Source organism: Nostoc sp. DSM 114167 (genome assembly GCF_052692655.1).
Genome location: NZ_CP195116.1, coordinates 5,895,107 through 6,010,449, shown reverse-complemented (window position 1 = coordinate 6,010,449; position 115,343 = coordinate 5,895,107). Strand labels below are relative to the sequence as shown.

Genomic DNA, 115,343 nt, shown 5'->3' with positions numbered 1-115,343 from the left:
AGAGTAATTTGTGGTATTGAACGCCCCTATTCTCAAGTCTCATGAGCAGCAAGTGCTGGACGAAAAAAGTAAAAATTTAAGTAGTTTTGTGCCAAGACACATTGGCCCTAACTCCGATGATATTCAGCAAATGCTTAAGGTTTTGGGGTTTCCCAGCCTGGATGCCCTAATCGACCAAACAGTTCCACAGGCAATTCGGCTGAAGCAACCGCTAAAGTTACCTGAAGCAGAAAGCGAGTATGCAGCACTGGCATCGTTAAAAAAAGTTGCTGCCAAAAATCAGGTTTTCCGTTCATACATTGGTATGGGCTATTACGACAGTATTACCCCACCTGTGATTGGGCGTAATATCCTAGAAAACCCCGGTTGGTATACTGCCTACACTCCTTATCAGCCAGAAATTGCTCAAGGGCGACTAGAAGCGCTGCTGAATTTTCAAACTCTGATTATTGACCTTACAGGTTTAGAAATTGCCAATGCTTCGTTACTTGATGAAGCCACAGCAGCAGCAGAAGCGATGAGCCTAAGCTATGGTGTCTCTAAAAATCAGGCAGATGCCTATTTTGTCTCTCGCGATTGCCATCCCCAAACCATTGATGTGTTGCAAACACGTGCTAAACCATTGGGGATTAAGATCGTTGTTGGGGATCATCAAACATTTGATTTTGAGCGAGCAATTTTTGGGGCTGTTCTGCAATACCCTGCAAGTGATGGCACTATTTATGACTACCGCGCTTTTATCGAAAAAGCCCATGCTAAGGGTGCATTGGTGACGGTAGCAGCAGATCCTCTAAGTTTAACTTTGCTGACCCCTCCTGGGGAATTTGGCGCTGATATTGCCGTCGGAAGCACTCAGCGATTCGGTATTCCTTTGGGGTTTGGGGGACCCCATGCGGCATATTTCGCTACGAAGGAAGAGTATAAGCGGCTGGTTCCAGGACGAATTGTGGGAGTCTCAAAAGATGCCCAAGGGAAGCCTGCATTACGTCTCGCCTTGCAAACCCGCGAACAGCACATCCGCCGCGAAAAAGCTACTAGTAATATCTGTACTGCACAGGTGCTACTGGCGGTAATGGCAAGTATGTACGCCGTTTATCATGGGCCTACTGGACTGAAGCAAATTGCTGAGAATATCCATCAGCTAACTTTAATGTTGGCAGCAGGACTTAAGCATCTAGGTTACAAAATTAGTTCTGAAGATTTCTTTGATACACTGCGGGTGGAATTGGGAACACGCAGCCTAGAAGTAATTCTTGAAGCTTGTCAAGCAAGGAATATTAACCTGCGAATTTTTGATGACACTGCTGTTGGTATTTCTCTAGATGAAACAACTACAGTAGATGATTTGGTAGAAGTCTTGGAGATTTTTGCAGCGCCTGATAGTCTATTTCTCGGTTTTAAAGAAATTGGAGACTTAATTGCAGCACAGCGCAAATCACCTCTACAAAACTCAAGCCTTGCCCGTACAAGCACCTATCTCACTCACCCAGTTTTTAACCGCTATCACTCAGAAACGGAATTGTTGCGTTATCTGCACAAGCTAGAAAGCAAGGATTTGTCGCTAACGACATCAATGATTCCTTTGGGTTCTTGCACAATGAAGTTGAATGCAACTGCTGAGATGATTCCGGTAAGTTGGGAGGAATTTGGCAAGATTCATCCATTTGCCCCAGCGTCGCAAACGCAAGGCTATCAAATCTTATTCCAGCAACTTGAGGCATGGTTAGCTGAAATTACTGGGTTTGCGGGAATTTCTCTACAACCAAATGCTGGTTCTCAGGGCGAATATGCTGGACTTTTAGTAATTCGTCAATATCACGAAAATCGGGGCGAAGCACACCGTAATGTTTGTTTGATTCCCACCTCCGCACACGGGACAAACCCAGCAAGTGCGGTGATGTGCGGGATGAAGGTAGTAGCGGTTGCCTGTGACTCACAAGGTAATATTGATGTTGCTGACCTGAAGGCGAAGGCAGAAAAACACAGCAATGAATTAGCCGCCTTAATGGTGACATATCCCTCAACTCATGGGGTCTTTGAGGAGCCAATTCAAGAAATCTGCGCTGTTGTCCATAGTTATGGCGGACAAGTTTACATGGATGGGGCAAATATGAACGCCCAAGTGGGAATTTGCCGTCCTGGGGATATTGGCGCGGATGTCTGTCACTTGAATCTGCACAAAACCTTCTGTATTCCTCATGGTGGCGGTGGTCCTGGTATGGGGCCCATTGGCGTTGCATCTCATCTTGTGCCTTTTCTACCCGGACATCCTGTTGTTACTATCAACGACTCAACTCAGCACTCACATATTGGTGCTGTGGCAGCTGCGCCTTGGGGTAGTGCGAGTATCTTGGTGATTTCTTGGATGTACATCGCCATGATGGGTGCAGATGGTTTAACCCAAGCTACTAAGGTGGCGATTCTCAACGCTAACTACATTGCCAAGAAACTGGAATCGTATTATCCGGTTTTGTATCAGGGGAAAAATGGTCTAGTTGCCCATGAGTGTATTTTAGATTTACGATCGCTCAAAAAATCTGCTGCGATCGAAATCGATGATGTTGCCAAGCGTCTCATAGATTACGGTTTCCATGCGCCGACTGTCTCCTGGCCTGTAGGGGGTACAATCATGGTGGAACCTACAGAAAGTGAATCTAAGCAAGAGTTGGATCGTTTCTGTGATGCGTTGATTTCTATTCGTCAAGAAATTGCCGAAATAGAAGTTGGCAAAGTGGATATCCAAGATAATCTTTTGAAGAACGCACCCCACACTGCCGAAAGTTTAATTACTGGAGAATGGCAGCATTCCTATTCTCGCGAACAAGCTGCCTATCCTGCGCCTTGGACTCGTGAATATAAATTCTGGCCAGCTGTCGGTCGCATTGATGCAGCCTTTGGCGATCGCAATTTTGTTTGTTCTTGTCTGCCAATGGATGCTTATTAAACTGAAGTAGGGGCGTACAGCTAGCTGTGCCCCCTACGATAGATTATTTTTTTCGCTGGAATTTTTAAAATTGGGATCGCGTTGCTTTAATTAACTTACGTTGTCCAATAAAATCGCAGTTGAGGAAGGCGATCGCTGCTGGTTAATTTGTAGTGGGATATTTTCTTGCACGAGTTGCCAAAAATGTTTAATGGGAGGAATTTGCAGACGATCTTGAGTTGTCACCATAACTACCCGTCGAGTCAAACTCGAACCATCTGCTAAACCACTAGTATTATTACTGGCTAAAGAACGAATCGCCAGGGTAGGGTCAAGACGTGCTTCCAGTAATGCTGATTGAGGTAGCAAAGCTATCAATTTCCCTTGGCGCACAACTCCCCGGAAGGCATCTAGGGTATTTACCTCTAAAGCCGACTGGAGTGTGGCTTCCATCCGCTCAAATTTATCTTGTATTAAGCGTTGCATCCCATAACCATCTTTAAAAACCACTTGGGGATAACGAATTAGCTCCGACCAAGGGACGCATTCATATTGTGCGAGAGGATGATTGGCTGCGGCTAAAACTTCTATAGGTTCATCATAAAGTACTTCTACCACCATTTCTCTACTGGTGGTTAAAAAGCGATTATTCATCACAATTGCTAAATCCACCAATCCATCTTTGAGGACTTTCAGGGCGCGATCGCTTCCCAATGAAGTCACCCGCAATTGCACATCTGGATAATCATAACAAAATTTTTGCAACACTGGTGGTAAGTAAGATCCACAGAGAGAGTGAATCACGGCAATGCAAAGTTCTGGTTGCTTTCCGGCGATTAAATCGGCTAATTCTTCTGTAGCAGTCTGCCACTCTTGACAAATTTTACGAACGCGGGGTAACAAACGTTCGCCTCCTAGTGTCAGTTTGGCATGAGTGCTTCTGTGAAACAGTTCTATCCCCAAATCTGCTTCTAATGCTTGGATTTGGCGACTAATCGTCGATTGGGTAACACCAGATGTTCGCGCTGCTTGTTGAAAGCTGCCGGTTTGGGCGATCGCTAGAAAGGCTTGCAACTGCTCTAGGCGCATTTTTATGTAGCCTGAATTACATTTATCAGTTTTATAAAGTTAACGGATTTTTATCCACAATTTAGTAGAGTTTGTTACAGCTTTTTTTCTCTGATTAACATTTAAGTAAATCAGATTTGACCGCCTTTATTGTCAATGATGCGCTTTGCACCGATTTTTTCGGTAAATTTCGCCCAAAAAATAATTAACTATTTTCTGCTGAAATATATGAATTTTTAGATAATATTTTTAACGGTATCGTTCTGAGCCATTCTCTTGTGATTACAGAAGCTAATAGTTGAACTGTAGCGAACTATCAGTGTTTCACTCGATCGTTATGCGACGGATTATATAGCGGTTTCTAATTGAGATAAAGTAATCATTTGAACTTCGCATCTCAATTACCTGAATGTTACCGTTGCTCAGGTTGTTTTTGTACAACTTACGGATACAGCTGCGATCGCATCAGATTTGCAAAAGACATAGAGGGCACAAACTATAGCTGTGCCCTCCTAAAATGTGGTGAATGCTATCTAGAGCGAGAACCTGTTACTTCATCGGGATCTCTATAAGCCCGAACTTTTTCGCGATTACGCAGTCCAGCTAAACCAGCTAGACCAAGTAAACCTAGCCAACCAAAATTGAAACCGCGATCGCTAGTTCTTTCGGAAGCTGCGACACCTGTATTTCTGTTAGTACCTGTGGCATCAGTGCCAGTGCCTGTTGTTCCACTACCTGTGGTATCAGTGCCAGTACCTGTTGTTCCACCTGTGGTATCAGTGCCAGTGCCTGTTGTTCCACTGCCCGTTGTTCCACCTGTGGTATCAGTACCAGTGCCTGTTGTTCCACTGCCCGTTGTTCCACCACCTGTTGTGCCAGTGCCTGTAGTTCCAGTTCCAGTGCCCGTTGTGCCAGTTCCAGTGCCTGTAGTTCCAGTTCCAGTACCTAAGCCAGTGCCTGTAGTTCCAGTTCCAGTGCCTGTAGTTCCAGTTCCAGTACCTAAGCCAGTGCCTGTTGTCCCAGTGCCTGTAGTTCCAGTTCCAGTACCTAAGCCAGTGCCTGTTGTCCCGGTTCCACTGCCCGTTGTCCCAGTTCCAGTGCCTGTAGTTCCAGTTCCAGTACCTAAGCCAGTCCCGGTTCCAGTCCCAGTTCCAGTGCCTGTTGTCCCGGTTCCAGTCCCTGTAGTTCCAGTTCCAGTACCTGAGCCAGTGCTACTACCGGAGCTTCCGCTACCGGAGCCTCCACTGCCGGAACCTCCACTTTGGGCGGAAACTAAAGTAGGTAAGGATACAGAAGCGAAACTGATGGCAAATACAGTAGCTAAAACAGCTTTAGATAAATTGAAAGGCTTCATGCTTATGGTTCCTTTTATTTTCTAGATTTGTATCGTTGATTGATTTACAAAAGCAATATTGTCTCTTCAATCCACTACTAAATTAGGTAAATTATGACGAGGCAGATTGCAGAGTATTTTACTTAACTTCTTCTGGAAAAGTTGAAAGTATTTGAAAATACTACTAACAACTCGTTCTTTCTTTGTCACATTAAGCAAAATAACTCATAATCAGTAATTACTAATTTAGGATTAAGAACTTACGAACAAAATCGCTTGTTCAAAATAGAAAATAACTATTGTTACACTTATTTCTATCTATCCTATTTTTATTCATTACTTATTGTGAATCATTTTGTTACTGTTAGATAGCATAAGTGTTAGTTTTTCATCAGACTTCTACCATAAGAGTAAAACCACTTATATCCCAAGAATTAATTTGGCATTCAAGTTAGGTTAGTTTATATAGGAATCCGCTTTGATTCGGAGAAATTATTTGCGTAGGGAGGGAATAGGGAAGAAGGAATAAATGTATACTGAGTTTTTTTCAAAAATCAAATACGAGTCCTATATAATTACTTTATTGACATTAGCTTTTAGTTATTTCGATCTAAATGAACTAAAAACTCTATACAGCCGGATGCTGCTAGCAGTTGAGACTCTATTAAGAATACTTCACAATCTTATTTCACCTGAAAACTTATAACTTCATACTCCAGATGTGTCTTACTTTAGACTTAAGGAATACTTTTCTTGCCAGTTCAGTAGAACGGCATAAATAATTAAAGGTTTGTAATCAGGATTTTAATCCTCTCTTATCTAGGAGAGGCTGCGCCCTAAGCGTAGCTATGCCGCAGACTTTACGAGACGCTACGCGATTAAAAGTTGACACTGAAATTTACCATTCCGCTAAAGCGATCGCTATTGCTTGTTTTAAATCTGGTGTGATTGCGTCATTATTCGCTAACTGCTGCAATTGTTGATGTGTGGCTTCTCCATCCAGATTTTTCAGTGCTGCGATCGCATGTAGTCTCACCGATGCATTCGGATCGGCTAACAGGGAAATCAATGGTTCAATTGCCTGCATTTCGCCTAACTGTCCTAAAGATAAAGCGATCGCACTTTTGATGCTAGCAACCTCTGTGGCCGGATGCTGCGTTAGCATTCGCGGAGCATCTCGTAGAGAAGCTTGCTGTTCGCGTAGCGTCTCGTAGAGAAGGGATCGCAGTATTTGCAGTAATATTTCTACCGCTGGTGTAGTTAACTCCGGTTTTTGCACTCGTCCCAAAACTGTGACAATTTCTTGCCACACTGTTGCTGATGTACTTTGATTCAGTGCTGTTTGCAAATATTCCAAACTCGATAACGTTCCCACCCAACTTAAAGCGCGGATGGTTTCTAATTGCAGCGTTATCGGTGTCTGAGGTGAAATCAGCAAATCAAATAAGTATTTAGCAGCGTCATCACTACCAATTCGAGAAAGGGTAACTGCGGCTGCACAACAAACATCAAGGTTAAAGTCGTAAAGTTTGGGTTGCAGTTTCGTTATTAAATCTAATGCTTGATGTAAATCGGGGCGAAAACCCAAACCAAGCACTGCTGCACGCCTCACTGTGGCGGCTGGATCGTCCAAAGCTTTCAACAATACTGGCGGTATGCGTTCGTCATGAAAACTGCTGAGGGCTTCAATTGCGGCGGCGCGGATTGCTGCTTGTGGATCTTGCACTATACTCAACAGCGGCGTGATGGTTTCTGGTTGCCGAATACAACAAAGCGATCGCACTGCTAACAATCGTGTATTTTCGTCTAAAAGAAGTTCAGTTAGTGAAGCAATCGCAACAGTACCCATTTGTCCCAGTGCTGTAGCTGCGATCGCTTTGAGTTCTTCATCCTCATCATTTTTCAACAATTCAACTATTGACGCGATGGCTTCTGGGTGTTTAAATTCGCCCAAAGTCCTTGCTGCATACCAGCGCAATTCGTCTTCTGCGTTTTCATCTTCTAATATTTCAACGAGTGGTGGGATAGCAATATTGCCAAAGTGAGTCAACACTTTGGTAATTTCCCAGCGTTGCTGAAAATCGCCCATTTCTAAGATGGAAAGTGTTAATTTTAGAAGATATTCTCGATTTTTAACTATCTCTGGATCTTCCGAATCTACCCCTAAAACTAATTGTTGCAAATATTGAATTAGTGATGACCAATCAGCGGCATTATGTGCTGCCTCGGCTTGTACCAAAAGCTGTTTGATATTACTCACAATATCTTGCTTGAATTATCAATTTTCTACCTCCTGTCCCCTGCCTCCACTAGCTTGGCTTAACTAAAACAGAATTGCCCTCAATCTTAGCGGCGTAAGTTTTTAGGGGGTCGGTTGCTGGGCCTTTTTGCACTTTACCATCGGCTCCATATTCCGAACCATGACAGGGACAAGCGAATTTTTTGGCATCTGCTTTCCATGCTACAGTGCAACCTGCATGAGTACAAGTAGGGTCAACAGCAGTTAGATTTCCGGCTTTAGATGTGCCGACTACCAGCACAGGCCCAGCAGGTGAGTTTTTTGCCAGCAATTGACCTGTTTTATCTAAATCTGCCGATGTACCTACTGTTTGCCAATCTTTAGATGCTGGAGTTGTTTGAGAAGAACAAGCTGCGATCGCTACAGGTAGAGAACTCGCAATCCAGCTCAAACCTACCCAATTAATAAAGTCACGACGTTTCATAACTGCTGAAATAATATCTAAGTTTTAGCTAACATCTCCCATTCAATTTTGGATTTTAGATTAGTCTATGGCGATCCAAAATTACTTCAGTTTTCTCAAATACCGTTGATTAAGGGCGCTGCATCGCTTATGGGTGACTTTAATGCAAGTAATGCATACTATTCATGCATTTTTTGAAAAATTTTTCCAAAAATCGTAACAATTTATACGATTTTAACACAAAAGTCACCTTAAGTTATGAGTATCGAAATTGTTACATGAACATTATCTAAACCTGCTTGACAAATTCCCAAGATGTAAATGGTCACAAATTTTCCTTAACTAACCACGGATTTGAAGTTTTGCGTTGGAATGTTCTTGAGTAAAAATAATCAGCCGTAGTTAAATATTAAGTTTTTATTCCCTAAATCTCGTAGATACAACACCTGATGTAACTACGGACTGATTGGAATTGGGAAATTATGACCACAGTTACCGATCGTATCAGTAATTTGCAACGAGATTCAAACTCATGACAGACACAGCAACTACCACTAGCCTTAATAAGTTTGAGAAATTAAAAGCAGAAAAAGATGGACTTGCCATCAAGAGTGAAATAGAGAAATTTGCCGCCTTGGGTTGGGAGGCGATGAACGAAACAGATCGCGATCATCGACTCAAATGGGTAGGTGTGTTTTTTCGCCCAGTTACCCCAGGTAAGTTTATGATGCGGTTGCGGATGCCTAACGGTATTCTTACCAGCAGCCAGATGCGTGTTTTAGCGCAAGTAGTGCAGCGTTACGGTGATGATGGTTGCGCTGATATTACTACCAGACAGAATATTCAATTACGGGGGATCAGAATTGAAGATTTACCAGACATCTTTAATAGATTTCACGCAGTTGGTTTAACCAGCGTTCAGTCAGGGATGGATAACGTTCGCAATATCACAGGCGATCCCGTGGCGGGGTTAGATGCAGATGAGTTGTACGACACGCGAGAGTTGGTACAGCAAATTCAAGATATGCTCACCAATAAAGGGGAAGGAAACCCAGAATTTAGCAACTTACCACGGAAGTTTAATATTGCGATCGCAGGTGGACGAGACAATTCAGTTCACGCTGAAATTAACGATTTAGCTTTTGTGCCAGCATTTAAGGAAGCAGGGGAGCAGGGGAGCAGCACTTCGACTACGCTCAGTGACCGAGGAGCAGGGGAGCAGAATTTCTTCTCTGCCCATTCCCAGCAAAAAATTTTCGGGTTTAACGTTTTAGTCGGTGGTTTTTTCTCAGCTAAACGTTGTGAGGCGGCGATTCCGCTGAATGCTTGGGTGGCTCCAGAAGATGTGGTAGCTGTATGTAGAGCGGTTTTGGAAGTCTTTCGCGACAATGGGCCGCGTGCTAATCGCCAAAAATCGCGTTTGATGTGGCTAATCGATGAATGGGGTTTAGATAAGTTTCGAGCAGAAGTAGAAAACCGTTTGGGTAAATCATTAATATCCGCAGCACCTAAAGACGAGATCGACTGGGAAAAACGCGACCACATCGGGGTATATAAACAAAAACAACCAGGATTAAATTACGCAGGCTTACACATTCCTGTTGGTCGGTTGTATGCCGAAGATATGTTTGAAATTGCCCGTCTGGCCGAAGTTTACGGTACTGGCGAAATCCGTTTCACAGTTGAGCAAAACATTGTGATCCCCAATATTGCTGACTCGCGTTTAGCAACATTTTTAACTGAGCCTTTGCTGGAAAGATTTTCTATCGATCCAAGTTTGTTGGCGCGATCGCTAGTATCTTGCACAGGCGCACAATTTTGCAACTTTGCCCTGATCGAAACCAAAAACCGCGCCCTGGCAATGATTAAAGCCTTAGAAGAAGAGTTAACCTTCACCAAACCAGTGCGAATTCATTGGACAGGTTGTCCCAACTCCTGCGGACAGCCCCAAGTTGCAGACATCGGCTTGATGGGAACTAAAACTCGCAAAAATGGCAAAACCTTGGAAGGTGTTGACATATATATGGGCGGCAAAGTTGGCAAAGATGCCCATTTGGGAACTTGCATTATCAAAGGTATACCATGCGAAGATTTGCAGCCAATATTGCAAGATTTACTCATCCAAAAGTTTGGGGCAAAACTCAACAAAGAAGCTTTAGTCGTTAGTAACTGATTGGGGATTTGTCATTTGTCATTGGTCATTTGTCATTTGTCATTTGTCATTTGTCATTGGTTCAAACTCAGATTTTAACCTTAAAGGCGCAACTTCCGAGATAAAAGGCGCAACTTCCGAGTTCAAAGCCGCAACTTCCGAGATAAAAGCCGCAACTTCCGAGTTCAAAGCCGCAACTTCCGAGTTCAAAGCCGCAACTTCCGAGTTCAAAGCCGCAACTTCCGAGATAAAAGGCGCAACTTCCGAGTTCAAAGGCGCAACTTCCGAGTTCAAAGGTGCAACTTCCAAGTTCAAAGCCGCAACTTCCGAGTTCAAAGGCGCAACTTCCGAGTTCAAAGGCTCATCTTTTCCGTATTTTATTCAATTAGAAAGATTGCAATGCTTAAAAACTTATTTTCATTTAGCGATCGCTACCGCATCTTACATCAGACTTGGTTTGCTTTCTTTCTGACTTTTGTTTGTTGGTTTAACTTTGCCCCCTTCGCTACAACCATTGGCAGAGAACTACATTTAGCACCAGAACAAATCAAAACTTTGGGTATCTGTAACCTTGCTCTTACAATTCCCGCACGCCTAATTATTGGGATGCTTCTGGATCGTTTTGGCCCCAGAATCACCTACTCAATGCTGCTGATGTTTGCGGCTGTTCCTTGTTTAGCGACGGCGCTAGCGCAAGACTTTAATCAACTAGTCATTAGCCGTTTGCTGATGGGAATTGTCGGATCTGGATTCGTTGTGGGTATCCGTATGGTGTCCGAATGGTTCCAGCCGAAGGAGATGGGAATTGCTCAAGGTATTTATGGCGGTTGGGGTAACTTTGGGGCTTTTGGCGCAGAATTTGCTTTACCGATACTTGCAGTCTCTACGAGCTTTTTCGCTGGTGGTGCTTCTAACTGGCGATTTGCGATCGCATTTACAGGGATTATTGCAGCTATCTACGGCGTAATTTATTACAACAACGTCCAAGATACGCCTACAGGTAAAATTTACAAAAAACCTAAGAAAAATGGTTCTCTAGAAGTGACCAGTGTTAAAAGCTTCTGGGCGATGATTGTCTCGAATTTTGGTTTAATTTTCGCCTTGGGTTTATTGGCTTGGCGTTTGGAACAAAAGAACATTCACTTCCTAACTTTGAACCAAATGTATTTGATTTGGTTACTATTAGCAGGATTATTTGCTTACCAAAGTTACAAAGCTTGGGAAGTAAACCGAGAACTTTTAATTGGCAAGAAAACTTACGCTCTATCCGAACGCTTCCAATTTGGTCAAGTAGCCTTACTCGAATTCACTTATATCACTAACTTTGGTAGCGAACTGGCAGCCGTTTCCATGCTTCCAGCATTCTTTGAAAAAACCTTTGCTTTAGAACATGTTGTCGCTGGGATGATTGCTGCTACCTATCCATTCTTAAATTTGATTTCTCGTCCTAGTGGTGGCTTAATTTCTGATAAATTTAACTCCCGAAAATGGACAATGACAATTATCAGCGCTGGCATTGGTGTTAGTTATTTGATGGCACATTTTATTAATAGTAACTGGCCGATTCCGGTAGCGATCGCAGTGACAATGATTGCCGCTTACTTTGCTCAAGCTGGCTGCGGCGCAACCTACAGCATCGTTCCCCTAATTAAGAAAGAAGCCACTGGACAAATTGCCGGTAATGTGGGAGCTTACGGTAATTTTGGCGGCGTAGTTTACTTGACAATTTTCAGCTTAACCGACGCTCCCACACTATTTTCCACAATGGGTTTAGCTGCACTAGTCTGTGCTTTTATGTGTGCCTTCTTCCTCAAAGAACCAAAAGGTTCCTTTGCCCCTACATTTGAAGGTGAATTACCAGAAACCGCAACGAAAAACCCTATCTTCTTAACTGAAGAATAGACCTGTCTTGAAAACAGAGATTAGGAAGTAGAAACAAGAAATTCTCATAGTTCGTAGTAAGGACTTTAGTCGAATGACACTAAGAAAAGATACATGACTAGTTCCCAGCCTCTAGGCTGGGAAACCATTCTGGGAGGCTCCGCCTCCAGTAGCTTTACAAGCGTGCCATTCGTTTCAAAGAGTTTTTGCATAACAAACAAATTTCTCAAACTGCCGCTACATCTGAGGTTGCACAATCAAAATAACAAAATGGTACAACTGCCATGAGTGAATTTACCAAAACTCTCTGCCCCTACTGTGGTGTTGGCTGTGGTTTAGAAGTTTCACCCCCAGCCCAACTTGGCAAAGCAACTAATCGAGATAGTCAAGGAAATCCGACTTGGCGGGTGCGGGGTGATAAAGCCCATCCATCCAGTCAGGGTATGGTTTGCGTCAAAGGTGCAACGATCGCAGAATCTTTAGATAAAAATAGATTACATTACCCAATGGTGCGAGACTCCTTAGAGCGAGAGTTTCGCCGCGTTAGCTGGGATGAAGCTTTCGATCTGATCGCCAAACGCATTCAAACCGTGCGTTTCACTCAAGGGCCAGAAGCCTTATGTATGTATGGTTCCGGTCAGTTTCAAACTGAGGATTACTACATAGCCCAGAAACTTATGAAAGGCTGTCTGGGTACTAATAATTTTGATGCCAACTCTCGCTTATGTATGTCTAGTGCTGTGGCTGGGTACATTCAAAGCTTTGGTTCAGATGGGCCCCCATGCTGTTACGATGACTTGGAGTTAACCGACTGTGCATTTTTAATTGGTACTAATACGGCTGAATGTCACCCCATCGTTTTCAATCGACTGGAGAAATATCACAAAAAGAACCGCAAAGTCAAAATGATTGTGGTCGATCCCCGTCGCACACCAACCGCAGAAGCCGCTGATTTACATTTAGCCATTCGTCCCGGTACAGATATCGACTTGTTGAACGGCATTGCCCATTTGTTGATGCGCTGGAACTATATTGATACGATGTTCATGGACGACTGCACCAGCAACTTTCCGGCTTATGCTGAGGTGATTCGCCACTATCCGCCAGAAGTGGTAGCTCGTCAATGTGGAATCAGTATTGAAGATTTAGAAACAGCAGCACGTTACTGGGGTAAATCTGAGCGGGTACTGTCTTTGTGGTCAATGGGTGTGAATCAATCCTCCGAAGGGACGGCTAAGGTAAGAACGATTATTAACCTGCACCTGATGACTGGACAGATTGGCAAACCTGGGGCTGGCCCTTTTTCCCTCACTGGTCAACCGAACGCGATGGGAGGACGGGAAGCCGGAGGTTTGGCGCATTTATTACCGGGTTATCGAGTAGTGAAAAATCCGCAGCACCGTGCAGAAGTTGAAGAGTTTTGGGGACTCAAGCCAGGACAAATTTCACCCAATCCCGGTTTGACTGCTTGGGACATGATTACTGGGTTAGAAAATGATGCTGTAGGGTTACTGTGGATTGCAGCTACTAATCCCGCTGTGAGTATGCCAGATTTAGAGCGGACTAAAAAGGCATTGTTGCGATCGCCTTTCACTATTTACCAAGACGCATATTATCCCACAGAAACTTCTGCCTACGCTCACGTTCTACTACCAGCAGCCCAGTGGGGTGAAAAAACTGGCGTGATGACAAACTCCGAACGGACGGTAACTCTGTGTTCAGCATTTCGCCAACCACCAAGAGAAGCTAAAGCCGATTGGGAAATTTTTGCCGAAGTTGGACGGAGATTAGGTTTTGAGAAAGAATTTGCCTTTGCTAACTCTGCTGATGTTTATGCTGAGTTTGTCAAACTAACTAAAAATCGCCCCTGCGATATGACAGGTGTCAGTCACCCGCAATTACAAGCAGAAGGGCCGACTCAATGGCCTCACCCAGAAAAAAGTTATGAATTAGAATCTTCTAACTCTTGTACAGACGCGATTAATCGCGTCTCTACTCCTAACTCCAAACGCCTCTACACCAATCTCCGCTTCCACACCCCTGATGGACGCGCTCGATTTGGGGCATATTACTCCAAGGGATTGGCAGAACCACCAGACCCAAATTATCCGTTTGTACTAACTACTGGAAGACTTTACGGACATTGGCATACGCAGACACGCACTGGTCGAATTGAAAAAATTTGCAAAATGCATCCCGAACCGTTTATCGAAATTCATCCCCGTGATGCTGCTCGGTTAGGTATTGCCGATAGTATGTATATAGAAGTGCGATCGCGTCGTGGTAAAGCGAAGTTTCCTGCTAAAGTCACAAAAGCGATCGCACCTGGTACAGTTTTTGTCCCTATGCACTGGGGTTCGCTGTGGGCAGATAATGCCGAAGCCAACGCCCTCACCCATCCAGAATCTTGCCCCGATTCGCTACAACCAGAATTAAAAGCCTGTGCTGTGCAGTTGATACCAATTTCGGTGGAAGTTCCCATCAAAGATTATCAACTCCAGTCCTCACAATAGTAAGCTGCAAAGTGTAGCTCAGAAGTGGTAATTCATAACCAGCAACAGGTAATTTCGTCAATAATCAATAGTCAATAGTTATTATCATTTTTTATAACTCTCTAATTTTGACTGTTACCAATTACTATATCTAAAGAGGTAAATTTTTAGTAACAAGGGATTTTACTAGAGTTTATTTTCGCTATGGATAAAGAATAAAAAAGCATAGAAACTTACAAAAAATTGTCAATTTTTTTCAATCCTTTAGATTTATCTATGGGATTTTATTTTATTTGAGAATTGGGTGCAGCAGATGAAAAAGCTAATGAGGCGAATTCTAAGAGCTACCACAGATGAGAACTTCATGCACATTATTGAAAATATAGAAGTGCTAGTTTCTAAAGTTCTATCTATTTTTATGGTGGTCGTAATTTTGGTAACGATCGGAGATTTAGGAATTTTTATTTTTAAAGAGTTATTTACAGTTCCTTATGGACAATTTAACTCCACTTTGTATAAAATTTTTGGTTTATTTTTAAATATTTTAATTGCTTTAGAAATATTAGAAAATATTACCGCCTATCTCCGACGACATGTTTTTCAGGTTGAATTAGTGATTGTCACTTCTTTAATAGCTGTTGCCAGAAAAATTATTATTCTTGACTTAGAAAAAGTTCCAGGAATTGATATAATTGGCTTAGGTATAGCTATTCTTGCTTTATCAATTAGTTATTTAATAATTCGTCTCAGTAATTCCAAAGATCCAAGCTAAATAAAATGCGTAACAAACTATAGTGGTTCTCAATTGTATGGAATACAGACCACTTTTAAAGTACAGCAATTTTGGGTTTGTTAAGCAACAGGATCAATTATTAATTTTGAATTCGGAGCGAAGCGACGTGACAGATTTCTTTCAATTTGAAGCAGACTTTGTTGATTCTCTGCGTTGCATCCCTATGCAGGTGCGTTGTAAATTAGATACCTGTGGTATCAAGCTAAAATTGTCTGATTGGAATCAAATGACGACAGGTGAACGGCAAGCTTTAGTGGAATTACCTTGCACTACAGAAACAGAAATTCAGTCTTACCGCGAGCATATCGAGCAATTAATCATACAACGCACAGGTGTACCAGCGACAAAATTGCCCATTGAGCCTCATCCTGCATGGCTAGATGCCACTGTACCAGCTAGGGTTCAAGAAAAAGCTCAAGAAATAGGTGTAACCCTGACACAGCAACATTGGGCAGCTTTAACACCCTTACAGCGTTTTGCTTTGATTAAACTCAGCCAGCCAGGACATGAAAACAAAAATTTTCCGAGAGCGATCGCAGAATTTAATCTGCTTTAATTTACCATTCGATCGTAATCGTTGAATTATCGTCATGTTCCTAGAAGATGTATTAATTTTTGTTAAGTTGCCACTCTGAAATGATACATGACAGCACAGTGATTGATGTTAGGTATCAAAAACTCGTACATAAACTAACGCCGAAAAAAGCTGACTCTAAATTAATATTTACTTTATAAACAACTATTGATGACTAATAGGTGAGGGTAACAAATATATGGCCGCAAAGAAACTTTTGATGCTTGTTGGCGACTATGTAGAAGACTATGAAGTGATGGTTCCTTTCCAGACATTGCAAGTGGTGGGACACACTGTCCATGCAGTTTGCCCCGATAAAAAAGCTGGCGATCGGGTGCGGACAGCAGTTCATGACTTTGAAGGAGACCAGACTTACAGCGAAAAACCCGGACACAATTTTACTTTAAACGCAACGTTTGCAGAAGTAGAAGCCACAACCTACGATGCCTTAGTCATTCCTGGAGGAAGGGCACCAGAATATCTCCGCCTCAATCAGCAGGTGCTAGAAATCACCCGTCACTTTGCCCAAGCCAATAAACCGATTGCTGCCATTTGCCACGCCTTGCAGTTATTAGCAGCTGCTGATGTACTGCAAGGCAAGAGATGTACTGGCTACCCTGCTTGTAGCCCAGATATCAAGAGTGCTGGAGGAATCTATGTTGATATCCCTGTCGATCGGGCAATAGTTGATGGTAACTTAGTGACAGCACCAGCTTGGCCTGCTCACCCACATTGGCTAGCAGAATTCCTCACAGTACTTGGAACTAAGATTGAACACCCAGAATTGACTACAGTTGTTTGAGACAAGATACTAGAAATCTTTTGGTTCACTTCATAACAGTTTCTTTCCCTACTCCCTACTCCAAAAGAGCTTTGGCAAAAACAACTGACAACAGACGACTAAAAATTATATATTTTTGAAATGGAACTAAATGCAGTAAAAAATACTATTTTTTAATAAATTGCAGTGGGTTTAATTTGCAGCTACGATGTCAAAAGTACAGCATCGAGACAATCTGATTGAGCCGCCGAACAAGCCAGTTTTAGGGCAAACTCTCAGCAGATGGAATACTTCTTTACATGAGGTGAAACAATTTGAAATCTTGCACCAATAATTTTAAATTTCTTAGCAAGAAGTGAAGCTATAGTGGATTTAGCAATGCTGCTGCTAATGTGGCTAAGGTTAGTCCTGCTGCCAAATTATGTGAAGAATTAGTTTAGAAACGCACTTCTTATCGATGACAGGCAAAAACGCAAGACATAATGCATTTCTGCGGCTAGTGTCTGGTAATGGGGCAGCTTTGGGAGCAGAATCTCGCTACTCGCTGCCCCCCAGTAAAGAGATGGTAATTGGACGCGACCCCAGCTGCCAAGTTGTCTTGGATGCCATGATGTACCGAATGGTATCTCGTCGTCATGCAGTGGTTCGTCCCCTCTCTCTATCCCCAGATAGCAAATTTAGCTGGGTGCTTTGTGACTTGAATAGTGCTAATGGCACTTATTTGAATGGACAACGCTTATATGAATGTCAGGAATTGCACCCAGGCGATCGCATTTCTCTAGGTGCTGATGGGCCGCAATACATTTTTGAATACGAGTATACCTCACTGACTCCGGCGACGACAGTGAACCAAGTTACACCACTGCCTTCGGCGACGGACTACCACAACCACACACAATTAAAGCAGCCAGATTCTGTTAGCTTCACCCAGCTTTTTCCAATTATTTCCACTGGTAAAGATTTAACTACTAAAGCTTACCTCGTACCGGGAATACTGACCGTAATTTTTGTGGTACTGATGTTCGCTACAGTCGGTCGCCCACAAGCTAATCAAGTGATTGTCGCAAGTTATATCGCCTTCGCTGCCTACTATTTTGTTTACCAACTTTGCGGCAAACAAAAGCCTTGGTGGGTGCTAATGGCTACGTCATTGGGTACAATCCTGATTTTGCTCAGTCCCCTGTTGGATCTATTTATTTTTGTATTTCGCGGCATTTTACCTGGAAGCTTGCCCACACCCCAAGAATCTATCACCTTCACAGAGTTACTGGTGCGGATGTTTTTTGGCGCTGGGTTGATGGAGGAATTACTCAAGGCATTACCTGTACTAGGGGCTTTTGCCATCGGTAGAATGTTGTCTTCACCTTGGCGAGAACGTATCGGCATTTGGGAACCTCTAGATGGTATCCTCTTGGGTACGGCTTCTGCTGTTGGTTTTACTCTCTTGGAAACCCTCGGTCAGTATGTGCCTGATATCACTCAAAATGTCACGCAACAGGTGGGTATAGGGGCTGCCGGTCAACTGGCAGGTTTACAACTGCTAATTCCGCGAATTTTAGGCTCTGTAGCCGGACACATGGCTTATAGTGGCTATTTGGGTTATTTTATCGGGTTGGCTGTCCTCAAACCTAGTAGAAGTTGGCAAATTCTATCTATTGGTTATCTGAGTGCTTCGGCGCTCCACGCTCTCTGGAATGCTACAGGGTCAATCAATGCCTTACTATTGGTAGTTGTTGGAGTGTTATCTTACGCCTTTTTGATGGCGGCAATTCTCAAGGCACGGGCGCTGTCACCAACGCGATCGCAAAATTTTGCTACCCGTTTTCTTGGCCCAAAGTAGGGGGAGCAGGGAGCAGGGGGCAGGGGGAGATGGGGAAGATGGAGGAGAACAACCAATGCTTGAGTATCTACCTCTTGGGATAGATGGCCTCATTTGAAAATCAGCGTACTGTTAATTTATTCTGGGGTAAATATACCTATAAAAATAAAAATCATTAAACTTCTTGCAAAAAGTCTTGATTTTCGACTCGATATCCTTGCGTAAGGGAAACCAACATCTTTGCAAAAGACACCTCTGAATCGAGTGAACGCAAAGCGCGGGTTACACGAACACAATGCAGAATGAAAACTTTTCCTACTCCCTATTCCCCATTCATAGTTCTGGCTGAGACTTGTTAAGTTCAGTAAAAGCATAAGAAGCGATCGCTAAACTAACTTTTGCTTTATCTACTTCTGATAAAGCGGTCCACTCGCTATTTTGAAGACTACCGAGTGCAGATGCCACATTTTGCGATTCCCTACTTCGCATAGCGTAAGCAAAAGGACGAGCCAAAACGATCAGATCCTCTGTTCCCCAAGCTGGTAGTACTGTCTGAACGCACTCAACCAGTTGCTCGCTGATTAATTGGCGAGCAGCAAATATCTCAGCAGCTTTGGTGGCGATGGTGTTGAGCAATATTTGGGGTACACAGGCAGAAAAATTTGTACGTAATGTTTCTTGAAGGTTAAACACTACTGTCTGTTGTAGGTTATTATTGCGTTCAGGTGTCGGAGTAATGCTAGACCAAAGTGTATCTAGATGTCCGTAAAAATCTTGCGATCGCCTCATTAGTTCAACACCCTGCAAATCTTCCATTCCGAACTGTTGTTCTAGTTCTTGAAAATAAGCTTCTGATTCTTCATCACATGGATTCCAGGGATAGTTAGCATCCTCTGGTTCTAGTAACGCTTCTAATAACTCTAAATCTACTTGAGATGGCAAAGATGAGAAAGTGTCTGAGCCGTTAATTTTGTGAGCCATATTTTCTTCCCTCATGATTATTTGGTGGTATTGACAGCTACAAGTTCTAAGAAGAGATTTCCGCAAAAACTGTTGATTTTTTCTCCAAAAAAAACAGATTTTAAAAGTTAATGCTAAAGGCTCAAATTCATTTATGCAATAGCTTTGCTAGGAGTCTTCAATCACAAACTCCCAGGTTTCACCTCTAGCACTTCCAAACTTTAACTGCATCCCCGATTTCAAAGGGACTTCCTCTCGGAGGATTTGTTGCCAGCCATTAGGGCCTAAAAACCAGGTTGTCCCGTAGGTGGAAAAATCTTGCAAGTAATAAGTTCGCATTAGTGTAGCATCTGTAAGAGTGTTGCGGCAGAAGATTTCGGCGTGGCGTTTGGATACAGATGGTTCGGGAATGACAATATCATTATCTTTCGTGCGGCCGATGCGGGTAACTCCATAACGCAGTAACCAGGTTTTACCTTTTGGAGTCAGCGATCGTAAACTGGCAATCGGAAGCGAGGAACCGACATCAGGAATGGCTGTATCTGGAAGTTCGGTAATACCTTCATCCAGATTCTTAATGAGTTCGCCATTAAAATCTGGATGCAGGTAGAGAACAGGCAAAGTCCAAGCAGGTTGATTAAATTTATACAGTGTTAACAACTCTTGCCTAGCCTGTGCTACGGCTTCATCAATTGGCTTGTGCGATCGCAAAGCTTCGGTAAAGGCCTGAATAAAACTGTGGCTTTCATGGTCAGCGATTTCATCGCGCATCCCCAAAACCGCAGGTACACCATGACGAATCAATACTTCTGCTAAACTGCTGGCAGGGATAGCTTGACGATCGATCGCAGCTGGTTGTGCGCCCCAACAGGCGTTGAAAACTGCTAGTTTTACACCTGTACGGGTCAATACTTGCGCCAATTCTATGCCATTGAGGGGCATATCTGGTCGCAAAAACAGTAACCCTCCGTCTGGGTCTGGTAAACCATGTCCAGCGTAAAAGAAAACATTGTATTCTTTGGTTTCTAATTCATCAATCAACTGTTGTGGAGTTGGTTGAATGAGTTGATTCACTACACAAGGTGCATATCTTTGGGAATTACCAGGCGTATCTGCAAGAGCTTGCTGTAAGATAGCGGCTTCTTGTTCTAGTTGCAGCTTGTCATCATGGCCTAAAACCAGCAGAATACTCAAAGCTTGGTCAGTTCGCAAATACGGCAAAGCGTCAACTTCTGTGGTGGTGCGACTAAATAGCAAATCTTGGGAGAGAGACATCGCCGATTGACCAGGTTCACGCTGCATAATTTCCCAAGGGAAAGCGATCAGATCCGGGTCGCGAATTTCTAGTCGAAAGCGCAAACGTGTATGCTGACCCATAGCAATACCGCGGCTGCGTTCTAGACTACCAAGAATTTGCCCGTCGAATACCCAGCGCCATAAATTCATTCCCAAGTATTGCATCAGACGACTGCTGTAGGGACCAGTAGGTTGACCTGAAGGAGGTGAAATCCAATCTATGGGGAATGGATTGCTCTTTTGAGATGTTGAGTTAGGGGAAATATCTAGGCGGCCATGACCAGCAAACATCTGCTGCCATTCTTGCCAGACTTGGGTAAGTTCAACAGGCCATACACAGTCACGTAAAACGTAGCCACTGGGATACGGAGCCTTGACCACCCAAATGGCGAAGTTGTCAGTGCCAGTATTTACGAGACGGGCGATCGCCAAATTCAGGGATGGCATGGATTCATTAAACTAAAAGCTAAAAAAAATAATTTCAAGAGAAGAAAACAGATACGCCAGAATTCAGAATTCAGAATAAATGAGTAGGGGATTTAAACCCGACATTAATTGTGTTGCACCAAATTAGAGAGATGGTAAGGGTTTTGAACTCGGTTATTCATCCATCAGTAGTACATAATTCATTCTGAATTCTGACGACTGACGCCTTTATTCTGTTTTGATAACAATTCTCCAAGGTGAAAATTTTCTATTTTTTTGACCTTGTAAGTTTTTTACTGTGATTGTTACCTGTTATTATTCCAGGTTTTTACCAGTTTATCGAGTATTTGATTAAGTTGGACTGGTGTCAGGTGGTTCGGTAACTGGCGGTTGCGTCACAGTTCTACATGGATTTGGTGCATCTGATTGTAAAACAACACCAAAACGGTTGACTTGGGAGGAGTTTAGCAATACTGTTGCTGGCAAAGGTTTTGAATTTGGGGGAACTGAGGTAGTTACAGCTGGGTTATTAGGATTAGCTGGAGTTTGGGTACTTTTATTGGCACAGACTCGCATAGACACCAAAAAACTGCCAGAAGCAGGATTTGGATTTGATTTTTTCTCAATAACTTCTAAAAAAGTCCCACGGGGGAGTGATTGGTTGTTTCCCAAGGATATGTCATTATTGGTTTTAATTACCCAACCAGGAGAAAGATTAGCTAGCGATCGCGGCGGTGCGGGTGTCGTTTCAATGCTAGGATTTTGAGTTTGTAAGGGATTGGAAAAAATTGGAGAGGTTCCTCGCAGTTGCTTGACGAACAATCCTAAAAAACCTGCTGCTACCACAAATATTAATGGAACTATCCACTGTAGGGGAAATTGACGAGTTTTAGCCTGTTCAGTGTCTGGGATCACCTGAGTTTTGTGGTTTGGGCTGCCTAAAAGTGTCGCATCTGTCGCCCTGGATGCTAAATCAACAGTTTTGGCAGAATAGCTCTGGGGAATCACTGCTTGGATGGTGATTTCTGGTTCCCAATATTGGACTTGATAGTGAACTAAAGCGACGGTAACATTATCGTGTCCATTTTTAGTATTAGCAATTTCGACTAATCGATCGGCAACAGTTGCTATATTTGCTTCCCCAGCTAAAATCGGCAAAATTTCTGTTTCCCAGTACTCCTCTACCCGATCGAAGTCACTCAAACCATCGGATGTGAGCAGAAAAACAGCATCTTCATCGAGCATAAATCTTCCCGATGTGGGATGCAATGAAGTGCTAGAACCCATCCCCAAAGCTTGAACCAGAGATCCAGCCGCACTCTGTTGTACTGCCTCGCGGTAAATGGCATAACCTAGTCGGACTTCACGGGAGGCGACATCATCATCAAGGGTAACTTGATAACAGCCGTGGCGTGTAATCCAGTAAGCACGACTATCGCCGACGTGGGTAATATACATTTCATGAGCAACAGGCAATGCCATGACTAAAGTTGTGCCCATACGTTGACGCCCTTGGCGATTTTCACCGTCATTGCGCTGACTGATTTTGTCATTGGCCATTGCCACTGCCTTATCTAGGTCATTCAGCAGTAGTGAAGGGTCTATGTGGTCGTAGGGAACCTTTGTTAGTTGTTGTACCTGCTGCTGGATAGTTTCAATGGCTAAATTTGAGGCGACATTGCCGCCCTCGTGTCCGCCGATCCCATCACAGACAATTGCTAAGGCTGTTGGCTGGGGTGGTTTGCTCACTAGAGTTCCACTGGGAGGGCTACAGGCATCTTCGTTACGTTGACGACTTGGCCCGGTGTCGGTTTTGGTGATAATTTGGATCGTGGGTGTTTGCGATCGCCCTAACCCAGCCAGTCCCCGATCTAAAACTCCGATTAATTGATCGGTTGAATTAATCTCTCCCTGAATTAAAGCAAGGCTAACGCGATCGACAAATTCCGCGATCGCTGGTTTGGCTGTGCTAACCAACTGCTGCCAAAATTCACCTAATTGCGGCAATTCTGGTGATATAGCGCCATCAAAACGCAATTCCAACAACCGGACTAACGATCCTTCTACCCGTAATACATAAGAGTCAAGTAAGCTAGAAGCGACACCTTCACTTACTAAAGGTTGCCACAGATGAGCTATTTGCCACAACCAATTTAGTTGGCGCATTGATGTTGCATTACGCCAAGCGGTGGTTAACTCGCTGCCTAAATGCACTTGTTGGATAGTATCATCTACTAATAGTGGCGGTTTTTCTAAGAGTAATATTTCTCGGTGGGAAGACCCGTCAGCAACAAAAAGCACTCCATATACCTGCGGTACGTGTAAACGGTAGGGAATCAGTCTCAGGTACGCTTTTAGAGGCTGCAAATTGTCTAACTCAGGCGTTAGCGCTAATAAACCAGGCTTCGTATCTAAAAGAACAAATTTATCAAGGATCAAATAGCGATCGGCTAATATTTCTCCAGGGCTACCCACACTTGGGCTATCTACCACAGCCCAGAGATAATTTTTGGGTAGGGGCGTAGAACATCGCTGGCAAAACTTGTGAGTCAGGGGGTTGGCAGCCTGACAATTTTCGTTTGGACAGTAGAGCGTTGCCGCGTCATTTTCCATAGTTTTCGCACCGATCAGCGATTGGCAGTTTCTTTAATAGCATTAGTAGGGACAATCTAGACCGCTCATCTTTCTTAAACTTGACATACCCAGACTTTAGATGATGATTTTAGCTGGCGGATATCAGCAGGTGCTAATACAAAACTTATCCAAAAAATACGCTCCTAACTCAACCCTACAGCCTAATCATAGCTTCTATTGCCCTGTGACTCTCCATCGCCAAAGCAACTAACTCCAACCCTGTCACCACAGCATAACCCAAGCATAACTGCACGATTTGCTTTTGCTAAATTACCCCATCATCAACAGGCAGATAATATTGGTATTTATTTAGTTTATAAGTAGGATAGCAAGAATTAACTTTAATTTAAGAATAAAGAATAGCAAATATTAATTTTGGCAAAAGTACCCGATCAATGCATTCAATAGTGCTGAGTGTTGAGTTTTGAGTTATTCTCCCCTCTACCCCACTCAGCACTCAAAACTCGGAACTCAGCACTCTTTTTACACAAGGGTTCAGGCAGCCTGCTACCAACTCATTGGCTTATTGCTTGTCGTCAATGGCAACTTGAGGGATTCCCATGCTGTAATTAGTAACACGGCCAGAAAGATTGTAGCTGATTTCGCCGAGTTGCAGAAGCGATCGCAGATAATGCTCTAAATCTGACCCTACACGGCGCAAGTTATAGTCTGTGAGGTCTGCGCCACTAGATGCTTCTACTAGTTCATCAAATTTTCGATAAATTTTTTGCAGTGCATCTTCATTCCAATTAAATTCGTTATCTGGGTCAACATCTAAGGTTAAGACTTGTTGACTAGGAACTAGATCGCCATCCCGGTCAATTTCACCTGCAAAAATGCGGATATGCCGGGTTGTGGACTTGAGCAGCATCGGGTTATCCATAAAAAGGTGTAAGATTTGCGTGAATTACACTGAAATTATTGTAGACGTTATATCCAAGCTTGAATGCTCTCAATTTAAAAGCTTTGAATGCTGTTTTCAAAGGGTACATTGAATGGTCATAAGTAAAAATATCACCTTTACTGATGAGTTTGCTACTACTGTTATGAGTTGAAGATATATTTAACTGCTAGTACTGACAGTAGTTGAATTATTTTTCTGTAAAAATTAATTGGTAGAGTATTTTCATTTAGTCTAGAAATCTGACTTACTGCTAAGATTTTTAGACTCAATCAATCCCAAATGGCGGTAAAACAGGGTACTCAGCAAGAATAATTCGATCTGTGTGCTTTTTTTATGGAGAACAAAAGTTTTGACATTAATAATTATGCCGAGCAATTTATCCTGAATTTTCTATTGCAAAAAACGTACATCAAGTAATTTCACGCAATAGCGCTACATCGACCGCTGGCTGTAATAAATTCCAAAATTTTCAGCGGTTTTACTTACGTATAAACACTAAAATTTGAGTAACAAGTCAAACTATTATTGACGTTCAGATAAAGTTGATGTAAAAACCTTTAAAAAGGTTGAACAACTTCTTACAGAAACTTTATTGTGTAGAATCTTAAAAACTGAATAATAGTTATGGTTTACCATAAGCTACATCTGGCACAGAAACCTTAAAATCTAGACACTGAAAATCTAGCTTGAAAATACACCACAGGAGAGTGAAATGGAATACAAAGGTGATTGATGAAGAAAAATTCTTAATTCAAGCACTTTGGATTCAAAAGAGATATAAAGAATTTTGCTGGACATCTATCTCCTTACCCTCATGACAACCAAGTAAAGGAATCTCAATAGTTATGAACTCCAAAGCATTACCACGCCAGATAAATAATCTTGAAGTAGGTGTTTATGAGTGTGAAATACATCTCAAATTTCGGTTGATTGAGGAAAAGAGTCTATTGAGCGATCGCGAACAACTCTTACAGGTGCTACTTGATGCTTTAACCGAAGGTTCTGATGACTTTCTAGAAACGCTACAAGCGTCCGTTAAAGCCCAAGAAGTATCTGAGTTTAAAGCCTCGCCTCAAATGCGCCGTCAGCTAATGCGCTTGCGTAATGTCGCGGAAAATTCTCCAACCTAAAGGTGTAATTTAAGTAGTGAAAAACGTGAATTGGGCATCAAATCAAATGTTGATCCCATACCCCCGTTGCCATAAAAACTAAGCAGTCAGTAGATTTCATCAAATATTTTGATTTCTACCTTGTAAAAGTCTTATTTAGCAACAGAAAGTCCCAGGAACAGTTTCCGCTATTAAAAACTTTGTAGCAAAGAATACTGGTAGAATCTGAAAGCAAATTCAGCCGGGTGCATTTTACCGAGTTTTTATCAAAACATTGCAGAATAATAAAACCCTGTGTCTTTACAGATGGGGAATTAGACAACAGGCGCAAATCAAATGAAAACCTAAAAGATAAAAGTAAAAATAATAACCTTTCTTTTAGCTTTTTGCTTAAGCTAAGTGCCTGATTTGCTAAAAGACTTATGTTTTATCTATTACTGGTAATAGGTCACGGTTTAGCAGCCAGTTACCTATTACCGATTACCCAGGAGTAGGAGAGAAATCAATTCAAAATTCAAAACTTGTACTGAGCTTGTCGAAGTATTCAAAATTCAAAATTAAACAACTTCTGCCTCCTGCCTCCTCTTTCCCAATGACCAATGACCAATACAACTCTTAGAGAGGCTGCGCCAACGACTATGCGGTAGTTGAATCTCGACTTCGCTCGATTACCGCGCAGTCGAAACTCAGTACAAGTGACCAATGACAAATACAACTCTTAGAGAGGCTGCGCCAACGACTTCGCGGTAGTTGAGCGCAGTCGAAACTCAGTACAAGTGACAAATGACCAATAATGCCTATTTAGCAAGACCGTGTTCTAGAGCAAAACGAACTAACTCTGTACGGCTATTGGTACCGGTTTTACTAAATAAACGGCTGACGTATTTTTCTACATTGCGGACGCTGGTTTCTAAGCGACGGGCGATTTCTTTGTTCATTAACCCTTCTGCGACCAAATTTAAAACACTTTGTTCTCTGGGAGTCAAATCAATTTTAAAAGGGGCTGGCGATTGGGAAATAGCATTTCTTTGAGTTAACAATGCTTTAATTTGGGAAATCTGATTGGCTAGTTCTGCAAGATCGGGGGTTTCAGCGTCATCTCCCGAACTCGCAGCCTTAGCGGCGCGACGGGCTAGCAAATTTTCGACTATAGCCACTAACTCGTCTGGATCGAAGGGTTTGGGTAGATAGGCATCAACACCAGCGTGATAGCCTTGAATGCGATCGCCTGTCATACCTTTAGCAGTTAAAAATACTACTGGGAGTGCTTGGAAACGCGGGTCTTCCCGTAATTGCTTCAGGAACTGATAGCCATCCACTTGAGGCATCATCACATCAGAAATCACTAAATCAGGTGTATTCAGCTGCATCCATTCCCAAGCTTCAACGGCGTTACTGGCGACTTGAACGCTGAAACCGCTCTCTTGCAAATAGTCTTTCACGGCTTCCCGTATCCCTGGTTCATCATCCACCAGTAACAATTGTGCTGACATTTAAAATTCCCTTGAGTTTTCCTTTTTCCAATTTAGCGAAAGTTGGTAGGCATTGAGCAACTTGAATTCACCTCTACCGCCTCAAAAGCTTTTAAAGTTCACATCTGTGCCTCCATCAACTCTGTTGCTGCATTAACGATTGTGCCTTCATCGGGACGGGGTGGCCGCAAAGTTTTTCAACATTTCCCTATAGCAAGATCCCAACAGTTGATGGTTTCATGTTGGCTACCACTAAGGAAACGTGAGTTCGATGAACTTCTCCCACAGGTCTAGGACTTACGCACTGTACAAAAGAAGCATCTTGTGTATTAACGTAAATAGGTCGTTTTAGGCTTTTGAAGGGCGCTTTTGATTGCTGGCGTAGGCGCAGCCCGCCGCAGGCATCGCCAAAATATGATTGAAAAACCTAGCCAGAAGCCTTGAAAACGATACCTGTTATTTTCGCTTTTCTGTCAATGCGTAAGTCCTAAGGCCAAGGGAGGAGCAACGAGAAATTAGGGTTTTGGCTTTCCTCTGGGTGTCCAAGAGGGGTTGGGGGAAAGGTCAAAAAAGGGCTTGTCGAACTCACGTTAAGGAAAGTTGGCTCGTCTTGAATCAAACTAAGAGACCATATAGTAAGGCAGTCTTCAGTAGCTATGATTCATGATTGCTATGAGAATAAAAACAGCGTTCTTATCAATTACGAATTTGTTAATAACCCTTACCATTGAGGATTTTCCATAATTAATGCTTCTGCTGCCGAGCTATTTAACGGAACTGAGAAAAAATGTCCCTGGGCATATTGACAGTTTAACTTTCTTAGAAGTAATAGTTGCTCTTTTGTCTCTACACCTTCGGCAAGCACATCCACACCTAGCTTGTGTGCCAAAGTGACAATTATCTCAATAATTTCTAAATTCTTACTACTAGTGCCCATTAGGCTGATGAAAGAACGGTCAATTTTCAACACACTAATCGGAAAGTTATAAAGACCACCTAATGAAGAGTAGCCTGTACCAAAGTCATCAATTGATAACTCAATGCCCATCTCTCGAAGTTGTAAAATTGCGGTAGTTACTCGATCGCCATTTTCCACAATTGCCTTTTCAGTAATCTCTAGGATTAGAGCGCCAGCATCAAGGCCAGTTGAGTGCAAAATTTGTCCAATCTGCTCTATCAAATCCGGCTGAGAAAATTGCTTGACGGAGAGATTAACACTAATTTTCTCTAGTAATTTAGAATGATGACATACCCGCCAAACTTGCATCTGGCGGCAAGCTTCATGCAAAGCCCATTTGCCAATGGAGAAAATTAGTCCAGTTTCCTCTGCTAGGGAAATAAAATCTGCTGGATTCAGTAGACCACGCTCTGGGTGCTGCCAGCGCAATAGAGCCTCAAAACCTAAAATAGAGCCACTAGCGAGCGAAACAATCGGTTGATAATAAACCCGAAATTCTTCGCGTTCAATTGCTCGCCGCAAATCAGTCTCTAACTGCAATCTCGCTAGAGCATCAGCATACATATCTGAGTTGAATAGCTCATAACGCGCTCTGCCTATCATCTTGGCTCGATACATTGCTGTATCTGCATCCCTCAACAGTTCTTCTGGGTGTTGATAGTCTACTGTCGAACTCAACGCGATGCCAATACTTGCCGTAATGAAGACTTCTTGTCCGTCAAGTTCAAAGGGTAATGCCAGTTCCTTCTGAATCCGTTCAGCTACTTTGATGGCGTCTGACACATCCTGGATTCCCTCAAGCAGGATTGTAAATTCGTCTCCTCCAAGCCGTGCCGCTGTATCTATGGAGCGTACACATATTTGTAGTCTACTTGCAATAGCAAGCAGCAATTGGTCTCCATTTAGGTGTCCAAGGCTGTCATTGATCACCTTAAACCGATCTAGGTCGATAAATAGCACAGCATATAGATAATCAGAATGCCGTTTTGAATAATTTATCGCATGTTTTAGGCGGTTCATAAATGCAACGCGGTTTGCCAGACCCGTCAGTGTATCGTGAAAAGCAAGGTGCAGTAGTTGTGACTCGACTCTTTTACGTTCTGTAATTTCATTTAGCAATTTCTGATTTGCTTTTACCAGTTCCGCTGTCCGTTCCGCCACCCGTATTTCTAACTCACTGTAAGCTCGGTACAACATTTCTTCAGCTTGTTGGCGTTCACTAATGTTGCACAATAGCCAACGCCAGCCAAGGTGCTTCTTCTCAAGGTCGTATACTACAGACGCTTTCACATTAGCAGGGAAAGGCTTTCCTTTCCGTGGCTCTAGGTGAATTTCCCAGTTCCGTATCTCTTGCAAATTGTTTATTTGAGAGTTAAAGGACTGGCGGTCTTGTTGAGCAATAAAAAGAATTAATGGTTTACCTACTAAATATTTTTGTTGCACACCGAGCAAAGCTGCTGCTACATGGTTAGCCTCTTGGATTATCCCGTTGGTATCAGTTACCAAGTAACCATCTGGAGCAAACTCGAACAAGTCTTGGTAACGCTGGCGCTCTTTCTCTACTGCTGCTCGTGTTACCTTTAACTCTTCGGAAGCTGTCAATAATTCTTCCATTGCGGTGTTAAGTTCCTCGAAAGCCTCTGTTATCATCTCCTGTTGTGAATTCAGCTTAGTTCCATAGTATTTTAATAGTTCCTGTATCTGTGAGCACAATTTATCTATCTGTCGATCGAATCCATCCACTTTCATGTTGCTCAACTCACAAAACTATAAAGCGTAACTGTGAATGAAGAAAGCAGTGGAAGCAAACCTCATGCTTTTTTCAAGACTTCAGACGCTATTGAGCAGGCAAGGAGAGAAGGTTACTTGAAAGAGCGGACACTCTATAAATATTAAAGAAGTTGGTTTTTTGATTTACTAATTTATCTTTCAATAATCACAAAGCAATCAAATTGGTGTAGCTTCAATCAAATTTTAGCCCTATTTAGTGCCAACCAAAGTGCTGAGTGGCAACAAGCCCTACCTACTGAAATTTTTATTTTATTAAATATAAAGTACTAAAGTTCAAAGATTAATAACAGCATATTTGCTTTACCTACTTTTGAAAATACTTCTTAAGATACATTCGCTTTTGTGAGCTAAAGAAAGTATAAGGTTCTCACTCAATGCTTCTAGATTGACAAGAACGTTTTTGCTTAGGTGTTACTGAATTTAGGTATGAAAATGATTTTGCGTAATTTCAAAACCTTTGTAGAGACTAGCAATTGCAACGTTTCTATACCAAGATTTACACATCTAAATCAGCAACGCCCTTTTTCTTCATTACAGTCGAGCAATTATCTTGGCATTCTCTGGTAGCTTGGCGTCTCTTTGCCCAGCAGTACGCGCCCTAGCTGTGAATAAACCAATGGGGGTAGTTAATAAATCTACAAGAGTGGCTTGACTAGCGATGGCTGGGGCGGGCTTCGCCAAAGCTTTTTTAATATCTCTTGGTACTTCCTTCAATAACCAACGTGCCAAGCGATAGCCGTATTCTCTGGGTGTCATCTCTCGCATTAAATCTACACCGTACAGTTCGTGCAGATAGCGATTTGAACGTCCATAACGCCGCCATTGACTTTGCAGTTCTTGAAGTGTAGCGCGATGGCGGTGTTGAACGATCGCATTTGGGGCAAATTCCAAACGCCCGATGTTTTCCTCCAAAATCCGCCAACAAATATCAGCATCACCACCAGTAGTTAGATAGGGACGAAATAAACCCACTTTTTCAAAGGCAATGCGTCGAATCGCCAAATTAGCTGTTTGACCATAAGGACGAAAGGAATGGTTGAGAGTATGCTTTTGCGATAAAGTTTCTTGACGGTCTGCGTGTTGTTCTAGCAAAGTTGTGCCTGGTAGTGCCAAAATTTCACCAGCAACAATTACTACTTCTGGGTTGACAAAAGGCTGAATTAGTGAGTTTAACCATTGCGGTTGTGGGCGACAATCTGCATCGGTAAAAACCATAATTTCAGCCGTAGCGGCGCGAATCCCAGTATTACGAGCAGCGTAAGAGCTTTGAATTTGGGTTTCGCTCAACGGGTGAATGGTAATTGGGCAATTTTCGGCAGATGTTTTTAGGATGGTAAGAGTGCGATCGCTACTGTTGTTGTCCACCAACAAGTATTCTACCCGGTTTTTTGGGTAAGTTTGAGACAACAGACAATTGATTAACTCTGGTAAATCTGCCTCACCGTTATAAATAGGAACAACCACCGACACCATTGGTAAAAAGCTAATGGCGGTGGTTGCATCAACTGGCTGATGATTCATAAATCTAAGATTTTGGAGATCGGATTAATAGCTAGTATTCCCAAACCAAAATCCTGGAACGGCATATCAAGCAGTTTTCATAACTCCAAAAATCTGGATTTGGGAATACTACTATATAAACACCTGGCAACAAATCATTCGCATCAATTTAAAATTTCAAGTTATCGGCGCGGCTCATAGGTCGAGTCGGTTGATTTGCTGGCGGTTGGGCAAAGTTGTTATTTGATAGAATTGCGATCGCGCGAGCATATTGGGGATCGCTCTTAGTTCCGATTAAATTGGGATTAGAAGCCAATTGACGCTCTTGTGCCTCTGTCAAGTCTAGCTTGATATCTGGTGTAATTCCTTTATGGTTAATATCCGTTCCTGCTGGGGTGTAGTAATGAGCAATGGTGACAGCCAAGCCGGAACCATCTGCGAGTTCATGAACTGACTGAACTAAGGCTTTGCCAAAGGTTTGACCCCCCACGACTACCGCCCGTTTATTATCCTTGAGTGCCCCTGTAAGGATTTCACTAGCACTAGCTGAATTGCCATCCACTAAGACTGCCAAAGGACGATTTGTTAGAGCAGTGCGATTGGCTTTAGTTTCTTCGCTGCTGCCTACACGGTCTATTGTCTTGACAATTCCGCCGTTGTCATACCACATCCGAGCAATTTCAATGCTTGCCTGCAACAAACCGCCAGGATTTCCCCGCAAATCCAAGACATAAGAATCAACTTTCTTAGTGTTCAAATCGCGGATGGCTCGTTGCATTTGGTCTGCGGCGTGGGCGCTAAATTCCCGCAAACGGATATAGCCAACGCGGCGATTCCCTTCTTGCTTGAGGGTATAGCGTACCGTTGGGACTTCAATACTTGCCCTTGTCAGCTTCAAATCAAAGGCATTTTGGCCTGTGCGTCCCAATCGTAGCTTAATCGGAGTACCCGCTTTGCCACGGATAAGCTTAGAAGCATCATCCACCGTCATTTTGAGAGTGGATTTGCCATCAATTGCCAAAATTTGATCGCCTGCTTTGATTCCAGCTTTCAGCGCCGGAGAATTTTCTATGGCTTCGACAACGGTGAGCTGCTGAGTTTTTTCGTTCACTTCCATCCGAATGCCGATACCAGAGACTTCCCCAGATGTTTGGCTAGTTAGAGCTTCAAATTGTTGGGGGTCCATGAACCGAGTGTAAGGATCTCCCAATTTTTGTAAAGCTTCGCGGATGGCAGTGTATGCTTCTTCCTTAGAAGAGTAATCTTTGCTCAACAGGCTTTGCCTGGTTGCTTGCCAATCTTGTTGATTAAATTTGCCATCAACATATTCATGATTTACCAGTTGCCAAACTTGGTCAACTATCACTTTTGGGCTGTCTTGTAGGGCTAGAGCAGCACGGACACCACGAGTCCAAGCAGGACCGAACACGGATATGGTAGCAGTTGTGGCGATCGCTCCACCAATCAAGGCTACTTGGAGCGGTGAGTAACTTTTCGCAGATTGGTTCATGTATACTTAGCTGGAATAATTGTGTTGTTGACAGTTTAGCAATCAGGCTTTCCAGAAATTTTTAAGTTTTTATACCCCAGAATCAACTATGGTTCTTCATCATTTTTATCCTCAAATGATGCCCAAAATGCCGCATTAGTTATTAACAATCATTTCTCAGTTTGTTAGTCTACTCCGGAAGGCTATACTGAGCGTGTGACACTTTTATTAGCGTCATCTTTGCATTCTAGAATACTTTTATAAGATAGCACTTTGCTCACTGAATTGCAGTACTGTTATACAGCAATAAAAGCAGTTTTTCTTACTTAAGTCATGAAACGCAAATTTACCAACAAATCATTAATTTCTATTAAAAAAAAATCTGCTAATCTGTGGCAATTGTTACAAAAACTCAGTGGTGGATTGTATGTTGTCCTGGGTGTTTGGCTGATTTTTACTACTATAACCTTAGTTTTTGCTTCTTCGCAGCCGATAGATGCCTTCTTTGTGCTAGGTGGCAGTATTCGTCGAGAAACTTATGTTGCCCAACTAGCAAAACAATACCCACAAACCCCAATTTTAATTTCTCATGGTTCCCCAGATCCCTGTATACGGTTAATTTTTGAGGCGGAATTAGCAGAGTTACAAAACGTTTGGTTAGAAAACTGTGCGAATTCTACCTTTGAAAATTTTTATTATGGTATTCCAATTTTGCGCCGTTGGGGAGTGCATAAAGTCATGTTGATTACCTCGCCAAGTCATTTACCCAGAGCTAAATGGATGGCACAGGTTCTTTTTGGCGCTCATGGTATTTGGTTAGAGCCAGAAATTGTTCAAGAATTGGGTGTTCCTGGTAATCGGGAATCCTGGACTAAAACTGGATTAGATGTAACGCGCAGCCTATTTTGGGCGATTTTAAGTCAAATTATTCAACCGCAATGCTCAAATGTGACAAAACTTACTGATGTAGATATGCAAGCTTGGGAGCATCGAGGTTTTCATTGCGAACACCAAGGAGGGTTGAGGAGATAAGGGAGAGGATTTATCAGAGGACTATAATGCGACTCAGTTTTTGGTAGCATGATAACCGTGTCATCATGCTAATTATGATTCGTATCATTTAAGGATCGAGGAACCGAAGATATTTTTGATGGCAATAGACCTCTTGGCATTTGTGCTTTTTGCACTCTTGGGGGAAAAGGTTGCTTGTGAATCAAAAGCGAGGTATTACACCTAGTACGGCAATAAGGTTATCAAAATTTTTCGGAAATAGCTCAGAGTTTTGGTTAAACGTCCAACAAACTTGGAAACTTTACCACGTTCTTAAGGAAGAAGAAGAGGAACTAAAAAGTATTTTGCAATTTGGAACCACGAAGTAGCGATCGGTATATTTGCATAAAATAATCGCAATTGGGCAAAGGTGAAGAAAATCTTACTCTCCACCTCCGGGCTTGTTGTTAAACATCGCTTCTGCTAATTGCATCTAATAGATAATCAATGCAAAAGTTCCCAATCTTGCAGCATCAAAATAGCATCTCTATACAAAGATAAATCCGCCTGGTTAACTTCTATTCCCTCTCCGATTCCTTGGAGAAGGGTAATTGTCAATTTTCCTCCCAAATGTTCGCGGAATTCCGTAAGTCCCCTAAATAGACAATGCGGATGATCTAGTCGATCTAACTGCTCTGTCAATGCCGATACGTACAAAGTAAAGCCTAATTTTTTGAGTGTAGTTAAAACCCTTTGCCACTCTGATTGCAAAAGTTGCCCTGTTAAATATGAATAGGTTGTATCTAAAGCGATGCCGATCGCAACAGCTTCACCATGACGTAGGCTGTAATTAGTTAAATGCTCTAATTTGTGAGCAGCCCAGTGTCCAAAGTCTAAAGGACGCGATGAACCCATTTCAAAGGGATCGCCACTACCAGCAATATGTTCTAGATGCAACTGAGAACAACGATAGATCAGTCTTTCCATTATGTCCATGTCTCGATTAGCCAATTTCTCGGCATTAGTCATAATGAAATCGAAGAAATCTGCATCTTTAATCAGCGCTACTTTTACCGCTTCTGCAATACCCGATCGCCAATCTCGATCGTCGAGGCTAGTAAGAAAATCAAAGTCATTCAAGACAGCATAAGGTGGCATGAATGTACCCAAAAAGTTTTTCTTACCGAAGGCGTTGATTCCGTTCTTTACTCCTACACCCGAATCATTTTGCCCTAATACTGTTGTCGGTACTCGTAGTAGCCGAATTCCTCGGTGAGCTGTTGTTGCTGCGTATCCTGCCATGTCTAGGACGGCTCCACCTCCAATTGCTAAAACGTAGGAGTGACGGCACAATCCAGCTGCATCGATCTGCTGATGAATTTGCTCTATAAATCTAGAATCGTTTTTAACTGCTTCTCCACCGGGAACTACTATCGGCTCTTTGCTTAGTGTTAATACATCTTGGTAATATTGGGCATAGGCTGATAATTTTTTTAATAGCCCATCTTGATACTGTAAAAAGCCTCCATCTACCACTGCTAGCACTTGTTTTGGGGTTGTCTCTCCATCTGCGGCGATCGCTTGTGCAAGTAAAGGATTATCTAATTCAAATAAACCTCTAGTGAAGTGAACATCATAATTGAAGGTAACACGGACACATTGGTTAATTGGTTGTAGACTAAGAGCGCTTTTTTGTTGAATAGCCATTTGAATATTATTACTTTTTAGGTAACTTTAAATAGATAGAATATTGCAATTCAATTAAAATTAACAATAATATCAACAGGATAACTCGATCGCGTCATCACGATTTACATGAAATACTAAATAAATTTATTTATTAAATTAGTCATACTTTGCAAGTATTTCATTTAGTAGATAAATTTTAAAATAACATGAATTTAAATTTATATTAATATTTCTATTTTATATCTGAGGTTAGTAATGCGGATCGTTATTACATAAAATTCTAATTTTTTTCCGTAAGATAATTTGAGAATTTATCTAATCAAAATGGTATCTTTACAGTATCTTCTTTAAAGTCAGGAGATTTTTATAGATTCAGTGAAGTTACGATCCCAGTTAAGATATTATCTAACTGCTTCAAACCCAAAAAATCGAGTTTAGTGCTATATTTTATACTTGGTTGTCACAAAGAAGTTGGACAACTTATCCTAAATTTCTCATGAGTAAAGTAAACAAATTACTGCATCACTGGCTGTTAAAGTCTGTTTCAGAGAAAGCTTTTACTTGGTTGGAACAGAAGCAAGCACAGATTGCTAGCGGCGCTGCTGAGAGAGTGTTTTTTACGGCTTTTAGTGCTGTGCCGCGTTATCTAGGTAAACAGGATTTGCAGCTAACATTCCAGGACTTGGAAGCAGCAGAGGATCTGATTCCCGGCTGGTATCCTGGTAATTGGAGTGTAGATCGAGCGGGTCGCACACTTTTGCTTTTAGCTTTGCCCCACGATGATGCTGAAGTCTATGTGCGATCGCTCGATCGAGTCTTCTCCACTGCCGATATGGGGGAGTTAGTTGCCCTTTATCAAAGTTTGCCACTTTTACCACACCCAGAGTTACATCGCCATCGTACTGCTGAGGGAATTCGCAGCAATATGAGTAATGTATTTCAAGCTATAGCACTACGTAACCCTTATCCAGCAAATTACTTAGATAATGCTGCTTGGAATCAGATGGTGCTAAAGGCTGTGTTTGTCGGCAGTCCGTTGCATCTAATTTGGGGTCTAGATCGGCGTGCTAACCCAGAATTGGCGAGGATGTTGGCAGACTATGCCCATGAACGTTGGGCAGCTAAACGCTCAGTTACGCCAGAACTTTGGCGACCTGTAGGACGGTTTGCCGATAGCGCCATCATCACAGATTTGGAAAAAGTACTAGCTAATGGGGATATACACGAACAAGAAGCAGCAGCCTTAGCTTGTGCTGAGTCTCCTTTACCCCAAGCGCAAGCATTACTTGCTCATTACCCAGATTTACAGTCATCCATTCAACAAGGTAATCTGACTTGGAGCAGTTTTAGCCGCGATGCCTGCGGCGAGCCACGCTAACGCTTGTCAGTTTACAAATGAAGAAGGGAATAGGTTACAGGTTATAGGGTACAGGTTATTCTCTATTACCTGTCACCTCTCCCCTAATCCCAATACCCTATGCCCAATTATTAAAACCATGATGTTCATCGATCCTCACATTCACATGTGTTCGCGTACTACTTACGATTATTTAGTAATGCGGGAATATGGAATTGTCGCCGTTATTGAACCAGCCTTTTGGTTAGGACAACCGCGAACGAATGCTGGCTCATTTAAAGACTACTTCAGTAGTCTTGTGGGTTGGGAACGGTTTCGTGCTAGTCAGTTTGGCATCCAACACTACTGCACAATCGGCCTAAATCCGAAAGAAGCTAACAATGAAGCGCTAGCAGCTGAAGTTATGGAACTGCTACCACTTTATGCCTGTAAAGAAGGAGTTGTTGCCATTGGTGAAATTGGCTATGACGACATGACAGAAGCAGAGGATAAGTACTTTTGTCAACAGTTAGAATTAGCCAAAGAACTCGATACATTGGTACTAATTCATACTCCTCACCGTAATAAGAAGGCGGGTGCTAGTCGGAGTATGGATCGCTGTATTGAATATGGGTTAGATCCTTCACAAGTAGTTATCGATCACAACAACGAAGAAACTGTTGAAGAAGTATTAGGACGAGGTTTTTGGGCAGCTTTCACGATTTACCCACAGACGAAGATGGGTAACGCCCGAATGGTAGAAGTTGTCCGTAAATATGGATGCGATCGCATCATTGTAGATAGTAGTGCTGATTGGGGTATTAGCGATCCTTTGGCAGTCCCAAAAACGGCTCAGTTGATGTTAGAGAGGGGCATTCCTGAAGAACATGTGCGAGCAGTTTGTTATGAAAATGCCCTAGCTGCTTACAGCCAAACTGGGCAGATGAAAGCTTCAGATTGGCTCAATACTCAATCTATCGATCAACGCCAAATGTTCAGTGGTAATTCTGTGCTACGGGGACAGGAACCAGGAATAAAATCAGTTTCAGATTTTGTGTTGATTGAATAGAAAATTAGCAGTGAGGAGTGTATAAATATCTGGTTAATCTGTAATATGCGGTTTATTTTGAGAAATACTAGACACGGAGGCAGATAAGTGAATGTTGCAAGCTTAAATTTTCAAAGCTGGCGGGGTTATCTGGAATTGATGCGTCCTGCTAATATTGTTACTGCTTGGGCGGATATTCTTCTAGGTTTTGCTGCTTCTGGCTCTGGGATTATTTTTACTAAATTAATTAATGGCGAAGCAACTTTTGCCATACTAATTCCATTAGCTTGGTTGTTATTGGCGACAACTGGTTTATACGGTGGTGGGATAGTTTTTAATGATGTTTTCGATGCAGAATTAGATGCCAAAGAGCGACCAAATAGAGCAATTCCCAGTGGTCGGGTATCTCGTCAAAATGCTACTTTATTGGGGAGTATACTGTTTGCGATTGGGATTGTAGCTGCATTTCAAGTATCGTTGTTGAGTGGTGCGATCGCTATTTTTATCACTCTTTCATGCCTCCTCTATAACTCATTTGCCAAACATCATCCTTTTTTCGGCCCTTTAAATATGGGTTTGTGTCGTGGTAGTAACTTATTATTAGGTGTAAGTGCTGTACCAGAAATAATCGGAGAACGTTGGTATTTAGCACTGATTCCTGTTCTTTATATTGCTGCTATTACCGCAATTAGTCAGGGTGAAGTTCACGGAGGTAAGAAGATTACGGGAGTACTCGCACTACTGCTAATTGCAATAGTTTTGACAGCAGTTTTAGCTTTAGGATTATTAGAAGAGTATAGAGCGATCGCAGCCCTACCACTCGCTATTTTCTTAGCTATCAGAATCTTGCCTAACTTTATCAAAGCAGCGCGCGAACCGATAGCTGAAAATATTAGAAATGCTGTAAGAATAGGCGTTTTGTCTCTAATAGTTTTAGATGCAACCGTTGCATCTGGTTTTGCTGGTTTGTATTACGGTTTATTAGTTCTAATTTTGCTACCATTTTCGATGAAGTTAGCAAAAGTATTTGCTGTTACTTAACTTGAATGTATACACCCAGTAATACCATAAATTGGCTATAGGGGCGCACATCTATGCGCCCCTAATTATGAATATGTAGCAAGTAGTTTGCGAAATAGTTTAAGCCAAAGATAAGTTAATGCGCCTCTATATTGCATCCAATATTTTCAGTATAGACCGTCATTAGTCATTTGTGTTTCTAAGGACAAAGGACAACCCTCACTAGTTAATGTGCAATTTTATTTGCGTAACAGCTTAACAGATTACATATACAAAGAATAGAGGTAGAAAATGAAAATTACAAACAACAATAATTTTCACTTAACTTATTGCAGTAATATTCATCCTGGTGAAAGTTGGCTAGAGGTTTTTGCCAATTTAAAGAAGTATATTCCCGAACTCAAATCACGTTTATCGCCTACAGAACCTTTTGGTATTGGCTTGAGGTTAGCAGATGTTGCTGCAAAAGAACTTTTAGAAAGTAATAACTTAGCTCAATTTCAAGCTTGGCTGACTCAAGAAGATTTATATGTTTTCACCTTAAACGGATTCCCTTATGGCGGATTTCATCGACAGGTAGTAAAAGACCACGTTTATGCACCAGATTGGTCTACACAAGAACGGGCTGATTATACATTAAACTTGGCACACATTTTAGCTAGTCTATTACCCCAAGGACTTGATGGCGGAATTTCTACACTACCATTATCCTATAAACCTTGGTGGATAAAAGACCAAGCAACTTTTGAGACAGTTATAAAAAAGAGTTGTTTGAATATAGCATCAGTTGTTATAGAAATGATTCGCATCTATGAAGAAACGGGCAAGATCCTTCATATTGATTTAGAACCTGAGCCTGATGGTTTAATTGAAAATACTTCAGAAGTAATTGATTTTTATCAAAATTGGTTATTGCCAATAGGTGGTAGTTATTTATCAGATAAGTTAAATATTGAGCAGGATTTAGCAGAGACTAAATTGCTAGAACACATTCGGATTTGCTATGATACCTGCCATTTTTCAGTTGAATATGAGCAGCCACAATCTGTATTTACGCGTTTGCAATCAGCAGGAATTAAGATTGGTAAAATTCAAATTAGCGCTGCAATTAAAGTAAAAATACCTGCTGAGATTGAGAAGCGGAGTTTGATAGTTGAACGCTTACGTCCTTTTGCAGAATCTACCTATCTTCATCAGGTAATAGAACGTCGCAGCGATGGTACACTCCATCATTATCCTGATTTAATAACTGCATTACCAAATTTAGAGCAATCTCTAGCTGAAGAATGGCGCACTCACTTTCATGTGCCAATTTTTATTCATGATTATCAAATTTTGCGATCTACACAAGATGACATTGCTACTGTTTTACAGCTACTTAAAACAAACAACGCTTGCTCCCATTTAGAAATTGAAACTTACACTTGGGATGTATTGCCGTCAGAAATGAAGATAGATTTGCTAACTTCTATTCAGCGTGAGTATGAGTGGGTATTAAAATTAATTCGTAATTCGTAATTCGTAATACTTCGGCTCCCAACTCTTGGAGAGGCTGCGCCCGAAGCGTAGCTATGCCGCAGGCTTTACGACTTCGCTACCTCGACTCCGCTCGGCACAAGTCAGGGCAAGACGCTCAGTACAAGTTCGTAATTCGTAAATTAGGATTTTAACTGGGTTTTTTGATTGAAATCTGTAGAGATGCACTATAGCGCATCTCTAGTTATTTTTTAAAGTTCTTATAAGAGAGGATTAAGTTTATGCAAAAAACGGTTGTTCTAAATGTAGTGGGATTAACGCCTAGCTTACTAGGAGAAAATACGCCGTTTTTATCTTCTTGGGCTGCTAAGGGGCAGGTAGCGTCTATTGGAAAAGTGCTACCTGCTGTAACTTGTTCGGTTCAGGCTACTTATTTAACAGGAAAATTGCCTAATGAACATGGTATTGTCGCTAATGGCTGGTATTTTCGCGATGAATGTGAAGTGAAGTTTTGGCGGCAATCTAATAAACTAGTGCAAGCTCCCAAAGTTTGGGAAATAGCTAAATCAATCGATCCAAATTTCACTTGTGCCAACCTTTTTTGGTGGTACAACATGTATTCTTCAGTAGATTATGCGATTACGCCGCGCCCGATGTATCCCGCAGATGGGAGAAAATTACCTGATATTTATACCCATCCTAGTGATGTGCGATCGCAAATTCAATCTGATTTAGGAAATTTCCCTTTGTTCGATTTCTGGGGGCCAAAAACTACCATTAGTTCTAGTCAATGGATTGCCAATTCCGCAAAATGGATTGAGGAACGTTACAGCCCGACATTATCACTAGTTTATCTACCACATTTAGATTACTGTCTGCAAAAGTTTGGTAACAATCAAACACAGATTCAAGCAGATTTGCGAGAAATTGATGCTGTTTGTGGCGATTTAATTGAATATTTCCAAGCACGTAATACTCAGGTAGTTATTCTTTCTGAATATGGCATTACGCCAGTTTCTAAAGCGGTGGATTTGAACCGCGTATTACGGGAAAATGGTTTAATTGCTGTGCGAGAAGAATTAGGGCGAGAACTGCTCGATTTTGGTGCTAGCATTGCCTTTGCCGTAGCCGATCATCAAATTGCTCATGTATATGTGAACGATCCGGCGTATATCCCGAAAGTGCGATCGCTTTTAGAAGCGACTGAAGGCGTAGCGCAGGTATTGGATGAAGAGGGAAAACAAGCCTACCATCTCGATCATCCGAGATCGGGAGAGTTGGTGGCGATCGCTGGGTCTGACGCTTGGTTTACCTATTATTATTGGCTCGATGATGCTAAAGCCCCTGATTTTGCTAGAACTGTAGATATCCACCGCAAGCCTGGTTACGATCCTGTAGAACTTTTCCTCGATCCGCAAATAAAATTTCCTCAAGGAAAAATTGCTCTCAAGTTACTTAAAAAACAACTGGGTTTTCGCTACTTAATGGATGTGATCCCTCTGGATGCTTCCCTGGTGCGTGGTTCTCACGGTAATATTACCAGTTCTGTTGCGAATGGGCCTCTATTTATCACCCATCAAACTCACCTAGTTAATGAACATCAAATTGAAGCGACAGATGTTTGCTCGTTGATTCTCAAACATTTAAATACCTGAAAGACAGTATAGAGACGATATATCGTCAATACAAAAAAATTCCTTGTAATTCATAATCATATCGAGTATGTTTTGTATGTAAACTCGTTATGACTATGAATTAGATTGTTCTATCAGTAGGCATCCGTCAATCTACTGAGTAAAATGTACTGTGGGCAATCTAAGTAACTTACATGGAGAGCTTCTTGAACCATGACTGAACCCCAAAACTTGACAACTGCTGACGGTATTCCTGTTGCTGATAACCAGAACTCACTCACGGCTGGAGCGCGCGGCCCTGTATTAATCCAGGATTTCCACCTCTTAGAAAAGCTGGCTCATTTCAACAGAGAACGTATTCCTGAAAGAGTTGTCCACGCTAAAGGTGCGGCTGCTTTCGGTACTTTTACTGTCACCAATGACATCAGCCGCTACAGTAAAGCCAAACTTTTTTCTGAAATTGGCAAGAAAACGGAAGTTCTCTTGCGCTTTTCTACAGTCGGAGGAGAAAAAGGTTCAGCAGATGCCGAGCGCGACCCTAGAGGCTTTGCGATCAAGTTTTACACTGAAGAGGGCAACTGGGATATCACAGGTAACAATACCCCAATTTTCTTCATCCGCGACCCCCTGAAATTTCCTGATTTTATCCACACCCAAAAGCGCAATCCCCAAACTAATTGCAAAGACCATAATGCAAGATGGGATTTTTGGTCACTCAGTCCAGAATCGCTTCACCAAGTGACGATTCTGTTTTCAGACCGGGGAATACCCAAAACCTATCGACACATGGACGGCTTTGGTAGTCATACCTTCAGTTTGATTAACGCTGATGGCGATCGCGTTTGGTGTAAATTTCACTTTAAGACTCTGCAAGGGCATCAAACCTTGACGGAGGAAGAATCAGCTAAGATTAAGGGTGAAGATCCCGATCATGCGACTCACGATCTGTTTGAAGCGATCGCTCAAGGTGATTATCCTAAGTGGCGGATGTGTATTCAGGTGATGACCGAAGAGCAAGCAGCAAAACATCCTGATAATCCTTTTGACTTGACCAAAGTTTGGAAACACTCAGATTATCCTTTAATCGAAGTCGGGATATTAGAGCTAAATCGTAACCCAGAGAATTATTTCGCCGAAGTCGAGCAAGCTGCTTTTAGCCCTAGTGCAGTGGTCGGGGGCGTTAGTTTCTCTCCAGACAAAATGCTGCAAGCTCGGATCTTTTCTTACCCAGATGCTCAACGGTATCGCTTGGGTGGTAACTATCAGCAACTACCTGTCAACCAGCCCAAATGTCCAGTGATGCATTATCAGCGAGATGGCTTTATGGCATCGGGAAACAACCACGGTAGCGTTCCTAACTATGAACCGAATAGTGCTGAGGGTACGCCCAAAGAAAATCCAGCTTATGCAGAACCACCTAGTCATTTGGGCGATGTCACAGTCGATCGTTACAGTCATCGTGAAGGAAACGACGATTACACCCAAGCAGGTAATTTGTATCGGTTACTAACTCCTGAACAGCAAGAGCGTCTGGCTAAAAATATTGTCGGTAGTCTCTCTCAAGCAAGGGAAGACATCCAAATGCGCCAACTTTGCCACTTCTTCCGGGCAGATATTTCTTATGGTCGTCGTGTAGCTGAAGGATTGGGCATTTCAATCGATCCCTCAATGTTTTCTCCAACTGCTCAACCTGTAGGTAATTGGTAGCCTTATCCAATTTTGTGGGGTGGGCCGAAAAGCCATTGGCGTCAACGCCCTTCGGGCAGGGAAAAGGTTAAAGGGGAAAGGGGAAAGGGGAAAGGGAAGCCCATAACTTTAGTTATGGGCTTGAAGTAAAAACGCTTCGCAAGGGTTTGGGGTAAAGGGGAAGGTGGGGTCTCAAGAAGGGGATAAGGGGAGGGTGGGGTACCAAGAAGGGGATAAGGGGTGGGGGAAAGGGATAACACAAGAGTCCTGTTCCTTCTTCCCTTTTACCTTTACCCTTTTCCCTAAGAGTGCAAAAATATATTTTTGCAAGAGGTCTATTATCTGGTTATTGGCACACAGAGAAGTAGGGGAAATAACAAGCTACAGCAGAACATCGATATACGCATTAATAACGAATCAGGCGTGGAAGGATTAGGGGATGCTTACAAGTAGAAGCACTCTAAGTCACCTACCCGGATGCAAAAGTTCAGTTGTGGCGTGAGGATGAACAGACGCTCGTTACGAAAGTTTATGCATATGCACTTTGCTAAGTGAGAGTATCTTAATAATGTAGGAGTTTGCATTCATGATATTCAAAAATTTTTTAGACAAAATCTATCCATATCTTTGGATAGTAAGAAATCAAAGCATTTTTGATACATGCAACTGTTCACCTAAGTTAAGAAAAAAATTAAATAATTATTCTGTGGATAGATAATATATGAATATTAGTAAGCATTCCGATTTAGAAATAGAGATTTTACTTTTGGGGAAATGGCGTTTTAATACTGGTTCGGAAAAAATAACTATTGAATTTAAAGATGATATGACTTATGAACAAACCAGGATTCAAACATTACTTTTATCTAAACCTAAAGAACTTCTAACAGGTAATAAATTTACTGGAGTATGGTACGTTAGTCAAAAAAAGTTGTATTTAAATGTTAAAACTATGCCAAAATCATTTTTTAATTTTAAAATTCCATTAGTCTTTAAGATTTCTATTGCAGATATGGTAGCTACTTTAGGTTCAGTGTTTGTGGCAGAAATGTATGAGGTTATTAGAATTAATAGCTCTAAATTTCTCATAAAAGATAAAGAGCAATCAATTCTTGGGACAAAAATAAATAATATTAGGAAGTACTAGAGAATATTGACAAGCGCGAGCAGATTCGATGGCATATTTATTTGATAACACATTGCCATACTTTATATTTAATTGTAATACTAATTATTTATGAAGCTGCGCTGAATAAGGCTTCAAGAATAAAGTCGTAAGAAGTGAGAGAAGCATCAGTTAAGGGATTTCCAGAGAATAAAATATACTAATTCATATACTAATTAAAATAATAATCATTTTTATAGGGAGAAAGCGGTTGCCGTCTGCAACCGCTTTCTCCCTTTTATAAATATGCAAGACAAGACATAAATCACTCTTTTGATTTTTAGCAAATGCGATCGCATAAAATTAGGTCGTAGCAGAAATTCTCAAAAGGTTTTTGGCGCGATCGCGCAGTTCGCACTTCTTTACCAAAGACTGAACCAACGACAAGCTACTTCGACTTTGCGGTAGTTGAATCTCGACTTACTTCGACTTTGCGGTAGTTGAGCGCAGTCGAAACTCAGTACAAGTCGCTCGATTACCGCGCAGCGATGCACTGAGCCTGTCCTGAGCGTAGCCAAAGGGCGCAGTCGAAGTGTCGAAACTCAGTACAAGTCGCTCGATTACCGCGCAGCGATGCACTGAGCCTGTCCTGAGCGTAGCCGTTGGCGCAGGCTCTCGTAGAGAAGGGCGCAGTCGAAGTGTCGAAACTCAGTATAAGTCTGTTACCACCGTAGACATCGCGATCTGCAAAGTGACAATGGAATATATGATGAGATTTACGAGAGAATCAGAGCTAGGATCGGAAGGTAATTTGTCGCACGCATACTAACTATATGACATCCACATCGCGTGTTGTTCATAGCGACCCTGATATATTGGGGGGAACCCCTGTTTTTGTTGATACTCGTGTGCCGCTAAAAACCTTAGTCGATTATCTGGAAGCGGGTGACTCACTTGATGAGTTTTTAGAGCACTTTCCCAGTGTCAGCCGCGAGCAAGCGATCGCCGCTCTCGAATTAGCAAAGGAAATGCTGACCGCTTATGCGAATTCTGCTTGATGAATGTGTTCCACGACCTTAAAACGCGAACTCACTGATTATGAGGTACGCACGGTTGTGGAGATGGGATGGTCAGGCAAAAAGAATGGTGAGCTATTGCAACTAATGGCGAAGGAGAATTTCACAATTCTCCTTACAACAGACAAAAACTTACGGTATCAGCAAAACTTGCAACAGGCTGGAGTTGCTGTTGTTCTCATCGCGTTTAGTAATCGCCTGCCTGATTTACTTCCTTTGATACCCAGTGTTCGTAGTATTCTAGCTACGATCGTTCCAGGTGTGGTTGTTGAAATAGCAGATTTTTGACTGAGCTTCATAGAACAACTCTATTCTTTTTGATGATGAAACCGAATTCCTAAAAAAATGTCATAAACAAACTCAAAAAAGTCTTTTTTCTGCAACAATCCTGAAGTTTGATAACATCCTTTTTCATCTAAAAGCGGTTTCATTACATAGTATGCAGGTTGATAATTATACCAAGGAATAGAAGGCCACAAATGATGAATTAAGTGGTAATTCTGTCCCATAATCAAGATATTGAGAATTGGGTTAGGATAAACGCGAGCATTTTTCCAGCGATCGCGCTCCGCAAAAGGACGATGGGGTAAATAGTCAAAAAATAATCCTAGTGCTATGCCGACCACAAAAGCCGGTATAAACCAAAAATTGAGAATGTAACCCAAAAAGTGGTACTGTACTGAAATATAAACAATCGCACCGACAATTAAGCGGCTAATGAACCATTCTAATAGTTCATATTTACGCCACAGTCGCCGTTGAAAGAAAAACACCTCGTGGTACAAAAAGCGCACTGCAATCAACCACAACGGCCCACCTGTAGAGACATAATGATCTGGATCGTCTTTGGGATGATTGACATGACCATGATGCTGTAAATGCACCCGCGTAAATACAGGAAAAGCAAAAGCTAGCATCAACGCACTGCCATGTCCTAACATCGCATTTATCACCCGATTGCGATGGGCAGATTGGTGACAAGCATCATGAATTACGGTTCCAGCACAATGTAATGCGATCGTATTAACGTAAAAGCATAGCCAGTGCGGCCATTCCCAGAGCCAGTAACCAAAGTTGGATAACACCAGCATGGATACAGCAACACAAAACAGCAGCAGCGTCGGATTGAAATCACCAGGAGGCGCTAAAAATTCCTTGGGTGGGATTGTCAGTGGCTTTTGTGCCTCCGATGCGATCATCTCTAATATTGACTCCTTTTTGAGCAGACATTACGAATATACGATAAATATTATTGAATAATAAAGTTTTGCAAATTTTTGTATAGCAAGATTTATCCACAGCTTTGCATATCAGCAGATGAATAACGCTATGATTCCAGACGAAGCCTAGTCTTTACTGATAAGTGGGTATGACAATCGGCAAGAAGTTGATGGAATCAACTTCTTCGTTGGGAGGATGGATACAAGATTGATGTACTATATCTAGTCTATCCCACAGCCCCCACTCTCCCATAAACCCTCATCTAACTGCTTATATCTGATTGATATAGCAGTGACTGAAAAGGAGATGCCACTTAAGTTACGATGACTTCCCAGATAGCTCCCTAACTTCAGCCCCTATGCAATTACGAGATTCTCTGCGCCGGACAAAAATTGTCGCTACTATTGGCCCCGCCACTAGCAGTCCTGAAATGCTCAAGGCGATTATTGAAGCGGGAGCCACGACGCTACGGCTAAACTTCTCCCACGGAACTCATGCCGACCATCAGCGTAGTATTCGCTTAATTCGGCAAACCGCTTTTGAATTAAATCAGCCAGTGGCTATTCTCCAAGACTTGCAGGGCCCAAAAATTCGCTTGGGGAAGTTTGACAATGGGTCTATAGTTTTAGCAAAAGGCGATCGCTTCACCTTGACAAATCGTCCAGTGGTAGGAACGCAAGAAATTAGTTGCGTCACCTACGATTATTTAGCCGAAGAAGTCCCAGTTGGGGCAAAAATTCTCCTCGATGATGGACGAGTAGAAATGCTGGTGGAGGAAATAAACCGGGACAAAGGTGATTTGCATTGTCGCGTCACCGTACCTGGTAAACTTTCTAACAACAAAGGCGTAAACTTTCCCGGCGTTTACCTGTCAATTAAGGCAATGACCGAAAAAGATCGAGAGGATCTAATGTTTGGTCTAGATCAGGGTGTCGATTGGGTGGCACTTTCCTTTGTCCGCAATCCCCAGGACATGATCGAAATTAAAGAACTAATTTCTAGTACAGGCAAGCTAGTGCCAGTGGTTGCCAAAATTGAAAAGCATGAAGCCATTGAACAAATGGAAGCGGTTCTGGCTTTGTGTGATGGCGTGATGGTTGCCAGAGGCGACTTAGGGGTGGAATTGCCAGCAGAAGATGTTCCCGTACTCCAAAAGCGACTAATTGCCACAGCAAATCGCTTGGGAATTCCAATCATCACCGCTACTCAAATGTTAGATAGCATGGTGAGCAATCCCCGTCCCACTCGCGCTGAAGTTTCGGATGTGGCAAACGCGATTTTAGACGGCACGGACGCGGTAATGCTCTCCAATGAAACCGCTGTGGGTAGCTTCCCTGTAGAAGCAGTAGCGACGATGGCACGAATTGCCGAACGTATGGAGCAGGAACAAGCCCAACACTTAAACTTACGTTCTTTAAGAGATTCCCGGCGCTCCATTCCCAATGCGATTAGTCAAGCTGTTGGTCAAATTGCCGAACAACTAGGCGCAGCGGCAATTATGACCCTAACCCAAACCGGAGCAACAGCTCGCAATGTCTCTAAGTTCCGTCCCCAAACACCGATTTTGGCAGTGACACCTCATGTAAATGTGGCGCGACAGCTACAGATGGTGTGGGGAGTCAAACCGTTGTTGGTGCTAGGATTACCTTCCACTGGTCAGACATTTCAGGCTGCGATTAACGTGGCTCAGGAACTTCAGTTACTGTCCCAAGGAGATTTAGTAGTGATGACCGCTGGCACACTCCAAGGGATTTCTGGCTCTACAGATTTGATTAAGGTAGAGGTGGTAACAGCAGTACTCGGTCACGGAATTGGGCTGGGACAAGGTTCAGTGAGTGGTCGCGCACGGGTAGCTAATACTGGTATGGATGTGAGTAACTTTAATCCTGGAGATATTTTGGTTGCACCCCGCACTAGTGCCGATTTTGTTGAGGCAATTCGGAAAGCTGCCGGAATTATTACCGAAGATGAAACTCTCACAAGTCACGCAGCAGTAATTGGCTTGCGTCTCGGTGTACCAGTCATTGTTGGTGTGAAGCAGGCAACGCAGGTAATTCGAGATGGGGCGATTATAACGCTGGATCTGCAACGGGGTTTGATTTACTCTGGAGCGGTGAGAACGGCTTAGGATTGGGGAGCAGAGGGGCAGGGGGGCAGGGAGCAGGGGGCAGGGGGCAGGGAGCAGGGGAAAAGGTTAAAGGTTAAAGGGAAAAGGAATAAATTTAATCTTTCCCCTTTTCCCCTTACCCCTTTCCCTTTCCCCATACCCAATCCCCAATGCCCCATGCCCCTTTTAAACAGTAGCGCTCGCAGCCCCAAGCCACCCAGCAAAGTTTTGCTGCTGTGTGGAGTTAGGATGGTCAACAGGCTTTACTTGATATCGAGTTGGATGTGGTAACGCCAGGGTGATGGAATAAGTACGCAGTTCGTCTTGGTGGAAAACTGCGACTTGGATGGTATCGTTTGGTTGGTAATCTTTCAGGCGATCGCTTAAGCTACCTGCTGTTATCTTAATCCCATCAATTGCTAACAACTCATCACCTGCATCGATTCCCCCTACTTGTGCAGGTGAACCAGTCTCCACAAACTTAACGATCTCCCGCCCATTCTCTGTATTTATTCTCACACCCAGGTAAGGTTCTTCCTGCTGTTCGGCTACCAACTGCAAGCCAAAGGGTTCTAAATACTGATTGAAAGGTAAATCATCAGTACTATCAATGTAGCGTTTAAAGAAATCAGTCAAATCGATTCCGGCAACAGATTCGATAACTTCTTGCAACTGTTCTGGGGTATAACCAATTTCATCTTGCCCAAATTGCTGCCACATTTTCAGCATCACGTCATCGAGGGAGCGCTGATTGTTGTGAGTAGAGCGAATCAGTAAATCCAGCAATAACGATACCATTTCTCCTTTTAAATAGTAAGAAATTTGGGAATTACCGCTATTGGCATCCGGGCGATAAAGTTTTATCCAGGCATCAAAACTCGACTCGGAAACGGGTTGTACCTTGCGCCCTGGTGTCATTTCATATCTGGTAATTTCCTTACCTAAGTTATTTAAATACGACTGAACATCAAAAATTCCCGCTCGCAAAGGAATTAACAAGTCATAGTAACTAGTAGTACCTTCACAAAACCATAATGATGGTGTGTAATTTTCTTGGTCGTAATCAAAAACCTCTAATGCTTTTGGGCGAATTCGCTTGACATTCCACAAGTGAAAAAATTCGTGTGCAACTAATTGCAGAAAGCGATCGTATTTTTCCTGAGCGCGAAATCCAAAACGCTGGTAAATTAAGGAGCAAGAGTCTTTATGCTCCAAACCGCCAAAAGCTTGGCTAAATAAATGTAGCAGAAACACATATCGTTTATATGGCAAACCGCCGAACATCTGCGCTTCTACTTGAATAATTTTTTGGATATCAGCAATCATTTGCTGAATTTGGTAATTACCTTGTCCCCAGATTGCCAATTCATGAGGTTTTCCTAATACCTCAAATTTATACAATTGGTGGAAACCAATCTCAAAGGGAGTATCCACCAGAGTATCAAAATCGCTAGCCAAGAAAGTATTTGTTTCCTCGGCAACGGGTGGTAAGGCAGTAGTTACCTGCCATTGTGGCTGTGATGGTACGATGGTGACGCGAATGGGTTGCTTATCCCAGCCAGGTATTCTAAAAAATAGTGCCGCACCGTTAAAATAACCGTGAGTGGTATCTAAGTGATTGGTTCGTACCGATAGCTCATTGGCAAAAATGCGGTAACGTACAGTTAATTCTGAAACATCTATTTTGTCTATCTGCCAATGATTTTTACCAAGCTTACGCCAAGTTAAAGGTTTATTCTCTGCAAAAACCTCAAAATCCTGTAAATTCTTGGCGTATTCCCGGACTAAATAGGAACCTGGTGTCCAAACGGGCAATTTTAAATCAAGAATCGGTGAGGGATAATCGACAAGGTGTAAAGTCACCTCAAACAGATGGGTTTCTGGTTGAGGCATAGCCACCAGGTAATGAATCATTGGCCCAGTTTCCTCAATGTAGGTATTGGGACGAGTTGCTGTTGCTTCAGTCATCTTGTTCGCTGAGATAATTGTTAATAGGCTACGAGATGCAGTGCGATCGCATTGCATCTCGTAGAAAAGACAGTATTGTAAGTTTTGACTCCACGGATAAATCCGCTTTTTCTCAAATAAAGATTACACTTTATTTCTTTTGCATAACTAATATACTACTTATGCATTGTACATAATTACTACAGGCTATTTGAGTATTTCAGCCATATTTAGCAGTCTGCGATGTCTACAATGAGCTACGCCAACGCATCAAAAATCCTTACTGGCGGAGATTCTCTAATTAGAAAACCCATTTTTAATAAAACACTTTTAAAATCTAGTTTCTAGGTTATACCTGGAAATGCTCAAATATAATACCCGTATCCTTTACTTCTCATTAGAAGCCGAAGTTATATCTTCTGAGCTTCGATCGAAAATCGAAAATCCATGACACCTGCCGATCTAAAAGCATATTTAGACAATCTGATCCGTAAAAACTTGCAAATCAGTACGATGATTTGGGGGCCTCCTGGCATTGGCAAATCCAGCATCGTCAGACAGATAGCTCAAGAGTATGATATCGACTTCAAGGGGTCTGTGCCTCCCAAACCTTTATCTGTAGGGGTTTAGAGGCGATTGTCGCCCCTTGAAGAAGTATTTACACCTGTAATAAGAAAGTCAACCGAAGCCTATGTCGGTTGACTTTCTTAATACCAAAATTTGTATCGTTGAATAAATAAAACAATCACACTTTGCCAGCCAAGTTCATCAACTGTTTGAAGTTCACAAGATAAGTGATGTTGTTGACGCTATCAATTTTTATCCACCCTTTTTCATGCAGCTTTTCCATGATTTTGGTGGTTTCTTCAACGCCGATTTCTGTCACCTCTGCTAAATCTTTAAAGGGAATGTTAAAAATTTCTCTTCCTAAGTCTGATTCTTGACCATAGCTTTCACCCAAAGTCACTAGAGTATGAGCAAGTTTAACTGCTGGTGGTGAAGACCGCATTTGTAGGCGCAGGTTAATTTGTCGCAATCGCCGCACCATCAGTTGCAACATCCGGTGATGTAACTGCGGGTCTTTAAACAGTATTTGAATAAACCGCTCTCTGGAGATACTAAGCAATTTCACTGGTGAAAGGGCAATGACATCAGTTGAGCGTGGAGATTCATCCAAAATTGCCATTTCTCCAAAAAAATCGCCACGCCCAAAAATTGCCAAAGCTACTGAATCATCTCCGACGGTACGCCGGACTTTGACCCAACCAGAAACCACCAAGTAAACGGCGTTACCCCAAGCATCTTCCATCACAACGGCTCGTCCAGATGGATATTCATGTTCAATTGCAACGTTGAGTAGCCATTCCAAAGTCTGTGGATTGGCTGTACTCATTAAGGGGAAAAGTTCACTAAAAACCTCAGTTAGCATGAAATATTTGCAACAATAGGATTTAAGAGGGGAAACTAACTTTGCTACTATTTAAGTCTGTTTAAACCGTAATCTTACCCAGAATACGATCGCAAAATTTGTATTTATTTGAAGATGAATCTCTAAGCTTTATCAGTCTGAGATTCCATTACAACATAACAATTATGTATGCTAACGAAATCAGCGTTTTCACTTACTGACTGATGATTTACTCTTTGTTGGTGGATTGCTATCTAGTGCCAGTATTTTGATCTGTTGGTCTAAATTTTTCACTAATTGATTCAGGGTAACTAAAGCCTCTAATTGCTGAGAATCAAGGCTAGGATTCAGTAAAAGTTGTTCTTGTAGTTCATGTAACTTAATGCTTAGTTGCTGAGAAATTCCTAAAGCATCGCGGCCTATACGCGTCAATTGTTGTTGTTGATAGAATTTTAATGCTGCTCCCCGCAATACTTGGAGTGTTGCTTCTTCGCCGTAGATTCCCGGCATGACTCGCAAGCGTAATAATAAGCGATTTTTTTGATACACGTATTCCTTTTCTACCTGTTTTGGTTCTGTAAGCGTGGTTACAGGCAAGGAAGCAAACCGCTTTAATTCATTCAATACTCCTTGAAAAACTGAGAGTGGCAGTTTGTCTAATACAGACTGTAAAACTCCATTGTCACTCCACAGTATTCTGCCTTCGTAAGCTTGTCTTTCTAAGTACAGCCGACCAATTCCTCCAGCGAAAATTCGCCCTAGTAATTCTTCTAGTAATTTTTTTGGTGGCAGTGTTGTTAGCAACTCAATCGGATTCAGTAGTTCGGAAGCTTGTGTGGGAAAAATAGGTAAATTGTTTGATGATGTGGGTTCAGAATCCTCTCCCGACTGAGTTGTGGAAATAGGGGTGAAGAACGTCGTAGTTTGAGATGATTGGTCTAGCTCTGGGATCGGAGGCAAGTCTACCCGTTGTCCAGAATTTTGACGCTTTTGTGTCTGAAACGCCATCAATACAGGTTGTTGATTTGATTCTGAGTCGGCATCTAAAGAAGGACTAGGTATGTCAGTAATCGTAGCTGGGCTATTTGTTGGGGGAAAGTCCACTGTTGGCTGATGCACTTGTTGGGCATCTAGCTGGGATATATTCTTATGGTTGAGGTAGGCTGATAGTATTCTGCGGTGAGCATCGGCTGCGATCGCCTCAATCACCATTGTGCAATTGATAGAAGACAAAATGCGACCAACGTAATCTAGGGCTTCGCTCTCTTCTGGATAAACCATACCTAGCAAGAGGCTTTTGTCTTCTAATCTAAAGGGTAAAATCTGGTGGTAGAGGCAAGCTTCAAAGGACAAAAGATGATCGATTAGGTGGAATATTTGTTCGCGATCGCCTTCTTGCTCCCACCTAGTTTGAGCGGCAGTTAGCATTTGCTGTCCATTTGCTACGGTATCATTTAGTTCGCCCTTTGAAGACAACATAGATTTGATTCGTTGGTGTTTACTTATATTTTGCCTCTAATTCAATAGGTAGTTAATAAAGATACTTTGTTAAATTGTTAAAATTCCAATTATATATACTTAAGTCAATGTAAGTAAAGTATGAATTTTAGATTAGGGGCTGGGGATAATACTGAAAATTGGGCATTGGGCATTGGGCATTGGGCATTGGGCATTAATTATTCTCCCCTGTTTCCCTGCTTCCCACTCCCGACTTCCCTATGCTCCATTTTTCACTACAGGCTACTCTTGGGTTCTTAAAGCTTGGGCTGCAAGATAGACTTTCGTCCATTCACCTAGCACTTGATGGGTTTTGAGTTTTAACTGTTCGGCTATGGCTTCTATTGAATTACCTGCTCTGCGCAAATCTAAGATTTGTCGCCCTAGAGAAGTCAATTTTTCATCAAGTTGCTGCCATTGGTTTTGGGTTAATCCCAAGTTATGTTCTTGCAAGGAAATTGAGAGCCAGTTGTCTACGAGTTCTGGATTGCCTTTGAGGGCAAAAACACGTACAGCATGGTAACTAATTTTTTCTCGCAGACGGTAGACTTCTTTAGTTGGCTTATTCAGTTTTTTGGCGATCTCTTCTTGGGACTTCCCTTGCAGATACAGCCGCAGCCATTCCACTGCTTCTGTGCCGAGATTTTCTTGTAAATAATTTTCAAATTCTTTTTGTACTGACTGGCGCAGCCCTTGTTGTTCTTCTAGTTGTTGTGCTTCAATATATTCTGCGATCGCCTGATTATCGACTAAGTTAACTCGATTGTCACTGTCGTCTGTAAGAACTTCTTCTGAGACTAGTCGAACCAAATCACGTCCTGGCACTTGGGTTAAACCACCGCGCTGAGTGCGACGCAAATAATTCACAAATCGATAAGCTAATAGGGGTTGATTCCTTACTGGTCGCAGACAATATTCTTCTAAACTGGCAAATAGCAGAGCATCTCCCAATCGTCTATCGGTTGTATATTTGGCAATATCAGCCATTTGCTGTTGCATCTGGCTGTCGTTTTGGAGTAACTCTTGGAGTACTTCTTGTAACACATCCATTACACTGCGCTGGCGATCGCGGCTGAGGGAAACCCAAGTCTGAATTTTATTCCGTAATGTTACTAAACTCCCCAATCGGGTTATCAAGTTGCGATAAGCACGTTCTCGCCCCAACCCCAAGTAGCGTTGACGTAAAATCCTCCAGCGATATTCCATCGCTTGCTTGGCGATATCTAGTTCTTTAGGATTATACAGATCGAACCGTTTTGAGTCAGATCCCAACAGCCAGAGAATAATGCTTTGCCTTACGGCTTCATTTTGGTCTGGACATTCCACAGCCAAGCGCTTTTGCCAATCTAGAGCCAGTTTTTCCACATCTATTGTCATAATGAGATTGCATTCCTCGAAACTCAATTTTGAAGTTTGCATTACAACCCCCATTCGTCCCACCTAATTGTTTAACTGGCAGCTGCCCCAGATTTCATGAGTTTCATGAAAATAGCTCAGTGATTCTACTTTTATTACGTCTGAATTCACTAAAATTATGCAGAAATTTCTACATTGATGTTTCGCTTTTACTTTAAAAAGTCCAAAATCAATATATATCAAGCATTTGGGGCATTCTGCCAATTTAAATTTTTTGTAAAGTTATGTTTTTTTAGTTGAGAACAGAAATCTGCTTAAAGTGTGGAGGATACACTTTTCACAAAATGGATCGGGTAAATCTAACATTTTGTAACAGATCCGAGGAACGAATCTAATTTAACTCAAAATTGGACGTTATTTCACTAGTATAAGTTTCAACTCTGTACAAACCCTTGCGTCGTATAATATTTAGTTTAATCTCCATATACTTAGTGTTCATAAGATTTTGCCCTGGAAGATTCCCTAATTCTCCTGAAGAAATTGGCTGAATTCCCTGCTTTTGAAATAGGATTGGGCTTTCACTGAATTGCATTAAGTTATGTTTTGTGATATTTATTGATTGAATTAGGTGTATATACGGTAACTTTTGTTTCAAAAGATGTTTTGGAAGTCGTTGTATAAAATAATAGTAAGGATTGATAGGCAAATTTATCTTTTTTAAACTAGCTTCAGTCACAACTACACCTTTCATATTGGTAAGTTATTCTTCAAGCTTTTATATTTCTAAAAATGAACAGTCAACAGTCAATATTGATTTTGACTATTGACTCTAACTGTTGTTTTCTGTCTGCTTCCAAATTCAACTTATGCAAAATCTAAAAACAGAAAGAATGTAATCCTCTAAAGTTTTGATAATCAGAAGCCTGACAAAAAACTTCTCTTTAAATTCATTTATGGGAAGTTTTTGTTTTGAATTCCCCCGCAGGAGGTTAAATCTATCGATTGTTCGATCTAACAATGGGATTTTCTACAGATTCTCGATACCTTTGGACTTGTTCTGTGTAACCAATTGGTAGAACAGCTTCAACGTTTTCATGGGGACGAGGAATAATCACCCAGGATTCTAGGGTACCGCCATAAACATTTTCTGCGGCTTCAACACCAGCAGCCATAGCTGTCTTTACCTCAGAAACATCGCCACGAATATTAACTGTAAAACGGGCGCTACCCACTCTGATATAACCAACGAGGGTAACTCGACCAGCTTTTACCATAGCATCTGCTGCTGCTAGCACGGCAGGAAAACCTTTAGTTTCAAGTGCTCCAACTGCCTGTAATGACATTATTAATCTCCTGTATGAACAAACTGGGGGCTACAAGTTAATTGTACGAAGCTTCGCTACAGATAATGAATAGCAAAATTGCTTAGAAGATGCGGAAAGGTTCTGATTCTTCAGTGAAATGGATTGGTAATATGGTTTCGACATTTTCTGGGGGATTGGGAACGATGTAGTGGGTAATTACTGTACCAACCTTTACTTCCTCTCCAGCTACGATTCCGGCTTCAACAGCTCTATTTACTTCAGAAACCTGTCCCCGGACGGCGACTAACAAGCGAGCGCTCTCCGCTTGACCATAATACACAATTGTAACTGCGGCAGCTTTGACCATTGCATCTGCTGCTGCTAAGACACTAGGAAAACCTAAAGTTTCAATTACGCCAACCGCCATTGGCATGGCATTAGCTCCTGGATTAAGGGATAAGCGATTTTAATTGTACGTGGCTTTAGTCCCCATTTTGACATTTTGGAAAACTTTCTTTGATGCCATATTTTTTTGGGGAGTAGAGACGCGATTAATCATGTCTGTTGGGAGATAGAATATTTTGATAGTCCCCGGCTTATGTTTTATATATATAATATTACAAATAATACTTCAGTATCTTAGGTTGTGTAACTTTATTGTTTAACAAAATTAGTTATGGGTGGAAGCAAGCTAGTAGCGCAAGGTGGAATTAAAAATTAAAAATGAATACAGCATAAGCATTTCATTGATTTGGAATGGGTGATTTATTTTTGCCGACCTGTACTAGTACGATCGACTGAAATTTATGTTTCCGAATTTTCTTCCTACAGCAGTTGAGCAACTCACAGAACCTACTTCGATCGCACTAGCTCGGAGTATTCAAACAACTGCGATCGCTACTCCTTTAACTAATCAAGCAGTAACTACAACATTTGTCAAGCAAGGGAGTGGTGGAACTCCAATTTTATTAATTCACGGCTTTGACAGTTCTGTGTTAGAATTTCGGCGGCTTTTGCCACTACTTTCTGAAGATAATGAAACTTGGGCGGTGGATTTGTTGGGTTTTGGGTTTACAGATAGACTCTCAGGAATTGCTTATAGCCCAACTGCAATTAAAACCCATCTTTATTATTTTTGGAAAAGCTTAATTAACCAACCTGTAATTTTAGTGGGCGCTTCGATGGGTGGTGCGACGGCGATTGATTTTACATTGGCTTACCCAGAAGTAGTCAAAAAGCTGGTTTTAATTGACAGTGCGGGATTGGCGGGTGGTTCGCCATTGAGCAAATTCATGTTTCCCCCATTAGATTATTTAGCAACTCAGTTTTTGAGTAATATGAAAGTGCGCGATCGCGTTTCTCGCATTGGATATAAAAATCAAACTCTTGCCTCTATCGATGCGTTATGTTGTGGAGCATTACATTTACAAATGCCGAGTTGGCATCAAGCTCTGATTTCTTTTACCAAAAGTGGCGGTTACAGTGCTTTTAGATTCACAACCATATCAAAAATTGTGCAACAAACGCTAATTTTGTGGGGCGATTCCGATCAAATTTTGGGTACTAAGGATGCTATGAGATTTAAAAGGGCAATTCCACACAGTACTCTTACGTGGATTCAAGATTGTGGTCATCTCCCACACTTGGAACAACCACAAATCACCGCGCAGCATATTTTAGACTTTCGAGTTTAAAGATAGCTCAAATCTCAATAATTTTTCTATAACGGCGATCTGGAAAGTGTTGTATCTGTTGCTAATGGCTTCTGTGATATAGCTACTATTTTTGTCTTTAATTATGTTTCACATAATTTTAGGGGAATGTAGCTAGAGCGATACCTTCTCTACGAGACGCTACGCGTAGCTTGCTTCTCCAAAGGAGTACGGTGAGCTTTCCTGCGGAACGCTGCGCGAACGCTAACGCAAACCTGTCTTGCATTTAGGTGGGCATTATAATGACATTACAATGCCCACCCTACAAGCTCCAAAGATTTACACTTGCACTTGGTAATTTAGGTTTAATTCATCTCCTGTTGTTCCCCGAATACCCCAGTTGTGTTTTGGGGTTTCTGTAATCGTGATTTCTATATCTATAGGTGCAATTGCAACTTGTTCGGATAAGCGGGAAAACAACAACTTAATTAGTTTCTTTTTCGTTTCAATAGTGCGTCCCTCAAACATACTAATCTCAATGATGATGTATTTCTCTGAACGTCCTAAAGGATAGATAAAATCATCGGGTTCGAGAGGAAAGAACCGATGGGCACGCTTGTCTTGAGGATATATTAAAGCTTCAGTAACACAAGAATGAATTGCGTCAGAAATGGCACTGCGAGAATGACGAATAAATGAAGCAGTGCCATAGATTTTGATTTGTACCATTAATCTTTAACTGATTCTAGTCAAGTAACCACATCTCATTAGAACTATCGGGATACTCATTCGGTTGATTTTGAGGTTGATTTTGAGCTAGCGTTTCCGATGAGCGATGTGATTTTTTGTAGTTAAGTGGATTGTAATGGTCTTTTACTGGTTTGATCGCGCTAGTTTCTTTGACAACAAGTTTAGATTTCTCTTCTGCTTTTTGTATTGCTTTTTGTTCTACTTTTTGTTTGAAAGAATTAATTTCTTCTATAAGCTGGGAATTTGCTTCTGCAAGTTGCAGTGCTGTTTTTTTGGTTTCATCAAGTTCTTTTGTTAGCTGTTCTAGTAATGATTTTTGTTCTGATACAAATGTTTTTTGTTTAGATAATTTTGATTGCAAATCAGCAACTTCTTGTCCAAGAGATGCTTCCTTTTTATGGCTTGCTTCTAGATTACTTGTCAATTCTTTGACAGTTGCTTCTAAATCAGCTTTAGTGGGACTGCGTTTAGTAGAAGTTGGCTCAAGTGGTTGTCCTAACGATTCCTCATCAGATGCAGCCTGTTCTTCGGCTATTTTTTCTGCTGTAACTTCAATCGCAGATTCACCTTCTGGGGGTGTAAATTTTTGCGCCTCTTCTTGTAGTAAGTCAGAGAGACTTTGTTTCCTAGCCATTATTATTTTCTCCAATCACGCTGTAATTCATCAGCTGCACGGCGGTAGTCTAATTCCGCCTCCCGTGCGTTTCCGCCTCGCCATTGAGTAATCGCTACACCTTCTAGTGCTGCTCGTTCATGAGCTTTATAGGCACGGATGAAGGTATTACAAGTAGGAATACCTAAGCGAGTTAGAGTGTTTTTTGCTTCTTGTGCTTCCCCCAAACTGCGAGTATCGACTTTGGTGAGCAATACCCGATGGGGGGTTCCCACAGGGATGACGGCTTCCTTGACTGTTTCCACGAGGATTGCTAAATCCATTGCAGATGGGGGTGTCGGCAAAACTAGATAATCTGCGATCGCAACTACCGCCACTAATGCTTCAGAGCGTAGCGCGGGAGGTGTATCCACCACTACTAAATCGTAACCTGTTATCTTTGCTAAATCACCTAAAAGTGCGGGATCTGTTTCTTGAGATAAATCAAATCCCATTCCCTGCTGACTGCGCCCAAACCACCAACTGGCAGAACCTTGAATATCTGCATCAATCAGCAGCACCTTTTTTTTCTTCGCAAAGTTTGCAGCCAGATTGACTGCGGTAGTCGTTTTACCGACTCCTCCTTTACCGTTGAGAATAGCGATGATTTTTGGCACTGCTTACTTCCGATGCTGCCTTTTGTTAGCGGTAGCGGGGCGTTTAGCCCGTGCTGAGTTAGGAGTGCTGAGTGCTGAGTTAAGAGTAGAGACGCGATTAATCGCGTCTGTACAGGAGCGATTAATCGCGTCTGTACAAGAGTTATTATTATCCTCTTTGTCTTCTTTTTCAGTTCCCAGTTTCCAGTCCCTAGTCCCCAATGATGAATATACCGCTTTCTGTAACCCTAAGTAACATGAAAAGTCGTAACAATAAAATTTAGAAGCCATTAACTCCCTAAAATTCTATGACAACAACTTACAATCTGCCCGATGGGCCTCAAATGCCGCGCTGGCTAAGAATGATCAAGTTTATTACTCAGCCAGTGAAATATGTGGATGATTTTGCCCAAATCTACGGTGACACTTTCACGATCAGGAGTAGTAGCTCTGATAACCATCTTGTGTATTTTAGTCAACCTAAAGCACTTGAGCAGATTTTTACTGCTGATTCCAAACATTTTGAGGTTGGGAGGGGGAACGTAGGACTAAAATTTTTGCTTGGCGATCGCTCTTTTATGTTAGCGGATGGCGATCGCCACCAGAGGCAACGGCAATTATTAGCTCCTCCCTTTCATGGCGAAAGAATGCGCGCTTATGGGGAGGAAATTCGGGAAATAACCCAACAGGTGACTCATGAATGGCAAGTTGGTAAACCTTTTAAGATCCGTGAGTCGATGCAAGAAATTACCTTGCGTGTTATTCTTCGGGTTGTATTTGGTTTGAATGAAGGACAGCTGTCTGAAGAACTGAGGCGATCGCTAAGTGACTTATTAGACTTCATTAGTTCGCCTGTAATGTCCAGCGCCTTCTTCTTTCAGTTCATGCAAAAAGATTTTGGTGCGTGGAGTCCTTGGGGTTGGGTTCTGCAACAACGGCAAAAAATCGATCAACTTATTTATGCTTTACTTCGAGAACGTCGGGCTGAACTAGATCAAAATCGCCAAGATATCCTCAGTTTGATGATGGCGGCTCGTTACGACGATGGTCAAGGGATGTCAGATGAAGAATTACATGATGAGTTAATGACGCTGCTAGTTGCGGGACATGAAACCACCGCTTCGGCATTGACGTGGGCTTTTTACTGGATCGATCGTTTACCAGAGGTGCGTGAGAAATTACTAAAGGAACTCAACACCATTGGAGTTAACTCCGATTTGAGTAGTGTAGGTAAATTGCCCTATTTGACAGCAGTTTGCCAAGAGACATTGCGACTTTACCCAATTGTCATGACTGCCTTCCCTCGGATTGTGAAAACCCCAATTACAATTATGGGCTACGAACTGCGAGAGGGAACGGTAATAATCCCTAGCATTTATTTAGCGCATCATCGGGAAGAAGTTTACCCACAATCCAAGCAGTTCAAACCAGAACGTTTTTTAGGAAGACAATATTCACCTTATGAATATTTACCCTTTGGTGGCGGTAATCGTCGCTGTATTGGGATGGCATTTGCCCAGTATGAAATGAAAATTGTCTTGGCAACTGTTTTGTCAGAATTTCAAGTTTCGCTAGTGAATAAACGTCCCGTGCGTCCTGTGCGCCGGGGGTTAACTTTAGCTGCACCAGCCGGAATGCGGATGGTTGCAACACCTCAAGTTAAGCATGCGAATACACCAGCGTTAGTTTAGGCAAGTAGGGTGGGCATTTTAATACCCACCCTAACTTCGCAATTTGCTAAGATAATCTCGTACCCGGTCAAGAAACACTCACATGAAAAAATACGATGTACTAAAAATTTATGCACATTATCAGTCGTGCAAGACTTGTTAAGTTCTGGGAAAAGCACTCTAATGCACAAACGAGCCTGCGGTTATGGTACAAACTTACATCTGTAGCAGAGTGGCACAACTTGGTAGAGTTACGCCAGGTTTTTCCCTCAGCCGATCAAGTCGGTAATTTCACAGTTTTTAACATAAGTGGTAATAATTATCGACTTATTACTTTAGTAGATTACAAATGCCAAAAAGTCTTTATTCGCCATATATTGACACATGCCGAATATGACAAAGATGAGTGGAAAAATGATTGTTGGTTTGCTTGATGCTAACTATTCTTTTGGGCTAACAATTTTAAAAATCATTTTTAGGCATTGAAGCCCTCAAATATATTATAGATAGTAATATGAACATAATTTCTAAGTTATAATTCATTAAAATCCCCTATTAGGGATTGAAACTCTCAGATATCTGGATACTAAGATGAGCACAAGTGTTTGAATTCCAATTAATCAAAATCCCTATTAGGGATTGAAACAATCAGATATCTGACAAAATGACTCCTGGAACACCTGTTACTAAAACGTATATTGAATTACTCAAATCATTTCCTCCTCGTCCCGTAACTTCCGAGGAAGAATTGTTGGCTACGCAAGAAGTCATTGATTCTTTGATTGATAAAGGTGAATTAACACCAGATGAACAAGACTATCTTAATGTTTTAGGTACTCTGGTTTATGAGTATGAACAAAAACATCATTCTATACCTGATATTCATGGCGTAGAATTACTTCAAGCAATGATTGCCGAATTTGGTTTGCGACAGAAAGACTTAATTCCTATCTTTAAAACCGAGTCTATTGTATCTGAAGTCTTGAGTGGACAGCGCAAGCTAACAGTTAATCACATTAGCAAACTTGCAGAGTTTTTTCACATTTCGCCAGCTGCTTTTTTTGAATCATAAGAGGAAAAACTTTACAAATTATCATCGCATTCCGACTTTACAGCAAGGCAACTGATGTAGCAAGATGCATTTAAGTGCCTTTCGTCCCACATCTCGAAGTGGATAGGAGGCAATGCATGATTAGTAGCAGTATTTCTTTAACTGCGATCGCAGCAATTTAAATCAAAGCACTTACTGCATCTTTGAACCAGAATCCCACTCATCAACTCCAAACACTTCTGCGTTCCCAATATTCGGCAACTCTTTTTTCCCATTGCTGCCAGTAATCTTTAATTGCTGCTGGTTCAAACCAAAATACCTCGGCTGGCATCTCTGGAATTGCTACTACTAACAAAGCATGATTTAGCTGAATGCCATAATCTCGATAATAGTTGTTAATTGCTCCAATGTATGCTGTAAGTTGTAGTGGATGTTCGTATAAATGCTCGATTGAACCTTTAGGTTTGTCTGCTGTTTTCCACTCGCAAATACAAGGGATGCCTTGATAACTGGCAATACAATCAACTTTGCCAGAATAGCTCAAATCGTAATGAAAAACAGAGCCTTCTACGAGTCTCACTGTGTCGATTTCTGCTAAGACTGGCTGAATACTTTCCCAGTAAGGGCGACTGGCTTCTGGACAAACAGGATTTTGTCCCAGGAGGTAACGCTCAATTTGTTTGTGTGTTTGGGTTCCCCGACGACTGGCGTTTGTAGATATGCGGGTGGCTTCTTCTGTTCCAACACGCGCTTTCCAATTTAATAATCTGTCTCTGTCTGCTTGGGGTTTGGTGACATTAAGTATTGTGGTGACGCTAGGGAAGCGGTTTCCCTTGGCATCTACATAATATTGTTTGCCATTTTCTCTAAGGGATTTACTATTAATTTGAGGTAGCAGTTGGGTATCAAATTGCATTTGTAATTCGTAATATCGTTGAAAATGATTTTATTTGGGAAAATAACGATAAATATCTTTCCCGTGCAGCACTCGCTGAAATAGGACTGTTTCTCCATCAAAAATAAGTCCTATACGATAATCACCGACGCGGATGCGATAAGCATTTTCATAACCCTAAAGTTTTTTGAGGTTAGTAATTTCTTCAAAGATTAATAGTTGTGGTATTTCTTCAAAAGCAAGGGTTTTAATAGTCTCATAGTAAGGTGTACTTTTCAGAGCCTTGAGATCCTTGATAAAGCTTGGTAGATATTGGGTAATCACTCTTGTTCTAGTTGTGCTAATGCTTCATCAATATTTAGAGGTATTTCATGTTCTACTGCCTTCATTGCTAAGATAAGTCCTTCATCTTCAATAGCTTCTAGCAAGCGTAGATAGTCATCAAAATCTATGACTACTTTACGGATATTACCTTCCATATCGGTAATCAGTTCTTGAGCAAAAGGGTATTTATCAGTTTGCATTTGGGTTGTGATTTTTGTAGTCATACTATGACTTTAGCGTTATTAGCTGCCCAGATCCCCGACTTCTTCAAGAAGTCGGGGATCTAAATCCAGTTTAAGTAAGTGACATTCGACTCTACATATTACTTTTACTTCAAATCATCCCCTTGTGTCTCCTCTGGTTCCAACAATTCCCAAATTAGAAAGGTAATTTCAATCAAAATACCCGAACCTGGGATTAACCAGTCTGCAATTAAGGGAATTACAAATAGTAAAACTGTCACCAGCTTTTTAATATTGATAGATTTCGTTGCTTTTTGCATTTGTTTCACCTGGAATACTGAAGCAACGGTAAATTTGGGGTAGTCAGTGAAAGCAAATACAGTTGTTTGTTGGCTGTAATGGGTGAATACCGGGAGATTTGAGTTTGGGGATGCTAGATTAAGTTTGGGGATTCCCGAAACTTTGTCCAAATTTGAGCAAAAGTAACTGATGGCGCGTGTTAGCTACGGTGATGATGTTAAAGCGCGGGTAAGGCAGCTATTAGAAAGGTTGTTGGCTTATGCCAATGATGAAATAGAAAACGGTGAGCTTTTTAAAATTGACTTTAATTGGCAAACACCAAAGCAACTAGTTGTGAGGACACAGCTAAGGGTTTTGGCTGAACTTGGTGGTTTAGAGAAAGAACAAGTTCGAGAAGCACTGAAAGCACTTGCTGAGTTTTTGGGTGTTCTAGAAGATTTGCGGGAACACAAGCGAGGTTCAGAGAACTGGCATTTTAAGCTGAAGCTTTGGTGTGAGAAAAGCGATAAAGATGGAAATTTAAAGAAATTTGATGCAGAATGGCAACGCCTTAGAGAACAAAAGCCTGGTGTCCAGCGTGCTGAAGGGAGAAAAGCTAAACTCAAGCCGACATTTTACGAAAATATTCCTTTAAGTGGGGTGGTGGAGTTTGTTGGACGTGAAAAAGATTTGCAAAACCTCCACCAGCTTTTGCAGGAAAACGAACAGGTGGCTATAGCTGCTGTTGCTGGCATGGGTGGAGTTGGTAAAACAGAACTTGCCCTACAATATGCCAGGAATCACCGCGAAACTTACAAGGGTGGAATTTGCTGGTTGCTCGCAAAATCTGGTGATGTGGGCATTCAAGTTGTGCAGTTTGCCAGAAGTGTGCTTGATTTCAACTTACCAGAAGGTTTGGATGTCTTCGCCCAAGTGCAATACTGCTGGCGGCATTGGCGTGAGGGCGATGTGCTGCTAGTGTTAGACGATGTTGGGGAATATCAGCAGGTTAAACCTTATTTACCCTCGTCATCTTCCCGGTTTAAAGTGTTGATTACCACGCGCCAACACTTGGGAGCATCTATTAAGCAATTATCTCTGGATGTATTGCAACCAGAAGCGGCGCTGGAGTTATTAAAGTCATTTTTTAAAGAAACACCACAGCGAATTGAGCAAGAATTAGCTGTGGCAAATCAGTTGTGTGAGTGGTTGGGATATTTGCCTTTGGGTTTGGAATTAGTGGGGCGATATCTGAAGCGCAAACCAGATATTTCTTTAACAGAAATGTTGCGACGGTTGGAGAAAAAGCGATTAGAACAACCCGCACTTGTTAAACCAGAAGGCGATATGACAGCACAACGGGGTGTGTTAGCAGCTTTTGAGTTGAGTTGGCAGGAATTAAACGACGATGACAAGCAGTTGGGCTGTTTATTGAGTTTATTTGCCGCCGCGCCTATAGCTTGGGATTTGGTGGAACAGTGTTTACCAGAGGAAGATGAGGAAGAGTTAGAGGAAATTCGGGATGATAAGTTATTGAATTTGCATTTACTCCAGCGTGAAGATGAGGGAATTTACCAACTACATCCACTGTTGCGCGAGTTTTTCCAATATCAGCTTACAGGTTTAGAACGGGCAGAGGAATTAAAGCGAAGTTTTTGCAAGGTAATGGTAGCTGTTGCCAAACAGATCCCTGAAACCCCCATCTTTGAGCAAATCTACGCTATCTACCTCGCCATACCTCATATAGCTGAAGTATCGAGAAAGCTGATTGAATACGTCAGCGATGATGATTTAATTTGGGTATTTATAGGTAACGCTAGGTTTTACAATGGTCAGGGATTGTATGAAAAAGCAGCACCTTGGTTTGAGCAGTGTCTAGAGGTTAGCAAAAAACGCTTGGGAGAGGAACACCCAGATGTCGCACAAAGCCTCAACAACCTAGCACAACTCTACTACTCTCAAGGCAGATACAGCGAAGCTGAACCCCTTTTCATTCAAACTTTGGTACTCAGGCGTAAGTTGCTGGGTGAAGAACACCCAGATGTCGCACAAAGCCTCAACAACCTTGCACAACTCTACGAATCTCAAGGCAGATACAGCGAAGCTGAACCCCTTTTAATCCAAGCTTTGGCACTCACGCGCAAGCTGTTGGGAGAGGAAGACCGATTTGTTGCCTTGAGCCTTAATAACCTAGCGGGACTCTACGAATCTCAAAGCAGATACAGCGAAGCTGAACCCTTGTACATCCAAGCTTTGGCCCTCAAGCGCAAGCTGCTGGGAGAGGAACACCCATCTGTCACTATTAGCCTCAACAACCTTGCACAACTCTACGAATCTCAAGGCAGATACAGCGAAGCCGAACCCCTTTTCATCCAAGCTTTGGGACTCAGGCGCAAGCTGCTGGGAGAGGAACACCCATCTGTCGCCACTAGCCTCAACAACCTAGCGGTACTCTACCAATTCCAAGAAAAATACAGCGAAGCTGAACCGCTGTGCATTCAAGCTTTGGGACTCAGGCGCAAGCTGCTGGGAGAGGAACACCCATCTGTCGCTGCTACACTCAACAACCTAGCGAGACTCTACGTATCCCAAGGCAGATACAGCGAAGCTGAACCCCTTTTCATCCAAGCTTTGGCACTATGGCGCAAAGTGCTGGGAGAAGAACATCGATATGTTGCTGCTAGCCTCAACAACCTAGCGGGACTCTACTACTCTCAAGGCAGATACAGCGAAGCCGAACCCCTTTTTCAACAAGCTTTAGCACTTAGGCGCAAGCTGCTGGGCGAAGAACATCCAGATGTCGCACAAAGCCTCGACAACCTAGCGGGACTCTACAAATCTCAAGGCAGATACAGCGAAGCTGAACCTTTGTACATTCAAGGGTTAGATATTTTTGAGCAACGGTTAGGAATAAACCATCCTAATACTGTCACTGTACGTGAAAATTTAGCAGATTTGCGCGATCGCCTCTCCTCACAATAGCAAAATTCATGTTCCCAACCTCATTAATCAAGCTTTAATCTCCAAGTTTCGCGTTCTAAACGAGAACATTCCTGTTTTTAGCGAGAACGTTCTTGTTTGAAGTGAGAATGTTTTTGTTCTAAACGAGAACGTTCTTGTTTGAAGTGAGAATGTTCTTGTTGCAAATGAGAACGTTTCTGTTTGAAGTGAGAATGTTCTTGTTGCAAATGAGAACGTTTCTGTTTGAAGTGAGAATGTTCTTGTTCCAAACGAGAATATTCTTGTTTTGAGGTGGAATGATGGTGTTATGAGGGCGTAGGCGTAGCCCGTCAAAGACATCGCTGTTATTTGATTGTAAACCGAGAGGCGATCGCCTTTGATAGTTGAGATATGATTGCGATCGCCATCGCTTTTTGAGCCACAATTGATAGAACGATAGGGAGTCCGCAGAACAAACAATAGCTAAAAACCAAACAAATCAGGAGAAGGCTTGATGCAATCAGCATTACGCATAGAAACTAAAGTGTTACCAGGCAACAAAATTGAAATCACTTTGCCTGCTGATACACTCTCAACCTCTGTAGGACAAACTATTGAGGTAATTGTCCTGATACCAGAGCAAAAAACGACACTGGAAGGACAATCGATTATCCACCTGCTTGAAGAAATCCACAAACAGCGTCCTGTTGGCAGAAGTGTAGAAGAAATCAATCGAGACCTCCAAGCAGAGCGAGATGCATGGGACAATTAATTCTGCCAAATGCTGCTCGTATATACGTCGATACGGTAACAGTTATTTACGCTGTCGAACAGACCCCAACTTATGGAGTGTTGCTGAATCCCCTATGGAATAGTCTTCAGGCGGGAAACCTTGAAGTCTTTAGCAGCGAACTAACTCTGATGGAAACCTTAGTTGTGCCACTGAGAAACTCGGATACATTTCTGGTTGATGCTTATGAGAGATTACTGCGATCGCCTCAAATGCAGTTGATTCCCATTAGTCAGACTATCTTGTTTGAAGCAGCAAGGCTACGGGCAAGCACGCCTTCTTTGAGAACACCTGATGCTATTCATATTGCGACTGCTACAACATCTGGCTGTACTCAGTTTATCACCAACGATCGGCAACTGAGGACAGCCACAAACTTGCCAGTTGTGATTCTAGATGAGGTGCTGACATCATGAGCGATCGCTTTAATTTAGTTAAAATAGCCTTAAATTTCCACACTTGAGGCGCTATAGAGATGGCAACCCTTAATCTCAATATTGAGCAAGTAATATCACTAGTGAAGCAACTAGCAATTCCAGAGCAGCGTATGATATTGCAAGCCATCAAAGCAGAGCAAGATACTTGGTGGGACAATAGACTTGATTACGGAGAGCTACAGATGCGCTATTTGAGTACAACACGCGGTCTTAACTGGGATATTATGACTGAACAAGAGCGAGAAGAATTCATAGACGATCTGATGCATGAAAAGTAATGATTTCTTATGTAGTTGTTTTCGATACAAACACGCTCTTTTCGGGGTTAGGTTGGCGAGGTAGTCCCTAAATAAATACCAGGATATTTATATTCTCAAAGCAGCAAAATTTACAAATTATCATCGCGTTCAGACTTGACAGCAAGGCAACTGATGTAGCAAGATGCATTTAAGTAAGTCCCTTTCGTCCCACATCTCGCAGTGGGTAGGAGGCAATGCATGATTGGCAGTATTTCTTTAACCACGATCGCAGCAATTTAAATCAAGGCACTTACCGCATCTTTGAGCCGGAGTGGAAAGCAGAGATTCTCCACTGGTTCAGCCGAAAGGATGTAGCTAAGGAGCAGAAAGAAGATTTTATCCAAGCTTTAATAGATTTTGATGACGGTTGCGGCGATTTTTATCGGTATCGCGCCTATTTTTTGGCGGCTGAGGCTTTATCCCAGTTCCCAGAATGTAGTTTGGGTGATGCAATTGTAGAACAGCTACTCTAATGGAGTTATGCCTATTTTCGGCAAGATCGGCGAGATTGGCAGATATTACCAAAACCATTGGTGAAGGCAGCTAGAAAAACGCTGGAATTAACTGATAGAAAACGGGTTATTGCGGCTTTTGTGCATTTGGTTCATACTACTGAAAGTCTCACAGTTCTTAAACTTGCAGCCAATAAGTTAGGAACATTTGACCCAGGTAATAAAAGTGCGATCGCAGCTTTGTTGCTGTTAATGAAACAAGCTAAATTTATCCCTTGGAGTGAAATTTGTAGCTTGGGTAAAATTGGCTACAACAATGAAGCTGTAATCAGTACTTTAATCCAATTTATCAAGATGAAGCCTGATGAGATTATAAATTACTGCTTGATTAAGCCTGATGAGATTACAAATTACTGGTTTACTTTAGAAGAAATATATCAGAGTGCGATTCTAGCTTTAGGAAAAATAGCTTATGGTAATCTAATTGCGATCGCTAGCCTGATTGATTTCATCCGTAGATACAAAGATGACGTGATTTCTTTACACACAGCTAAGGCATTGTGGGACATCGATCCAGGTAATGCAATAGCGTTAAATACTTTAGTCCAGATTCTCGAAACTACTGAGACTCCATCTTTGCTCGATATGTCTGTCGCATATCTAATGGCAATTGACCCAGGTAACAAAGCTGCAATTACTATTTTAACTGAGAGAATTAAAACTAGTGAAAATGAATTTTTCCGTTGTAGGGCTGCTTTACGTCTAAGAGAGTTAAATTCAGGTAATAGGGTAGCAATTACCACTCCACCTTTGACATTGCTAACACCAGTTGTTGAAAATAAACGAACCTTCTGTCAGACAAGTCAAAATTTTGAGGAAATACCAGTTGGTGATGAAAATGCGATCGCCTCGTTAGTCGAAACCATAGAGACAACATTAAGCGAAGAAATAAATTTTTTCGCAATCATGGATTTGGGAAAAATTGCTGTAGGTAATCCAACTGCGATCGCCTCTTTGATAAAATTTTTGCAGATTAACCAGGGTGATGCAATCTGCTTTGATGCAGCTCAGGCTTTATGGCAAATCGATCCAGGTAATTCAGTTGCACTCAAGAGTCTAGCCTATATCCTCGAAACTTCTGCAAGTCCATCTCTTATAAATCGCGTTGTAACGTATTTACTGAAAATAGATCCAGAAAGTAAAACTGGAATCGTTATAAGTAATAGAGTGGCTACGATAATATTATCCCAGATCCTTGAAACTACTCAGTATCAAGCTTCTGAGGATGAATATCTTTTAGATATCGCAGAAACCTTAACAAATATCCTCCAAAGCGAACATTCACCTGAAGTTGTCATAGCCTTAAAAGACTATCTGAGCGAACCACATTATAAAAAGAGTTCATATCGCTACGATGCTGTATTTAACATTATCTGGCATTGTGCCGAGAATATGACTTACCCAGACTTCTACAAAGCAATGAACTAAACAACAAGCGCAGAATTATTATCTTCCTTTGCGTCCCTCTGCGCTTCCCTTTGCGTTCCTCTGCATTAAAAAACAATCTCCTCCCTCATCCTCTCTTCCAGCACATCCAATAACCCATCCACATCCTTTCCAGCTTGCTCAAAACAAATCGGTGGCGCTGGTTCCGGTGCAAACTGAATTAACTTAATTTCCCCCTTCCCAATCCCAATCATCACAACTTCCACTTCCGGTTTGTGATTCTCGACAATTCCCAAAATTTCTTGCAGCCGATTCTCAACCTTATTATTTAAATTCTCTATCTGCTCTTTCGGACAATAAACAAAATGCGGCGTTGGTTGCAAATCAATACCAACAGTACCCTGACTGTCACCATTTGCTAACCACAATCCCCAAAACAGCGCCGCCAATTCTTGCTGATTTGCTTTCACAAACTTATCCAACTGGCGACGCCACTTAGTATCACCTGATTCTGGTTGACTATTACCAAAAAACATAAAATAATTCGTAATTCGTAATGACGCTCGTGGACTCGCTAACGCTACGCTAACGTAATTCGTAATTGAAAGAGAAAGAAAACGGGAAAGTTATCTCAAACCTGATTGTACGCGCCAGAGGCCGGAATAAATACCGTCTTTCTCTAGCAATTGCTCGTGGGTTCCCGATTCTACTAATTTCCCATGTTCCATGACATAAATGCAATCGGCATTGCGGATGGTGGAAAGACGATGAGCGATCGCAATTGTAGTTCTATCTACTGTAATCCGTTCTAGCGATCGCTGGATTGCTGCTTCTGTCTCGTTATCTACCGCTGAGGTTGCCTCATCTAAAATCAAGATGGGTGGATTTTTGAGAACTGCACGGGCGATCGCAATCCGTTGTCTTTGTCCACCAGATAACTTTTGTCCTCTTTCCCCCACAATTGTCTCATAACCTTGGGGCAATTCGATAATAAAGTCGTGCGCCTCGGCTATCTTTGCCGCCGTGATAATCTCTTGCTCTCTAGTCTCAAAACTACCATAAGCAATATTCTCCGCAACAGTGCCATGAAATAGAAAGACATCTTGGCTCACCAAACCAATGCAGCGACGTAAATCTTGCAAATTCAAATTTTGCAAATCAATGCCATCAAGAGTAATGCTTCCAGCTTGCACTTCATATAACCGCAACAAGAGTTTGACTAAAGTGCTTTTACCAGAACCAGTAGAACCGACAATCGCGATGGTTTTCCCCGCCGGAACGTTTAAAGACAGATTTTTAATTACTGGGAATCTATCTTTATAGGCAAAATAAACATTTTTAAATTGCACTTCTCCGCGCACTTCATTTACAGGTAAAGATACATTACCTGTATGAATGGCAATAGGAGTATCCAATAAATTCATAACTCGATTAGTAGAAGCCATTGCCCTTTGATATTGGTCAAATGTTTCGCCTAATCTAGTTAAAGGCCACAGCAATCGCTGGATTAAAAACACTAATACGCTGTAAGTACCTACAGACATAGCTCCAGTAACCGCTGCCATTCCGCCATATAAAAGTAATGCTGTGAAACCCACCAAAATTAGCATCCGAATTAACGGCACAAAAGCAGCAGAAAGAGTAATTGCTCTCCTATTACTACGACGATAAGCGTCACTATCTAATTCCAAACGATAAGCTTCATAAGCTTCAGATGTGAAACTTTTAATAGTAGTAATTCCGCTGATATTGTTTGACAACCGCGAATTGAGAAAACCTACCTTTTCGCGGACATCAGCATAGCGAGGCGCAAGTAGTCGTTGATAAGCAAAAGAACCCCAGAGAATAAATGGCATTGGTGACAAGGCCATCCACGCTACACTAGGAGCCAGAATAAAGAAAGCAGCGCCAATAATTAGAACCGTTGCAGAAACTTGGATAATATCATTCGCTCCTCCATCCAAAAACCGCTCTAATTGGTTAATATCATCACTGAGGATAGACATTAAACCGCCAGTGCTGCGTTCTTCAAAATAAGCCAATTCCAACTCTTGCAAATGTTTGTATGCATCCAAACGCAAGTCATGCTGAATATTCTGAGCCAAATTCCGCCAAAGTCGAGCGTAGGCGTACTCAAAAACCGATTCTAGTATCCAAATGACCACAGTCAGGAAGGAAATAATCAAAAATTGTCCAAAGACATCCCGCACCCCTAACTGTGCAATTATGGAATCCTGTTGCTTAACTACCACATCCACCGCCACACCAATTAAGCCAGGTGGTGCCAAATCGAAAAATTTATTGAGGATAGAATAAATAGTCGCCAGCCAAATTTGTTTGCGATACTCGTGTCCATACTCCAGCAAACGCAGGAGAGGATACGTTGAATGTTTACGCCTTCTTGATACCCGATGAGATTTTAATACAGTAGCCACGGTTTTTTGCGGTTTCGTGTGACTGATATTACCACGGAACAAAGTCTTGAGTCTTAAGTCCTGAGGCTGAAGATTGATTCAAACAGACTAATGAGAAACTAGTAACTGAGTTTATTCAAGGACTAGGGAGCAGGGGAGCATACTTCGACTCCTTTCGACTTCGCGGTAGTTGAGCGCAGTCGAAACTCAAGGCAAGACGCTCAGTAACCGGGGGAGATGGGGGAGATGGGGGAGTGAGGGAGAAGAATTAATAACCAATGACCAATGACCAATGACAAGTGACAAATGACAAATGACTAACTAAATATTGGAGAAAGGAATTTGAAAAATCAGCAATTGGGAAATTGGCAAACCACAGTTTTGGGAATTGTGTTAGCAATACTGGTGATTATTGGGCTAAATTCCTTTATTATTATTAACCCAGGACAAGCAGGAGTAATCAGCATCTTGGGTAAAGCCAGAGATGGCGCTTTATTAGAAGGCATTCACCTAAAACCACCTTTTATTTCCGTAATAGATGTGTATGATTTGACGGTGCAAAAGTTTGAAGTGCCAGCGGAGAGTTCTACTAAAGATTTGCAAAATTTATCTGCAAGATTTGCAATTAACTTTCGCCTCGATCCGATACAGGTAGTTGAAGTTAGAAGAAAACAAGGAACATTAGAGAATATTGTCTCAAAAATCATTGCCCCTCAGACACAAGAAGCATTTAAAATTGCCGCAGCTAGAAGAACAGTAGAAGAAGCGATTACCAAACGAAGTGAGTTAAAAGAAGACTTCGATAATGCCTTAGGCGATCGCTTAGACAAATATGGGATAATTGTATTAGATACTAGCGTAGTTGATTTAGCATTCTCACCAGAATTTGCCAGAGCAGTCGAAGAAAAACAAATTGCTGAACAACGGGCGCAAAGAGCCGTTTATGTAGCACGAGAAGCCGAACAAGAAGCGCAAGCAGACATTAATCGTGCCAAAGGTAGGGCAGAAGCTCAAAGACTCTTAGCAGAGACACTCAAAGCTCAAGGAGGGCAGTTGGTTCTGCAAAAAGAAGCCATTGAAGCTTGGAAGACGGGTGGCGCTCAGATGCCGAAAGTCTTGGTTATGGGTAATGACTCAAAAAATGGCGTACCCTTTATATTCAACCTTGGGAATGTCCAAAATCAACCATAAAAGGGAAGTGGGCATGAGATCGCAAGGTCTAAAATTATGGAATTTGCTCTGACCTCAGACAAATTCTACAATACATTGGACTATTTCCAATTAAAAACCTAAAATCCAGAATGGTATAAGTTGGGTTAGTACAGGTCAGTGGAAACGTTCCATTTCATTACAGCCAGAAAGCACAAAATTTAAGCATGAGTGATACCAATTTGAAAAATGATTGCGACAGATGGAAAACTGAAACATTTATCCAATAGATGTTTCACAATCCAAAATCGTTCGACTGAGCGACTTGCCTTGAGCGAAGTCGAAAGGAGCCGAAGTCTAAAATCTAAAATCCAAAATGGTATGACTTTTGACTTTTGCCTTGCGGTACTAGTCCCAACTCAAACACCACAGAAAAACTAACCAGAAAATAGTCGAAGTTTATGTCAACCTCCAATCCTCAAAATCTCACTGCCGAAGAAGCGAAAAAATTCCTGAACAAATTCAACTGTCTAGACATTGCCCCTATCCTCAACTCATCAGAAAAAATAGTAATTCGTAATGCCTTAATTTTGCTCACCAAGCTTACTGATTACCAAATTTTGGGAATTTGTGCTGATACCGCAGAAGAAGGAATATTGGCAATGAAAACCTATTCTCTGGCTTTGGGTTACGAACCACCAAACAATTTACTTACACCCGAAGGGCCAGTTTATATCAAATTAAATGGCAAAAACGGCTTGTGTTATCTTGATTCCTATGATGGACATCATCGTGGTGTATTAGTATCTTGCCAGTCTTATGACGAAGATGGAATCAACGAAATGTATGGACACCTTCCCTTGGACTTATTTGTATAGAGTTTTGCGAATGTAGGTAAGGCAAATACCTTACCTACTCACTAATGAAAAATAATTAATGACTTCAATCTTATGAGTATTATTACACTACAATCAGTAAAAAAAGACTTTGGAATCAAGGAAATTTTAAAAGATGCTAGCTTTAGCCTTGATGCTACCGATAAAGTTGGATTAATTGGTACTAACGGTTCAGGTAAATCAACTCTATTAAAAATGATCGCTGGGTTAGAATCCATTGATAGCGGTCAAATTTTAATTAACTCCGGTTCTAAAATTATCTACTTACCCCAGCAGCCAGATTTAGATGAAAATCACACAGTTTTAGAGCAAGTTTTTGCCGACAGTGGCGAACACATGGCTTTAGTACGCGAGTATGAAGAACTTTCTGATAAATTGGTTCACTATCCAGATGATAGTCAACTGATGTCTCGCCTTTCTGTGGTCATGCAACAGATGGATACGACTGGTGCTTGGGAATTAGAAACTAATGCCAAAATCATTCTGACAAAATTAGGAATTTCTGACTTTGATGCCAAGATAAGTACTTTATCTGGAGGTTATCGCAAACGCATTGCTTTAGCATCAGCTTTGCTATCAGAACCAGATGCTTTGCTCATGGATGAACCGACAAACCATTTGGATGCTCTTTCTGTAGAGTGGTTACAAAGTTATTTAAATCGCTATCGCGGCGCATTGTTTCTGATTACCCACGATCGCTATTTTCTAGATCGCGTTACCAACCGGATTATTGAAATCGACCGAGGCGACATTTACACCTATTTAGGTAACTATTCATATTACCTGGAAAAGAAAGCTTTAGCTGAAGAATCTGCCGTCAGCAGTCAACGCAAACATCAAGGCTTATTGCGCCGCGAGTTGGAATGGCTCAAAAAAGGACCAAAAGCTAGAAGTACCAAGCAAAAAGCGAGAATTGACCGCGCTCACGCTCTGCGGGATACTGAATTTAAACAAGTTCAGGGTAAAGTTGATATTTCGACAGTTGGTCGTCGCATTGGGAAAAAGGTTATTGAGTTAGATAACATTTCTAAGGCATACAATGGACGCACCCTGATTAATAATTTCACCTACGAATTTAGTCCAGAAGACCGCATCGGCATTATTGGCGCTAACGGTGCTGGTAAATCCACTTTAATGGATATCATTACTGGACGGGTTAAGCCAGATTCCGGCATTGCCGAAATTGGTAGTACCGTTCACATCGGTTATTTTGACCAGCATTCGGAAGAATTGCTCACAGCCTTAAACGAAAATCAGCGCGTGATTGACTACATCAAAGAAGAAGGAGAATTTGTCAAAATTACCGATGGTACTCAAATTACCGCTTCCCAAATGTTGGAGCGGTTTTTGTTTCCTGGTAATCAGCAGTATGCCCCAATTAGTAAACTTTCGGGTGGGGAAAAACGCCGTTTATTTCTGTTGCGGGTTTTGATGAGTGCGCCCAATGTCTTAATTTTAGATGAACCGACAAATGATTTAGATGTTCAGACCTTGGCAGTATTAGAGGATTATTTAGAAGATTTTGTCGGGTGTGTAATTGTAGTTTCTCACGATCGCTACTTTTTAGATCGCACCATCGACACAGTATTTTCCTTTGAAGAAGGCGGTAATCTGCGGCAATATCCAGGTAATTACTCGATTTATCTGGACTATAAGAAAGCTGAAGAAGCACAGCAACAAGCTGCTACTACTAAAGAGAAGCCCAAAAATGCCGAAATCCAAAATGGTGCGGCTTCACCCAAACAGGTAGAGAATACCAAGCGGCGGAGATTATCGAATTGGGAGAAAAAAGAATTTGAGCAGTTGGAAGTTAAAATTGCCGAGTTAGAGGACCAGAAAGCAGAAACCGAGAAAAGACTGGCGAATGTCTCACCGGGGAATTATAGCGAAGTGCAAAAACTCTATAATCAGGTGGAAAATCTCAAGCACGCCATCGATGTAGCGACTGAACGCTGGTTAGAATTAGCTGAAATAGAGTCTTGAAATTACTCGCTAGTACAGTTCGGCGTAAATTAGTTACCCATTTGAAATGTCTAAAACCCTTACACAATGGGAATTACGAATTACGAACTCTTAGTTTAATTATTAGGGTTTTGCCGAGTTTTTTTACCAAATAAACCAGACATATTTAATCCTGTCACCAACAATCCCAGAAGTCCTAATCCATTCAAAATTGGGTAGATTCCTTGCAGATGAAAGATTTCGCCTGTATGGATACTTAACAGGAAGCTAGCTGGAACTCCTATACCAATAGACCACTCGCGGACAAAGGTTGTTAATATTCCAGTCAGCACGGTTAACATCAGTGGCACAGATAGGATAATGCCAAGGATGCGATGATACTTACGAAATGAACGTTTCATGGTCTTTTTCCGGTAGTAGAAACTTTTTCCCAATACGCTAATGTAGGCTCAATATCACCTGAAATGCAAATGAAATGAGAAAAATCGAGTTTTTTACCTTGATAGCATTAATATTTGAATGACAAAAATATTAGGTAATATTTTTGTTGATAGTCAGCGTAAAATATGAACGCTAGTACCAGTCGGCGGAAAAAAACCTAATATTTCATTACAGCTAGAAAGCCCAAAATGAAAGACTTTTGACCCTTCGACTGCGCTCAGGGTCAAGGTTGAGCGAAGCCGTTGGCGCAGCCTCTCGCAGAGAAGCCTTGATTTCCGCTTTGCGGTACTAGTAGTATGGCAACCCAAAAATGCGCTTGTGAGGGCTGGGGAAAGGGTAAGGGATTTAAAACCTTTCCCCTTTCCCCTTTGCCCTTTACCCCGCCAAGTTCACTTGGCGAACTACTAGTCTACACAAACGAGTTTTGATGAGGAGTTTAGAATGAATCGTTTTAATCCAGTACTAATAGTTGCTGCAATCAGCATGATGACTTTGGTTGGATGCAATAAGGCTGAAGAACCTACTGCACAAACGCCACCTGCTGGGAGTTCTATCTCTGATACAACAGCCACTCCGGCTGCGACAACTACCCCTAATGCAGTAGCCACTCCGGCTGCGACAACCACCCCTAATGCAGCAGCCACTCCGGCTGCGACAAGCGAATTTCAAGGTCTACAAGGTGTCGTTACCAATACTAAGGCCGCAGTTCAGGCGGGAGATTTTACCAAAGCTAAAGGGGAATTTGATAAATTTGAAGATTTCTGGTCAAAGGTTGAGGATGGAGTGAAAGCTAAATCTCCCACTACCTACAAAGAAATTGAAGATAAAGCTGATGAGATTAAGGCAGGACTGAAAGCTTCCGCACCAAATAAACCGAAATTGTCAACAGCTTTAGGGGTTCTTAACAAGGATGTCACTAGTGTAGCCAAGCCTTAAGAGCCAAATACATAGACTGAGTATTTGTTGGCTAGTTTGCTAGTAGTACGTCAAGTTGAATTTGATAGATAAGCAAGTTTGTAGTAAGGACTTTAGTCCTGATTATTTTAAGCACTAAAGTGCTTACTACAAGCTATCAAAATTAACTTAGACATTAGACTTATTGCATAAGTCGGAAAAAGGGAAAGGGGGAAGGGGAAAAAGGTACTGCAAAAGTCGCCTTCCCCTTTAACCTTTACCCTTTTCCCCCAAGAGTGCAAAAGTGCTTTTTGCAAGAGGTCTATTGTACACCCCTTCTTTGCTTGCGAAGATGTGAGACAAAGCGTAACTTTGATGGGATAGGGTTTTTCTGGTTTGGAAGTTATGAGAATGGCGATCGCACTTCCACTATATGCTACTATCTCTGATAAACTGCGTAGTTTACCGCCGTCGGCATCGCCTCTGCTTAACACAACCTACCATTTCATCTTTTACTTTTGAGCTTTGGAGAATCGTTTTTCTCCCTTTTATCCTGCAAGCTGCGAATTTTAACCAGCACTGAAATATATTGTTGAGTCATCCAAATCAACGCCTCAATGGATGAGTTACCTTGGTCAATTCGGCTTTTAGCTTGTAGACCAATTAAGAATACTTGCATTGCCAGCAACAAACCAATGGTTTTACCGAGAATTTGACGGACTTGCATTTGATTATGCCCCAAAGAGTTGATAGATATAGGTTCTCTTTGGGGTTGTGCCCTGATGCAAATACCCTAAACTTGCTGAAAATGCCTTAGAATCTGGATTACATGAGTTTGGGGTGGTAGTTTCAATCTGGGGTAGCCCCAAATTTCTTACTCAATTTTTTGGATGTAATGCCACGAATTACCTATGGGCCTCAAATTCAAAAGCGAGTCAAGCGTCTCTTAGAAGCGTTGCTTTGTTTTGCCGATGGAGAATTTGAAGACGCTAACTTTAAAATTGAGTACGACTGGAAAGAAGCAGACAGTGCTAACCCCAAGCTGACTGTGCAGACTACCTTAGTCACATTGGAGTTGCTGACGCAAAAAGATAAATATTCTGGCAAGTTAACTAAAGCGCAAATTCGAGAAGCGCTGAATTTGCTCAAGGATTTTTTGAAGATTCTGGAAGATAACCGTCTCCAAACTCAGGGTGTTGAGGAATGGCACTTTACACTCAAGCTATGGTCAAGAGATAGGGGAAAGAACTTAAAACGGTTTGATGAGGCTTGGGAAAGTAGTAGACCAAAGAAATCGAAATTAAATAACCCCTCTCCAAACCTCTCCCCCACTCTTCGAGAGGCTTTGAATGTTCCCCCTTCCCTTGTAGGGAAGGGGGTTAGGGGGTTAGGTCACACAAGTATATTTCAAGCGCCACCTTTACCCACATACTTTGTAGAACGTCCAGAGTATAGCGATGATTTAAAGACTCGTCTTTTAAATGATTCATCGGCTGACAGTCGCACTTTAGTAATTACTGCAATTCACGGTTTGGGTTCGGTGGGCAAATCTACTTTAGCGGCGGCTTTAGCCCATAATGCAGAAATACAATCTCGTTTTTGTGATGGCATTCTTTGGGCAACATTAGGTCAACAACCCAATGTGCTGGCCTTACTTAGTGGCTGGGTGCAAGCATTAGGAGACTATAGCTTTAAGCCTACAAGTGTTGAAGCAACTTCTATGCATTTGCGGACTCTGCTTTATGACAAGGCTGTGTTGCTGGTGGTTGATGATGCTTGGAATACCGAAGATGCACGGGCATTTAATTTTGGTGGGGCGCGTTGTCAAGTTTTAGTAACTACTCGTGAAGGTCACATTGCCGATGCCTTAGCAGCCAGCACCTACAGTCTGGATATCATGAAACCAGACCAGGCAATGGAATTGCTGACGAAGAAATTAAGACGCGAGATTACTGGCACAGAACGTCACTCAGCAGAAAATTTAGCCAAAGGCGTTGGTTATCTTCCCCTAGCATTGGAACTTGCAGCCGCCGAAGTTGCCTGTGGTACGACTTGGAATGAACTGTTGGCGGATATTCAGCAAGAAGTAGCCAGATTAACAAGTTTTGACCGACCGGAAGCCGAAGAAATTACTGATGAGGCTAGTTTAAAACGCCTGAGTTTAACCGCATCATTAAATTTGAGTGTCAAGAGAATGCCACCAGAAAAGCAGCAGCATTTCTCTTGGTTAGGGGTGTTGCCGGAGGATGTCAACATTAATAAGATGATGGCGGCAACGCTGTGGCAGATGGATAAGCGTGATGCTGCCAAGATGTTGCAATATTTACGGAATAAAGCATTGCTATTAACAGGAGTACCGCTTGCTGATGGTATGCCTACCTATCGCTTACATGACTTATTCCACGATTTAGCTTGTAATTTGTTAACTGCTCCCTCCCAGCCAAAGCGCCCAGGAGATTTGGCTGGGTTGGGTTTAAACCTTGCTGATGTTCACGCTGCTTTTTTAAAGAAGTATCGGCAGAAAACCCAGAATGGTTTATGGCATAGCTTGCCCGATGATGGTTACATTCATCAGCGTTTAGTTTGGCATTTGGAAAAGGCTGGACAGTTAGAAGAGATTCACCAGTTATTGCGGGAAGAGTCGGCAACTGGAAACAATGGCTGGTACGAAGTGCGGGAAAAATTGGCACAAACTGCCGGTTACATCACAGATATTTCTCGTGCCTGGGAACTAGCAGAAGCAAATTGGACTGAATCAACACTAAGCTTGCAGTGTCGTTATGCTTTGATTATTGCATCGATGAATAGTTTGGCAGCTAATCTACCAGCAAATCTGCTGGTAGCGTTAGTCAAAAACAAGATGTGGACTCCCGAACAAGGACTAGCTTATGCCCTGCAAAAACCAGAACCACAGGTGAAAGTCAACTCGCTGACAGAACTAGTCAATTATTTGCCACCAAATCTTCAAGAATTAGCACTGCAAAAAGCTCTTGCTGTTGCCAAGGCGATTCAGTCTGACGCTTATCGTGCCAATGCCCTGAGAGCCTTAGCTAAGAAACTGCCACCAGAGTTATTATCAGAAGCTCTTGCTGTTGCCAGAGCGATTCAGTATAAGGAGTCTCATGCTTATGCCTTGAGTGCCTTAGCTGAGAAACTGCCAGAGTTATTGCCAGAAGCCCTTGCTGCTGCCAGGGCAATTCAGTCTGACGCTTATCGTGCTTATGCCTTGAGTGCCTTAGCTGAGAAACTGCCAGAGTTATTGCCAGAAGCCCTTGCTGCTGCCAGAGTGATTCAGTCTGACGCTTATCGTGCCAATGCCTTGAGTGCCTTAGCTGAGAAACTGCCAGAGTTATTGCCAGAAGCCCTTGCTGTTGCCAGGGCAATTCAGGATGAGTATTATCGTGCCAATGCCTTGAGTGCCTTAGCTAAGAAACTGCCAACAGAGTTATTGCCAGAAGTTCTTGCTGCTGCCAGGGCGATTCAGTCTGACGCTTATCGTGCCAATGCCTTAAGTGCCTTAGCTGAGAAACTGCCAGCAGAGCTATTGCCAGAAGCCCTTGCTATTGCTAGGGCAATTCAAGATGAGTATTATCGTGCCAATACCTTGAGCGCCTTAGCTAAGAAACTGCCAGAGTTATTGCCAGAAGCCCTTGCTGCTGCTAGGGCGATTCAGGATGAGTATTATCGTGCCAATGCCTTGAGTGCCTTAGCTGAGAAACTGCCAGAGTTATTGCCAGAAGCCCTTGCTGCTGCCAGAGCGATTCAGGATGAGTATTATCGTACCAATGCCTTGAGTGCCTTAGCTGAGGAACTGCCAGCAGAGTTATTGCCAGAAGCCCTTGCTGCTACTAGGGCGATTCAGGATGAGTATTATCGTGCCAATGCCTTGAGTGCCTTAGCTGAGAAACTGCCAGAGTTATTGCCAGAAGCCCTTGCTGTTGCCAGGGCGATTCAGGATGAGTATTATCGTGCCAATGCCTTGAGTGCCTTAGTTGAGAAACTGCCAGAGTTATTGCCAGAAGTCCTTGCTGTTGCCAGGGCGATTCAGTCTAACACTTATCGTGCCAATACCTTGAGCGCCTTAGCTGAGAAACTGCCAGAGTTATTGCCAGAAGCCCTTGCTGCTGCCAGGATGATTCAGTCTGAGTCCGATCTTGCCAATGCCTTGAGTGCCTTAGCTAAGAAACTGCCACCAGAGTTATTGCCAGAAGCCCTTGCTGCTGCTAGAGCGATTCAGGATGAGTATTATCGTGCCAATGCCTTGAGTGCCTTAGCTGAGAAACTGCCAGAGTTATTGCCAGAAGCCCTTGCTGCTGCCAGAGCGATTCAGGATGAGTATTATCGTGCCAATGCCTTGAGCGCCTTAGCTGAGAAACTGCCAGAGTTATTGCCAGAAGCCCTTGCTGCTGCCAGGGCAATTCAGTATGAGGATTCTCGTGCCAATGCCTTGAGTGCCTTAGCTGAGAAACTACCAGAGTTATTGCCAGAAGCCCTTGCTGCTGCCAAGGCGATTCAGCATGAGGATTCTCGTGCCAATGCCTTGAGTGCCTTAGCTGAGAAACTGCCAGAGTTATTGCCAGAAGCCCTTACTACTGCCAGGGCGATTCAGGGTGAGGCTTATCGTGCCAATGCTTTAAGAGCCTTAGCTAAGAAACTGCCACCAGAGTTATTGCCAGAAGCCCTTGCTGCTGCCAGAGCGATTCAGGATGAAGATTCTCGTGCTGATGCATTGAGTGCCTTAGCTTCCAGTTTGTCACAAATGCAAGCTGCCAAACTTTTTTCTCATTGGAAAGATACTCTTCATGAGTTATCCCTTCGCACTCGCCCTAATTTGCTGCAAGATATCAAAGCGTTATTTCCTGTTATCTTTGCATTAAGTGGTGAACTAGCAACGGTAGAAATTGCCCGTGCGATTCAGGATGTGGCGCGATGGTGGCGGTAAAGAGACACGGGGACACGGAGAAGCAAAGACGGAGGGATGCAGTATTTATAGTTTTAAGCGAAGTGCGATCGCCTTTTACAGCTACTCAACCATCAAGCAGGTATCGCATTTACAAACTCTCTCTGGTGTCCATCAGTGGGCTTATCGCTCTGCTAACCACGACTGTAAATCAGCCACACCGGTAAAATCTAACAGTGCTTCACTCAAGTCTTCCAGAACAGGTAAAGGTAAACCAGTGATGGCGGAACGCATTTCTGGAGTCAGTTCACCAAATCGCTTTTTTAGCTGTCGCATAACTAGATTAACTGTTGCTTCCTCGCGCCCTTCTTCCTTAATTTCCCGATAAACTCGCGTTTCCTTGAGTGTGATTTCCAGCATCGACTCTACCTCCCTTCTACTTAATTGCTCAAACTTGTACACCATAATCGTCGTAATCATCTCTATTATGGCGCGACTTGTGGGTGATGATAGTTCTTGCCGAGTTCTGGTTAATAAATACCTGGCTTGTTCTGGTGCTTGTTCTTCGTTAACTGTCGTTAATACCATCAGCGCTACCCATAAAGGTAAGGTACGAATATCCCCCAATTCATCTAAATATATTCGATGTACTTGTCCGCCATTGAGCAATGAGCGATGGGGATGAATCTGGCTTTGTTCCAGACTGCGAGATGGGTAAATTATGACTGCTTGCCAATCGCTAAATCTCTCACGGTTGCGGTAAAAATATAGTGAAGACTCAGCAAATACTCTTTCGTAAAGCTGTTCATCTTTTTGAAATTGCACTTCACAAAAATACACTGTTCCTGCATCGGCATTTTCTGGTGGGAGGAATACGCCGTCAATTTCAAATTTGGGTTCTTTGACTGCTACTGAGTCAAATCGATAGACATTAGCATTTGTTGGCGGATTGGTCAATAATTCAAATAATAACGTGGGAGATTGTTGAAATAATTTGTAAAATATCGAGTCTCGCCGCATGAAGTATTCTTATTTTGCTAAATCGAGTCTACACTACCATAGAAATCTTGAGTGATTTTGAAAGTTCTAACTTCGTATGGTAATAGCAATCGCCCTTCCCCAATAAGCGATCGCACTATCTCTCACAAACTGCGTAGTTTACCGCCGTAGGCATCACTTGTATCGGTCTTTCTTACAGAATAAAGCGATCGCTTACAAGATTTTTGCCTACCCACTCCCCAACTTACGGGAGCAGCTACAGAACTTATGGGAGCAGCTACAGAACTTATGGGAGCAGCTACAGAACTTGTGGGAGCAGCTACAGAACTTGTGGGAGCAGCTACAGAACTTGTGGGAGCAGCTACAGAACTTGTGGGAGCAGCTACAGAACTTGTGGGAGCAGCTACAGAACTTGTGGGAGCAGCTACAGAACTTGCGGGAGCAGCTACAGAACTTGTGGGAGCAGTGTCCCTTAAAGTTTTGATGAAGCTTAGACAATTATCTATATAAATACCAATATCTAGTAATAAAATTCCGAAAATTTACTGCTATAACTTGAAAAATTTATTACAAAAACTGCGAGTTTTGCTGAACCAGAATGCAGTTTAATTGAGGCAAGCTAGCTCTATAAGAATTTTAAAGGAGTAGTTTTATGTCTCGTAAAAAACGCACATCCCGCATTTTAGAAAAAGCTCAGTTAAGATCCGCCGGACTGAAATCGATTGTTCCAAGCGTCAAATTTGATGAAGATTATAGTCTAGAAAAATTAGTTGAGTCAATCGACCAGTTACGCAGCAAAATTGATGTTTATAATACTGCTCTGTCTGTAGTTGACTCTTCTAAAACTGAAATTGAAGAGATGGAAAAAAACTTGAGTCAACTTTCTGAGAAGATGCTGATGGTGGTTGGTATCAAGTACGGCAAAGACAGCCGCGAATATGAAATGGCGGGTGGTGTTCGCTATAGCGATCGCATCCGCAAAATCAGATCGAGCCGCTTGAAAAATGTTGCAGAACAAGCATCTGATGAAAATGCTAAAACTGCATAAAATGCAATAGACGCGATGAATCGCCGTGTGTACAAAAGACTAATTATTGTAGAGACGGCGATTTATCGCGTCTTTAATAAATCCCAGAGAAATTGTTTCCAAAGTATCACCTCCGATTTTAGAGTGTTGAAATAACTCAAATAGCTATCTGAAGGCGAGATATGACAACAAACTTTAGTCGGCGTGAATTTATCTTGCTTGGTTCAGCAGGGTTTGGTACCAGCTTCCTGCTGCAAGCTTGTAGTAATCAAACGCCACCAACAGCGATAACAAAGGGTGGTGCTGAAGGATTTAAAATAGCGATCGCTCTCCCTGGAGTGATTACCGATAAAGGCTGGAATCAATCTGGTTATGAAGGAATCAATCTCGCAAAACAAAAGTTAGGCGCCCAAACCGCCTATGTCGAAAAAGTAGCACAAGCAGATCAAACAGAAGTATTAACAGATTTTGCTCGTAAAGGCTACAATCCGATCTTTGCGCATGGCGGACAATTTGATGCCGCAATTGAACAAGTCGCTTCACAGTTCCCCAACACATTTTTTGTGGGAGTAAATGGTAATCTCAAGACTGAGAATATTGCTTCTTTACGAATAGATCACTTACAAGCTAGTTATTTGTGCGGCATTATCGGTGCTTCTGTGACTAAATCTAATAAATTAGCTTATATAGCCGGAGAGAAGTTTCCCGCTACTGAGGGAGAACTGCGGGGATTTGAATTAGGCGCAAAGTCTGTTAAACCAAATATCCAAATTACCTCTACTTTTACAGGTGATTGGAATGATGTTGCTAAAGCTAAAGAAGCGACTCTGGCAATAATTTCTTCCGGGGCTGATGTCATCTATCAATGGTTAGATAATGCCTCAGCCGCAGTTTTACAAACAGCAGGTGAAAAAGGAGTATATGCTTTTGGTAACACCAAGGATCAATTAGATGTTGCACCAAAAGCTGTTTTAACCAGCGCTGTCAAACGCTTAGATTTAGCTATTGCTTACATAGCAGAATTAGCTAAACAAAAACAAATCAAAGGACAAATATATACAATTGGTTTAGAAAGAGCAGAGATATTATTTTTAGGGCAATTCGGAGCAATCATACCGGAAGCAGTTAAGCAAAAGGTATTGAATGCAAAGCAAGAGATTGTTAATAAAAAAATCGTTTTTGAAGATTGCAAAGAGGCTGGTAAGGATACGCGCTGTGTGAAGAAAGCAACAACGTAGGTTTAGCAGACTATATTAAAAACAGGAATAATTGTCTTTGTAGAGACGGCGATTTATCGCGTCTGTCTAATGCGCCAGTATTTTAGACGCGATGAATCGCGTCTCTACAATGGGGGCTTATCCCCAAAAACTGGATCTGACTTGTGTGTACACCTTAGCTTTACAAAGGGGTGGGGTTGGGGGTGGATGTTAGGAAATTTTGCAAGAGGTATACTACAGTCCTCAACGAGCTATCAGTTTTGCGAATATGAACTATTTACGCTTAAACAATATTACCAAACGCTTTGGGTCTTTTGTTGCAAACGACAACATCAACCTCTCTGTTGCATCTGGAACCATTCATGCAATACTAGGCGAAAATGGTGCAGGCAAGAGTACTTTAATGAATATTATTAGTGGACTCTATCAACCTGATGCTGGTGAGATTTATCTCCAAGAACAACCACTAAAAATCACTTCACCAAATGAGGCAATTAAATTAGGGATTGGCATGATTCACCAACATTTCATGCTTGTACCAAAATTGACTGTTACAGAAAATATCATCTTAGGAATGGAGAAAACTTGGCGGCTAAATCTAGAAGATAAACAGCAAGAAATCGCCGCCTTATCCCAAGCTTATAAATTAGAAATTGACCCCACTGCCAAAGTTGAAAATTTATCTGTTGGGGCACAACAACGGGTAGAAATTCTGAAAGTTCTCTACCGTCGAGCAAAGTTGTTGATTCTTGATGAACCTACAGCAGTTTTGACACCGCCAGAAGTAGAATCATTGATTGCTATTTTGCGCCAATTAGCAGCCGCAGGGAATACAATCATTTTTATCAGTCATAAATTAGAAGAGGTAATGAATCTCTGTGATTCAGTCACAGTTTTGCGTCAGGGAAAAGTAGTAGGAACAACATCAACTGAAGCGGCGACACCTCAGCAGTTAGCAACATTGATGGTAGGACGAGAAGTAGCTTTACAGTTAAATAAAAGTCCGACATTACCAGGAGAAATCATCTTATCGGTGCAAAATTTACAAGTTACTAATGAAAGAAATATTCTTGCTGTAAATAACGTATCTTTTGAACTGCGGGCGGGAGAAATTTTAGGAATTGCTGGTGTCGAAGGCAATGGACAGCGAGAATTAGCTGATGCGTTGGCAAAGCCCGTCGCAGACATCGCTCTTGTGCGGACTATTAAGCAGGGTAAAATTGAGTTTACGCCCAAACATTCCTCAGTGGGCTACATCCCAGAAGATAGGCAGACAATGGGATTGGTGCTGCAATTTAGCATCGCCCAAAACTTGATTTTAAAAGCTTTTAAATATCTGCCATTTTGTCGCCGTTTTTTGTTACAACCAGAAGCGATCGCAAATCGTGCCCAAGCTGCAATGCAAGAGTTTGACATTCGGGCGAATAGCATTGATATCAAAGTAAGTCAGCTTTCGGGAGGAAATCAACAAAAAGTGGTGTTAGCGCGAGAACTGGCGCAAACACCAGCTTTAATTATCGCCATGCAACCCACCAGGGGGTTAGATGTCGGCGCGACAGTAGCCGTGCAGTCTCGAATCTTAACAGAACGCGATCGCGGTGCGGCAATTTTGTATATTTCTACTGAGTTAGAAGAAGTGATGGCAATGAGCGATCGCATTGCCGTAATCTACAGAGGTGAGTTTGTGGCTATTTTGGATGCAGCTACGGCGAAGGTGGAAGAAATTGGTTTGTTGATGGCTGGGGGAACACCCAGAGAGTAAAATGCCGAGTCTTTATATCATCGGTGGTGCAAATGGTTCAGGAAAAACCACCGTATCGATGAGTTTATTACCAAATTTTCTAGATTGCTTTGAGTACGTAAATGCAGATGCTATTGCTGCTGGACTATCTCCATTAAATCCCGATTCAATGGCTATAGAAGCAGGAAGATTAATGATTATGCGACTGCGGACATTATCTAATTCCGGTAGTGATTTTGCTTTTGAAACGACGCTAGCAGCTAGAAGTTTTGCACCTTTTATTATTGATTGTAAAGCAAAAGGCTACACAATTAACTTGATATACTTTTGGTTACAAAGCGTTGACTTAGCAGTAGAACGAGTAGCAGCAAGGGTTGCTAGTGGTGGACACTCGATTCCAGAAGATGTGATTCGTAGACGCTATCAACAAGGGCGAAGAAATTTGATTTATTTATACTTATCTTTGTGCGATCGCTGGATTATCTATGATAACTGTAACAATGATACTAAGTTAGTAGCTGAGTATTGTCGTGGTCAACAACAAGTTGTTTATAAAAATGCAATTTGGAATCAAATCAGAGGACAGGAAAATGGCTGAACAAGAATTAGAGCTTTTATCAAGCAAAATTGATGCTGGAGTCAAAGCCGCAATTGCAGCAGCGATTGAAAGACATCGTAAGCTTGGGCAATCAATTAGTATTATGCAAAATGGTAAGGTTGTGACTTTAACTGCTGATGAGATTGCAGCATTTCAAAATCAGCAGAACACTCAAAACAAAATTAACCTGATAGATGTCTGATGAATTGTTCAATTTGATTCAACTTTGAGGAGTGAATGAACTGCATAAAAAATCATATCTCCAAACCTAAAGATCGCAAGTAATCGCATGAAATTCCTGTTACCAATCCTATCACCGCTAATTGCCATTGCCTCCGCCCTCATCGTCGGTGCTATCCTGATGCTAATTGCTGGGGCAAATCCCATCACTGCATACAGCATCTTATTTCAAGAATCTCTCTCTACCTACTTTGGATTTGGTAACACCCTCACCAAAATGACACCGCTATTGTTTACCAGTTTAGGCGTATTAATAGCATTGCGGGCTGGGCAATTTAATATCGGTGGAGAAGGACAAATTTATCTGGGTGCGTTGGGAAGTACTTTAATTGGGTTATACGTGCAAGGATTACCTGCGGTGATTCATATTCCCTTAGCACTTTTAGCAGGATTTTTCTTTGGTGCAGTTTGGGGTTGGATTCCTGGTTATCTCAAAGCCATACGCGGAGTGAATGAAGTAATTACTACATTGTTGCTCAACTATATCGCCGTGAATTTAGTTAGCTACCTCGTCCAAAACCCATTAATGGCAACAGGTGCGCCTAGTCCTTATTCGCCATTAATTGCTAAAACATCGCGTTTGCCGATTATCTTACCACAAAGCCTGGCCCATGCTGGTATTTTATTCGGTTTAATTGCCGCAGGTATTTTATGGGTATTGTTAGTGCGATCGCCATTAGGTTATCAAATTACAGCAGTGGGATTTAACCCGATTGCCGCCCGTTATGCCCACATATCTGTTGAACGTACCATTATGCTGGTGATGGCTGCTGCGGGTGGTTTCGCTGGGTTAGCTGGAAGTTGCGAGGTGATGGGGTTGAAATATCGGCTATTTGAACAAGTTTCCCCAGGTTATGGATTTGATGCCATTGCGATCGCTTTTTTAAGTCGTGGTAGTGTAGTCGGTGTAGTCTTAACTTCTTTGTTTTTTGCAGCGCTTCGCAGTGGTGCAAATGTGATGCAGCGTAGTGCAGGTGTGCCGGTAACTGTAGTTTACGCGATTCAGGGGTTTATGGTGTTATTTATTGCGATCGGTTTGGCAGTCGAAAGAGAAATAAGAGTAAAAACGCAAAGGGACGCAAAGGTTTAACGCAGAGGAACACAAAGAAAACTCTGCAATACTTTGCGCTTCCCTCTGCGTTCCTCTGCGTTTAAAAAAAATACTACCAATTCAATTAATGATTGCAACATATCCTTGGGTAAAGACGCGATGAATCGCGTCTCTACAATGGTATAACTCTATGGATAATCTCAACTTCTTCTCTGATTACTTAATAGCTACCTTACGTTTAGCCGTCCCCTTAGCATTTGCAGCCCTTGGAGGATTGTACTCGGAACGATCGGGGGTGTTAAATATCGCTTTAGAAGGAATGTTGCTTACAGGTGCTTTTACTAGTGCTGCTGCCACTTTCTACACCGGCAATCCCTGGCTTGGTATCCTTGCATCCTTGATTGCGGGGGGATTAGTCGGACTACTCCATGCTATTTTGTGTGTAACTTTGCGTGTCGATCAATTGGTATCTGGGCTAGCAATTAATCTTGTCGCAGCTGGGTTAACATCGTTTTTAGCTCGATTAGTGTTTAATGGCAGTAGTACGCAGCAGTTACCTGGAATTGGGACAATTATGATTCCTGGTTTAGCCAATATTCCCCTGATTGGGCCGCTACTATTTCAGCAAGATATTTTAGTACATTTCTTATTTATCTTAGTTATTTTAACTACATACATTTTATTTAAAACTAGCTTTGGGCTGACATTGCGGGCAGTGGGTGAATCTCCGAAAGCTGCTGACACGGCAGGAATTTCCGTACCATTTGTTCGTTATATCGCTGTAGCGATCAGTGGCACTCTTGCAAGTTTAGGAGGTGCTTATTTAACTCTGGTACAAGTAAGATTTTTTGCCGAGGGGATGAGTGCAGGTAAAGGATTTATTGCGATCGCCGCATTAATTTTTGGCAGATGGCATCCTTTTGGTAGTGCTTTAGCTTGTTTGCTGTTTGGGGCTACAGAAGCTTTACAACTGCGAATTCAGGCATTAGGGGCAAATATCCCTTACCAATTTTTAGTCATGCTACCTTATGCGATCGCTTTATTGGCATTAGTAGGTAAGCTGGGGAAATCTACACCCCCGAAAGCTTTAGGTACTCCCTACTTTGGAGAAAATCGCCACTCAGACTAATTTAACGCGAGCCGTTTAATTGAGGCAGTTCAGTCATGGAATCAAATCAATCTCACAAAGAGACAGAATAGTATTCAAAAATTCCTTTAATTCAGCACACAGATTGACTGCATCCATTAGATTATTGTTTTTTAAAATCTTGGCAGCATCGCGAGTTTTACTATAACTGCGTTTTTTACCTAACTCGAATATTTCTTTAATATGATATGACGGAGGTTTATTGTGATTCACCTGCTCAGGTAATCCCCTTGGTGCTGACTTATTATGTCCAGCCAATTTTTGAATAGTTGGCCAAAAAGGTAGTAGCCAAGCTTCAAAATCATACTGCGCTGCATGGGGATAAAAATTTGGGTTATTCCCCACCCACATTTTCATTTTTGCTTTAGCATCTGCTGCATCTTAAAAATCATTGGTTCCTGTATAAACATCTGTTAGTGCAATCACACCATTGAAAGCATCTCTCCCTGTCAGTAAATTCTCAACCTTACGCCTGAGTTTTTCTTCTTTGGGAATCCGACCATCATCAGGTATAAACTGAAGTTTAGGCATTTTTTGTTGCAAGCGCGACTTCAGGAAATCTCGTAAAATCGGCTCAAAAGCTTTTTCTGTTGCACCCTCAACTAAAATTGCTATTCTCATGGACGACCACCGATTAAGTTCATCGCCCAAATTTGATCTAAACTATAATCTTCTAGCCATTTTTCTAAATCAAAAAAGTCACCCCAATTCATAGTTGTTAAACCATCCTCAGAATCACAAACTAGAACTTCTTCAGGTTTTAAAAATTTTATTAATCTATCTGAATGGGTTGCCACAATTAGCTGAGTTCGTTGGGCAGCTTCGCGCATTAAATCAGCTAATAGTCTTAATAATTCTGGGTGTAAACTGACTTCTGGCTCATCAATAAGAGTGACAGCAGTTAAATCTGGACTTTGCAGCAGTGTTACTAACCAAAGAAATCGTAAAGTCCCCTCTGACAACTGGTGCATATAAAGAGGCTTAGAAAAATTTTTGTCTTTCCAAGTCATTGCTAAAGTTCCTGCTGCTACTGGCGGAAACGATAAACGCTCAAAATCTGTAAATGCAGCAGCAAGGGTATCTTCAATAATTTCAAATCGTTCTGAGTCAGTTTCTCGCAAATAATAAAGGCAGGAAACTAAATCTTCTCCATGAGAACCTGGTAAGGTCACTGGACGCATTGATTGTGGTAAACGAACTGGGCTTTTAGGAGCAACATTTAATGCTCCATAAAAAGTGCAAGAAGCTAATCTTTTTCGCAGATTTTCTGGCTCTTGGTACATTTTGGGAACTTGAGCAAGAGAAGTTTCTAAGGGATTATGATCCCAATTTGGGCGCAATAGCTTTTGATCTTCTGTATTAAAATATTTAACATCTAAACCACGAGAGTCAATGTGTTTAAAGGGTTCTGATGCATGGCGATCGTTTTGTTGAGTAAGTGTTTCTAAAGCAATTTCATATGCTAACCCTTTAGGAGCAACTTCTAGCGAGTAGTCGAGTGGTGCATAACCAGGCACACTCATGGACAAGGAAATTGTTATACTTCTAGCTTGATCGCGCGTCATAATATCACCCAGTCCACCCAATTCGGAAATTTTGGTTCCTAGTTGAGCATTTGCTGATGCTGCTAAAAGTGAAAAAATTTCTAACAGAGAGGTTTTACCTACACCATTAGCACCAATCATCACCGTCAGGGGTCGTTCATGCATATCAACTTGTACATTATACAAGCGACGATATCCTTGAATTGTTATACTTTCAAACGAGTTCATAATATAGTTATTACCAACTGTTGTACCTATTGCTTTCTACTGTCTGTACTTTCCGATCTTTTCCCTACTGTAAAGCCTTAAGGCAATTCTTAGCAGTAGCGCCAAAATCTGAATAGGTCAACGCAGGCGTTAGCATAATAGCAAAATCAACAAATAATGTGATATATGCCTATACCAAAAGCCACTCATGCCGCAAAATAACCAAACCGCCATCGAATTCCGCGATGTCACCCTTAGCCGCAATCATCGCCCATTGGTGTCAAACCTCAATTTCACCATTCGCCAAGGAGAAGCACTGGTATTACTTGGGCGCAGTGGTAGCGGTAAAACCACGACAATGAAGTTGATCAATCGCCTATTTACACCTACACAAGGCGAAGTTTTATTTGATGGTATTCCCACAACTCAATGGGATGAAATTAAACTGCGGCGAAAAATTGGTTACGTCATTCAAGAAATTGGTTTATTTCCCCATTTCACTGTCGAACGCAATGTTGGTTTAGTCCCGTCTTTAGAAAAGTGGCAACCGAAACAAATTAAAATGCGGGTTTATGAACTGTTGCAATTGGTAGGCTTAGAACCAGCACAATTCGCCACACGTTATCCGCACGAACTTTCGGGAGGACAAAGGCAAAGAGTCGGTGTAGCCAGGGCTTTAGCAGCAGATCCGCCGGTGTTGTTGATGGATGAACCCTTTGGCGCACTCGATCCAATTACGCGCCTCGAACTGCAACAAGAGTTTCGGCATTTGCAGCAAGAGTTAGGCAAAACAGTTGTTTTCGTCACCCATGATATTCAAGAAGCCTTTGTGTTGGCATCGAGAATTGGTTTAATGTCTGGCGGAAAATTGATAGTATTGGGGACAAAAGATGAATTTATGCGATCGCAACACCCAGAAAGCCTCGCCTTTCTCGAATGTCTGCGTTCCCTGCAAGATACTTTATGAAAAATTTCTTCCTGGTTAAGTATGCCCCAGAAATTCTTCAGCATACTCTAGAACACCTCTTTTTAGTAGGCATCGCCATTGGAATTGCCATCCTTGTAGGCATTCCATTAGGTATTTTAATTACACGTAAAACTTATCTCCGTCAACCAATTCTTGGCATCGCGAATATTTTCCAAACTATTCCCAGTTTGGCGCTGTTTGGCTTACTCATTCCTATTCCCATAATTGGCGGCATTGGTGCAGTACCAGCAATTGTTGCCCTGATTGTATATTCTTTGCTGCCGATAATTCGTAACACTTACACAGGTATAACTAGCATCGATCCAGCTATTCGAGAAGCTGGGAGAGGTATGGGAATGACAGATAGACAATTGTTATTGCAAGTTGAGATTCCCTTGGCAATGGGAGTAATTTTAGCAGGTGTGCGAGTCGCAACAGTAATTGCCATTGGTATTGCAACTATTGCCGCCGCAATTGGGGCTGGTGGTTTGGGAGTATTTATTTTTCGCGGCATATCAGTAGTGAACGATCAGTTAATTTTAGCTGGTGCAGTTCCGGCGGCAGTAATTGCATTATTGGCTGACTTTGTAATTGGCTGGATAGAGAATAAATTAAAAATTAAAAATTAATGAAGAGATTTTTCACACTTTGCTTTTTGAGTTTTGCCTTGTTATTGGCGATCGCTGCCTGCACGCCGAATTTAAATAGTAGTAGCAGTGGTAATATAGTTGTTGCTTCCAAAGATTTTACCGAGCAAGATATTTTAGGTGAACTATTAGCACAGCAAATTGAGGCGACAACTAATTTAAAAGTAGATCGTCGCTTCCGTTTGGGTGGTTCTTTTATCTGTCATAGTGCGATTACTTCTGGAAAAATTGATGCATATATTGAGTACACAGGCACATCTTTTACTGGAATTTTAAAGCAAAAAGCAATTAATGACCCTAAAGAACTTTATCAGAAGTTAAAACAAATTTATGCCCAGCGATTTAATTTAGAAGTCATGCCAACTTTGGGTTTTGAAAATACTTTTGCGATGATTATCCGGGGTGAAGATGCCAAGCGTAACAATATTCAAACTCTCTCCCAAGCTTCTCAATATACACCTCAGTGGCGCGGCGGTTTTGGCTATGAATTTTTGGAAAGGGAAGATGGTTTTCCGGGATTAGCTAAAACCTATGGGTTACTTTTTGCTAAACCTCCCCAAATTATGGACTTGGGTTTAGTGTATCGTGCTTTGATTCAAAAACAAGTAGATATGGTGGCGGGTAGTTCCACAGATGGGCAGATTTCCCGCTTGGATGTAGTGGTGCTAAAGGACGATAAAAAATATTTTCCTCCTTATGAAGCTGCACCAATTGTTCGACAAGAAACTTTAAAAAAATATCCCGAATTAAGAACAGCGATCGCTTCCCTCGCTGGCAAGATTTCAGCAGATGAAATGCGACAATTAAATTATTTAGTTGAGGGAGAATTACGTAATGTTAAAGATGTTGTCCAGGAGTTTCGCAAATTGAAGGGATTAAAATAATTCGTAATTCGTAATGACGCTCTTACTGTTGTCCATGTAAATAGTTCCTTAACCACTTAATGACTTCACTTGTTGTTTGTTCATTAGCTCTTTGGAGACATTGCTGCACAATTTCTCTGACGTTAGGAAAGTAGCTGCTTTCTGTAAGTGCATAACTTTCTCCCTGCAATCGATAAATTAATAACCGATTATTCTTTAATATCCAAACTTCTGGCACTCGATAAGGCAAGAAATCATTAACGTCAGTGTAACTTGTCACATCTATTTCAATTGCTAAATCTGGTGGTGGATCTGACTCCCAATTAATTCTTTTTTTGCCTACTACTGCTCTGGAATTTTCAATGTAAAAACAAAAGTCTGGTTCAATACCACTAATTTCTGGCAAGCTCATGGTAATGGGCGTAAATGACTCGTATGCACGGTTTAAATGATCCAGCAAAACCTTAGCAATATCTGCTAGCAAACTCGCATCTCTTCCATGCTCTGGTAACGGTGCCATCAGTAAAATTTCTCCTTTGCGATATTTAATGCGAGGCGAGGAGCGATCGCCTAGTTGCTGACTCAATACTTGATAGTCTTTCCAATCTCCCAAAAGCTTCAACACTGCGCCAGGTGGTAACTCGATTCTTTCTGGTGTAATTACGGTATCCATAACTAGCTCACATTTTAAATATTGGCACAGACGTGTTGGCAAAGCCTCTCGTAGAGAACCGGCTTGTCGCCAGACATCGCATTACATCAAGGATAACGCTACCTGAATCGATTTTTGGAATAACTTTAGTTGTCAATAATCATAGAATATGGCCAAGATTGGTTTTGAATTACTTGCGTATCCTCTTGGGCAAACGCAAGGGCATCTCCAGGGCGAAGCAAGCAAATCGGTACAGGAGAAGCGATCGCTCCATCTTTGCGGGTTCCAGAGCGCACACTTGCTACCTGGCAAACATGCTCTGGGGTTGGATCGACTGCCATAATGTGTGCTTGCGATCCATCAAGACAAGGGCCAAGACCGCGCTGCCAATACCAAGGCGCACCGCCATCAGAGTACGGTACAATTCGTTTAGCATTCCAAATTTCCGCTACATCAATTAAATCATCGGCATCGCACATCATCTTTTGGCGGACTTGCCAGCTGTTCTCCGGCACAAAAGGAAGATAGCGAGCGACTGATGAAAAGAGATACTGAATCGGATACAGTCCAAAACCTCGATATCCACCAAATAAAGTATCAAGGGAACCATAACGCTCTAAGGCTACGGCTGCGAGTTTTTTGACATCTCCTAGACAGTCACTCCCTGAATCTGCGGTGAGCGCAACACGGCGATCGCAATACTCAATCAGGTAAGTGTTGCCCTCATTGCGAATCTCTGGGTGGAGGGCTTGAGCAACCGTTGGCTGTTCCCCGTAGAAGGGCAGGGCAATCACTCGCATTCCACCAATTCGAGTTTCGTCAAACCAGCGTAATGTGTGAATATTCTCAAATCCAAGCTGACGCAGCCGCAACGCCATATCAATTGCCAGTACAGATTCTCGCTTCACTTCGGGAACAAAGATTGGTGTGTTAGCAACAACTCGCAGCAAGGTTCCTAAATCAAAATGATCGGGGTGAGAATGGGTGATAAATATTGCATCGGGTTGTCCCATTTCCTCTAAGCTGAGGGGTTGGTAGTTTGGCGGATAAACTTCAGACTTGGGCAACAGAAATGGATCGAAAAGAATGCTAAAGTTGCCATCACTGAGCCGGAGGGTGGAGTGACCGACAAAAGTGGCATGGCCTAGTTGCGGCTTGACGGATAATTCGTTGACTTCAACCAGTGCGCCATAATCACCCAATGCGTTCCATAACTCGCGAGCAATGGTTGTAGTTGGAGCATTACTTCCTTGTTGCCATTCTCCCAGATACAAAGCAAGCTCAGATAGGAGATTGGAAGATAATTTTGGGATGACGATAGTTTCGCCAATATTGCGTTCCAGCTCAAGGGCAACGGGTTTAACGGCTTTAGGATCGGGATATAGCCAATCTTCCAAAAGGATATTAGGACGCTGATACAAATCCGCCAGACCACCCGAAACCATTGTCTGTGCCAGTAATTCACGCGCATGAACCACCACATTTGCAAGACCATATCGACTACGGTGTGCTGTGACGCTGGTGCAGTAGCGACGGATGGTGTTGTCACATTGTCCAGTCACAGCACTACCAAACTTGGTTTCGTCCTGATAGATGAGTTGAAATTTAATGTTGCTGCTTAATCTTTGACGTATCATTAAATTTTTGATTTTTGATTTTTGATTTTGGATTGACCCCAGCAATCAAGTCACACAATTTTAGATTTTAGATTTTAGATTTTGGATTTATTCTCGCATTTAAATTCGCTTGCTCTGAGATTTTTTAAATTTTGGATTTTAAATCTTCAATTTCATTATCCAAAATTTAAAATCTAAAATTCGGTCAGGGATTCTTCAATCCAAAATTCAAAATTTAAAATCTAAAATTCTTTCATCTCTACGCGATGACCAGCCATGTTCGGTGCGGGCAAAGGGTAAGGCAAGTTCTGCCATATAATGCTGCCCTTTAGAATCAAGTAGCCAAGGTTGATTGACTAACTCTTCTACAATTAGCCATCGGGTGTGTTTTTGTAAGTCTTTTTTGAAAAAGGACTCTAGGGCTAAAGGGCTGTCCCGATGTAAAAGCAGTGAAGGCTTATCCTCTATTTGCAGATTAAGCAGCATCGGCCAGCCATACTCAGCAGCTAATTGCTGCCATCTGGCAAAGCGCTCTATTTCAGTCAATTGGGCGAGTTCTGCTAAGACTTGCCCACTCAAAACTGTCCGCCGAGGACGGACGATCGCTTCTTTTGGTAACTGAACACGAGGAGTAAAACGAGGTACATTCAGTTCAATCTGCATCGGCACTGTGGCAGCGCGAAAGATTGCCATCGGGTTATCTTGAAAGGTAGTCCAAAGTAACTGTTCAGAGATGGGGTCGCGGGCATTAACCGCAGCCAATGAAAACCAAAACACTGCAACAGGTTTTAGCGAAGCCGATCGCAATTTTAAAAATGGCAACTGTGTTTTTGGATCTAGAAAAATTTCTGCATCGACTAGGGATAAACTATCTTGACTCGCGCCCCACAACTCAATAGGAAGAATATTGAAATTGGGACGAGCTAAAACATTTGGGTTTGGCTCAAAGGGACTTTGTAATTCTGCAACCTGAATTTGATGTTGGCTGGCTAAACAGTCAAGCCTCTGTTGAAACCAAGAATATAATAAATTATTTCCATTGAGTAAGTCTTGAAATCGGGCAAAGATTGGCACCGGATCGTCACTAATCCCGTGAACTACCACTTGGAAAGACTCAAATAGACCCGCGAATAAGCAACCGAAAGGGGCTGTGGAAAGAGCGGACTTTGGCGAATTACTGCCAGATTCGAGAACGACTACCTCTTGATTTTGCGACAGCGATCGCTCCCACGCCTCCAACCGAGCGATCGCTTCAGGGTGGCGATGAGCCGTTCTCATTTCGGAAACCAAGGTGGATTTGAGATCGCCAAGTGCAATACCCGCCGCAAATTCCTGTTTCAGTCGCTCGCGAAACGCCATCCGCATTGCTGAGGCTGGACTTGCACCCTGAATCCAGCAACGCTCGTAGTCTGCGAGTGTTTCCAGCAAAGTGTTTTGCTGCGCCTCATCGATGGCAATGCGAAACGGTAGCCCTAAATCACAGTGCAGCACTAGATCCGATAGCTGAACGAGTGAAACATCAAGGGCTTGGGCGAGTTCTTGAATATAGGTCTTTGCTTGTTGTAGATAATCTGCAAGTGCATCTAGAGATATAAAATCAAGCTTTGCCGCCAGAGTATCGCAAAGGGAATGCAGTTGTTGAATAGCACTGTTCCAAAGACCGCGATCTGGCTCAATCAGCTTGTCTGCCGCAACTGCTAATGCTTCCCAACAATTCTCAAATCGCTGGGGCAGGTCAAGTCCGCCTAAAAGCACACCTCCATCAATGAAGAGATGTAGAATATCCTCTATTGCGGCTGCATGGTTCCAGCGAGGTGAGGCTGACACTGTTTTGCTTAGTTCGTCTAATGTCCCTAGCTCCAATTTGGTCAGTTCTTCCAAGAGGATGTCTACAATTTCCTGAGACTCGATTTCCCGCTGCTCAACTAACCCATCTGGAGTGCGTCCCCAAAACCGCCAGGAACCATCTGCTTGTCGCTTCAAGGTAGGATTCAATCGCCAAGTTGCACGTTGACGATAAATTGAACGTTGAGCTAGCGATCGCAATATTGTTTGAAAAGGGCGAAGATCGGGTGTAAATGAATACTGAGATTCTACATGATTATGCTGTGCTACCTTGGTAAACTCAACTAAACTCACACCAGCCCATAAACCATAAGGTGTAGTTCGTCCCGCAGCCCGCGCTAGGTAACGATACAGCGCCGTCTCCAGATGGCGAATTTTTTTAGTCCGTTTTCCCTGCCTTGTGAAAGCTACACGCTGCACCTCCGTGACAAGGGAGGGATTAGATAACAGCAGGGCTTTCATAAACCATGAATCTGCTGCGGTCATCTGCCAAAGTTGCTGGCGATCGTCTTCATGTACCTGTTGATAGGCTGTTGCATATTCTTTCCAGATATCAGCATCCTTTGTACGGCTGGCTGCTAACGCTAGGCTTGCGAGTTCTTGATGGCCAAAACTTTGAATAGTCTCAATTGGCCAAGCAGCAGCCCGCAAGATGCCAATGGGACTAAGCTCAAATTGTTTGCTGGGATGATTCATCAATCGAGAATTTTGGATTTTGGATACTTCGACTTACCTCGGCTCCGCTACCTCGACTTCGCTCGGCACAAGTCGGTACGAGTCGCTCAGTACAAGTTTTAGATTTTAGATTGACCCCAGCAATCAAGTCAGGGCTGCTGTCAATTAATTTTAGATTTTGGATTTTAGATTTGTTCTCGCGTTTAAATTATCTTGCTCTCAAACCTTTTGAAATTTTAGATTTTGAATCATTCAATCCAAAATCCAAAATTTAAAATCTAAAATTCCGCGAGCGAGCTGTAGCCACGCGGCGATGATTGGTGAGCAGTGGCTCGATCGCCCTAGTGTAATGTTGCTCTAACTTGACTACTGCGGTAAAATCTCGCATTACAGCTGAGTATCCCTCAAGACTCAATCCTGCTTCCCTTAACCATTGCTCTGTATCTTCGCCATCAAGCAAATTAAACTGCTCTCGAAAGGAGTCAGACATTGTTTGAATTTCCGCATCAGAAATCTTCAGCCCCAAACGCTCTGCTTCTTTAACTGCTAAATAAGCCAGTAGGACTTTTTTACTCATCACTTCTTCGTTCTCACCTAAGCGGGTGAGAATTTGAATATCATCGCTACTTTCAGGGGAATTTGATGCTTTCTCCAACTCACCATCAGCCAATTCCGACTCAACGAGAGAAGTTTTTCCAGTGCCAAAATGACGCAGATAATAAGTAAGTGGGTCTGATGGGAAATCTTCGGGTGTTTTCGGCCACTTAGGAGACTCGAAACGATTATTGCGTACACAAATGACCTTTTCATAACTACGAGCCTCACCCGCCAGCCAAAAAATTAGCCCCGGCATTTTACCCGTCATCACATCGTCAACAGCTTGTCCGGCGATGTGGGTAAAGAAGTTTGCTTCTGGATGCTCACCCGCTAACACGGAAAAATCCTCTAAGCGGAAATCAATGGCATAATTTAGCCGTTCTCCATCTCCAGCATGAACTACCAACTGCCAAACAACTTGCTCGGTAGGGAAACTAGCCCAACTGCTATCAGCTTGTTTGACTTTTTGTTTGAGCCAGGAAATAAAAGATCCTGCTAGCAATGCATCCAGTTTTCGTTGCAAAGTACGCCGTTCTTCAGGTGTGGACAATCCTGTAAGAGTGCTGATATCGATTGGTTCCCAACGCAACTCAAAAGATGGCTTTGCTCGGACAAAATGAGATGATTGTTCGTGTCGCTGCGGAGATTGCCCAGATCGCAGCTCGATCGCATCACCAGGACGCACCGTTATTGCTCGCTCTGGGGAACCAAGCCGACGCTGCAACAAGCGAACTGTTTCTTCTGAACTTAAGGGAAAGGCATAGCGGTTGAACCAGGCGTGGCGACCGCTAAAGCACAGACCGGAAGCATAAGGGAAAACCAAAGCAGGGTTGCAAGCACACGCTGCTTCCAACCAACTAACTACCCCTTGCCGATCGAAGGTTGCTCCCATACCGTGCTGATAGCCCATACTCGCACGCACTACTGGTTGATACTTGGTGGAAATTAGATCGATCGCACCGTATTCTTGGGTGATTCGTTCGCCAATTTCCGCCGTTACTTCTGCATCTGCCATGTGCCAGAATGTGCCAGTTGCATCTCGAACTAACAGCCCAAACTCCGGTTCTTCGTGGTCTGAAGGCGTGGGGAGCAAGTAAGTTTGTCCAAGGGCGATCGCTTGCCAAGGCTGACAGATAATTATTTTTGAGAACCCAATCTTTTGCAGCTGTTCGATTAATGCCGGTTCATCCGCAGTAATTACGGGCAGTTCGCGCGGCAGTTTTTGGAGCGTTTCTAGGTGAAAGTGATCGAAGTGTCCATGAGTTACCACCAAAGCTGTTAAGTTTGGCAGTTTGTCTAACTCAAATACTCGACCAGGATAGTACGTAAGCGTACCCTTGACGAGTGTATCCGAAAAGCATGGATCGAGCAAGATGCGTTGATCGATCGTTTCGATGTATAAAGCAGCATGACCACAGATAGTGACACGCATGAGAATTGTTTCCGTAGCTGGTACTGTCAAAAAATCCTAGCCGATTTAAACAGCAAAAGATGGAAATGTTTAAAGAAGTTAAGAACTAAATATCAATTGCTAAGATTGGTAGCAAATAATTCCTAAATTCCATTAAGCTTGCATACTCTAATATAGAGCATTACTGAGATTAGATATAACACTTCTCGTTTGTATGCAATACACTTTGACCTCACTTCCATTCCTCTCTCCTAAGAGGAGAGGGAAAAGGAGCAGCTTTTATTATTGGAGAGGCTTTGAATGTTACTCCCCTTCCCTATAAGGGAAGGGGCTGGGGGTTAGGTCTGTATTGAACTCAACCCAGAAGCGCTAAAGTTCTCATTAACATTTCTGGCCATAGGTGTGGAAAAGACAATACACAATGTTGTAGTTTTTGGCGGCGGGAGTGCTGGATTTCTCTCTGCCTTAGCGTTGAAGGTGAAGATGCCAGCTTTGAACGTGGTAGTCGTCCATTCCACAACCATTCCGATTATTGGAGTGGGTGAAGCAACTACCGCTTGGATACCTTGGTTTTTGCATCAGTATCTAGAATTAAATCGAGAGCAATTTTATGAAGAAACCCAACCGATTTGGAAACTAGGAATTAAGTTTATTTGGGGAGATTCTAGCCAGTCTCACTTCAACTATCCTTTTGTGACTCATCTAGCAGATAAACTCAGTGTTTTGAGCAAAAGCACTGCTTACTATTGCCTTGATTCCACCACAGAATCCAGCCTTTATTCACTGTTGATGGAGCAGTGCAAGTCACCTTGCTTCCGCAGAGAAAATGGCGATTTCGTAGTTGATGAACGCTTTGGATACCATATTGAAAATGTTAGTTTCGTTTCTTATTTAGAAAGAAGGGCAACAGAAATTGATATCAAGATTATTGATAAACCTGTTGTAAATATTGAAGTCGCCGAAAATGGCTATGTTCGCCAACTCAAGTTTGATGATGGCACAATGCTGGCTGGCGATCTATTTGTCGATTGTTCTGGTTTTCGCTCGGCGTTGCTAGGAGAGATTCTGCAAGAACCTTTTTGTAGTTTTGCCAGCAGCTTGTTTTGCGATTCTGCTGTCACAGGCACATGGATGCGAGATGATGCAATCAACCCTTTCACAACTGCCCAAACCATGCAGAGTGGGTGGTGTTGGCAAATTGATTTGCCGGATAAAGTCAACCGTGGCTATGTATATTCATCGGCTTTTATCAATGATGATGATGCTTTGCAAGAGATGAAACGGCACAATCCTCTGATGAACGATCGCCATAGTATTGTGAGGTTCAAGTCAGGGCGACATCAACGATTTTGGGTAAATAATGTCGTCGCGGTGGGCAACGCTTCCGGTTTCGTAGAACCTTTAGAATCAACAGGATTACACATGATTGGCGAAACCATTAAATGTGTGTGCGATGTGTTGATTGATTCCGACCAGCAACCCACCCCAGCCTTAATTAATCTTGCGAATCGAGCGATCGCCCAAAAGTGGGATGATATTCGTGATTTTTTGTCGATTCACTTCAAATTCAATCACCGAGTAGAATCAGAATTCTGGCAACACTGCTGGCATCAAACTGATATTGGTGATGCCGAAGCAATAGTAGACTTTTTTCAACACAATGGCCCATCAAGCCTTGGTCAAATTCTGCTTTGCCCCAATAGTGTTTTTGGATACAACGGTTATCTGAATTTACTCATGGGTCAACGAGTGGCTACGAAGTATCAAAGCCACAATGACAGCTTAGATTTAGATCGTTGGCGACAAATCCAAAATTATTTCACGAAGCAGTGTACTAACGCCTTATCAATCCATGAGGCGATTCAGGTTGTTAAAGAAAGAAAATGTCAATGGCTGACTTCATAAATACCATTCCCCAGGTGCCTCGCGTTAACCCCAATGCCCATTTAATCCTCAGTGAGACGGGTGAGGTTTGTAGCTGGGTGGACGGCGAAGTGTTCGCCCTCGAAGGCATTAGCCCCAGTACCATCCGGGAACTACTGGCGCTAATCGATGGGGTGCGATCGCTTGAGGCAATTTATGCTGAACTTGCAAATTCATACGATCGCAACTACTTACATGAGATTGTCTTGGCTTTAAGTCAGTTGCATATCTTAGAGGAAGTAGTAACTGAAACTGCACCCGTAAATTCTGACTGGAAATTGCCAATAGTTCCCGAACAAGTACGCCAAAAGGCGATCGCTATCATCGGCAATCACCAGTTACTCGATACTCTCAATCAAGCCTTTGCTAAACATGGTTTTCAAAATCACCGCGCTTTCTCATTCACAGATTTTGCTTCCTGTCAAACGCCGGAATTTCTCGCTCTCCAGCAAGAACGGATACTTCTCAATGGCTCTTGGAAAGTGTCTGCAAATAGTCTAGAAGCTGTGAGTGTTTCTGGGCTTGAATTTCAAGAATTCGACTTTGTAATCTGCGCTTTGGAAGGTGTACCGTATCAAGCCCTATTCGATGTCAACAAGTCAGCCCTAGCCAGTGGCACACCGTGTTTATTCGTCACTGCTTCCCCAGAAACAGCACTCATCGGGCCAACAGTGATTCGGGGTGCAACTGCTTGTTTTAGTTGTCGAGTCATTACCTTAGAAGGTATTCCATCGGTTTTACAGGATATTTTGCCGCAACTGTCAACCCCCATCCTTAACCAGGCAAATAGTCCACTTTTGCCCTCCATAGCGCAGGTATGTATTGAAGAAGCGATTTCCATCTTAGGTTTGAACTTAACAGCAACTCGCGCCACCAGCGTTGTAAAAATTAATCGACAAGGCGATGGCACTGTTAAGCGGCTGCTTCCTAGCGGTGAATGTCAGCAGTGTACATCGCAATTAGATGAACCATTGGGAGTGCTGCAACGAAATGCGATCGCTGCGGCTGCCCAAGAAATCGGTCGGATCTGGCCAAACTCACCCAATGCTACAATCCGTGCAGCAGCCGATCCTTGCAAAACGGTGGGCATTTTGGGTGGTGGTACAGCTGGTTATCTCACGGCTTTAGCCTTTCGCGCTCTCAGACCAGACATCAAGGTAACTTTGCTAGAATCAAGTGCTATCCCGGTGATCGGCGTCGGCGAAGCAACTACTCCAGAACTGGTTAAGTTTCTCCATAGTCCCCGCTTTTTAGGGCTAGACATCGTTGATTTTTATCAGCGCGTGCTTCCTACATGGAAGTTGGGGATTAAGTTTCAGTGGGGACTGCCCGGTGATTATGAATTTACATTTCCGTTTCAGCGCGGACGCTTGCTAGAATCGCTTCTCTATGATTCAACGCTGAACAATCAGTCATTAGGGGCAATGCTGATGAGTGGCGATCGCGCTCCGATTTTCGATCGGGGCGATGGTACTCCATTGTCTCTACTTCACCAGATTCGCTGGGCGTATCACCTCGATAATCGGCGGTTTGTTCGTTACCTACAAGAGGAAGCGATCGCTGCCGGGATACAGCATATTGACGTGCAAATTTCTGATGCCCAGATATCTGCCGATGGTGAAACCATTACCCATCTAATCGCTGAGGATGGGCGTAAACTAACTTACGATTTATATATTGATTGTTCCGGCTTTCGCTCGTTGTTGCTAGAGCAAAAACTTGGCTCAAAATTCATAAGTTACCAAGATACCCTCAACACCGATCGAGCGATCGCTGCTACCGTCCCTCATAATGGCACTATTAAACCTTATACTCTCGCCGAAACCATGAATAATGGTTGGTGCTGGAATATCCCTTTTGAAGATGCCGATCATCGGGGATATGTGTTTTCTTCAGCATTTTGTAGTGCCGATCAAGCCCTAGAGGAAATGCGTGCCAAAAATCCGGGGATGGGCGATCCTTGGCTTGTAAAGTTTCGTTCCGGGCGGCATGAGGATTTTTGGAAAGGCAACGTTGTGGCGATCGGCAATTCTTATGGGTTTGTCGAACCCTTAGAATCCACAGCCATCCACATGATCGTTCTCGAATTGGAACTCCTACTTACCAACTTTCCAGCATCAAAGCAAGATGAGGGGGTGAAATCTGTACTCAACCGCAAAATTGGCGATCGTTGGGATGCCCTGCGTTGGTTTCTCGGAATTCACTACAAGTTCAATCACCGTCTATCTACTCCTTTCTGGCAAGCAGCCAATAGAAACACAGATATCTCTGGCGCAGTAGAGCGATTAGCATTGTTTAGCGAGCGAGCGCCCTTATCTTATCGAAATTCGATGTTTTATACACTACATCCGCCAGAGTTTTTCTCTGACGATCACTCCTATGACACATTATTAGCTGGGCAACAGGTATCCGCTCGCTTTGTGGAACCCGTGGAAGATTTAGCCACTTGGCAACGCCAACTCGCAATACTCAAAGGGCTGGCTAGCACTGCCATGCCCCAACATCAAGCCCTTTCCTGCTTGCGCGAGCAACGGCAAGATTTACTTTACGACTTCGCAAAGCGCCGAGATAGTTGGTTACACACCTGGCTTCCTGCGTAGCGATCTATGTTAAACCCTTCGGGTAGGGAAAAGGTTAAAGGGGAAAGGGAAAAGGGAACTTCATAACTAAATAATGGGGCTTGATATGAGGACGCTGTATTTCTGAGTTTGTAGTAAGCACTTCAGTGCTTAAAAATCCAGGACTAAAGTCCTTACTACGAACTTTTTTACCCTTCAGAACTAATAGACCTCTTGCAAAAGTTACTTTTGCAAGAGGGGGAAAGGGATGCATGTTAAAGGGAAAAGGGTTTTTATGAGCCGCTTTTCCCTTTACCCCTTACGCTTTTCCCCACTTCTGCAAGAAGTCTAATGCAATAGCGTAAGTCCTGACTATTTTTATTTTCAAACAATCGTTAACAATCCTTCTTTGAGCAAACGGCGTACCAACACGATCTTGCTATTGTCGCTGGCAAAATCGGGCAGCGATTTGATCTCAAATGCAGCTTCTGACTCAGCAATGAAGCGGAAAGCTGGCTCAACGTATGCTGGCCCTTCAACTCTGTTTTGGGGAAATTGAATCATCACCACATCTCCTTTTCTGACGGTTGTGCAAATCATTCCTTGGCGTTTGACAACGTGAGTATCCAAGTCAATCTGTTGCAACTCGTCCAATTTACTGAAATGGCTATCTGCGAGTGGGGACAGTGAGCCAATGAACTTAATAGTTAGTCGTTCAACTGCATCATCAATATCAACGCTACTAGCGAAGGTTTTGAGTAAATCTTTCAATTGATTTTTGGTCTGCGTCCTAGCATCATCGTCACGCAAAAAGCTAACGGGAACTGCTTTGCGAAATTCAACATTTTGCTGCACAATCGATGTGAAAGCTTCTTGAATCAGATCAACCCAGCGATAAACAGGGATGCCGACGGTGATATGAAGTGAGGAAGTATCCAACGTCTTGGCTTCATGCACAAAACCACGCGGGATATATAACATATCACCTGGCTTGAGTTCAACTTCATGATTAGGAGCCTTTAGTTGCTCCCGTAATACTTCTTGTGGTAATCGTTGAGCATCTTCTAGCATTGGCAAATCCCAGTAGGAATCATAGGTGCGCCAGAGTTTAGTTCCCGAAAGCTGAAGAACGAAAACATCGTGTGTATCAAAGTGGGGAGGAAATCCTTGAGCAGTTTTAGGGGTCAGGTAAAGATTGACATTCGCTGGATGATTGAGATATTGTTCCAGATTTCTGCAAAGTGTGGCGATCGCTTCCCAATGCTGTTGTAGATGAAATATACACAAGGTATTGCCTTGATTATAGGCATCATAAAATTGATAAATACTAGGAGATGCATTGGGATTTATAGAGCCTTTTCCCCCTAATTTATTCGCTTGATTAGAAAAATCATCTGCCACTTTCGATACATTAAAGTCAGAATAGCGAATACCACTAAAGCGAATGAGCGAGTCAACATCTTTCATGGAAAACAGACCTGAATAGTAATCTGTTTCTTTTCGTGAAACAACAAGGCACTGCCGCTCCCAGTATTCTTTAAAGAAGGTTACGGTATCGATAGGCTGAATTAATTTCTCAAAATCAAAGTTAGTGCTAAACATTTTTGGAGTTACCTCGAAAACGGATGAAAATTTCTTTAATTTTGAATTTTGAATTCTTCGGCTACGCTCAGTTTTTAAAAAATATATTTTTGTAGGTTGGGTGGAGTGAAACGCAACCCAACATTACCACCAAATTTTATGTTGGGTTACGCTATCGCTGCACCCAACCTACAAAACTACGGTTTTCAAGATAGACGAGGTTTACTTAGTTCTTTCACAAATTCTTCCGGTTCGCTAAAATCTAGCCAAAAAGCCACTTGAGTAATGTTACATGCCTGGGGAAAGGCATTTACCTGACGCCAGTTTTTCAGATCGGTTTCCCAGCTTTGTGTTTGTTCAGATAACTGGACTCTTTTGCTTAAAATTGGATAAAACCCAGACAGCCTTAAGGCATCGGCAAGAAAGCACTCAGTGACTGAGAAATAGTTGCTCATGCCTCGCCCCCACCATCGGGGTACATTGACAAATCCCTCTAGCCGCGCGATCGCTTCCATCATCTGAGAAAATTCATCTGGAGTGAAGGAATTGCTCGATAACCAAGCCGGAAATTCAGCCTCGTTAGTAACTCCCTTTTCTTGGAAAAAATGTTGCGTAATTTTTTGAGTAATGCTAGTTCTCAAACTCGCTTTTGATTGGCTGTTTGTCTGTTCGGCTAAAGCCCAGAGAATAGCAACCTGACGATACAATCTACGTTCACAACTGGCTAATGCAGTTACAATATCTGCATCTGCGTTAGTTGTCTCTTGCTCAAGTGAGGAGATATCCTTACCAACAATTATCAAGACAAATTGATGTAATTGCTCAACCTTTTTGGCAAAGGTATCGTCTGCACTATGAAGTTTCAGCAATGCTTGAATCCGACCCAAACGTTCAACTAAGACTGGTATTGCTGAGGCATCTACGTCTAACTCTAGTTCATTAGCATCAGAACTCGAACCCACTACCTCCTGCCTCCTGCCTCCTGCCTCCTGCCTCCTGCCTCCTGCCTCCTGCCTCCTGCCTCCTGCCTCCTGCCTCCTGCCTTCTGCCTCCTGCCTCCTGCTTTCTTCAGGTTGCAAGTTCTGTTGTTGGGCTACAGCATCACACCAACGAATTAATCCAGCGAGATTACGCAATTGAATGTAAACTCTGCCGAGAAATCGGGCTTCTTGGCTTAATTTTTCAGTCAGAGGCAACCAGGAATATGCTGTCCGTAATGGACGAATAGCAACTCTAGCTTGAAGTTCCTCTATGAAAATCGACTTGTTGAGTTGAAACTTTACTTGCTGATTAGCAGCAGTACCACCACTTTCTCCAACCATAGCGGCCAGATGTTTCAGCAGTTCAATGGCATCTGACTGTTTTTGATCCACATAGCCGCCATTTTGCACAAATTCCAAAAACTGGGCTAAAACCTGGCGATCGCCCCCCTGTACCTCTGCATCAGCCACTGCTTGGCTCAAATGTCGTTGAGTGAAGAACTGCCGTTTGGCACAACTGATAATTAAACTAGCGATCGCTGGCTCAATAATATTTTTGTCTACCGCTAGCTGAACTGTAGCGCGGATGTTTACTAAGGCATCAGTTAAGGGTTGGTATTGGAATTGAGAGCTACTGTGCAAAATTGCCACTTCATCATCCCCGATGTAGTGTCTTTCTCGGTAGGCTGCAAAAATAGCTCCAAATCCCTCCATGCCAAAGGCTTCAAGTTCAGCGGCTCGAAGCGCACCCATGCTACTTGCCCCAAATACTCGCACTCCTGCTTCTAATGCCCAGAGAATCTCTTTATGCCAAACTGAAGCGCTACGGTCAAAAAAACCGTCAATAATGGCAATTACACGCGGCTGTAACCGCAGATAGGCAAGAATATCACCACAACGGACAGGATCGAGGTAACGGGCCGGTAAGATTTGAGTGGCTTGGGTAACAGATAGGGTGGGGCCAAGAAAAATGAGAATTTGACTAGGTTCCAAAGAATTCGAGTGCATATTGAATTTTACAAAGACGAAGGGAGATGCATACCCGGTACAATCACATGCACCACTGGAATGCCATACTCCGGTCGCGTATGATTGACAAAGACAGCTTGCTTAAATCCCTGAGTACTCAGACAAGTTAGAATTTGTTGAATTTCTTCTGCAAACGTTGGGGTAAAGGCTAGCTCAGGCTGAGTTTCAAAATCAATTAGGGTGGCGATCGGTCTTTTGCTGCTAGACTCGATCGCTGGGCTACCTGGCATTCTGATGCGTCCAAGGGCATAACTCTCTGGATGAATGTCATCCCGGCTACCCGCAATCACCGTTACTCGTGATTGAGCCGCTTCAGTAATCGCCCGTGCTAAAGCAATTTCTTTGGAACTGTGGCATCCCCACCCTGCTGCTGTCGGTCGTCCATGCCAGTTTTCCCGATCGCTAATCAAGCATTTATAGGTAGGTATCCCCATAGTCGAGGTTAAATCAGTAATCACGGCTGTTGCCCCGGCAAGTTCAACTTGATAGAGTAAAGATTGCAAAAGCGGAGACTGGATAGTTTGAATATCAACCAAGCAGTTAATCCGTTCCTCCAAAGGTAAGCGCCACCAACGCCACTCAGCTTCGCGCTCAATGACTTCAAACAATCCATGAGCGATCGCTTCTAGTAAATGGTTTCCTGATGCTAGTCCATTGCTAGAAGTGCTGAACAGATGAGTATCGCGTTTTTCAGTTGTGGTGTCTAAATCAAGATACGCCTGTGGTACGTAAACAGGTTCGCCCGTAAATAAATCGGTTCCACAAATCCAATCTAGCGGTATAGCAGGATGATAGGACTGCGATCGCTTACCTGGCTCTAAAACGCTAGGATCGATTGCCTGGTGATGTCGGCAGACTTCCTCATAAGAGGCAACCATCTCTGGTTGGGGGAGGTTTTCTGCATGATAAGACTCCACAGATTCCATCACTGCCGAGATCATCGCCAGCTGAAGTGAAATTCCCTTGCCTTGAGAACCAGAAAAGGCTTTTCCGTTAGGACGAATCGCTTGAGCAACAGGAATACCAATGCAGTCAAGACCAGTAATGTCTGCAACCCGCGTGATGCCAAAAGCAATCAGAAATTCTTGTAGCTTCTCCCAAGTAGAATTAGGTTCTTCTGTCCGAAATGTGCCATTAAGATTCAGCTTAGGAGCATTCAGATTTTGCCACATTCGCTTGTTTCTTTCCCAAACATTGCTGAGAGTACTAATAGATACTGATTTTCTAACGCACTTAAGTGTCGAGCGGTGTGTTCTATTAAGCACGCGACGCATGAAGTTATAATTAGCGCCTTTGAAAATTGCGATATCACAATCATTAGACTTCTTGGCATTTGTAGGGAATTGGGTTTGGGGGAAAGGGAAAAGGAATAAAAAAACCTTTCCCCAATAAAGATGAGTCCCTTTTCCCACAAGAGTGCAAAAGTTACTTTTGCAAGAGGTCTATTAAAGTAAAAGGTTAGCGTTGCTAAATTGCAACGCCTTCCCTTCACAGATACCGCAAGCTTTAAACCAAGGCTACCAGCAACACATAACTGTCTCTTTAACTGTGGATGAAGCCAGTCCACCAGCTACACTTTCTAACTCATCTTCTGACAATTCTCGGTTAGCTGGTCTTGCTTTAATACCGTTAACGCTATTAATAGAACGGATATTCACAGATGGAGAAGTAGTTGACAAACCTAGAACCTTTCTTTCAGCCGAAACCATCACGGCTTTCACATCATCAGCGTTAAAATCAAAACCGTTTGTCTGTCCTTGTTCAACAGCGATTCTTGCAAACTCACCTGCTTCCGTAGCATCCAACGCTTCACGTAGCGGCGAATTGGCTGGTTGAGCTAAAAAATTTTCATAGTATTCGACAAAACTTTGCTGAGACATTATCAACTCTCCTTAAGATAAGATACTTGGCCTTTCCCTTGAAGTAGGTAACTAAATCTGAAAGCTGGGTGATTAACTTCAAAAGTATTGTTCCCCAATCGCTAGGCAACAGAACAATCACTTAAATTTTAGTATTGTTCAATACAATAATTGCTTGAAGTATAGGCTAATGTCCAGATCGGTTAAGTCAAATTTTGTAACTAATAAAACATTACTTTTGTATAGGAAAATACAAAAATTAACATTGAAATTGACAAGTTAGTGCCGCTTGAACCTTAAAATAACGTGAGTTCGATGAATTTCTCCCCAACCACTCTTGGAGGCGGAGAGGGGCAGAAATATTCTTAGTTGACAACGAAAAAATTAGGGTTTCAAAGCCTCTCGAAGAGTGGGGGAGAGGAATGGAAGTGGGGTTTTTAGAGCCGTCGAACTCACGTTATTTTAACGTGAGTCTCCAACGGAGGCGCACCTGCGGGAAGGGCGAAAGAAACAAGTCAAATCCTCTTCCCCTCTGCCTTCTGCCTCCTGCCTCCTGCCTCCTGCCTCCTGCCTCCTGCCTTGTTTCTTAGGAGTTCGACGAGTGCTATTTTGACCTCTCCCCCAGCCCCTCTCCTACCAGGCTACGGTGTACACACAGGTTTTACCCACCCTAACCACTGCTTAAATTCAATAAACGATCGCCCGAATTCAATAAACGACCGCCCGAATTCAATAAACGACCGCCCGAATTCAATAAACGACCGCCCGAATTCAATAAACGACCACCCGAATTCAATAAACGACCGCCCGAATTCAATAAACGACCGCCCGAATTCAATAAACGACCGCCCGAATTCAACAAACGACCACCCGAATTCAACAAACGACCGCCCGAATTCAACAAACGACCGCCCGAATTCAACAAACGACCGCCCGAATTCAATAAACGACCGCCCGAATTCAATAAACGATCGCCCGAATTCAATATATTTATTGGATAAATTCTCAAAACCTCCCCCCAAACCTGATTTACTAAGGTTTTAGCTTTAGTTTTACCCCACCCTAACCATCACTGCGATTAAGTAGGTAATCTTTGGGATTTAAGAAGAAATTCGACTTGTGTGTACACCGTAGCTCCTACCAGGAGAGGGGAGCAAAAACTCTCCTTACTCGTAGCCTCGTTCCTAGCCTAGAGGCTGGGAATGTATTCCCAGAGGGCTGCTGCCTCTGGTCAAGCTATGGAGGCGGAGCCTCCCAGAATGGGTTAAGAGCCTGGAGGCTCTTAACCAGTTAGGGCAAGGGCTGTGTCTTAACAAGCGTGCCATTCCCCTTTAATGTCTTGGCTAATGAATAGATTAGACTTCTTGGCATTTATCGGGAAAAGGTAAAGGGGAAGGTGGGGCCCCCTCTGGGGATAAGGGGCGGCAGGGTGGTTTCATACAAGCAGAGAAAAAATAAAACTGAGTTTCAAAGCCTCTCTCCGCTTGCCTAACGGCAGGCTGACGCCAACGGGGAGAGGTTTGGAGAGGGGTCAAAATCTATGGTTGTACATGAGAAATCAAGACTTATGTATTTTTCTTTTTTCGTATGAAACCACCCTGCTCTGGGGATAAGGGGCGGGGGAAAAGGTACTGCAAAAGTCCCTTTCCCCTTATAACCTTTACCCTTTTCCCCCTCTTGCAAAAAGCACTTTTGCAAGAGGTCTATTGTAGGAATTTCATCTTTTTGCATTCTTTTGCTCAAGGGTTCGGATTATAGCTTCAATTAGCCTTCCTGAACGATGCGAATCAAACCCGTGGCGATGAAAATTGAACATCGCAACTGCGGCCAAGATGTCAACTAGATCCTGAGTCAATTGACCAAGATGTTGGAGATTAAGTAATTCCTTTGCAAGTATGTCATTAGCTATGGCATATTTTTGCAATATCTCTGATTCTTTTGAGTCATACAAAGTTTCGAGAGAAAGTAGTTCAACTGTTGGAATTGTGCCTTCAGGAGGTGTGGAAATTAAAGCCGCTAAACTGTGCCAGGTTGCGAGAATAGCTACCGGATCTGACAGAGTACGGGTAAAGAGATCGTGCAACACAGTTGGCACAAGTAAATCTTTGGAAATAACACTAAGGTTATGTCGATCGAGATAGTCAAGCATGAGCCACAATGAAGTGTCTGCGTCGAAGTGCTGATGAACCAACTTCATGGCTTCTAGTCCGCCAAATCGGTCAGTTTCAGGCTCATAGTCACTAAAGAAAAATAAATTAATCAAATTCTCACCCTGAAGTGCATACATGAGATCGGAGATATCGGCGATCGCTTGTTGCCGATCCACTGTTGTAAAAAAGCG

95 protein-coding genes and 1 pseudogene (1 of these 96 cut by a window edge) are annotated in these 115,343 nt (G+C 42.4%); 50 read left to right on the top strand and 46 right to left on the bottom strand.

Annotated elements, in window-relative coordinates; translation table 11 throughout:
• Positions 1–10: 10 nt before the first annotated feature.
• Positions 11–2,944: an aminomethyl-transferring glycine dehydrogenase gene (gcvP, locus tag NSTC731_RS25550; RefSeq protein ID WP_445627382.1), complete on the top strand. Its 2,934-nt coding sequence runs from the start codon at positions 11–13 to the stop codon at positions 2,942–2,944.
• A 90-nt stretch (positions 2,945–3,034) separates the two neighbouring features.
• On the opposite strand, the gene NSTC731_RS25545 is transcribed toward gcvP, so the two are convergent.
• From NSTC731_RS25545 to NSTC731_RS25530, 4 genes are all read right to left on the bottom strand, one after another.
• Complete coding sequence (locus tag NSTC731_RS25545) at positions 3,035–4,012, bottom strand: LysR family transcriptional regulator (RefSeq protein WP_445627381.1); 978 nt, start codon at positions 4,010–4,012, stop codon at positions 3,035–3,037.
• A gap of 508 nt (positions 4,013–4,520) precedes the next feature.
• On the bottom strand, positions 4,521–5,345 hold the full coding sequence (locus NSTC731_RS25540; protein ID WP_445627380.1) for a WGxxGxxG-CTERM domain-containing protein: 825 nt from the start codon (positions 5,343–5,345) through the stop codon (positions 4,521–4,523).
• Between the two features lie 877 nt (positions 5,346–6,222).
• The gene (locus NSTC731_RS25535; RefSeq protein ID WP_445632169.1) at positions 6,223–7,587 is read right to left on the bottom strand and encodes a HEAT repeat domain-containing protein; all 1,365 of its coding nucleotides are present in this window, start codon (positions 7,585–7,587) and stop codon (positions 6,223–6,225) included.
• Between the two features lie 46 nt (positions 7,588–7,633).
• Positions 7,634–8,047 (bottom strand): QcrA and Rieske domain-containing protein, encoded by a 414-nt coding sequence (locus NSTC731_RS25530; protein WP_445627379.1) that lies wholly within the window; start codon positions 8,045–8,047, stop codon positions 7,634–7,636.
• A 511-nt stretch (positions 8,048–8,558) separates the two neighbouring features.
• Here NSTC731_RS25530 and NSTC731_RS25525 point away from each other — a divergent pair.
• Positions 8,559–10,199: a ferredoxin--nitrite reductase gene (locus NSTC731_RS25525; RefSeq protein WP_445627378.1), complete on the top strand. Its 1,641-nt coding sequence runs from the start codon at positions 8,559–8,561 to the stop codon at positions 10,197–10,199.
• A gap of 39 nt (positions 10,200–10,238) precedes the next feature.
• On the opposite strand, the gene NSTC731_RS25520 is transcribed toward NSTC731_RS25525, so the two are convergent.
• Positions 10,239–10,535 carry a hypothetical protein gene (locus tag NSTC731_RS25520; RefSeq protein ID WP_445627377.1) on the bottom strand — a complete coding sequence of 99 codons (297 nt, stop codon included), beginning with the start codon at positions 10,533–10,535 and terminating at the stop codon, positions 10,239–10,241.
• A gap of 42 nt (positions 10,536–10,577) precedes the next feature.
• On the opposite strand from NSTC731_RS25520, the gene NSTC731_RS25515 reads away from it, so the two are divergent.
• The 7 genes from NSTC731_RS25515 (at position 10,578) to NSTC731_RS25485 (ending at position 18,539) form a co-directional block, all read left to right on the top strand.
• Positions 10,578–12,080 carry a NarK family nitrate/nitrite MFS transporter gene (locus tag NSTC731_RS25515; protein ID WP_445627376.1) on the top strand — a complete coding sequence of 501 codons (1,503 nt, stop codon included), beginning with the start codon at positions 10,578–10,580 and terminating at the stop codon, positions 12,078–12,080.
• A 263-nt stretch (positions 12,081–12,343) separates the two neighbouring features.
• Positions 12,344–14,572, top strand: a complete 2,229-nt coding sequence (locus tag NSTC731_RS25510; protein ID WP_445627375.1) for a molybdopterin oxidoreductase family protein — start codon at positions 12,344–12,346, stop codon at positions 14,570–14,572.
• A gap of 292 nt (positions 14,573–14,864) precedes the next feature.
• Positions 14,865–15,323 (top strand): phosphate-starvation-inducible PsiE family protein, encoded by a 459-nt coding sequence (locus NSTC731_RS25505; protein ID WP_445627374.1) that lies wholly within the window; start codon positions 14,865–14,867, stop codon positions 15,321–15,323.
• A gap of 127 nt (positions 15,324–15,450) precedes the next feature.
• Positions 15,451–15,900 carry a nitrate reductase associated protein gene (locus NSTC731_RS25500; RefSeq protein WP_445627373.1) on the top strand — a complete coding sequence of 150 codons (450 nt, stop codon included), beginning with the start codon at positions 15,451–15,453 and terminating at the stop codon, positions 15,898–15,900.
• Positions 15,901–16,117: 217 nt separating this feature from the next.
• The gene (locus NSTC731_RS25495) at positions 16,118–16,720 is read left to right on the top strand and encodes a DJ-1/PfpI family protein (protein WP_445627372.1); all 603 of its coding nucleotides are present in this window, start codon (positions 16,118–16,120) and stop codon (positions 16,718–16,720) included.
• Between the two features lie 187 nt (positions 16,721–16,907).
• The gene (locus NSTC731_RS25490; RefSeq protein ID WP_335002856.1) at positions 16,908–17,033 is read left to right on the top strand and encodes a hypothetical protein; all 126 of its coding nucleotides are present in this window, start codon (positions 16,908–16,910) and stop codon (positions 17,031–17,033) included.
• A gap of 123 nt (positions 17,034–17,156) precedes the next feature.
• Positions 17,157–18,539, top strand: coding sequence for a PrsW family glutamic-type intramembrane protease (locus NSTC731_RS25485; RefSeq protein WP_445627371.1), 1,383 nt, complete (start codon positions 17,157–17,159; stop codon positions 18,537–18,539).
• A gap of 312 nt (positions 18,540–18,851) precedes the next feature.
• Here the strand turns inward: NSTC731_RS25485 and NSTC731_RS25480 are convergent, their stop codons facing one another.
• The 4 genes from NSTC731_RS25480 to NSTC731_RS25465 form a co-directional block, all read right to left on the bottom strand.
• Positions 18,852–19,499, bottom strand: coding sequence for a hypothetical protein (locus NSTC731_RS25480; protein ID WP_445627370.1), 648 nt, complete (start codon positions 19,497–19,499; stop codon positions 18,852–18,854).
• A 147-nt stretch (positions 19,500–19,646) separates the two neighbouring features.
• Positions 19,647–21,221: a CHAT domain-containing protein gene (locus NSTC731_RS25475; RefSeq protein WP_445627369.1), complete on the bottom strand. Its 1,575-nt coding sequence runs from the start codon at positions 21,219–21,221 to the stop codon at positions 19,647–19,649.
• Between the two features lie 330 nt (positions 21,222–21,551).
• On the bottom strand, positions 21,552–23,813 hold the full coding sequence (locus NSTC731_RS25470; protein WP_445627368.1) for a protein phosphatase 2C domain-containing protein: 2,262 nt from the start codon (positions 23,811–23,813) through the stop codon (positions 21,552–21,554).
• Between the two features lie 544 nt (positions 23,814–24,357).
• On the bottom strand, positions 24,358–24,717 hold the full coding sequence (locus tag NSTC731_RS25465; RefSeq protein ID WP_445627367.1) for an NAD(P)H-quinone oxidoreductase subunit M: 360 nt from the start codon (positions 24,715–24,717) through the stop codon (positions 24,358–24,360).
• Positions 24,718–25,583: 866 nt separating this feature from the next.
• Between NSTC731_RS25465 and NSTC731_RS25460 the strand changes: the two genes are divergently transcribed.
• Positions 25,584–25,868: an Npun_R1517 family heterocyst differentiation transcriptional regulator gene (locus NSTC731_RS25460; RefSeq protein WP_094350942.1), complete on the top strand. Its 285-nt coding sequence runs from the start codon at positions 25,584–25,586 to the stop codon at positions 25,866–25,868.
• A gap of 776 nt (positions 25,869–26,644) precedes the next feature.
• Here NSTC731_RS25460 and NSTC731_RS25455 read toward each other — a convergent pair.
• The 4 genes from NSTC731_RS25455 to ctpB form a co-directional block, all read right to left on the bottom strand.
• On the bottom strand, positions 26,645–27,340 hold the full coding sequence (locus NSTC731_RS25455) for a response regulator transcription factor (RefSeq protein WP_445627366.1): 696 nt from the start codon (positions 27,338–27,340) through the stop codon (positions 26,645–26,647).
• A gap of 700 nt (positions 27,341–28,040) precedes the next feature.
• On the bottom strand, positions 28,041–30,026 hold the full coding sequence (locus NSTC731_RS25450) for an EAL domain-containing protein (protein ID WP_445627365.1): 1,986 nt from the start codon (positions 30,024–30,026) through the stop codon (positions 28,041–28,043).
• Between the two features lie 573 nt (positions 30,027–30,599).
• Positions 30,600–31,589, bottom strand: coding sequence for a glycosyltransferase (locus NSTC731_RS25445; RefSeq protein ID WP_445627364.1), 990 nt, complete (start codon positions 31,587–31,589; stop codon positions 30,600–30,602).
• 148 nt (positions 31,590–31,737) lie between these two features.
• The gene (gene ctpB / locus NSTC731_RS25440) at positions 31,738–33,078 is read right to left on the bottom strand and encodes a carboxyl-terminal processing protease CtpB (protein WP_445627363.1); all 1,341 of its coding nucleotides are present in this window, start codon (positions 33,076–33,078) and stop codon (positions 31,738–31,740) included.
• Positions 33,079–33,390: 312 nt separating this feature from the next.
• Here ctpB and NSTC731_RS25435 point away from each other — a divergent pair, with 312 nt between their 5' ends.
• Positions 33,391–34,089 (top strand): YdcF family protein, encoded by a 699-nt coding sequence (locus tag NSTC731_RS25435; protein WP_445627362.1) that lies wholly within the window; start codon positions 33,391–33,393, stop codon positions 34,087–34,089.
• Positions 34,090–34,551: 462 nt separating this feature from the next.
• On the opposite strand, the gene NSTC731_RS25430 is transcribed toward NSTC731_RS25435, so the two are convergent.
• Complete coding sequence (locus NSTC731_RS25430) at positions 34,552–35,754, bottom strand: 3-dehydroquinate synthase (RefSeq protein ID WP_445627361.1); 1,203 nt, start codon at positions 35,752–35,754, stop codon at positions 34,552–34,554.
• Between the two features lie 478 nt (positions 35,755–36,232).
• Here NSTC731_RS25430 and NSTC731_RS25425 point away from each other — a divergent pair, with 478 nt between their 5' ends.
• From NSTC731_RS25425 to NSTC731_RS25385, 9 genes are all read left to right on the top strand, one after another.
• Positions 36,233–37,114: an EboA family metabolite traffic protein gene (locus NSTC731_RS25425; protein ID WP_445627360.1), complete on the top strand. Its 882-nt coding sequence runs from the start codon at positions 36,233–36,235 to the stop codon at positions 37,112–37,114.
• Between the two features lie 145 nt (positions 37,115–37,259).
• The gene (locus NSTC731_RS25420) at positions 37,260–38,141 is read left to right on the top strand and encodes a TatD family hydrolase (protein ID WP_445627359.1); all 882 of its coding nucleotides are present in this window, start codon (positions 37,260–37,262) and stop codon (positions 38,139–38,141) included.
• Positions 38,142–38,228: 87 nt separating this feature from the next.
• On the top strand, positions 38,229–39,161 hold the full coding sequence (eboC, locus tag NSTC731_RS25415; RefSeq protein ID WP_445627358.1) for a UbiA-like protein EboC: 933 nt from the start codon (positions 38,229–38,231) through the stop codon (positions 39,159–39,161).
• 270 nt (positions 39,162–39,431) lie between these two features.
• A complete protein-coding gene (eboE, locus tag NSTC731_RS25410) occupies positions 39,432–40,658 on the top strand; it encodes a metabolite traffic protein EboE (RefSeq protein WP_445627357.1) in 1,227 nt (408 codons plus the stop codon).
• A 239-nt stretch (positions 40,659–40,897) separates the two neighbouring features.
• Positions 40,898–42,271: an alkaline phosphatase family protein gene (locus NSTC731_RS25405; RefSeq protein ID WP_445627356.1), complete on the top strand. Its 1,374-nt coding sequence runs from the start codon at positions 40,898–40,900 to the stop codon at positions 42,269–42,271.
• A 192-nt stretch (positions 42,272–42,463) separates the two neighbouring features.
• Complete coding sequence (locus NSTC731_RS25400) at positions 42,464–43,957, top strand: catalase (protein ID WP_445627355.1); 1,494 nt, start codon at positions 42,464–42,466, stop codon at positions 43,955–43,957.
• A 700-nt stretch (positions 43,958–44,657) separates the two neighbouring features.
• A complete protein-coding gene (locus NSTC731_RS25395) occupies positions 44,658–45,083 on the top strand; it encodes a hypothetical protein (protein WP_445627354.1) in 426 nt (141 codons plus the stop codon).
• A 791-nt stretch (positions 45,084–45,874) separates the two neighbouring features.
• A complete protein-coding gene (locus NSTC731_RS25390) occupies positions 45,875–46,099 on the top strand; it encodes a DUF433 domain-containing protein (RefSeq protein ID WP_445627353.1) in 225 nt (74 codons plus the stop codon).
• A 3-nt stretch (positions 46,100–46,102) separates the two neighbouring features.
• Positions 46,103–46,405: a hypothetical protein gene (locus NSTC731_RS25385; RefSeq protein WP_445627352.1), complete on the top strand. Its 303-nt coding sequence runs from the start codon at positions 46,103–46,105 to the stop codon at positions 46,403–46,405.
• 20 nt (positions 46,406–46,425) lie between these two features.
• Here the strand turns inward: NSTC731_RS25385 and crtR are convergent, their stop codons facing one another.
• Positions 46,426–47,316 carry a beta-carotene hydroxylase gene (gene crtR, locus NSTC731_RS25380; RefSeq protein ID WP_445627351.1) on the bottom strand — a complete coding sequence of 297 codons (891 nt, stop codon included), beginning with the start codon at positions 47,314–47,316 and terminating at the stop codon, positions 46,426–46,428.
• A 380-nt stretch (positions 47,317–47,696) separates the two neighbouring features.
• On the opposite strand from crtR, the gene pyk reads away from it, so the two are divergent.
• Positions 47,697–49,466: a pyruvate kinase gene (gene pyk, locus NSTC731_RS25375; RefSeq protein WP_445627350.1), complete on the top strand. Its 1,770-nt coding sequence runs from the start codon at positions 47,697–47,699 to the stop codon at positions 49,464–49,466.
• 165 nt (positions 49,467–49,631) lie between these two features.
• Here the strand turns inward: pyk and NSTC731_RS25370 are convergent, their stop codons facing one another.
• Complete coding sequence (locus NSTC731_RS25370) at positions 49,632–51,413, bottom strand: M61 family metallopeptidase (RefSeq protein ID WP_445627349.1); 1,782 nt, start codon at positions 51,411–51,413, stop codon at positions 49,632–49,634.
• A 426-nt stretch (positions 51,414–51,839) separates the two neighbouring features.
• Between NSTC731_RS25370 and NSTC731_RS25365 the strand changes: the two genes are divergently transcribed.
• Positions 51,840–52,022: an AAA family ATPase gene (locus tag NSTC731_RS25365; RefSeq protein WP_445627348.1), complete on the top strand. Its 183-nt coding sequence runs from the start codon at positions 51,840–51,842 to the stop codon at positions 52,020–52,022.
• Between the two features lie 115 nt (positions 52,023–52,137).
• Here the strand turns inward: NSTC731_RS25365 and NSTC731_RS25360 are convergent, their stop codons facing one another.
• The 5 genes from NSTC731_RS25360 to NSTC731_RS25340 all read right to left on the bottom strand — a co-directional run bounded on the left by NSTC731_RS25360 (position 52,138) and on the right by NSTC731_RS25340 (position 57,390).
• Positions 52,138–52,821 (bottom strand): Crp/Fnr family transcriptional regulator, encoded by a 684-nt coding sequence (locus NSTC731_RS25360; RefSeq protein WP_445627347.1) that lies wholly within the window; start codon positions 52,819–52,821, stop codon positions 52,138–52,140.
• A 189-nt stretch (positions 52,822–53,010) separates the two neighbouring features.
• The gene (locus NSTC731_RS25355) at positions 53,011–54,279 is read right to left on the bottom strand and encodes a GspE/PulE/PilB domain-containing protein (protein WP_445627346.1); all 1,269 of its coding nucleotides are present in this window, start codon (positions 54,277–54,279) and stop codon (positions 53,011–53,013) included.
• A gap of 261 nt (positions 54,280–54,540) precedes the next feature.
• Positions 54,541–55,728, bottom strand: coding sequence for a HetZ-related protein 2 (locus tag NSTC731_RS25350; RefSeq protein ID WP_445627345.1), 1,188 nt, complete (start codon positions 55,726–55,728; stop codon positions 54,541–54,543).
• Between the two features lie 920 nt (positions 55,729–56,648).
• Positions 56,649–56,996, bottom strand: a complete 348-nt coding sequence (locus NSTC731_RS25345) for a carbon dioxide-concentrating mechanism protein CcmK (protein ID WP_445627344.1) — start codon at positions 56,994–56,996, stop codon at positions 56,649–56,651.
• Between the two features lie 82 nt (positions 56,997–57,078).
• Positions 57,079–57,390: a BMC domain-containing protein gene (locus NSTC731_RS25340; RefSeq protein ID WP_445627343.1), complete on the bottom strand. Its 312-nt coding sequence runs from the start codon at positions 57,388–57,390 to the stop codon at positions 57,079–57,081.
• Positions 57,391–57,763: 373 nt separating this feature from the next.
• Between NSTC731_RS25340 and NSTC731_RS25335 the strand changes: the two genes are divergently transcribed.
• Positions 57,764–58,651, top strand: coding sequence for an alpha/beta fold hydrolase (locus NSTC731_RS25335; RefSeq protein ID WP_445627342.1), 888 nt, complete (start codon positions 57,764–57,766; stop codon positions 58,649–58,651).
• 297 nt (positions 58,652–58,948) lie between these two features.
• Here the strand turns inward: NSTC731_RS25335 and NSTC731_RS25330 are convergent, their stop codons facing one another.
• Genes NSTC731_RS25330 through NSTC731_RS25315 form a run of 4 tightly spaced genes read right to left on the bottom strand, consistent with a single transcriptional unit; the run spans position 58,949 to position 60,898 of the window.
• A complete protein-coding gene (locus tag NSTC731_RS25330; RefSeq protein ID WP_445627341.1) occupies positions 58,949–59,338 on the bottom strand; it encodes a tautomerase family protein in 390 nt (129 codons plus the stop codon).
• 16 nt (positions 59,339–59,354) lie between these two features.
• On the bottom strand, positions 59,355–59,993 hold the full coding sequence (locus NSTC731_RS25325) for a hypothetical protein (protein WP_445627340.1): 639 nt from the start codon (positions 59,991–59,993) through the stop codon (positions 59,355–59,357).
• A gap of 2 nt (positions 59,994–59,995) precedes the next feature.
• Entirely contained in the window at positions 59,996–60,628 is a 633-nt protein-coding gene (locus NSTC731_RS25320) for a ParA family protein (protein WP_322671549.1), read from the bottom strand.
• A 3-nt stretch (positions 60,629–60,631) separates the two neighbouring features.
• Positions 60,632–60,898 carry a hypothetical protein gene (locus tag NSTC731_RS25315; RefSeq protein WP_445627339.1) on the bottom strand — a complete coding sequence of 89 codons (267 nt, stop codon included), beginning with the start codon at positions 60,896–60,898 and terminating at the stop codon, positions 60,632–60,634.
• Positions 60,899–60,915: 17 nt separating this feature from the next.
• On the opposite strand from NSTC731_RS25315, the gene NSTC731_RS25310 reads away from it, so the two are divergent.
• The 3 genes from NSTC731_RS25310 (at position 60,916) to NSTC731_RS25300 (ending at position 63,349) form a co-directional block, all read left to right on the top strand.
• A complete protein-coding gene (locus NSTC731_RS25310; RefSeq protein WP_445627338.1) occupies positions 60,916–62,298 on the top strand; it encodes a cytochrome P450 in 1,383 nt (460 codons plus the stop codon).
• A 110-nt stretch (positions 62,299–62,408) separates the two neighbouring features.
• Positions 62,409–62,711: a type II toxin-antitoxin system HigB family toxin gene (locus NSTC731_RS25305; protein ID WP_445627337.1), complete on the top strand. Its 303-nt coding sequence runs from the start codon at positions 62,409–62,411 to the stop codon at positions 62,709–62,711.
• Positions 62,712–62,941: 230 nt separating this feature from the next.
• Positions 62,942–63,349, top strand: coding sequence for a helix-turn-helix domain-containing protein (locus NSTC731_RS25300; RefSeq protein ID WP_445627336.1), 408 nt, complete (start codon positions 62,942–62,944; stop codon positions 63,347–63,349).
• 202 nt (positions 63,350–63,551) lie between these two features.
• Here the strand turns inward: NSTC731_RS25300 and NSTC731_RS25295 are convergent, their stop codons facing one another.
• From NSTC731_RS25295 to NSTC731_RS25285, 3 genes are all read right to left on the bottom strand, one after another.
• Positions 63,552–64,244 carry a PD-(D/E)XK nuclease family protein gene (locus NSTC731_RS25295; RefSeq protein ID WP_445627335.1) on the bottom strand — a complete coding sequence of 231 codons (693 nt, stop codon included), beginning with the start codon at positions 64,242–64,244 and terminating at the stop codon, positions 63,552–63,554.
• 299 nt (positions 64,245–64,543) lie between these two features.
• A complete protein-coding gene (locus tag NSTC731_RS25290) occupies positions 64,544–64,771 on the bottom strand; it encodes a hypothetical protein (RefSeq protein ID WP_322713050.1) in 228 nt (75 codons plus the stop codon).
• A gap of 104 nt (positions 64,772–64,875) precedes the next feature.
• Positions 64,876–65,049: a hypothetical protein gene (locus tag NSTC731_RS25285; protein WP_445627334.1), complete on the bottom strand. Its 174-nt coding sequence runs from the start codon at positions 65,047–65,049 to the stop codon at positions 64,876–64,878.
• A 169-nt stretch (positions 65,050–65,218) separates the two neighbouring features.
• Between NSTC731_RS25285 and NSTC731_RS25280 the strand changes: the two genes are divergently transcribed.
• Complete coding sequence (locus NSTC731_RS25280) at positions 65,219–67,990, top strand: tetratricopeptide repeat protein (protein WP_445627333.1); 2,772 nt, start codon at positions 65,219–65,221, stop codon at positions 67,988–67,990.
• 77 nt (positions 67,991–68,067) lie between these two features.
• Here NSTC731_RS25280 and NSTC731_RS25275 read toward each other — a convergent pair whose 3' ends face one another.
• Positions 68,068–68,238: a hypothetical protein gene (locus NSTC731_RS25275; protein WP_445627332.1), complete on the bottom strand. Its 171-nt coding sequence runs from the start codon at positions 68,236–68,238 to the stop codon at positions 68,068–68,070.
• A gap of 224 nt (positions 68,239–68,462) precedes the next feature.
• On the opposite strand from NSTC731_RS25275, the gene NSTC731_RS25270 reads away from it, so the two are divergent.
• The 5 genes from NSTC731_RS25270 to NSTC731_RS25250 all read left to right on the top strand — a co-directional run bounded on the left by NSTC731_RS25270 (position 68,463) and on the right by NSTC731_RS25250 (position 71,414).
• Complete coding sequence (locus NSTC731_RS25270) at positions 68,463–68,720, top strand: hypothetical protein (protein WP_445627331.1); 258 nt, start codon at positions 68,463–68,465, stop codon at positions 68,718–68,720.
• Positions 68,708–69,154, top strand: coding sequence for a type II toxin-antitoxin system VapC family toxin (locus NSTC731_RS25265; RefSeq protein WP_445627330.1), 447 nt, complete (start codon positions 68,708–68,710; stop codon positions 69,152–69,154). The genes NSTC731_RS25270 and NSTC731_RS25265 overlap by 13 nt, the downstream gene beginning before the upstream one ends.
• 59 nt (positions 69,155–69,213) lie before the next feature.
• On the top strand, positions 69,214–69,453 hold the full coding sequence (locus NSTC731_RS25260) for a hypothetical protein (RefSeq protein WP_445627329.1): 240 nt from the start codon (positions 69,214–69,216) through the stop codon (positions 69,451–69,453).
• Between the two features lie 215 nt (positions 69,454–69,668).
• Positions 69,669–69,947 carry a hypothetical protein gene (locus NSTC731_RS25255; protein ID WP_445627328.1) on the top strand — a complete coding sequence of 93 codons (279 nt, stop codon included), beginning with the start codon at positions 69,669–69,671 and terminating at the stop codon, positions 69,945–69,947.
• Positions 69,948–70,007: 60 nt separating this feature from the next.
• A complete protein-coding gene (locus tag NSTC731_RS25250) occupies positions 70,008–71,414 on the top strand; it encodes a hypothetical protein (RefSeq protein WP_445627327.1) in 1,407 nt (468 codons plus the stop codon).
• A 65-nt stretch (positions 71,415–71,479) separates the two neighbouring features.
• Here the strand turns inward: NSTC731_RS25250 and ccmS are convergent, their stop codons facing one another.
• Positions 71,480–71,908 (bottom strand): beta-carboxysome assembly chaperone CcmS, encoded by a 429-nt coding sequence (gene ccmS, locus NSTC731_RS25245; protein ID WP_445627326.1) that lies wholly within the window; start codon positions 71,906–71,908, stop codon positions 71,480–71,482.
• Between the two features lie 90 nt (positions 71,909–71,998).
• Positions 71,999–73,807, bottom strand: coding sequence for an ABC transporter ATP-binding protein (locus NSTC731_RS25240; protein WP_445627325.1), 1,809 nt, complete (start codon positions 73,805–73,807; stop codon positions 71,999–72,001).
• 321 nt (positions 73,808–74,128) lie between these two features.
• On the opposite strand from NSTC731_RS25240, the gene NSTC731_RS25235 reads away from it, so the two are divergent.
• The 3 genes from NSTC731_RS25235 (at position 74,129) to NSTC731_RS25225 (ending at position 77,814) form a co-directional block, all read left to right on the top strand.
• Positions 74,129–74,977, top strand: coding sequence for a prohibitin family protein (locus tag NSTC731_RS25235; protein ID WP_322713057.1), 849 nt, complete (start codon positions 74,129–74,131; stop codon positions 74,975–74,977).
• Positions 74,978–75,396: 419 nt separating this feature from the next.
• Positions 75,397–75,813, top strand: coding sequence for a DUF1824 family protein (locus NSTC731_RS25230; protein ID WP_445627324.1), 417 nt, complete (start codon positions 75,397–75,399; stop codon positions 75,811–75,813).
• 72 nt (positions 75,814–75,885) lie between these two features.
• Complete coding sequence (locus NSTC731_RS25225; protein ID WP_445627323.1) at positions 75,886–77,814, top strand: ABC-F family ATP-binding cassette domain-containing protein; 1,929 nt, start codon at positions 75,886–75,888, stop codon at positions 77,812–77,814.
• 95 nt (positions 77,815–77,909) lie between these two features.
• Here NSTC731_RS25225 and NSTC731_RS25220 read toward each other — a convergent pair whose 3' ends face one another.
• Positions 77,910–78,194 carry a peptidase gene (locus NSTC731_RS25220; RefSeq protein ID WP_174708855.1) on the bottom strand — a complete coding sequence of 95 codons (285 nt, stop codon included), beginning with the start codon at positions 78,192–78,194 and terminating at the stop codon, positions 77,910–77,912.
• Positions 78,195–78,675: 481 nt separating this feature from the next.
• Between NSTC731_RS25220 and NSTC731_RS25215 the strand changes: the two genes are divergently transcribed.
• A complete protein-coding gene (locus NSTC731_RS25215; protein WP_445627322.1) occupies positions 78,676–79,170 on the top strand; it encodes a DUF4363 domain-containing protein in 495 nt (164 codons plus the stop codon).
• A 463-nt stretch (positions 79,171–79,633) separates the two neighbouring features.
• Here the strand turns inward: NSTC731_RS25215 and NSTC731_RS25210 are convergent, their stop codons facing one another.
• On the bottom strand, positions 79,634–79,855 hold the full coding sequence (locus NSTC731_RS25210; protein ID WP_445627321.1) for a hypothetical protein: 222 nt from the start codon (positions 79,853–79,855) through the stop codon (positions 79,634–79,636).
• A 168-nt stretch (positions 79,856–80,023) separates the two neighbouring features.
• On the opposite strand from NSTC731_RS25210, the gene NSTC731_RS25205 reads away from it, so the two are divergent.
• On the top strand, positions 80,024–84,070 hold the full coding sequence (locus tag NSTC731_RS25205; protein ID WP_445627320.1) for an NB-ARC domain-containing protein: 4,047 nt from the start codon (positions 80,024–80,026) through the stop codon (positions 84,068–84,070).
• 141 nt (positions 84,071–84,211) lie between these two features.
• Here NSTC731_RS25205 and NSTC731_RS25200 read toward each other — a convergent pair whose 3' ends face one another.
• Positions 84,212–85,048, bottom strand: coding sequence for an Rpn family recombination-promoting nuclease/putative transposase (locus NSTC731_RS25200; protein WP_445627319.1), 837 nt, complete (start codon positions 85,046–85,048; stop codon positions 84,212–84,214).
• Positions 85,049–85,294: 246 nt separating this feature from the next.
• Here NSTC731_RS25200 and NSTC731_RS25195 point away from each other — a divergent pair, with 246 nt between their 5' ends.
• The 8 genes from NSTC731_RS25195 (at position 85,295) to NSTC731_RS25160 (ending at position 92,030) form a co-directional block, all read left to right on the top strand.
• Positions 85,295–85,537: a hypothetical protein gene (locus tag NSTC731_RS25195; RefSeq protein ID WP_445627318.1), complete on the top strand. Its 243-nt coding sequence runs from the start codon at positions 85,295–85,297 to the stop codon at positions 85,535–85,537.
• A 142-nt stretch (positions 85,538–85,679) separates the two neighbouring features.
• Complete coding sequence (locus tag NSTC731_RS25190; RefSeq protein WP_229471082.1) at positions 85,680–86,075, top strand: hypothetical protein; 396 nt, start codon at positions 85,680–85,682, stop codon at positions 86,073–86,075.
• A 161-nt stretch (positions 86,076–86,236) separates the two neighbouring features.
• A complete protein-coding gene (locus NSTC731_RS25185; protein WP_445627317.1) occupies positions 86,237–87,292 on the top strand; it encodes a BMP family protein in 1,056 nt (351 codons plus the stop codon).
• A gap of 247 nt (positions 87,293–87,539) precedes the next feature.
• Positions 87,540–89,033, top strand: a complete 1,494-nt coding sequence (locus NSTC731_RS25180) for an ABC transporter ATP-binding protein (RefSeq protein ID WP_445627316.1) — start codon at positions 87,540–87,542, stop codon at positions 89,031–89,033.
• 1 nt (position 89,034) lies between these two features.
• Positions 89,035–89,610 (top strand): zeta toxin family protein, encoded by a 576-nt coding sequence (locus NSTC731_RS25175; RefSeq protein WP_445627315.1) that lies wholly within the window; start codon positions 89,035–89,037, stop codon positions 89,608–89,610.
• Positions 89,603–89,812, top strand: a complete 210-nt coding sequence (locus NSTC731_RS25170) for a hypothetical protein (RefSeq protein ID WP_445627314.1) — start codon at positions 89,603–89,605, stop codon at positions 89,810–89,812. Before NSTC731_RS25175 ends, NSTC731_RS25170 begins: the two co-directional genes overlap by 8 nt.
• Positions 89,813–89,899: 87 nt before the next feature.
• A complete protein-coding gene (locus NSTC731_RS25165; protein WP_445627313.1) occupies positions 89,900–90,940 on the top strand; it encodes an ABC transporter permease in 1,041 nt (346 codons plus the stop codon).
• Between the two features lie 151 nt (positions 90,941–91,091).
• Positions 91,092–92,030: an ABC transporter permease gene (locus NSTC731_RS25160; RefSeq protein WP_445627312.1), complete on the top strand. Its 939-nt coding sequence runs from the start codon at positions 91,092–91,094 to the stop codon at positions 92,028–92,030.
• A gap of 33 nt (positions 92,031–92,063) precedes the next feature.
• Here the strand turns inward: NSTC731_RS25160 and NSTC731_RS25155 are convergent.
• Together NSTC731_RS25155 and NSTC731_RS25150 are read right to left on the bottom strand one after the other, a co-directional pair.
• A pseudogene (locus NSTC731_RS25155) lies at positions 92,064–92,669 on the bottom strand (DUF4276 family protein).
• A complete protein-coding gene (locus NSTC731_RS25150) occupies positions 92,666–93,820 on the bottom strand; it encodes an AAA family ATPase (RefSeq protein WP_445627311.1) in 1,155 nt (384 codons plus the stop codon). Before NSTC731_RS25150 ends, NSTC731_RS25155 begins: the two are co-directional and overlap by 4 nt.
• A 187-nt stretch (positions 93,821–94,007) precedes the next feature.
• Between NSTC731_RS25150 and NSTC731_RS25145 the strand changes: the two genes are divergently transcribed.
• The 3 genes from NSTC731_RS25145 to NSTC731_RS25135 are packed head-to-tail and all read left to right on the top strand — an operon-like array spanning position 94,008 to position 96,297.
• The gene (locus tag NSTC731_RS25145; protein WP_445627310.1) at positions 94,008–94,766 is read left to right on the top strand and encodes an ATP-binding cassette domain-containing protein; all 759 of its coding nucleotides are present in this window, start codon (positions 94,008–94,010) and stop codon (positions 94,764–94,766) included.
• Positions 94,763–95,395, top strand: a complete 633-nt coding sequence (locus NSTC731_RS25140; RefSeq protein WP_445627309.1) for an ABC transporter permease — start codon at positions 94,763–94,765, stop codon at positions 95,393–95,395. The genes NSTC731_RS25145 and NSTC731_RS25140 overlap by 4 nt, the downstream gene beginning before the upstream one ends.
• The gene (locus tag NSTC731_RS25135; protein WP_445627308.1) at positions 95,395–96,297 is read left to right on the top strand and encodes a glycine betaine ABC transporter substrate-binding protein; all 903 of its coding nucleotides are present in this window, start codon (positions 95,395–95,397) and stop codon (positions 96,295–96,297) included. The genes NSTC731_RS25140 and NSTC731_RS25135 overlap by 1 nt, the downstream gene beginning before the upstream one ends.
• A 22-nt stretch (positions 96,298–96,319) precedes the next feature.
• Here the strand turns inward: NSTC731_RS25135 and NSTC731_RS25130 are convergent, their stop codons facing one another.
• The 4 genes from NSTC731_RS25130 to NSTC731_RS25115 form a co-directional block, all read right to left on the bottom strand.
• On the bottom strand, positions 96,320–96,949 hold the full coding sequence (locus tag NSTC731_RS25130) for a Uma2 family endonuclease (RefSeq protein WP_445627307.1): 630 nt from the start codon (positions 96,947–96,949) through the stop codon (positions 96,320–96,322).
• Positions 96,950–97,074: 125 nt separating this feature from the next.
• The gene (locus tag NSTC731_RS25125) at positions 97,075–98,565 is read right to left on the bottom strand and encodes an MBL fold metallo-hydrolase (protein WP_445627306.1); all 1,491 of its coding nucleotides are present in this window, start codon (positions 98,563–98,565) and stop codon (positions 97,075–97,077) included.
• A 207-nt stretch (positions 98,566–98,772) separates the two neighbouring features.
• Positions 98,773–101,085, bottom strand: a complete 2,313-nt coding sequence (locus NSTC731_RS25120; RefSeq protein WP_445627305.1) for a lantibiotic dehydratase — start codon at positions 101,083–101,085, stop codon at positions 98,773–98,775.
• Between the two features lie 250 nt (positions 101,086–101,335).
• Positions 101,336–103,123, bottom strand: coding sequence for an MBL fold metallo-hydrolase (locus tag NSTC731_RS25115; protein ID WP_445627304.1), 1,788 nt, complete (start codon positions 103,121–103,123; stop codon positions 101,336–101,338).
• 351 nt (positions 103,124–103,474) lie between these two features.
• On the opposite strand from NSTC731_RS25115, the gene NSTC731_RS25110 reads away from it, so the two are divergent.
• Together NSTC731_RS25110 and NSTC731_RS25105 are read left to right on the top strand one after the other, a co-directional pair.
• Positions 103,475–104,977 (top strand): tryptophan 7-halogenase, encoded by a 1,503-nt coding sequence (locus tag NSTC731_RS25110; protein ID WP_445627303.1) that lies wholly within the window; start codon positions 103,475–103,477, stop codon positions 104,975–104,977.
• Positions 104,962–107,595, top strand: a complete 2,634-nt coding sequence (locus NSTC731_RS25105) for a tryptophan halogenase family protein (protein WP_445627302.1) — start codon at positions 104,962–104,964, stop codon at positions 107,593–107,595. Before NSTC731_RS25110 ends, NSTC731_RS25105 begins: the two co-directional genes overlap by 16 nt.
• A 342-nt stretch (positions 107,596–107,937) precedes the next feature.
• On the opposite strand, the gene NSTC731_RS25100 is transcribed toward NSTC731_RS25105, so the two are convergent.
• From NSTC731_RS25100 to NSTC731_RS25075, 6 genes are all read right to left on the bottom strand, one after another.
• Positions 107,938–109,155, bottom strand: a complete 1,218-nt coding sequence (locus NSTC731_RS25100) for a cupin domain-containing protein (RefSeq protein ID WP_445627301.1) — start codon at positions 109,153–109,155, stop codon at positions 107,938–107,940.
• Positions 109,156–109,340: 185 nt separating this feature from the next.
• A complete protein-coding gene (locus NSTC731_RS25095) occupies positions 109,341–111,122 on the bottom strand; it encodes a TfuA-like protein (RefSeq protein ID WP_445627300.1) in 1,782 nt (593 codons plus the stop codon).
• Positions 111,123–111,130: 8 nt separating this feature from the next.
• Positions 111,131–112,315: a YcaO-like family protein gene (locus NSTC731_RS25090; RefSeq protein WP_445627299.1), complete on the bottom strand. Its 1,185-nt coding sequence runs from the start codon at positions 112,313–112,315 to the stop codon at positions 111,131–111,133.
• A gap of 345 nt (positions 112,316–112,660) precedes the next feature.
• Positions 112,661–113,023, bottom strand: a complete 363-nt coding sequence (locus NSTC731_RS25085) for a hypothetical protein (protein WP_445627298.1) — start codon at positions 113,021–113,023, stop codon at positions 112,661–112,663.
• A 649-nt stretch (positions 113,024–113,672) separates the two neighbouring features.
• The gene (locus NSTC731_RS25080) at positions 113,673–114,011 is read right to left on the bottom strand and encodes a hypothetical protein (protein WP_445627297.1); all 339 of its coding nucleotides are present in this window, start codon (positions 114,009–114,011) and stop codon (positions 113,673–113,675) included.
• Between the two features lie 708 nt (positions 114,012–114,719).
• Positions 114,720–115,343, bottom strand: the 3' portion of a protein-coding gene (locus tag NSTC731_RS25075) for a thiopeptide-type bacteriocin biosynthesis protein (RefSeq protein WP_445627296.1). The gene runs 219 nt beyond the window's last position; 624 of the gene's 843 nt are visible here — the last part of the coding sequence; its start codon lies beyond the right edge, outside the window; it ends in the stop codon at positions 114,720–114,722.

Coding starts and splice junctions, on each gene's coding strand:
- NSTC731_RS25260 (WP_445627329.1), top strand. CDS start 69,214: ATGGCAACCCTTAATCTCAATATTGAGCAAGTAATATCACTAGTGAAG.
- NSTC731_RS25490 (WP_335002856.1), top strand. CDS start 16,908: ATGTCAAAAGTACAGCATCGAGACAATCTGATTGAGCCGCCGAACAAG.
- NSTC731_RS25480 (WP_445627370.1), bottom strand. CDS start 19,499: ATGGCTCACAAAATTAACGGCTCAGACACTTTCTCATCTTTGCCATCT.
- NSTC731_RS25420 (WP_445627359.1), top strand. CDS start 37,260: ATGTGTTCGCGTACTACTTACGATTATTTAGTAATGCGGGAATATGGA.
- NSTC731_RS25345 (WP_445627344.1), bottom strand. CDS start 56,996: ATGTCATTACAGGCAGTTGGAGCACTTGAAACTAAAGGTTTTCCTGCC.
- NSTC731_RS25215 (WP_445627322.1), top strand. CDS start 78,676: ATGAATCGTTTTAATCCAGTACTAATAGTTGCTGCAATCAGCATGATG.
- NSTC731_RS25190 (WP_229471082.1), top strand. CDS start 85,680: ATGTCTCGTAAAAAACGCACATCCCGCATTTTAGAAAAAGCTCAGTTA.
- NSTC731_RS25165 (WP_445627313.1), top strand. CDS start 89,900: ATGAAATTCCTGTTACCAATCCTATCACCGCTAATTGCCATTGCCTCC.
- NSTC731_RS25125 (WP_445627306.1), bottom strand. CDS start 98,565: ATGATACGTCAAAGATTAAGCAGCAACATTAAATTTCAACTCATCTAT.
- NSTC731_RS25130 (WP_445627307.1), bottom strand. CDS start 96,949: ATGGATACCGTAATTACACCAGAAAGAATCGAGTTACCACCTGGCGCA.
- ctpB (WP_445627363.1), bottom strand. CDS start 33,078: ATGAACCAATCTGCGAAAAGTTACTCACCGCTCCAAGTAGCCTTGATT.
- pyk (WP_445627350.1), top strand. CDS start 47,697: ATGCAATTACGAGATTCTCTGCGCCGGACAAAAATTGTCGCTACTATT.
- NSTC731_RS25400 (WP_445627355.1), top strand. CDS start 42,464: ATGACTGAACCCCAAAACTTGACAACTGCTGACGGTATTCCTGTTGCT.
- NSTC731_RS25370 (WP_445627349.1), bottom strand. CDS start 51,413: ATGACTGAAGCAACAGCAACTCGTCCCAATACCTACATTGAGGAAACT.
- NSTC731_RS25335 (WP_445627342.1), top strand. CDS start 57,764: ATGTTTCCGAATTTTCTTCCTACAGCAGTTGAGCAACTCACAGAACCT.
- NSTC731_RS25270 (WP_445627331.1), top strand. CDS start 68,463: ATGCAATCAGCATTACGCATAGAAACTAAAGTGTTACCAGGCAACAAA.
- NSTC731_RS25355 (WP_445627346.1), bottom strand. CDS start 54,279: ATGTTGTCTTCAAAGGGCGAACTAAATGATACCGTAGCAAATGGACAG.
- crtR (WP_445627351.1), bottom strand. CDS start 47,316: ATGATCGCATCGGAGGCACAAAAGCCACTGACAATCCCACCCAAGGAA.
- NSTC731_RS25085 (WP_445627298.1), bottom strand. CDS start 113,023: ATGTCTCAGCAAAGTTTTGTCGAATACTATGAAAATTTTTTAGCTCAA.
- NSTC731_RS25455 (WP_445627366.1), bottom strand. CDS start 27,340: ATGTCAGCACAATTGTTACTGGTGGATGATGAACCAGGGATACGGGAA.
- NSTC731_RS25385 (WP_445627352.1), top strand. CDS start 46,103: ATGTGTTCCACGACCTTAAAACGCGAACTCACTGATTATGAGGTACGC.
- NSTC731_RS25305 (WP_445627337.1), top strand. CDS start 62,409: ATGCACATTATCAGTCGTGCAAGACTTGTTAAGTTCTGGGAAAAGCAC.
- NSTC731_RS25220 (WP_174708855.1), bottom strand. CDS start 78,194: ATGAAACGTTCATTTCGTAAGTATCATCGCATCCTTGGCATTATCCTA.
- NSTC731_RS25310 (WP_445627338.1), top strand. CDS start 60,916: ATGACAACAACTTACAATCTGCCCGATGGGCCTCAAATGCCGCGCTGG.
- NSTC731_RS25160 (WP_445627312.1), top strand. CDS start 91,092: ATGGATAATCTCAACTTCTTCTCTGATTACTTAATAGCTACCTTACGT.
- NSTC731_RS25475 (WP_445627369.1), bottom strand. CDS start 21,221: ATGCCATCCCTGAATTTGGCGATCGCCCGTCTCGTAAATACTGGCACT.
- NSTC731_RS25280 (WP_445627333.1), top strand. CDS start 65,219: ATGGCGCGTGTTAGCTACGGTGATGATGTTAAAGCGCGGGTAAGGCAG.
- NSTC731_RS25120 (WP_445627305.1), bottom strand. CDS start 101,085: ATGAATCATCCCAGCAAACAATTTGAGCTTAGTCCCATTGGCATCTTG.
- NSTC731_RS25505 (WP_445627374.1), top strand. CDS start 14,865: ATGAAAAAGCTAATGAGGCGAATTCTAAGAGCTACCACAGATGAGAAC.
- eboE (WP_445627357.1), top strand. CDS start 39,432: ATGAAAATTACAAACAACAATAATTTTCACTTAACTTATTGCAGTAAT.
- NSTC731_RS25485 (WP_445627371.1), top strand. CDS start 17,157: ATGACAGGCAAAAACGCAAGACATAATGCATTTCTGCGGCTAGTGTCT.
- NSTC731_RS25360 (WP_445627347.1), bottom strand. CDS start 52,821: ATGCTAACTGAGGTTTTTAGTGAACTTTTCCCCTTAATGAGTACAGCC.
- NSTC731_RS25090 (WP_445627299.1), bottom strand. CDS start 112,315: ATGTGGCAAAATCTGAATGCTCCTAAGCTGAATCTTAATGGCACATTT.
- NSTC731_RS25200 (WP_445627319.1), bottom strand. CDS start 85,048: ATGCGGCGAGACTCGATATTTTACAAATTATTTCAACAATCTCCCACG.
- NSTC731_RS25285 (WP_445627334.1), bottom strand. CDS start 65,049: ATGCAAAAAGCAACGAAATCTATCAATATTAAAAAGCTGGTGACAGTT.
- NSTC731_RS25540 (WP_445627380.1), bottom strand. CDS start 5,345: ATGAAGCCTTTCAATTTATCTAAAGCTGTTTTAGCTACTGTATTTGCC.
- NSTC731_RS25405 (WP_445627356.1), top strand. CDS start 40,898: ATGCAAAAAACGGTTGTTCTAAATGTAGTGGGATTAACGCCTAGCTTA.
- NSTC731_RS25545 (WP_445627381.1), bottom strand. CDS start 4,012: ATGCGCCTAGAGCAGTTGCAAGCCTTTCTAGCGATCGCCCAAACCGGC.
- NSTC731_RS25470 (WP_445627368.1), bottom strand. CDS start 23,813: ATGGAAAATGACGCGGCAACGCTCTACTGTCCAAACGAAAATTGTCAG.
- NSTC731_RS25510 (WP_445627375.1), top strand. CDS start 12,344: ATGAGTGAATTTACCAAAACTCTCTGCCCCTACTGTGGTGTTGGCTGT.
- NSTC731_RS25135 (WP_445627308.1), top strand. CDS start 95,395: ATGAAGAGATTTTTCACACTTTGCTTTTTGAGTTTTGCCTTGTTATTG.
- NSTC731_RS25395 (WP_445627354.1), top strand. CDS start 44,658: ATGAATATTAGTAAGCATTCCGATTTAGAAATAGAGATTTTACTTTTG.
- NSTC731_RS25450 (WP_445627365.1), bottom strand. CDS start 30,026: ATGAAAGTGGATGGATTCGATCGACAGATAGATAAATTGTGCTCACAG.
- NSTC731_RS25460 (WP_094350942.1), top strand. CDS start 25,584: ATGAACTCCAAAGCATTACCACGCCAGATAAATAATCTTGAAGTAGGT.
- NSTC731_RS25525 (WP_445627378.1), top strand. CDS start 8,559: ATGACAGACACAGCAACTACCACTAGCCTTAATAAGTTTGAGAAATTA.
- NSTC731_RS25530 (WP_445627379.1), bottom strand. CDS start 8,047: ATGAAACGTCGTGACTTTATTAATTGGGTAGGTTTGAGCTGGATTGCG.
- NSTC731_RS25185 (WP_445627317.1), top strand. CDS start 86,237: ATGACAACAAACTTTAGTCGGCGTGAATTTATCTTGCTTGGTTCAGCA.
- NSTC731_RS25295 (WP_445627335.1), bottom strand. CDS start 64,244: ATGCAATTTGATACCCAACTGCTACCTCAAATTAATAGTAAATCCCTT.
- NSTC731_RS25425 (WP_445627360.1), top strand. CDS start 36,233: ATGAGTAAAGTAAACAAATTACTGCATCACTGGCTGTTAAAGTCTGTT.
- NSTC731_RS25180 (WP_445627316.1), top strand. CDS start 87,540: ATGAACTATTTACGCTTAAACAATATTACCAAACGCTTTGGGTCTTTT.
- NSTC731_RS25390 (WP_445627353.1), top strand. CDS start 45,875: ATGACATCCACATCGCGTGTTGTTCATAGCGACCCTGATATATTGGGG.
- NSTC731_RS25315 (WP_445627339.1), bottom strand. CDS start 60,898: ATGGCTTCTAAATTTTATTGTTACGACTTTTCATGTTACTTAGGGTTA.
- NSTC731_RS25465 (WP_445627367.1), bottom strand. CDS start 24,717: ATGGATAACCCGATGCTGCTCAAGTCCACAACCCGGCATATCCGCATT.
- NSTC731_RS25330 (WP_445627341.1), bottom strand. CDS start 59,338: ATGGTACAAATCAAAATCTATGGCACTGCTTCATTTATTCGTCATTCT.
- NSTC731_RS25150 (WP_445627311.1), bottom strand. CDS start 93,820: ATGAACTCGTTTGAAAGTATAACAATTCAAGGATATCGTCGCTTGTAT.
- NSTC731_RS25515 (WP_445627376.1), top strand. CDS start 10,578: ATGCTTAAAAACTTATTTTCATTTAGCGATCGCTACCGCATCTTACAT.
- NSTC731_RS25365 (WP_445627348.1), top strand. CDS start 51,840: ATGACACCTGCCGATCTAAAAGCATATTTAGACAATCTGATCCGTAAA.
- NSTC731_RS25435 (WP_445627362.1), top strand. CDS start 33,391: ATGAAACGCAAATTTACCAACAAATCATTAATTTCTATTAAAAAAAAA.
- NSTC731_RS25265 (WP_445627330.1), top strand. CDS start 68,708: ATGGGACAATTAATTCTGCCAAATGCTGCTCGTATATACGTCGATACG.
- NSTC731_RS25430 (WP_445627361.1), bottom strand. CDS start 35,754: ATGGCTATTCAACAAAAAAGCGCTCTTAGTCTACAACCAATTAACCAA.
- NSTC731_RS25230 (WP_445627324.1), top strand. CDS start 75,397: ATGTCAACCTCCAATCCTCAAAATCTCACTGCCGAAGAAGCGAAAAAA.
- NSTC731_RS25140 (WP_445627309.1), top strand. CDS start 94,763: ATGAAAAATTTCTTCCTGGTTAAGTATGCCCCAGAAATTCTTCAGCAT.
- ccmS (WP_445627326.1), bottom strand. CDS start 71,908: ATGTTTTTTGGTAATAGTCAACCAGAATCAGGTGATACTAAGTGGCGT.
- NSTC731_RS25205 (WP_445627320.1), top strand. CDS start 80,024: ATGCCACGAATTACCTATGGGCCTCAAATTCAAAAGCGAGTCAAGCGT.
- NSTC731_RS25300 (WP_445627336.1), top strand. CDS start 62,942: ATGACTCCTGGAACACCTGTTACTAAAACGTATATTGAATTACTCAAA.
- NSTC731_RS25175 (WP_445627315.1), top strand. CDS start 89,035: ATGCCGAGTCTTTATATCATCGGTGGTGCAAATGGTTCAGGAAAAACC.
- NSTC731_RS25145 (WP_445627310.1), top strand. CDS start 94,008: ATGCCGCAAAATAACCAAACCGCCATCGAATTCCGCGATGTCACCCTT.
- NSTC731_RS25325 (WP_445627340.1), bottom strand. CDS start 59,993: ATGGCTAGGAAACAAAGTCTCTCTGACTTACTACAAGAAGAGGCGCAA.
- NSTC731_RS25255 (WP_445627328.1), top strand. CDS start 69,669: ATGCATGATTGGCAGTATTTCTTTAACCACGATCGCAGCAATTTAAAT.
- NSTC731_RS25350 (WP_445627345.1), bottom strand. CDS start 55,728: ATGGGGGTTGTAATGCAAACTTCAAAATTGAGTTTCGAGGAATGCAAT.
- NSTC731_RS25095 (WP_445627300.1), bottom strand. CDS start 111,122: ATGCACTCGAATTCTTTGGAACCTAGTCAAATTCTCATTTTTCTTGGC.
- NSTC731_RS25170 (WP_445627314.1), top strand. CDS start 89,603: ATGGCTGAACAAGAATTAGAGCTTTTATCAAGCAAAATTGATGCTGGA.
- NSTC731_RS25225 (WP_445627323.1), top strand. CDS start 75,886: ATGAGTATTATTACACTACAATCAGTAAAAAAAGACTTTGGAATCAAG.
- NSTC731_RS25340 (WP_445627343.1), bottom strand. CDS start 57,390: ATGCCAATGGCGGTTGGCGTAATTGAAACTTTAGGTTTTCCTAGTGTC.
- NSTC731_RS25195 (WP_445627318.1), top strand. CDS start 85,295: ATGGGAGCAGCTACAGAACTTATGGGAGCAGCTACAGAACTTGTGGGA.
- NSTC731_RS25495 (WP_445627372.1), top strand. CDS start 16,118: ATGGCCGCAAAGAAACTTTTGATGCTTGTTGGCGACTATGTAGAAGAC.
- NSTC731_RS25210 (WP_445627321.1), bottom strand. CDS start 79,855: ATGCAAGTCCGTCAAATTCTCGGTAAAACCATTGGTTTGTTGCTGGCA.
- NSTC731_RS25445 (WP_445627364.1), bottom strand. CDS start 31,589: ATGAATCATCAGCCAGTTGATGCAACCACCGCCATTAGCTTTTTACCA.
- NSTC731_RS25290 (WP_322713050.1), bottom strand. CDS start 64,771: ATGACTACAAAAATCACAACCCAAATGCAAACTGATAAATACCCTTTT.
- NSTC731_RS25105 (WP_445627302.1), top strand. CDS start 104,962: ATGGCTGACTTCATAAATACCATTCCCCAGGTGCCTCGCGTTAACCCC.
- NSTC731_RS25100 (WP_445627301.1), bottom strand. CDS start 109,155: ATGTTTAGCACTAACTTTGATTTTGAGAAATTAATTCAGCCTATCGAT.